This is a genomic window from Martinezella sp. CNPSo 3795, from assembly GCF_057784475.1.
The window spans coordinates 1-114,428 of sequence record NZ_JBXSOQ010000004.1 but is presented as its reverse complement, the minus strand read 5'-3'; the positions used below and the strand labels follow the sequence as shown (position 1 = coordinate 114,428).

Below are 114,428 nucleotides of genomic sequence, written 5' to 3'. Positions count from 1 at the left end.
CAGGCCGATATCGATGTGGCGAGTCGCGACGTGGTCGCCATCATCAAGGGAATAGTCGATGCCGCCGGGGAGCATGGCGACCAGGATAGATACCAGCTGGCTCTGCGCGTGAAACGCGCCGTTCTTGGCTATTTGCACAGCCTCGACTGACGTCGGCAGACATTCCGCCCTTGCAAGTGATTGCATTGCAGCATTGCAAAATCCGCATGCCTAGCAAGCTACCAATAGCGGACCAATCGATTATATCGATTGAAGCGGCTTCGGGATTCTGCGTTTCCCGCGGTATCTCGGTAAGCCGCCGCCAGTTTCTTCTTTCGGCCCGTTCGGGCTTTCGTCCGGCTCGAATCTCGAAGCCTGGCAACAACAAAAACCGAGGATAAAAAAGTGGCTGGCTCAGCAACAAGCTCTGCGCCCACCAGCGCGCGTGCATCCGCACACCAAGGCCAGGGCAATTACCAATTCGCGCTTATCGCACTCACCTCACTCTTTTTCATGTGGGGCTTCATTACTTGCTTGAACGATATTCTGGTCCCGCACCTGAAAAGCGTCTTTCAGCTCAATTACACGCAGGCAATGCTCATCCAGCTTTGCTTTTTCGGCGCATACTCCATCATATCGCTGCCTGCCGGCACACTCGTGAAGCGCATCACCTATAAATGGGGCATCGTCGTCGGCCTTGCGATCGCGGCTGTCGGCTGCGCCCTGTTCATTCCTGCCGCCACGTATCGCGTCTACGCCCTTTTCTTGGGCGCACTTTTCGTGCTCGCCACCGGCATCACGATCCTGCAGGTTGCCGCAAACCCCTATGTCACCGTATTGGGACCTCCGGATACGGCCGCCAGCCGCCTGAACCTGACGCAGGCCTTCAACTCGCTCGGCACGACGATTGCCCCCTACTTCGGCGCGATGTTGATCCTGTCTGCCGCGACTGTTGCAGCCACCAACGCGACACCGGAACAGCTCGACGCCATGCGGCTTGCGGAAGCCGGCGCGGTCAAATTCCCCTATCTGCTCCTTGCCGCCGCTTTCCTAGTGCTCGCGGCCGTCTTTGCGGCGCTGAAACTCCCGCAAGTCGAGGATGAGGAGACTATCGAGCCGATGCGCGGCGGCGGCTCTGCCTGGCAATACCGCCATCTCGTGCTCGGCGCTCTCGGCATCTTTGTTTATGTCGGAGCCGAAGTCAGCGTCGGCAGCTTCCTGGTGAATTTCCTCAGCCAGCCCGATATCGCGCATCTTTCCGAAGCGGACGCCGCCCATTACGTCTCCTATTTCTGGGGCGGCGCGATGGTCGGACGCTTCGTCGGCTCGGCAATCATGCGCCACATCGATGACGGCAAGGCGCTTGCCTTCAATGCTGTCGCCGCGATCATCCTCCTGCTGGTGACGGTGCTGACGACAGGCCATGTCGCCATGTGGGCCGTGCTGGCGATCGGCCTCTTCAACTCGATCATGTTCCCGACGATCTTCAGCCTCGCGCTGCACGGTCTCGGCAAATATACGAGCCAGGGCTCGGGCATTCTGTGCCTTGCCATTGTCGGCGGCGCGATCCTGCCTGTTATCCAGGGCGGCCTTGCCGATACGATCGGCATCCACCTGGCCTTCCTGATGCCGATTATCTGCTACATCTACATTGCCTTCTATGGGCTCAAGGGCCACAAGCCGGCATAAGCCTTCACAAACCATCGCGCCTCGCCGCCTTCATCGGCGGGGCGCAAAGGGCTTGATCCGAAGCGCGCCACTTGGCATCGTGCAGCGCAACAAAACGGAAGGACAGGTCTCATGAAAGCGCTGCTGCTCATCGACATCCAGAACGGCTTCTGCCCTGGCGGTAACCTTCCAGTTCCAGAGGGAGACCAGGTGGTGCCCGTCGCCAACCAGCTCATTGATAGCGGCAAATACGATCTCATCGTCGCGTCACAGGATTGGCACCCGCCTGGTCACGGCAGCTTCGCCTCCTCCCATCCCGGCAAGAAACCCTTTGAAATCGGCATGCTTTCGGGCAAGCCGCAAATGATGTGGCCCGACCACTGCGTTCAGAACAGCAAAGATGCCGAGTTCCGTCCCGATCTCCATATGGCCGCCGTCGATTTCATCCAGCAAAAAGGCCAGAATCCCGCCGTCGACAGCTACTCCGCCTTCCGCGACAACGATCAGGCTGCCCTCACCGGACTGGCCGCCTATCTACGCAACAAAGGCGTCACCGAACTCGACCTTTGCGGGCTGGCAACCGATTATTGCGTCAAGTTCTCGGCGCTCGATGCCGTTGAAATGCTGCCCGGCGTCACAGTCCGCTTCATCGAAGACGCCAGCCGAGGCATCGATCCCGCCGGCGTAAAATCGGCAATCGACGAGATGCGAGCCCGCGGCGTCACCATTGCCAGCAGCAAGGACGCGCTTGCGTAAAATCGCGCGAAGCAAGCTAAACCTTCTCTAAATAAAATGGTGCAAGCTATTCCCTGTCAGTAAGATATCGGGATCTTTAGCGTGCAGTCGATTGTCATCAACGGGCGTTTTCTCGGCCAGCCTCTGTCCGGTGTACAGCGCTTTGCGCGCGAATTGACCCTGGCGCTCGATCGCAAGATCTCCTCAGGCGCACTGCCTGCCTCCCTGAAAGGGGTGCGCTGGCGTTTGGCGGTGCCGCGCAATACGCCTGTCGATATGAGGCTTTCGGCGATAGAAATCGATAGTTTCGGTTCCGGCCCCGGCCATCTCTGGGAGCAAACAGCGCTGCTTTCACACTCGCGCGGCAGTCGGCTCATCGGCTTTGGCGGCAGCGGCCCACTTCTGCATCGCCGCCAGGCCGTCGTCATCCATGACGTGACGATCTTCCGCCATCCGCAGTCCTTCAAGCGCAGCTACCGCCTGCTGCATGGCGCCCTTGGAACCGTGCTGACGCGCACCGCTAAGATCGGTACCGTCTCCGAATTCTCGCGGCAGGAGCTCGCCTCGGTATTCCGGGTGCCATCGACTGGTATCGATGTCGTCTACAATGCCGTCGATCATTATGCCGCCATCGAGCCGGATGAGGCCGTCATGCAGCGGCTTGGTCTGAAAACCAACGGCTTCTTCCTACTCGTCGGCACGATGAAGCCGAACAAGAACCTCGATTTCGCCATTCGCGCTTTCGAGGCGCTCAAGGATATCAATCAGAAGCTCGTGGTCGTCGGCGGCTCCGCACCGACCGTGTTCAAATCGGACAACCAGCAATCGAGCGACAGCATGCTCTTCCCCGGCAGGCTCGCCGATGCAGAAATCGCCGCCCTGGAGCGCCATGCCACAGCTTTCGTTTTCCCGAGCCTTTACGAAGGTTTCGGTATCCCGCCGCTGGAGGCGATGACCCAGGGCTGCCCGGTGCTCGCGGCCGATATTCCTGCCGTGCGTGAGGCGTCGGGCGATGCCGCGCTCTACTTCGATCCCTTCCGACAGGACGAACTTGTCTCCGCCATGCGGCGGATCGCGACGGACGAGACATTGCGCCAGGATCTGCGTCGACGCGGCCATGAGAACGTTACGCGCTTCTCCTGGGATGGCAGCGCAGATCGCGTCCTGTCCATTTTGGAAGATCTCTAAGAGATTTCAGGACCGGGACTGCGGCCGGAACATGGTGACAAAATAGCTGTAGAGGCCGAGCAGGCAGAAGAGCGCACCCCCGACAACGCCGATAGCCACAGATGTCCAGAGCGAATAGCCAAAACCGGCAGTTGCCAGCACCGGCAGGGCCAGCCCGATGCCCGACAGAACGACGGGCGGCCAGACGAAATCGAAGGCAAGAGACATCATCACCTTGACGCCGATCGTCATGGCACAAAGCGCGCCAATCATGCCGCCGGCCATGAGGGCAGCATCGCCGAAGGAACCGAGATAGCCTCCGATGAGCGTGCCCGCATTCAGCAGCGCGCAATCCAGCGCCGCGAGCAGGAAGATCGTCAATAGCCGATGCTGCAGATGCGCCGGGGTGGGCATCATGTTGGCCGTCAGCGCGCGGCATGTCGCAAGGCCGATGACAAAGGGGGCGACGGCAAGAAACTCCTTGCGCAAACCGGCGGCAATGACCAATTGCCCGACCGGCTGCAGCAGCGCGAAAATGCCGGCGGCGGTTATCAGCGTCAAACCGGTCAGCAGCGAGTAATATTCCCCAAGCTGCTTGGCAAAGGCAGGGGTTCGCCCATCGCGATCATAGGTCGTGACGACATCGGGATATTGAATGGCCTGCAGCGCAGAGACGATCAGGACGAAGGGTCTCTGCAGCAGATCAAGCGCCAGAAGTGCGCCGGCAGCGCCACCCGCTCCCAGCGAGGCCGTGAGGATCGATTTCAATCCCAACGGCGTCAACATGCCGATAATGGAGGCGCTCGCGGCAACGCTGCCATAGACGAAATGCTTACGTACCAGCGCCTTCTCGAACGAAGCCGCCTCGTGAAGACTGTTGCGGCTCAGAAAAGCGGCAAGGAGCCCATAGGCAAGATAGCCGGCCATCAGACCGATGACGGTGCATGTGAAAGTCGGAGCAACGGCGGTGCCCGCAAGCGTACCGATTGCCAGAATCGTCGCGCGCGACCCCTGCAGCCGCGAAAAGACGCGAAATTCCTGACGGAAGCGCAGCATGGTGAGATGCAGGTCGCTCCCGCCCTGGAAGATCGCAACCAGGCCGCCAAGCACGGCAATCTCTGCCGAGACCGAAAAGAGGATCGAGACGGAAGCGGCGATCAGGCAGATTGCCGAGCATGCCGCGAATTCTACCGTCAGCGCCTTGCGCTCCAGTGCCTCGCTCCCTGGCCCCTGCCCCGGATAGAAGCGACTGCAGGCAAAGCGAACCCACTCGAAGCAGAGGATCGCCGCAAACTGGCTGATCGAGATGAACAGCGAATAGGCCGCATAGTCCGCCGGAGCCAGCAGATGTGCCACCACGATCAGCAGCCCGAAAGCCACTGCAGCCTGATAGAAATATGCAGCCAACGCCACGATCTTTGCCATGGTGGCAGCTAACAGGAAAAGATTGAGGAAAGCGCTAACCCCGGAAGGCAATTGCAGCATTCGGCAGCGCGATCGCGCTTGATGCGCCACGTTGCCAGCCGGCGGCCTTCCAGCGATGAAAACTTCCACGGTCGCACCACCGAGCAGTATCCACTATTACCTGCTCGCTTCTCCCCTCATCCAGTCGATCACCGTCTCAAGCGCTGCGGATTTGCGATAGCGCGGCCAGACGAGATAGAAGTCGGATGGACCGCTTAGCGACCCCTGGATAACCTGCGTCAGACGGCCTTCCACCATATCTCGCGCCACGAAATCGCGGTTGGCGAGGACGATTCCCTGCCCCGCAATGGCCGCTTCGATCGCATGCGATGTCTGGTTGAAGCTGATCCCTTTATAGGAGGCGTGGACTGCCCGCCCGAAATGCTTGTCGATAAATTCTGGCCAGGAATTATGGGCGTCATGGAGAAGCGCGTAGTCGGCGAGTTCTTCCGCCGTCTTCGGTGACTTTCGGTGATGCAGCAGCGTCGGGCTGCAAACGGCGATGATCTCTTGCTCGAAAAGCAGTTCGGTCGCCAACCCCGGCCCGAAAGGCGGTCGCCCATATCGAACGGCAAGATCCACTCCATCCGCTTGAAAGCCCGACATACGGTCCGTGGCGAGGATATGAAGATCGAGATCGGGATGACGAGCCGTAAAATCCGGCAGGCGTGGGATCAGCCATTTCGATGCGAATGTCGGCGTGGTGCTGATGGTTAGCCTTACGGGTTGCGGCTCGAGGTCGCTGGTCGCTTGAGCGATGATTTCGAAAGCGCGCCTGATATCGGCGATATAGCCCCGCCCCTCGCCCGTTAGCACCAAAGACCGCGGCATCCGCTCGAACAGCTTTACGCCCAGCTCGGCTTCCAGCCCTCTCACCTGTTGAGCCACCGCTCCTTGCGTAACCCCCAGCTCCTCGGCCGCCAGCTTGAAGCTGTGATGGCGTGCAGCCACTTCGAATGCCTTTAGGCCATTCAGAGAGGGAAGTTTACCGGGCGAACCATTCATGCGATAGTTTTTCTACTGGCAAACGGGAATTTATCTGCTTCGCTCTCGCGCGAGGGTAATGATATTTCATCGGTAGTTTCGAAGCAATCGGTTCCAGTGGAACGAGATGAAGGAGGAAGGACCCATGTCGATAGAAAAAGTGGCTGTGATCACTGCCGGCGGCAGCGGCATGGGCGCTGCAAGCGCTAGGCGCCTTGCGGCCGATGGCTTCCATGTCGCCATCCTCTCCTCCTCCGGAAAGGGTGAGGCGCTGGCTCAGGAGCTTGGCGGTATCGGCGTTACCGGCTCCAACCAATCTAACGACGATCTCAAGCGCCTGGTCGATGCGACGATGGAAAAATGGGCGCGCATCGATGTGCTCGTCAACAGCGCCGGCCACGGCCCGCGCGCCCCGCTCCTCGAGATTACCGACGAGCAATGGCACACCGGCCTCGATGTCTATCTCATGAACGTCATCCGTCCGACACGCCTCATCGCCCCCATCATGCAGAAGCAGAAATCCGGCGCGATCATCAACATCTCCACGGCATGGGCATTCGAGCCGTCGCCAATGTTCCCGACCTCGGGGGTATTCCGGGCTGGCCTTGCCTCCTATACGAAGATTTTTGCCGACACCTACGCCGCCGACAATGTGCGGATGAATAACGTCCTGCCCGGCTGGATCGACAGCCTGCCGGCAACCGAAGAACGCCGCGACAGCGTGCCGATGCGACGCTATGGCACCAGCGCAGAGATCGCCGCCACCGTCGCCTTCCTGGCCTCGGATGGTGCTGGTTACATCACCGGCCAAAACCTCAAGGTCGACGGCGGCCTGATGCGCTCCGTCTAGCCTACCCAAGACAGCATTATCTCGCCTTCGCTCTCTCAGGCACTGCTTGGGAGAGCGATTTTGTTTGGAGCGCGATAGCGGAGATTAAATCGCCTTGGTTGGCCGGGCGCGGGCGAATTGCCTTTCTGCACTGCACACGTTAGAAGTCCCGGCAATTTTTAGGGATGGAAACGGGCAATGCGGAAACGAATTGCTTGGGGAGGAGTGCCACGATGGAGATCGTTCACACGATAGCCGCTCTACGCGAACGGCTTGGCGAACACCGCAAAGCCGGCAGGCGCATCGGCCTGGTGCCTACCATGGGCTACCTGCATGCCGGCCACATGGAACTCGTCTCCCGCGCTAAGGCCGAGAACGACGTCGTCGTCACCTCCATTTTCGTCAATCCGCTGCAGTTCGGCGCCAATGAGGATCTGGCGAAATATCCGCGCGATCTCGAACGCGACAGCGCCATGTTGCGCGATGCCGGTGTCGACTATCTCTTCGCACCTGGCGTCACGGATATGTATCCGCGTCCAATGCAAACGGTGGTCGATGTGCCGAAACTTGGCGCGGAGCTGGAAGGCGCGGTTCGCCCGGGCCATTTCGCCGGGGTTGCCACCGTCGTCACCAAGCTCTTCAACATCGTCCAGCCCGACAGCGCCTATTTCGGCGAGAAGGACTATCAGCAGGTGACGATCATCCGCCGCATGGTCGAGGATCTGGCCCAGCCCGTCCGGGTCGTACCGGTGCCGACCGTTCGCGATGCGGATGGCCTGGCCCTCTCCTCGCGCAATGTCTACCTGTCGAAGGAAGAGCGTGCCGCCGCGGTTATCGTTCCCAAGGCATTGGCGGAAGCCGAGCGACTATATGATCTCGGGGTGAATGACCCCGCCGCACTCGAAGAGGCGCTGCGCGCTTTCATCGAAAAGGAGCCGCTCGCGACCGTGGAAGTCGCCGCCGTTCGCCATCCTGAAACGCTGGAACCATTGAGCAAACTGCAGGGGCAGCCAATCCTCATTGCCTTGTTCGTCCGCATCGGTACCACTCGTCTGCTAGACAACCGGGTCATCGGCCGCAAGCCATCAAACAACGAAAAGGCCGCCTGAGATGAGCACTGTCGGACATGCCAAGCGCATAACGCCCGCCGCCATCGAGGCGATGAAGGGCACGCGCCCGATCGTCAGCCTGACGGCCTATACGACACCGATCGCCCGTCTGCTCGATCCGCATTGCGACCTGCTTCTCGTGGGCGATTCCCTCGGCATGGTACTCTACGGCATGGAAACGACCGTCGGCGTCACGCTGGAGATGATGATCGCCCACGGCAAGGCTGTCATGCGTGGCGCCAATCATGCCTGCGTTACCGTCGACCTGCCTTTCGGCTCCTATCAGGAATCGAAGGAGCAGGCATTCCGCAGTGCCGCGCGCATCCTGAAGAAAACCGGCTGCGATGGCGTGAAGCTGGAGGGTGGCGAGGAAATGGCTGAAACCGTGGCCTTCCTGACCTCTCGCGGTATTCCGGTCTTCGGCCATGTCGGCCTGATGCCGCAGCAGGTGAATACGACCGGCGGTTATCGCTCGCTTGGACGCTCGGACAAGGAAGCAGACAAGATCCGGCGTGACGCCAAGGCGATCTCGGAGGCCGGCGCCTTCGCAATGGTGATCGAAGGCACGATCGAGCCGCTCGCCCGCGAGATTACCGCCGCCGTTGCCATTCCCACCATCGGCATAGGTGCATCTGCCGCCTGCGATGGCCAGATCCTCGTTTCCGACGACATGCTCGGCCTGTTCAACGATTTCAAGCCGCGCTTCGTCAAGCATTTCGCAGAGCTGGCGCCCATGATCTCGAAAGCGGCTGAAGCATATGCCGAGGAAGTGAAGGCCCGCACTTTCCCGGCTATTGAGCATACGTTTCAGCCAAAAAAGTGAACCGCCCTCAGCTCTTGGCCGACTCCTTCTCCAAAAGATAGATCGCTTCGCCGAAATCCTCCATTTTGCTCATCAATGCCGCATGGGCATCCCGCAAGCCCTGATTGTAGTAGTAAGGCCCGATCTCTGCGGTGAAGAAATCGAGCAGGAATTCGGCTGGCAACGAGCCGAGCGTCTGATCCAGCTCGTCGGCGAAATAGCGCTGAAGGCGGGCGACCATGGCTGCCTTCTCCTCCTTCGCAAAAGTGATCTTCTTCATCTTTCCATCTCCCATTTTTGCGAGCGGCTCCAAGTGCTGGATCAAGGAAATCAATTGATCCATCAAGGAAATTCAATTGCTGGCTCTAAAGGCACGGCTTACACCTCCGGCCATTGAACAGCGCGGCAGCAAATGCGCAAGGGTGCAACCATCGTTGCTTCCATGCGGAATGCCCGCCCTCGACACGACATCTTGGCGAGAGCGCCGGATTTCCCACAAAGGACAAAGCGGACCATGAGTCGCGCGGAATTTCTTGAAGGCTTGAAGGGCGGCATTCCCGTCGGCCTCGCTGCTGCACCCTTTGGCGCCCTTTTCGGCGCGCTGGCGCGCGATGAGGGCATGTCGCTCGGCGAACTAACTCTGATGAGCAGCACCGTCTATGCCGGCGCCAGCCAAATGGTGGGCATCGACCTCTTCGGCCACAATGTTCAGGCTTGGCTCATCGTGCTGTCGATCCTGGCGGTGAACTTCCGCCATGTGCTCTATTCGGCGGCGATCGCTCGCTACATCAGGCACTTTTCCGCAGTGGAGAAATTCTTCACCTTCTTCCTGCTGGTCGACCCGCAATTCGCCGAGACGATCAAGCGCCATGAAAGCGGCAAGCCCGTAACCTTCGCCTGGTACATTGGTTTTGCGGCGGTGATCTATATCCCTTGGGTGGTTGTGAGCCTGATCGGCGGTCTTCTCGGCAGTTTCATCGGCGATCCCAAGGCCATCGGCCTCGATATTCTGCTGCCGGTCTATTTCCTCGGCATTGTCATGGGCTTCCGCACGCGCGACAACTTCCTGCCTGTCGTGGCCGTCAGTGCCGTGGCATCAGCCATCGCCCATCGCTATGTCGGCTCGCCCTGGCATGTCAGCATCGGCGCATTGGCAGGCGTCACGCTTGCGGCCTTGCTGCCGCCGGTCAAAGCGAATCGCAAACCCGATCTCGCGCACGAAAGTCACGAGGTCTGACCATGTTCGATTTCAATTCGCATATGGTTCTGCTGATTGCGGCCGCAGCCGTGGTGACCTTCCTGACGCGCATCGGCGGCTATATCCTGATCGTCAAGATGACCCGCATTCCGCCACGCGTCGAAGCCGCGCTCAATGCCGTGCCCGCCGCCGTACTCACGACCCTCGTCGCACCCGCTTTTTTCGTCGGTGGCTGGGACACGAAGGTGGCAATGTTTGCCGCCCTTCTTGTCGGCCTGCGCTATCCATCGACCTATATGCTGGTCGCCGGATGGATCGTTGTCATGGCATGGCGCCATTCCATAGGCGCTTGAGACGGACCCCATCCCTTTCGAGATCGGATGAGGTCCATATTTCTCAATGGCTGAGCGCGAGCGTGGCATTTTCCAGCCACGCCCGTACGTCATGATCATGGATCAGCGGCATCAGCGCTTCGCGCGTCCGGGCGTGATACTCGTTCAGCCAATGCAGCTCCTCGTGTGTCAGCAGTTCCACCAGCACCAGACTGCGATCGATGGGGCAGAAGGTCAAAGTCTCGAAGCCCAACATCGGCATGTCACCACCCTCGATCTCCTCCGGCTCACGAATATAGATCAGGTTTTCGATGCGAATGCCGAAGTGACCAGGACGATAATAGCCGGGTTCATTGGACAGGATCATGCCGGGAAGCAACTCCTGCACGGCGAGGCGCGCAATGCGCTGCGGGCCTTCATGGACGGAGAGATAGGAACCGACGCCGTGGCCCGTGCCATGCGCGAAATCGACGCCTGCCTTCCAGAGCGCGATCCGCGCCAGCGGATCGAGATCGCAGCCGCGCGTACCCTTCGGGAAACGCGCCGTGCTGATGGCGATCATTCCCTTCAGGACCAGCGTGAAGAGACGTTTCTGCTCTTCGGAAACGGCACCGATGCCAACGGTGCGGGTGATGTCGGTGGTGCCGTTGATATATTGCGCGCCTGAATCGATGAGGAACAGCTCTCCAGCCTGGATCAGCCGGTCACTCGCCGTGGTCACGCGGTAATGCATGATGGCCGCGTGCTCGCCGGCACCGGAGATCGTATCGAAGGAGATGTCCTTGAGCGGGTTCTGCATGCTTTCGCCGACGCGGGTACGGCAGGCTTCCAGCCTTTCTGCCGCGGCGATTTCGGTTACCGTTCCCGGCTTGCTCGTCTCCAGCCAATAAAGGAATTCGACCATCGCAGCCCCATCCTGCAGGTGCGCCGCGGCCGATCCGTTGATTTCGGCGGCATTCTTGCAGGCACGTGGCAGCTTGGCGGGATCACTGCCCTCGACGACCTCTCCACCTTCACGACGAATGATATCGGTCAAGGCATAGGAAGCGAGATCCGGGTCCACCAGTATGCGCCCGCCATTCGCAGCCGCAGCGGCCAGGCGCTTGGTAAGTTCGGAAGGCGGCAGCTGCTTGCAGATCTGCGTGAGATAGGCTTCGGCCTCGACCTTGGTCTTGCGCTTGTCGAGGAAGAGCGCCGCTTCTCCTTCGGCATAGATGATGGCGCGAGCCAGAGGATGCGGCGTATGCGGCACGTCGCTGCCGCGGATATTGAAGATCCATGCGACGGAAGACGGGTCGGTAATCAGCGCCGCCTTGAGATTCTTTTCCTTCAGGCCGCTTGCAATCGTTGCAAGCTTGTCCTTGGCGAGGATGCCGGCCTGAGCGATGTCCTGAATGATCACATTGCCCAGCGGCTCGGCCGGCCGGTCCGTCCAGAGCCTGTCGAGCGGATTATGGGGCAGGAAGACGAGCTTGCCGTCGATCTCAGCCAGCGCCTTTTCCAGCCGGCGCACTTCCGCACCCGTATGCAGCCATGGATCGATACCGAGCCGGAAGCCCTTCTTCGCATGACGCGGCAGCCAGACATGCGGCGGCTCATTCACCAGATCGCCACCGGTGAAAACGCTGCGGTCCACCTGTTCGGCAAGCTGCGTCACATACCGGCCATCCACAAAGACCACGGCCTGGGAGTGTGTGATAAGCGCAACACCCGCCGATCCTGTGAAGCCCGTAAGCCATGCGAGACGCTCTGAGCATTTAGGCACATACTCGCCTTGATACTCGTCGGCCCGCGGCACCAGGAAGCCGTCAATGCCGAGATCGCCAAAGGCAGCGCGCAAACCGGCGACACGCTCGCGACCGAATTGCGGGGTGGAAGTGACGTCGAAAGACTGAAACATGAGCTGATCCGAGACTGGTGGAGATTCCGTGAAACTGAATATTGCCAGTATGTTAGAGCATCACAATCGGAAGTGCGACGTGATTTTCGATCCCTGGGACGATATGCGTGATTACAGGCACATCTCACCACATAAGAGCAGTCTATCCCAACTGCGGCCGTTAACGAATCCGCCCATTTCGTGAGCATGCCAGTTCGAATATGACAACTTCACGGCACGAAACATGCATATCATGCATAGCTCCCATGAAGCTTCCCCCCTGCCACGTCGGCGGGCGAGTCGCTATATCCGCCGCATCAAACGGGTTCACGAAGAACCAGCTCAAAACCAAGGACTTATGACAATGCCTATCTCTCGCTCCGCATATGTTAGCCCGGCGCTGGCTGGCGAGCGTCGCACCGTACGCCACTCCGTCGGCTCGCTTCGTCAGCTCGAAGTCGAAACCGCAAAGGCAATCGGCGCCAGCCGCGGCGGTCGCCGTTAAGAAGTTTACGATCTACGCGTTCGAAGTCGATCGCAATCCGGTTCTCCTCCTCCCTCTCGGATTGTGATCAGAACGCTTAGAGCCCGCTTGAGCACTCCTCCTCCACACGCTCGCGGGCAAGATCGGTGAAAACCGATCTGAAGGCGGTGCCTCGGCACCGCCTTTTTTATTTGCGATTGTTGATGCGGGAAGTGACCGGCTTAGGGCCGGTCGAGATGGATGGTGACCCAGCCGTTGCGCCAGATCGTGCGCACATGGCGCAGGTGGGCGCCGTTATAGGCGGCGAGAACCTTCCACCGCTGCTCGGCAAGGATACCCGACAGGATGACCGAACCGCCCGGTGTCAGATGCGCCACGAGCTGCGGCGCCATCTTGATGAGCGGGCGCGCCAGAATATTGGCGATGATCAGGTCGAACGGCCCATGGCGGGAAAAGGCCGTGGAATGGAATCCCGGCGCCGTCTCCAGCGTGACACCCGAGGCGATGCCGTTGCTGCGGACATTTTCCTTCGCGACGCGGACGGCGATCGGGTCGATATCAGTTGCCAGAACCGGAATGTTGCGCAGCTTGCGCACGGCGATCGCCAGCACCCCGCTGCCCGTACCGAGATCGAGCGCATTGCGCACGCGGCGGCTCGCAACAACCTTTCCGATCGTCTCCAGGCAGCCCGCAGTCGTCCCATGGTGACCGGTGCCGAAGGCCTGCCCGGCTTCGATTTCGATGGCGATGTCACTAGGCCCGACCTTGTCGCGATCATGCGAACCGTGCACGAGGAAACGGCCTGCACGCACCGGCTTCAATCCTTCCAGCGACTTGGCGATCCAATCGATATCGGGAAGCACTTCCTTTTGAATGACGAGATCAGCAAAGGCAGGCTTCAGGAGCGCTTCGAAACGTCCGCGGACCCCATCCTCATCTGCGGCATAGAGATAGATCGACGCTTCCCAGACATCGTTCTTTTCATCGATCTCCGTCGTTGCGATCGGCAATTCTTCGTCTTCGAACACCGGCGTCATCAGGTCCAGAACCTGACCGGCCTTCTTCTCGGTCGTCGTCACATAAAGGCGGATTTCACTCAACTCGTCGCTCTTTCTCGTTCTTATTCAGCCCAGTCGATCCAGGGCGGTTTCGGCGTGTCATAGCCGGCCACACCCCAAAGCAATTGCCGGCGGACCGGGCCAAAGCGCAGCAATAGCGGCGCAAGGAAATTACGCGCCGCAACTGCCAGCGGGCTTTGCATCGTCACCAATCGCGTCAAGCCATAGGTCTGTTTCAAAACCTGCTTCACGGCGGGAACTCTCAAGGCCGAATACTCCTGTTCGCGGCCTTCCGCAATGAGCCAGGCAAGCCAGCAGGCATCTTCGATGCCGAGATTCATACCGCGAGCGCCGGCCGGCGAATGGATATGCGCGGCGTCGCCGGCAAGAAAGACATTGCCCTTGGCCATCGGCTCGACATGCCGAAAGTGGATGCGAAACTGCGAGGCCCATGTCTTTTCGGCAATGGCGGCCGGATGAGCGATGCGGCTTTCGAAATCCTCCAGCGTCGAGATATAGCGAATGATGTCGGTCGTAACAGGCAGGCGCCCGACCATGCCAGGATCGAAGAGCGATATCTCGGCAAAATGCGTGTCGACCGGCTCCGCATAGCGAAAATCGGCAAGATAGAAATAAGCCTCCAGCGCCTCGCCCGGGAAGCCGGCACCTAATGCCTTGCGCACTGCCGAATGGGCGCCGTCGGCGCCGATCAATATGTCAGGCCGCACCGTTTCCGACGTGCCATCTGCACTCCGCAGCGTGAGCTCCGGCTTTTGAGGGTCCGATATGACCTCCGCAATCACTGTCGTCTGCCATTCAGGCGCGATGCCGTAGGCCGAAAGCGCCTCCATCAGCTCACGCTCCGTACTTCCCTGCGGCAAGGCACAAACAGCGCTGAAGCGACCTTTCACCTCTCGTGTATCTAGCCGGATCAGAATCTTCCTATTCGAGCGGACCCGAAACTGCTCGATCGGCTGCGCGGCGGCGATGATGCGCTCCGCAACACCGGAAGGAGATAGCAGCGTCAGCGTGCGGGCGTTGACGCCGAGCGCCCGGCTTTCCTGCAGCGGCGTCGGACCTATGCCGTCATCGACGATACGCGGCGAGAAGCCGCGACGGGCGAGCTCAAGGGCGGCGGCAAGGCCGACCGGCCCAGCTCCTGCGATCAGGATGGATCTGGATTTTCCCTGTCCACCAGTCCCCTCGCCCATGCAGGTCCTATCCCTTCTTGACCAGGTTCTCCAGCTTCTTCACCGCCACGTCCGGATCCTCCTCATAAGCGATGGTTCCGGCAAAGCGGCCCTGCGAATCCAGCAGGAAGACGGAAGCGGTGTGATCCATCGTATAGTCGCCATTCGGTTGCTTATCGTCGACCGGCACTTTCTTGGCATAGACACGGAAGCCCTTGACCATATCCATCACCTTGGCGGGGTCTCCAGAAATTCCGGTGATGCGCTTCGATACGTTGGAGACATATTGGTCCATGATGGCGGGCGTATCGCGCTCGGGATCAACAGTCACGAAATAGGCATTGAGTTTGCTCCCGTCGGGATCCACTTTCTGCAGCCAGGCATTCAGCTCGAACAGCGTCGTCGGGCAGACATCGGGGCAATGGGTATAGCCGAAGAAAACAGCTGACGGCTTGCCGCGGAACGCCTGCTCGCTGATCGGCTGGCCGCTCTGCGAAACGAGGGTAAAGGGCACGCCATAAGGCCCAGATGACGTGACTTCCGGCGACTTGCCGCCGCCAAAGCTAAACCAGCCCAATAGTCCGGCCACGATCAATACGGCCACCCAAACTGCAATCCGCACGCTTCTCATGAATGCTATTCCTCACCGATACGGACAATTGCGCCGAAAGCACGGTGCAATCGACCTGCTAGCCGATGTAACGGCTCGAAGTGGAGGACGCAATTCAAGAAGATGTTCAGAGGAGGCCGAAATCGTCGCAGTATGTGGTTCCGGGGTTTTCCAAGCCTTGATCGCTCCATTTCGCCGCTCTTCTTGGGCCGGAGAAACAAAATCTGTTTTCATGTTAAACCAATCCTAACCAGTCCGCGCCAACATCTGCAGCAAAGGCCGAATTCGACCTCACTCGCCGCCCGAAAGCGCGGCAAACCTCTTTATTCCAGAAGGGCATGACGCCCGCCGGAACGCCAGGCGTATCTTTCGCCGAAGCACCGGACGCTGCCGCTGCCCAAGCCGCTCCAGCCGATCTCTCTCTTCAATCGCGAGCGTCGCTTGCGCGGCGATGCCAAACGGGAAGTTCTCGAATATGACGAACGCCATCAAGCAATCGGGCACCTATCTGGAAATCGTCTCCTTTCACCTTGGCGATCAGGAGTTCTGCATCGACATCATGGCCATCCGCGAAATCCGTGGCTGGGCTCCTGTGACGCCGATGCCGCATACGCCGCCTTACGTGCTCGGCCTCATCAACCTGCGCGGCGCCGTGATCCCGGTCATCGACATGGCCTGCCGCCTCGGCATGAAGATGACGGAACCTTCGGAGCGTTCCGCAATCATCGTCACGGATATTGCCGGCAAGCTGGTCGGCCTGCTGGTCGAACAGGTCTCGGATATGATGTCGATCAAAAGTGAAGATCTGCAGCCAGCTCCGGAAATCATCCCCGAAGCACAGCGCGCCTTTTGCCGCGGTATCGTGGCATTAGAAAAGACCATGGTCTGCTTCCTCAACCTCGATACGGTCATTGCGGATCAGTTGGCACAGGCAGCCTGATTTCAATAAGTTAGCTTACCCAAAGAAGATCGCCCTGGAGCCAAGCTCCAGGGCGATCGCTTTTTATACAACCGGTTTTGGCAGGGGTGTAGCCAATCACACGGTCTTGCAGGCCGTGAACAGGGGCGAGAGTCGCCTCTCTGTTCGCCTTCGAAATTGCATCAAAAAGGTGCAAACCGAAAGCAACTAGAAGGAATTCGACAACCCAAGAGTATGACTTTTTTTGGTATTATCTTTCTACGGGTTATTTTTGAGGTACGTCGATACCGTTATTTCGGCTTGCCATTCTTCCACGTAACCTGCTGGCCGAACAAGGGGATCGTCGAAATGGCCATCTTGGCAGAGCCATCCGTCAGCTGGCGCGAATGGATAAGATAGACGAGCGTGTCATTCTTCTTATCGTAAATGCGGGTGACAACCAGCTTCTTCCAGATGAGCGAAAGCCCGGCGCGAAATACCTCCTCACCGCTCTGAGACAGGTTGATATCACCGATCTCGATCGGACCGGTTTGACGGCAAGCGATGGAATTATTGGAAGGATCTTCGAACCAGTTGCCCTTGCGCAACCGGTCGATCACGCTGCGATCGAAATAGGTCACATGGCAAGTGATGCCCGAGACTTCGGGGTCCGGAACGGCATCGACCAGAATATCATTGCCCGTCCAGTCCACCCCGACCTTGCCGACAATTTCGGCGGAAGCGGAAATTGGGGTCACGGCCAGAAATGACGCGGCAATGGCGGCAAAGAGTTTGGGTGAACGCATCGATCATCCTCTAACAACAGCCGCCGGGAGCGAGAGCGGCTTGGCTAAGGTAAGATGGTCCGTGAGCGATGCAAGATGGGACGCCTATATCCGCGTGCAACGCTTCACGATCGATACGGCGGCGATCCACACAATGGACGCCGCCGCCAAAGCAACGGCGTCCGAACACATGCAGGCAGTGCGTCATCTCACTTCTGGTTGATTGCGACCGTTCCGGTTTCCAGCAGCGACTTGAGGTTGGACAGGATCTTCGGCCAGCCACCGGAGACCGCCTCGATAAGCTTGGAGTTTTCAACCTCGATCGTGTGGGCAACGGTCAGCTTCACCACACCGTCCGACGGCTCCAGCTCCATCACGCAGCGCGACCAGCCTTCGGCCTTCAGATCCGGGCGCCACTCGTTGCGCCAGTTGATCGCGAGCCGCCGAGGCGGATCGAACTCGGCAATCTCTCCCGCATCGGCAACCCGGCCATCCGGAAAGAGCATTTTCCACGGCGATCCAACCTTCCACTCGGTGTCGTGGACCATATCGAACCAATATTGCTTGATGAATTCCGGCCTGGTCAGCGCCGACCAGAGCTTTTCCGGCGTGGTGCGGATGAAGGTGACGTAGACGAATTTGCTTCCAGTCATGCCATTTCTCCTTGTTTGAATTTTATTGCTTCTTGAGCTCAGGGCCCACCCTCGCCTTCCAGCGCCTTTTTCAAGGCCGAAAGCGTATTCAGATGCCGCTGTTCGAACTTGTTGATCCAGCGTTCAGCGATGCCGTTGATCGGGACGGCGTTGATGAAATGCAGCTTCTCGCGTCCATGCTTCTCGGTGGAGATCAGATTGGCCTCCTCCAGAATGGCGAGATGCTTGGCAACCGCCTGGCGGCTCATGTTCAGATCCTCGCAGAGCGCGTTCAGAGTCTGTCCATTGCGCTCATGGAGCCTGTCGAGCAATTGCCGCCGGCTGGCATCCGCCAACGCCTTGAAGACTGCATCATCATCATCCACGGACATGAAACCATTTGGTTGCCTTTCTTTTGCTTATAGGCAACCAAATGGTTGCCTGTCAAGTAATATGTGAAACGAAATAACCCCATCGCGCCGCGGGGCGGCGGCGGTTTCATCTAGGGATTTATCCGGGGAGCGATTGACAACCTCCGCGTCGCGTCAGATCATCCGCCCATGATCGCAAACCGCACCATCGTGATGCACCTTCACACCACCTCTCCCTTTGCAGGGCGAGTGGAAGCCGTGTTGCGCTGAGCTGACCGCGATCCATCTCAACCCTGCCGAGGCGAGCAGGGTTGAAGCCTCCTTGCTCTCCTCGTCAATATCAAGGAGAGCCCATGTCTTTCGAAGAGCAAGAACCCGCCAAACGACGATCAGGCAAGGTCGGCCCGGTAACGGTCCGTGCAACCCGCCCATCCGATGCCGAGGCAATCGCAATCATCGCCAATCTTCCGGGTTTCCGCGCCGGCACGCTTCGCCTGCCGTTTCAAAGCGTCGAAGACACGCAGCGATGGCTGGACAAGCACGATCCCAGCGCCACACGCCTCGTCGCGGAGGTGGACGGAAAGGTCGTCGGCAATGCCGGCATGAACCGCCTTGCCGGCCGGCGGGCTCACAGCGCTAGCATTGGCATGGGCGTGCACGACGATTTCACCGGCTGCGGCGTCGGTTCCGCGCTGTTGGGCGCTCTCATCGATACCGCCGATAACTGGCTCGCCATCAAGCGTCTGGAATTGACCGTCTATGTCGACAATGCGCGGGCGATCGGCCTCTACGAGAAATTCGGGTTCGAAACCGAGGGGCGTCTACGTGCCTTCGGTTTCCGCAATGGCGAATACGTGGATGCGTTCACGATGGCGCGGCTGAGATTCTAAGCAATCACACGGCGGCGAATATGATTCCGCCGCCGACTATCATCAGCCGATCAAATCCAGCCACTCGTCCTCGGTCATGACCTGGACATTGAACTCGCGCGCTTTGTCGAGCTTGGAGCCGGCACCCGGTCCGGCCACGACGATATCGGTCTTCTTCGACACCGAGCCGGAAACCTTGGCTCCCAGGCTCTCAGCCTTCGCCTTGGCCTCGTCGCGGGTGAACTTTTCCAGCGAACCGGTAAAGACGACGGTCTTGCCGGCGACGGGACTGCCTGAGGTCACCGGCTGCTCCGCTTCTTGAGGCTGAACCTCCTCCAAAAGCTTCGCGATTACCTGCGTATTGCGCGGTTCCTTGTAGAATTCAACGATGGCTCGCGCCACCACCTCGCCGATGCCCTCGATATTGTTAAGATCGTTCCACGCGTCGCCGGCAAGCGGCGCGGCTTCCTTCATCGCTGTTTCGAAGGCTTCGTAGGTGCCGTAGGAGCGTGCCAGAAGCTTGGCCGTCGTCTCGCCGACGTGGCGGATGCCAAGCGCGAAGATAAAGCGATGCAGGGCGATCTGGCGCCGCTCGTTGATCGCGGCGTAAAGTTTGCCGACACTGACCTTGCCGAAACCTTCGATATTCTCAAGCTTCGTCAGTGACGCCTGCTGACGCTTTTCCAGGGTGAAGATGTCAGGCGCGGTCTTTATTTGCAGCGCCGGATCCTCGCTCTCGAAAAAGAAATCGATCTGCTTGGAGCCGAGGCCCTCGATATCGAAGGCGTTGCGCGAGACGAAATGCTTGAGATGTTCGGTCGCCTGCGCGCGGCAGATAAAGCCGCCGGTACAGCGGGTGACGGCATCGACCTTCCCGGTCTTCTCATTGATATCGCGCACCGCGTGGCTGCCGCAGACCGGACAGACTTTGGGGAACTCGTAAGGCGCGCTCGACGCCTCCCGCTTCTCGAGCACAACGTCGACGATCTGCGGGATGACATCGCCCGCCCGCTGTACGATTACCATGTCGCCGACGCGGATATCGCGGCCATCGCGGATCGGCTCGCCCTTGTTGCCGATGCCCTTGATGTAATCGGCATTGTGCAGAGTCGCATTGGTTACGACAACACCGCCAACCGTGATCGGCTCCAGTCGCGCAACCGGCGTCAGCGCACCAGTGCGGCCGACCTGGATGTCGATGCCGACCAGACGCGTGAAGGCCTGTTCCGCCGGGAATTTATGCGCAGTCGCCCAGCGCGGCGAGCGCGAGCGGAAACCAAGGCGGGCCTGCAATTCCAGGCTATCAACCTTATAGACGACACCGTCGATATCATAATCGAGATCCGGCCGCTGCAGGCCGATCTCCTCGTAGTGGCCGAGAATGTCGGCGACCGAACTCAGCCGCTCCATCAGCGGATTGACGGGAAAGCCCCAGGATTTGAAGGTCTGCACCATGCCGTATTGTGTGTCGGCCGGCATGTCGGACATCTCGCCCCAGGCATAGGCGAAGAATTTCAGCTTGCGGCTCGCCGTCACCTTCGCGTCGAGCTGACGCAGCGATCCGGCCGCCGTATTGCGGGGATTGACATAGGTCTGCTTGCCCTCGGCCTCCATCTGTGCATTGAGCGCCAGGAAATCGCTCTTGGCCATATAGACCTCACCCCGCACTTCGACGACGGAGGGAGCGCCTGCCGGCAAAGTCTGAGGGATTTCCTTGATGGTCCTGATATTGGCCGTAACATTCTCGCCTGTCGTACCATCGCCACGCGTCGCCGCACTGACCATCCGGCCATTCTCGTAACGGATCGACATTGAAAGGCCGTCGATCTTCGGCTCGGCAGTAAAGGCGATCGAATTATCCGGCAAGCGACCGAGGAAACGATAGACGCTGGCGACGAAATCCTCGACATCCTCCTGTGAGAACGTGTTGTCGAGCGAGAGCATCGGCCTTGCATGGACAACAGGAGCAAACGTCTCAGATGGCGGGGCGCCGACCCGTCGCGACGGGCTGTCGGCGCGAATCAATGCGGGAAACCGCGCCTCGATCGCGTCGTTGCGCCGCTTCAGCGCATCATACTCGGCATCCGAAATCTCCGGCGCATCCTTGCCATGATAAAGCGCGTCGTTGCGCGCGATCTCCGCAGCCAAATAGGCAAGCGCCGCGGCCGCTTCCTCCTCGGTCAAATCCTCGACGGGCTTCTGTTCGGTGCTCATGAATCTACACTCCCCGATTTCGAAGATGTTTTAGAGCACTTCCGCGAAAAGTGCGAAGCGGTTTTCAGCTCGGGGCACGTAAAAACAAAGGGAAAAATCTGCAATTCAATTGCCGGACCGATAAAGGTGGCGGCGCTGCTCACGACAACTTTACGCCGTGATCTGTCGTCCTTGGTGTTACAGATGCGGGAAGTATCAGCGTCCAGTTAGCCCCGATGGAATTCCCTATCCAATTCCTGGGGCAGCGGCTCTTCCGCGTCTATCGCAGAGGATTTAAGGTAGGCTATATTATGAGAACCACATCTCTGGAAGTGATTGGATCATTGGCAGAAATTCGAAATCACGCATGAAGCACCGTCTTACCGTTCTCTCTATTTTCCTCGTCGTTGCAGTCTTGATCATGAGCTCATTCGTCAGCCGCTCCGCTTTGGGGCTGGTCGTCAGAGCCTGTGAAATCAACTCCACCCTGACAGGGTCGCCATATCCGTGCCTCAAGATCGTCCAGTCGCAGGACCCTTTGTCTTCATACGTTGTTCTTCGTGAGCCTGCTGACAAGGAGCGCACCATCCTTGCACCGCTCGCCGATGTACCCGGCATCGAAGACCCACGCCTTCTGACCGCGGGTGCGCCGAACTATTTTGAGGAAGCGTGGAAAGAGCTATCGGCAATCGATCCGCGCTCAACGAAGGCTTCGAGACAGAATTTTGCTCTGGCGATAAACGCCGCCAGCTGGCGCACACAAGATCGGCTTCATATCCACATGGGGTGCGAGACGCCTCGCTTTCGCGCGCTCTTGAAAGCCCATGCGACGGAAATTGAAAGCGGCCGGTTTACGGACTTGAAGACCCGAGCTGGTTGGTGGGCAACTTTCCATACGGCCGATGACCTTTCGAATTTGAACCCGCTGCAGCTCGTCGCAGATGGCGTCGATGGCGCCCGTTCAAATATGGAAAATGTGGTCGTCGGCGTCTTTGGCGCTGCATTGCCCAACGGGCAGCATGGCTTCTATATTCTGGCAAGAATAAACGAGGCCCACAAATCCCGCGGCTCCGCGGAGGACATGATCGATCCCAAATGCCGGCTCTGATGCATGTCGCTCAGAAGTTCGTACGTCGGCGGAACTCATTCACAACCTACCGTCCGATTTCGTAAGATGACACGGCCAAGGCTGGCCGCCCAAGTCGTCAAAAGCGGATCAGGACCAGCGCTCGCAAAAGGCTTCGATGTCGCTTGATTGAAAATCGGCAAGCCGCTCCATGATGGTTTCGAAAGGCCAATCCCACCAGGCGATGGACGTCAGTCTTTCTGCGATGGTTCGAGTGAAGCGCTCTCGAATGAACTTGGCGGGAATACCACCGACGACAGTATATGGTTGAACATCTTTGCTGACGACCGCGCCTGCTGCAAGCACGGCGCCGTCTCCAACCTGTACGCCCGGCAAAACAATCACGCCATGACCAATCCAGACATCGTTGCCGATGACGGCGCGGTCTTCCTTTCGCCGATCGAAAAAGGCGTGGTCCCGCACGGCGCTCGCCGCGTAATATTCCGGACAATAGGTGAAACGATGCATGGATGGTCGGTCCATCGGATGATTGGGAGCGCCAATTCTGACCTCTGCCGCAATGGCGCAGAACTTTCCAATCGTTGCGTCACCGACAATGCAGCGCGGCCCCAAGTAAGAGAAATCTCCGAGTTCGGCAGTGTGCAGAGATGTGTCCGCCAAAATCTCACAGCATCTGCCGATGCTCGAATCCCTTATGTTCGCCGTCGGGTGGATGACGGTTTCTGCGATTTTTGGGCGATTGGGTTGTGTGGTTGAGTGCATTGACGGTCTCCGGATTCCGGGCCTGCCTAGCCGGGGACGATGAAGGATATATGACGCAAGACCGTCGAAAAACCGAAGCAAGATGCCGACGGCAGATGACGGGTTCAGGCGCGTTTCAGCGCTATAGTCGCTGAGCTTGCTGCTATGCCCGCTTCGGGCAAGTCGCCACCGGCATCTGCTCCGACAACATCACAGGAGAGATCACCCGTTACCGGCCAGCAAGCGCTTGGCAGCCGCCCTCGCCTCTTCGGTTACCGAAGCACCCGCGAGCATGCGGGCGATTTCCTCGGTGCGATCCTTCGGCTCCATGGTGGCGACGCGTGTGGAAATTTTTTCCGAGCCGTCCGCGACGGGTCCCTTGGAGATCAGGAGATGGGTTGCAGCGCGGGCAGCGACCTGCGGTGCATGGGTGACCGACAGCACCTGCACGCGATCGGACAGGCGCTTCAGCCGCTGGCCGATCGCATCCGCGACCGCGCCGCCGACACCAGTGTCGATTTCGTCGAACACGAGGGTCGGCGCAGAGCCGCGATCGGCAAGCGCAACCTTCAATGCCAGAAGGAAGCGCGACAGCTCGCCGCCAGAGGCGACCTTGGTGATCGGTCCCGGCCGCGTGCCAGGGTTGGTCTGCACATGAAATTCGACAACGTCGATACCCTCGGCTGTCCCAGCTTCTGGATCGCTTGATATCTCCACCATGAAACGCGCACGCTCGAGCTTCAAGGCCGGCAGTTCGGCCGTGACGGCTGCGGCCAGAGCCTCGCCGGCATGGTGACGTTTCTCCGACAGATTGCGTGCGGCGACATCATAATCCGCCTTGGCGGCGGAAAGCTCGGCAGCAAGGCGCGCCAGTCGCTCTTCGCCGGCGTCGAGATCGGCTAGATCCGAAATCATGCGTGCGGCCAGGGCTGGCAGTTCCGTTACCGGCACGGAATATTTGCGCGAGGCACCCCGCAACGCGAAGAGGCGCTCTTCGACACGCTCAAGTTCGCGCGGATCATATTCCGTTTTGCGGAGTGCTGCCTCCACTTCCATTTGCGCGTTGGACAGCTGATCGAGAGCGGCATCCAGCAGCGCCACGGTATCTTCAAGCAAGCCCGGCGCTTCGTGGCTCTTGCGCTCCAATCGGCGCACCAGCGATGCGATATGCGGCACGGGCGATGCGTTGCCATTGAGGAATTCGGAAGCCTCGGCGATATCGCCGGCGATGCGCTCGGCTTTCATCATCCGCGAGCGCTTCTCAGCCAGCTCATCCTCCTCGCCATCCTGCGGCGAGAGCTTCTCCAGCTCCTCGACGGAGGCGCGAAGATAGTCCGCTTCACGCGCTGCCTTCTCGACCTGCTCGCGATGCTTCTTCAAGGTGCGCTCGGTATCGCGCCAGATTTTGTGCAGCCTGCCGACCTCCTGCGTCTCTTCGGCGAGGCCGGCAAAGGCATCCAGCAAGGTGCGGTGCGCGTCGGTATCGATGAGCGCTCGGTCATCATGCTGACCGTGAATTTCGACGAGAAGCTGGCCGATCTGGCGCATGAGCTGCACGCTGAGCGCCTGGTCGTTGACAAAGGCCTTGGTGCGGCCATCGGCGGACTGCACACGGCGGAAAATCAGATCGCCGTCATCGTCGATGCCATTTTCGCGCAGGAGCTTGCGGGCCGGATGCTGTGTACCGACATCGAAAACCGCAGTCACCTGGCCGCGATCCTCGCCATGGCGCACGAGCCCGCCATCGCCGCGCCCGCCAAGGGCCAGCGACAGACTGTCAAGCAGGATGGATTTGCCCGCACCCGTCTCGCCGGTCAGCACCGAAAGTCCGGACTCGAAGGCAAGATCCAGCCGCTCGATCAAAACGATATCGCGGATCGAAAGCTGGATCAGCATCTGCGCTCAATCTCACGTCCCAAGAAGAAGTTTCTTGCCCGCTCTGGAAATCCAGGAGCCCGAATTTTCGCTCGGCTCCACGCCACCCTTCTGCAGCAGCTGATAGGAATCCTTGTACCAGCGGCTGTCCGGATAGTTGTGGCCGAGAACGGCAGCTGCCGTTTGCGCTTCGGGTACGATACCCATCGCATAATAAGCTTCGACGAGTCGCGCCAGGGCTTCTTCGATCTGGTTCGTCGTCGGATACTGCTCCACCACCACGCGGAAGCGGGAGATGGCAGCCAGATAATCCTTGCGCTCCAGATAATAACGGCCGATCTGCATTTCCTTGCCGGCGAGCTGGTCGCGGGCAAAGCGGATCTTTTCCTGAGCGTCGCTGACATATTGCGACTTCGGATAGGTATTGACGAGCTTGGTCATCGCCTCGATCGTCTGCTGTGCTGCACGCTGGTCCTGCGTCACGTCGACGATCTGTTTGGCATAGGACGAACCGACCAGATATTGCACATAGTCGGCATCTTCCGAGCCCGGATATTGCTTGAGATAGGTATTGCCGGTCTGTACCGCCTCATCATAACGGCCCGTGCGATACTTCACGAAGGTGCTCATCACCAATGCCTTGCGTGCCCATTCGGAGAAGGGCTGCTGCTGGTTGATGGCATCGAACTTCTTGCCGGCTTCCGTCATGTTGCCGGCCTTGATGTTGGCAAGGCCCTGATTGTAGAGCATCTCCGGTGGATCGGTCTCGACACCGAGCTTGGTGATGTCGATATCCTTTTTCGTATTACACCCCGTCACCACCGCACCGGTACCGGCCAGAAGGAGCGATACGAGCAAAGCCCGTGCTGTGATATTCATGCGTTCAGACCTTGCAAAACCCATCGGATGACTGTCCCATAGCCGTCGTTGCGGAGACGGCGTTCTCTCGCTGGCGTTTCTAGCCGCAAAAACACCATCAGGGCAACGCATTGATGGTGCATTAACGCATTTTTGTGGCAAAGACCGCATATCCGCAGCCTTTAATCACTGTTTTGACAGGGATTTCTCATATCGGCCCGCACCATCCTGCCGCCGCTTCGCGACCGAAGACAAACCCGATGAGTCGTCCGTCAAAAAAAGAGCCGCCCTTCATCAGAGCGGCAGCTTTGTCTCATTTCGATCCCGAAAAAATCACGCCGACCAAGGAGCGAATTCAGGCGCGTTGACCGCAATGAACTCGCGGCCGTGACCGCGCTGGCGAGGTGCCGAGGTTTCGACGACCTCGTAAGCCGAAGCGTCGCTGAGCAATGCCTTCAGGGCATTCGCATTCATGCGATGGCCGCCGCGATAGGAGCGATAGCAACCAATGAATTGTGCACCGGCGAGAGCCAGATCGCCAACGGCATCGAGCGTCTTGTGGCGGACGAACTCGTCCTTGGGATAACGCAGGCCTTCGACGTTGATGACGGTATTGTCGTCCGAAATGACGACCGAATTCTCCAGCGACGAACCCAGCGCATGGCCCGAAGCCCAGAGGGGCTCGACATCACGCATGAAGCCGAAGGTACGCGCGCGCGACAGTTCCGTCTTGAAGGTCTCAGCGGTCAGATCGCCTTCCCACTTCTGACGGCCGATCAGCGGGCATTCAAAGTCGATCTCGACTTCGAAGCGCGTGCCATCATAGGGGCGGAACTCGCACCAGGAACCGCCAGCTTCGATCCGCACCGGCTTGATAACGCGGATATAGCGGCGCTTGACACCGAGCGAAACAACACCCGCCTGCTCGATCGCCTCGATGAAGGGATAGGAGCTGCCGTCCATGATCGGCATTTCCGCACCGGACACCTCGACGACGACGTTATCGAGGCCGATCGCGTAGATCGCAGCCATGACGTGCTCGACCGTCGCGACAGAGCGCGCCGGAGAAAAGCCGAGAACCGTGCAGAGATCCGTGTTGCCGACCTGCGAGGAAACGGCGCGCAGTTCGGTCACATCGCCATTATCGTGCGGACGCTGAAAAACGACACCGGTGCCGGCTTCGGCGGGGTAGAAGGTGATCGACACATTGGCACCGGAATGAACGCCAATACCGGAAAGTGTCACAGGGTTTGCAATGGTGGTCTGAAAACCAAGCAATCCAATTGCCATGTAATTCTGCCTTCGTCTATCTGATCCAGGCCGGGCGGTCATCTTCGGACGCTTACCCTTATCGCCGGTTCAGTCTGTTAACTATGCCACGCACCTCACATACATTCGTCTCCGAATGTGATTCAGCGGGCTTGCTTGATATCTACATACGCGCCAGGGCATCGCATTCCAAATCACTGTTTCTTTCGTTTTGTTACGAAAGCAGCCAATTGAATTCGTTGGATAATTTTAAATAAGACAATGGTTATAAAATAAGAAAATCCGGAGCCTTTCGGCCCCGGATTTCTCCAATATGGTTAGCAACCTATTAAAGGGCTGCCTGTTGCGGGTCAGTTCGACTGGCGGCGCAGGAAGGCCGGAATCTCGAGCTGATCGTCCTCATGGTTTGCCATGCGTGCCTGCGGAGCCTGGCGGCCGTGATCGTCGAGATTGCCACGGCGCGGAGCATAGAGGCTCGCTTCCGGCGACGGCGCACGACGCTGCTGCGGAGCGGCGTTGTTCGTCGGAGCCATCATGTCGTCGAAAGCCGGATCTTCTTCGCGGCGGCCGAGCGAATTGGTGATTCGCTTCAGAAGACCCATTGGGCCACGCTCTTCGGTCGCCTGGGCGGCTGCCGGCTGGGCGCGGTGTTCCATCTCGGCCTTAACGACCGGTGGGAAATCCTCGACCTTCGGCATGCGGACCTGCTCAGGAGCCTGACGGATGACCGGCTGCTGATGCATGACCGGCGCCTGCTGCTGAGGCTGAACCGGAGCTTGACGGACCGGCTGGGCTTCCGGGGCTGCTGCGAAGATGCGGCTCTGCGGACGGAAGTTATCTTCCGGCGCAGCGGCCTGCTGCATAACCGGCTGCTGCGGCACCTGAGTCTGCCGGCTCATCTGGAATTCCAGTTCGCGCTCCAGATCGGCCTCTGCTGCACGAATGGTCTGGGCGACCGGATCCACGGTACGAGGAGCCGGAGCGGCAGCCTGTGCGGTTTGGGCCTGCGAGACGTGGGCAGGCTGAACTGCGGCCGCTGCCGGAGCGGCGGCCGCGGAAGGACGCATAGCAGGCTTTGCGGCGGGGCGGAATTCCATGCCCCTGTCGGAAGCCTCGTTCATCGCGCGGTCGATGCCCGTTGCGACGACGGAAACGCGAATGATGCCCTCAAGCGATTCGTCGAAGGTGGCGCCGAGGATGATATTGGCGTCGGGATCGACTTCTTCGCGGATGCGGGTTGCAGCTTCGTCGACTTCGAACAGGGTCAGGTCACGGCCGCCGGTGATCGAGATCAGCAGGCCCTGTGCGCCCTTCATCGAGGTTTCGTCGAGCAGCGGGTTGGCAATGGCAGCTTCAGCAGCCTGCATTGCACGGCCCTGGCCGGAAGCCTCGCCGGTACCCATCATCGCGCGGCCCATTTCGCGCATGACCGAACGCACGTCGGCGAAGTCGAGGTTGATGAGACCTTCCTTCACCATCAAGTCGGTGATGCAGGCAACGCCCGAATAGAGAACCTGGTCGGCCATCGAGAACGCGTCGGCGAAAGTCGTCTTGTCGTTGGCGATGCGGAACAGATTCTGGTTCGGAATGACGATCAGGGTGTCGACCGACTTCTGCAGTTCCTGGATGCCCATCTCGGCGAGACGCATACGGCGGCCGCCTTCGAAGTGGAACGGCTTGGTAACGACGCCGACGGTCAGGATGCCCTTATTGCGAGCGGCCTGCGCGACGACCGGAGCGGCACCCGTACCCGTACCACCGCCCATGCCGGCGGTGACGAAGCACATATGCGTACCGTTCAGATGATCGATGATTTCATCGATGCACTCTTCGGCAGCTGCACGGCCAACTTCCGGCTGCGAGCCGGCGCCGAGACCTTCCGTGACGTTGACGCCGAGCTGGATGATCCGCTCTGCCTTCGTCATGGTCAGCGCCTGGGCATCCGTGTTGGCGACGACGAAATCGACGCCCTGCAGGCCTGCCGTGATCATGTTGTTGACGGCATTGCCGCCACCGCCACCAACACCGAACACGGTGATTCGCGGCTTAAGCTCGGTGATATCTGGCTTATGCAGCTTGATAGTCATTGTACCCGTTCCTTCTCTTTATGGCCGCATCGCCACGCCGGCCAATTCACTCGATTTCACTTGCCTGACGCTTGCCCCGGACTGATTTCCGGGATCAGGCACTCAAAAACTCTCTTTCAGCCATTGGCCAACGCGGCCGATCCGGCTGTTGTTACCTCCAAACGACGAGAGCAGACCGCTGCTCGGCGCATGTGTTTCCATGTCTGCGACCTGCGGATAGATCATCAGTCCCACAGCGGTCGAAAAAGCCGGCCCCTTGGCTGCCGTCGGCAAACCAGACACGCCCATCGGACGACCGATGCGGACATTGCGGGCAAGTACCCGGCGCGCCACATCGGGCAGACCGGTCAGCTGGCTGGCACCGCCGGTCAGGACGACGCGCTTGCCGACGATCGGGCTGAAGCCCGAACGCTGGATGCGATCGCGAATGAGCTCGAGAGTTTCCTCGATGCGAGCCTTGACGATGCGCGACACGAGCGCCTTCGGCACCTGTGTCGGCTGGTCACGCTCGTCTTCGCCGATCGGCGGGATGGAAATCAGTTCGCGCTCTTCCGAAGAATTCGCGAGAGCGGAAGCATGAACGACCTTCAGCCGCTCCGCATCCTCGATGCGGGTGGAAAGGCCGCGTGCAAGATCGGTGGTGACATGATGGCCGCCAAGGCTGACGGCATCGGTATGCACCAGCTTTCCCTCGGCAAAGACCGAAATCGTCGTCGTGCCGCCGCCCATGTCGATCGCAGCGCAGCCAAGCTCGACTTCATCGTCAACGAGGGCTGCAAGGCCGCTGGCATAAGGTGTCGCCACCATGCCTTCGACCGAGAGATGCGCACGGTTGATGCAGAGCTCGAGGTTGCGAAGCGCCGCGCGCTCGGCCGTCACCACATGCATGTCGACACCAAGAGCGTCGCCGAACATGGCCAGCGGATCGCGAATGCCGCGCTCGCCATCAAGGGAGTAGCCCGTCGCCAGCGAGTGCAGCACGGCACGCTCCTGACGGATCGACTGCTGGCAGGCTGCGGCCAGAACCTTCTTGAGATCGTTGGCCTCGACTTCCTGACCACCGAGATCGATGGTCGCGGTGTAAATATCGCTGCCGAGACGACCGGCCGAAACGTTGACGATTAGGCTATCGACGGTCAGGCCCGCCATACGCTCGGCGGCATCGACCGCAAGCCGGACAACTCCTTCCAGCGCATCGAGATCGGCGATCACGCCAGTCTTGATGCCGCGGGAACGCTGATGACCGATACCAATGATCTCTATGTTGTGGGTGCGATTCGGGAGAACTTGGCTCTCCTCGCGCGGCGTCAGACGACCGATCATGCAAACGACCTTCGTCGAGCCGATGTCAAGGACCGACACGATATGCGACCGCTTCGAAGACAAAGGCTTCAACCGAGGCAGGCCGAAATGGGACGAACCAAATAAGCTCATGTATCCTGACCTGCTTTCTTCAAAGCCTTGTTTCTTGCATCGACTGCGGCCTGGCGACGAATTGCGGCATCCGGAGTTAACTCAATGGCGGTACGATCATCGATACGGAGATCGACGGCAGCAATATCGCGCTGCAAAAGATTTTGCTCCTTGTCGAGCTTGGTCAGCCGCGCGAGCGCATCATCGATATTGTCTTCCGGCAATTTGATGATCACGCCGTTGTCCAGATAGAGATCCCAGCGACGACCGGCGACACGCACGAAAGCCTTCACATGGCTGCGAACATCGGGCCACTTGGCAAACTGGTCGTCGATGGAGGCGGCTGCGGTTTCGGCATCACGACCGACGAAGAGCGGTAGCTTTGCAAACTTGTTGTCGCGCAGCGGTGCAATCACGCTGCCGTCCTTCTGGATTAGAGAAAGCTCGGAACCGTGCTGCCAGATCGCATAGGCCTTACGCTCCTTGAGCTTCACCTCGACAGTCCGCGGATAGACCTTACGAACCTCGACATTCTGAACCCAGGGCAAGTTGGCAATCTTCTGGCGGGCGGCATCGGCATTAAGGGCAACGAGCGACGTCGTACCGTCGAGGCCGAGCAGCTGCAGGATCTCGATTTCCGAGGTCTCGTCATTGCCGGAGACCTTTACATCCTCGATCGCAAAACCAGCGGCAGAAGTCGTCGCTTCCGCGACCGCCTGGGTATGACCACCAACCGACATGCCATAAAGGCCGGTCGCAGCAAGAAGAACGAGGGTCGAAACAGTACCCGTATGAGCCGGAATATTGATGCGACCCGAACCGAGGCTGACCAGGAAACGAACAGTGCGGCGCAGCGGACGCGGCAGAACGAATGCGTCCTCAACCTCGTCGATGGCGAGCGGGACGCGATGACGGGACCGCCTCATATTTTTGACCGTCAGCGCAAACAAGACGCGTCCTCCACCATCCACCGGAGAAATTCACCAAAAGAGTAGCCGGCATGAGCGGCCATTTCAGGCACCAGGGAGGTAGGAGTCATGCCCGGCTGGGTATTGATCTCCAACCAGACAAGTTCGCCCTCTTCGGAAAAGCGATCGTCAAAACGGAAGTCAGATCGACTAACACCGCGGCAGCCGATAGCTTCATGCGCCCTTAACGATAATGTTTGTATCTTTTGGTAAAGATTCGGTGAAATTTCCGCCGGCAAGACATGTTTTGAGCCACCCTTGGCGTACTTGGCGTCATAATCATAGAAGCTGTGACCCAGCGGCACGATCTCAGTCACGCCGAGGACTTTGCCGTTCATGACGCCACAGGTCAGCTCGCGCCCGTAGATATAACGCTCGACCAGAACCTCATCGCCATAGCGCCATTCGGCAGAGGTAACGATCTGCGGCGGATGCGCCTGATCTTCCTTGACGATCACGACACCGAAGCTCGAGCCCTCGCGTACCGGCTTGACGACATAGGGCGGCTTCATCGGATGCTCGCCAACAATGGCGAAACGATCCATCACGATCGAGCTGGCAACCGGGATGCCCGCGGCAGCAGCCACCGTCTTCGCGCGTGACTTGTCCATCGCAAGAGCCGAGGCAAGCACGCCGGAATGTGTATAGGGAATTTGCAGATATTCCAGAATGCCCTGGATTGTACCGTCTTCGCCGAAAGGACCATGCAACGCATTGAAGACGACATCGGGCTTCAGCTCAGCCAAGCGGCTGGCGACATCATGATCAACATCGACCCGGGTAACCTGGAAGCCTTCTACTTCGAGGGCATCGGCGCATGCCTTCCCCGAGGAAAGGCTGACCGGCCTCTCCGAGGAAAATCCGCCCAAAAGGACAGCCACATGCTTGCCACCCATCAATACCCCCGACTTCACGGTCTCTACTTTGCGTTTGCAGGGCCTCGCCTAACCGCGATTCTCGCCCCGCTTTCAATAGGCCGATTAGAACGACATTAAGGTTAATGAAGCGTTTACTTTCGTTAACTTTCCCCCGACCTGGCGAGGGCCGCATGCTTCGAATCAAACCGACTTAAAGAATTCTGCCATTGGAATCATGGAGTTGCTACTTTTGAAATCACTACATTTAGATTTTTTTAAACAATAAGCCCCGCATCGAGCACTCGATGCGGGGCCGCAGGCATTAAATTGAGGCCGAGATCACTCGCTGTCGTCGACCAGTTTCCAGACGAGTCCGCCCAACGCTCCGCCAACGATGGGCGCAACCCAGAACAGCCAAAGCTGCTGCAGAGCCCAGCCGCCGACGAAGAGAGCCTGCCCTGTCGAACGAGCCGGATTGACCGACGTGTTGGTGATCGGGATCGAGATCAGATGGATCAGCGTCAGCGCCAAGCCGATGGCGATCGGCGCGAAGCCGGCCGGCACCTTGCTGCTCGTCGAGCCCAGAATCACGACCAGGAAGAACAGCGTCAGCACGATCTCGGCCACCAGTGCCGACACCATGGAATAGCCGCCGGGAGAATGTTCCCCATAGCCGTTCGCCGCAAAGCCACCGAGCTGGAAATCAGCCTTGCCGCTTGCGATCAGATAGAGCACGGCCGCGGCGACAACGGCGCCGATGACCTGTGCGATAATATAGGGAATGAGCTGCCCGCCGGGAAAGCGGCCAGCCACCGTCAGGCCGACCGAGACAGCCGGATTGAAGTGCCCTCCTGATATGCCGCCGACGGCAAAAGCCATAGTCAGCACAGTCAGACCGAACGCAAAAGCAACGCCTAGAAAACCGATACCGAGGCTCGGAAAGGCTGCTGCGAAGATCGCACTGCCGCAGCCGCCGAATACGAGCCAAAACGTCCCAAGAAACTCAGCGATGAGTTTTTTCTGCATGAAACCTTTCTCCTCAGCCCGCAATCCAAGCGAGAATCGGCCATTGGTGAAAAAGATTCCGGTAAGGACTCGCCGGAGCACGCCTCTCCAACAACAAACACCCGCCTGATTGCTCACGAATCAACAATTACGGCAAAATAATAGCACGCAACCGCTGATTTCTTGCGCAGTTAACGTTTGCGTTGAACAAAAATTACGCTAAGGACAATTTTTATCCGCTAAGCGCTCCTTAGCATCCTCTGAATTGGTGGGAACATGACTGACGCGATATCTCCTTTATCGCCGACCCCCTCGTCATCGAACAATGCTGTTGCGAATTCCCCGGCACGTGTTCTGATCGCGAGCCTCATCGGCACAACGATCGAATTTTTCGATTTCTATGTTTATGCAACGGCGGCGGTTATCGTCTTCCCGAAGCTGTTCTTCCCGGCAAGCGATCCGACTTCGGCAACTCTGCAGTCCTTCGCGACCTTCTCCATTGCCTTCTTCGCACGCCCGATCGGCGCGATGATCTTCGGCCATTTTGGAGACCGGATCGGCCGCAAGGCGACACTGGTCGCGGCTCTGATGACCATGGGCCTCTCGACCGTCGTGATCGGCATGCTGCCGACTTATGAGTCGATCGGCGTTCTCGCACCGATTCTGCTGGCACTTTGCCGTCTCGGCCAGGGTCTTGGCCTCGGCGGGGAATGGGGCGGCGCTGTCTTGCTTGCGACGGAAAATGCACCGGAAGGCAAGCGCAGCTGGTATGCCATGTTCCCGCAGCTCGGCGCACCGATCGGCTTCATCCTTTCGGCGGGTCTGTTCCTGATTCTGCGCGAGAGCATGGCGGATGCGGATTTCCTCAACTACGGCTGGCGCGTTCCGTTCCTGATCAGCATCGTGCTGGTCGCGGTCGGGTTGTATGTCCGCCTGAAGATCACCGAAACCCCGGAATTCCAGCGGGCCATCGAGAAGGAAGAACGCGTTTCCGTTCCGATCGCCGTCATCTTCCGCTCGCATTTCCGCAGCCTGATCCTCGGCACCATTATCGCGGTCGCGACCTTCGTGCTGTTCTATCTGATGACGGCGTTCACACTGAGCTGGGGCACTCGCCCCCCGGGCAACGGGCCGCTTCCGGCCGGCCTCGGCTACTCCCAGGGCCAGTTCCTCGTCGTTCAGCTCGTCGGCGTCGTCTTCTTCGGCCTGATGATCCCGGTCTCCGGCCTCTTGTCCGACCGCTATTCGCGCCGTCTGGTTCTTATCCTGACGACGATCGGCATCCTGATCTTCGGCCTGTTCTACTCGTCGCTGCTGACGGCTGGCCTTGCCGGTGCCTTCGCCTGCTCGATCATCGGTCTTGCCCTGATGGGCTTTACCTATGGCCCGATCGGCGCGGCTCTGGCCGCCCCCTTCCCGACCAGCGTGCGCTATACCGGGGCGTCCATGACGTTCAATCTCGGCGGCATCGTCGGCGCGTCCCTGGCGCCCTACATCGCCACTTCGCTCGCGACCAATTACGGTCTGGTCTATGTCGGCTATTACCTCGCCGGCGCAGCAGTGCTCTCGCTGATCGGCATCCTGCTCTCGGGCAACGACGAAGTCTGAGAAAACAAGCATAAGCAATTGAAAAGGCCGGGTGAAAACCCGGCCTTTTTGTTGAATCATTTTATGAAGATGACACCGATTGCAGTCGGGACCTACTCCGTGGTCACACCCTGGAACGGGCGGACTTCACGGCCCGGCATGAAGTTTCCGAGGCGCTTGATTTCCCACTCCAGCTTGATGCCGGACTTTTCGAAAACCTCGCGACGGACCTGCTCGCCGAGATATTCCAGATCGTAGCCCGTCGCCTGCTCCATGTTGATCATGAAGTTGCAATGCAGCGATGACATCTGCGCGCCACCGATAACCAGACCGCGGCAACCCGCCTCGTCGATCAGCTTCCAGGCGGAGAAACCATCCGGGTTCTTGAAGGTTGAGCCACCCGTCTTCTCGCGTACCGGCTGCACCGTTTCGCGATGAGCGCGCACGGCATCCATCTCGGTGCGGATCTTGGCGCGATCCTCCGGATATCCCTCGAAAAGGACATGCGTGAAGATCAGATCTTCAGACGCATCGGAATGGCGGTAGCTGTATCCCATTTCGGCATTGGTCAGCACGTGCTTGTCGCCCTTGCGGTCGACGGCATGCACCTCAATGACGCGCTCACGGGTTTCGGCACCATTGGCGCCTGCATTCATCCGCGCGGCACCACCGATGCTCCCGGGAATGCCGTAATAGAAATGGAAACCGCCGATGCTATTGTCCATTGCCATGGCTGCGACATGCTTGTCCGGGCAGATCGCGCCGGCCAGGATGCGGTTTTCACCGGCAAGCTCGACAGAACCGAAACCCTTGGCCGAAAGCCTGAGGACAACGCCCGGAATGCCGCCATCCCGCACCAATATGTTCGAACCCACGCCGACGACCGTCAGCGGCACCTCTTCCGGCAGGATCTTCAGGAACGTGATGAGATCGTCCGTATCGTGCGGCTGGAACATCAGTTCCGCCAGCCCGCCGGCGCGGAACCACGTCACACGATCCATCGGGGCATCCGGCGTCAGCCGTCCCCTGATGTCCTTTACACCGTCGCCGAGCGACGCCAGAAGCTTTTCCCCATCTACTTGTTTCATGCGGACTTACCCGAGAGGCCTTCCAATTCCTTTGGCAATGATGCTGCCCAATATGTGATGCTACCAGCCCCCAACAGAACCACAAAATCACCAGGTCGCGCAATCTCTGCAACCATGGCGGCAAGATCTTCCTGTGAAGGCAGATAGCGTGCATCGCGATGACCGCCTGCCTTGATGCGCGAAACCAGCGTCTGCGAATCAACGCCCTCGATCGGATCTTCCCCGGCGGCATAGACGGGCGCCAGGAAGATACTGTCGGCATCGTTGAAGCAAGCCGCGAATTCCTCGAAGAGGCTCGAAAGGCGCGTGTAGCGATGTGGTTGATGAACGGCGATGATGCGGCCCTTGCAGGCTTCGCGTGCTGCCTTCAGCACCGCCTTGATTTCGACGGGATGATGGCCGTAGTCGTCGAAGACTTTGACCCCGTTCCATTCGCCGGTCAGCGTGAAGCGGCGCTTGACGCCGCCGAAGGATGCAAGGCCCTTGGCGATCGCCTCATTGGAAATCCCCAGCCGGTTGGCAACCGCAACGGCGGCGGTCGCATTGGAAATATTGTGGCGGCCCGGCATTGGCATGATGAGATCCTTGATCTGGATCACCTTGCCGGTGCGGCGTCTGCGGATTTCGATATCGAACAGCGAACGCGTGCCATCGATCCGCACATTCGAGAAACGCACGTCGGCCTGCGGGTTCTCGCCATAGGTGATGACCTTGCGGTCCTCGATGCGGCTAACCAGTGACTGCACTTCCGGATGGTCGATGCACATGACGCCGAAGCCGTAGAACGGCACATTCTCCACGAACTGCCGGAAAGCGGCGCGCACGGCATCGAAATTGCCGTAATGATCGAGATGTTCCGGATCGATATTGGTGACGACGGCAACATCCGCCGGCAGTTTCAGGAAGGTGCCATCCGACTCGTCTGCCTCGACCACCATCCACTCGCCTTCACCCATGCGCGCATTGGTGCCATAGGCATTGATGATACCGCCATTGATGACCGTGGGATCAAGGCCGCCGGCTTCTAGCAGCGTCGCGACGAGCGAGGTCGTCGTCGTCTTGCCATGCGTACCGCCGATGGCAATCGCATTGCGGAAGCGCATCAATTCGGCAAGCATTTCGGCACGGCGCACGACCGGCAGCAGCTTTTCACGCGCCGCGACCAGCTCCGGATTGCTCTTCTTGATGGCGGTGGAGACAACGACGACTTCGGCATCGCCGAGGTTTTCAGCCTTGTGACCGATATGGACCGGAATACCCTTGTCGCGCAGCCGCTGCACATTGGCACTTTCCGATTGATCGGAACCCTGCACGCGATGGCCGAGGTTATGCAGAACCTCGGCAATGCCGCTCATCCCGATGCCACCGATACCGATAAAATGCACAAGGCCGATTGCCTTCGGCAGCTTCATGCGCCTGCCCCCTTGAATTGCTGAATTGAACGTCCCACGGCAATAGCCTCAACCATGTCGGCAAGCAAGTTTGCCGCATCCGGTTTGCCCGCCTGCTTGGCTGATGCAGCCATCTTTGCGAGCTTTTCCGGCATGGTCATGGCGCCGCGCAGAATGGTGGAAAGTTTCTCCGGCGTCAGTTCCGACTGCACGATGACCTTGACGCCGCCGGTTGCCGCCAGTGCAGCCGCATTGGCCGCCTGATCGTGATCGAGCGCATGCGGATAGGGAACCAGGATCGCGGGGCGCCCAATAACCGCAAGCTCGGAGACCGTGGAGGCGCCGGAGCGGCAGAGAACCAGATGCGCAGCGCCGATGCGCTCCGCCATATCGTTGAAGAACGGCGCGACATCGGCGCCCATGTCAAGCTTTCTCGTGCAGCTGTTGACCGTCTCCATATCCTCAGGACGCACCTGCTGCGTGATCCGCAGCCGCTTTCGCAGCGGTTCCTCAAGCAGGCTGATCGCCGTAGGAACGGCCTTGGAGAAATATTGCGCCCCCTGGCTGCCGCCGAAGACGACAAGATTGAACGGATCTTCCGGACCAGATGGCACATAAGGGCGTTTTGCCGCTTCGATGACGGCCGGGCGCACGGGATTGCCCGTGGTCACCGTCTTCTCGGCAAACGCGCCGTTTTCGGTGAGGAAACCGCCGGCAATAGCGCGAACGCGCGTCGCCAGCATCTTGTTGGCGCGGCCCATGACCGCGTTCTGCTCGTGCAGCATGGACGGCACGCCCATGCGCGTCGCGGCCAGAAGCGGCGGAACCGTCGGATAGCCACCGAAGCCGACGACACAGACGGGCTTGGTGCGCTGGATCAGCTTGCGCGCTGCACGCATGCCGGTCCATAGCGTCCAGAGGGCCTGCGCAACCTTTAACGGGTTCTTCGAGCCGATCGTTGCCGAGGGCACGACATGGATATCGTCTGCCGGAAATTTGCCGGCATAGCGTTCGGCACGGCTGTCGGTGACGAGGTGCACGGAATAGCCGCGCTCCTTCAGCTTGTAGGCCAGTGCTTCGGCCGGAAATACGTGACCGCCGGTACCGCCGGCGGCAAGAAGGACAATGCCTTTACTCATGATTTTCGCTCCCGCGAATACCCCACTACTCGGGGCATCTCCCTGATATAGGAAGCCGCCCCGACCGCGTCATCGGCGCGGGCCAAGCCCCCCTCATAGACCGGCGTTTCGGGAAAAGCGACCAGAGAATGAACAGCGGGCAGGAGATATGAGGAGCGGATGGCCGGTAGTCCCAAGACGATCACTCCGCCGGCAATCCGTGCGTCACGCGGAACATGGTCCGGTCCTGCGCACGCTTTTCCGGCCTGTGACGCGTCAGCGCCAGAATGAAGCCTGCCGTCACGCAGATCGCGGTCATCGACGAACCGCCGTAGGAAATCAGCGGCAGCGTCATGCCCTTGGCCGGCAGCAGCTGCAGGTTCACGCCGATGTTGATGATCGATTGGATGCCGATCTGCAGCACCAGACCGGCGACGGCAAAACGGTTGAAGTCGTTCTTCTCCTTGTAGGCATGCGACAGGCCGCGCAACACGAGGAAGGCGAAGATCAGCACGAGCACGATGCAGAAGATGGCACCGAACTCTTCGGCCGCCACCGAGAAGATGAAGTCGGTATGGGCGTCCGGAATGATACGCTTGACGATGCCCTCGCCAGGACCGACGCCGAACCAGTTGCCATGGACGATCGCTTCCTTGGCGGTGTCGACCTGGAACGTATCGCCCTCGCCCGTCAGAAACTTGTTCACGCGTTGCGCCACGTGATCGAAGACATAATAGGCCGTGACGAAACCGCCCGCGCCGAGGCCGCCGAGCACGATGATCCACAGCCAGGGCATGCCGGCCATGAAGAACATGCCGCCCCAGACGGCGGTCGTCAGGATCGTCTGGCCAAGGTCAGGCTGCGCGACGAGCAAAGCGACGACGATGCCAAAGAGGATGATGGCGAAGAGATTACCCGGAATTTCCGGCTGACGTGCATGTTCGGAAAACAGCCAGGCGCAGACGACGACGAAAGCCGGCTTCATGAATTCCGAAGGCTGGATCGACAAGGCCGCGATATTCACCCAGCGCCGCGAGCCCTTGACCTCGATGCCGAAGAAAAGCGCGAAAAGCATCATCGCCAGCGATACGATCAGCAGGATGACGGCGGTCCGTCGCACCTGTCGGGGCGTCATGAAGGAAATGCCGATCATCGCCGCGATCGCCGGTATGAGGAACAGGGCGTGGCGCTTGACGAAATGGAACGGCTCAAGCCCGATACGCTCCGCCACCGCCGGTGAAGCCGCGAAGGACAGCATGAAGCCGATGCCGATCAAGAGGATGAAAAGGGCGAGAAACACGCGGTCGATGGTCCAGAACCATTCGGCCAAGGCCCCACGTTCAACGCGGCTTACCATATCACTTGCCTCCAGTTGCTGAACCGATCAGCATGGTGACGCCGTCGATCGCCGCGACATGGCTGACGAAGGCGTCGCCTCTGACCTCGAAATTCTTGTACTGATCGAAGCTTGCGCAAGCCGGTGACAGCATCACCGCTGCGGACTCCCGTTCATCCCTGTCCGCGTCCGCGGCAGCATGTGCCACGGCGCGTTCCAGCGTGCCGGAAATCTCATAAGGAACCTGATCGCCAAGTGTTGCCGCAAAGGCGGGTGCCGCCTCACCGATCAGATAGGCCTTGGCGATACGCGGAAAGAGCGGCGCCAGACTGGTGATGCCACCCTCCTTCGGCAGACCGCCCGCGATCCAGTAGATATTTTCGTAGCTCGAAAGCGCGGGGGCTGCCGCATCCGCATTGGTCGCCTTGGAATCGTTGACGAAGACGATCCGGCCGCGCCTTCCCACCGGCTGCATGCGATGCTTGAGGCCGGGGAAGGATTTCAGTCCGGCCCGGATCTCCTCGGCAGAAATGCCGACGGCGAGGCAGGCGGCAATCGCCGCGGCTGCGTTCTGTGCGTTATGGCCGCCGCGCAAGGTCTGGATACCATCGAGATCGGTGATCTCGCTTGCCGCACCGTTCGATGCCTGCAGGATACGGCTGCCCTCGGCATAGAGGCCATCCGCTAGGGCATGCCGGCGCGAAATTCGCGTGACCTTGCCGCCGGCTCGCTCGATACGGTCGGCGATCAGGGAGGAATAGCTGTCATCGACGCCGACGACGGCGACATCGCTGCCCGCGACAAGCCGCTCCTTGATGTCAGCGTAATGTTGCATCGTGCCATGGCGATCGAGATGATCGGGCGTCAGGTTTAGCAGGATGCCGGCGGACGGGTTGAGCGTCGGCGCCAGATCGATCTGATAGGAGGAGCATTCGACGACGTAGAAACGTCCGGATTTCGGCGGATCGAGCGTCAGCACCGCCGTACCGATATTGCCGCCGAGCTGCGTGTCCCGCCCGCTCGATTGCAGGATATGGGCGATCAGCGCCGTCGTCGTCGATTTGCCATTCGTGCCGGTGATCGCGATGAAAGGGCAATCCGGGGCATGTGCCCGCCGCTCCCTGACGAAAAGCTCGACATCGCCGATAATCTCAACACTGGCGGCATGGGCAAGATCGACGGTCCAGTGCGGCTTCGGGTGCGTCAGTGGCACGCCGGGCGACAGCACGAAAACCGACAGGCTGTTCCAGTCGATCGTCCTGAGATCGGCAACCGCTATTCCCTCGGCAGCCGCCTTAGCCACGCTGTCCGGATTGTCGTCCCAGGCCGTGACATCGGCGCCGCCGGCAACGAGCGCGTGTGCCGTGGCAAAACCGGAGCCGCCAAGGCCGAAGAGAGCGACCTTCTTTCCGTTCAGCGTGGAGACCGGAATCATCGACGCCTCACCGCAGCTTCAGGGTGGAAAGGCCGATCATCGCGAGAATGACGGCGACGATCCAGAAACGCACGACGACCTGGCTCTCCGTCCAGCCCTTCTTTTCGAAGTGATGGTGGATCGGCGCCATCAGGAAGACGCGACGCTTCGTCATCTTGAAGAAGCCGACTTGAATGATGACGGAAAGCGCCTCAAGCACGAAGAGACCGCCGATGATCGCCATGACGATCTCGTGTTTGGTGGCGACGGCAACGGAGCCGATCATGCCGCCGAGAGCCAGCGAACCAGTATCGCCCATGAAGATTGCGGCTGGCGGCGCGTTGAACCAGAGGAAACCGAGGCCGGCGCCGATGACAGCACCAAGGACGACAGCCAGTTCGCCCGTTCCAGGCACGAAATTGATCGCGAGATAGTCGGCAAAGACGAAGTTGCCGGCGAGGTAGGCGATGATGCCGAAGGAGGCCGCGGCAATCATCACAGGCACGATCGCCAGCCCATCCAGGCCGTCCGTCAGGTTGACGGCGTTACCGGCGGCAACAATGACGAAAGCGCCAAAAAATACAAAGAACATGCCGAGATTCAGCAGCAAGTTCTTGAAGAAGGGGAAGGCGACCGACGAGCCGAAGGTGGAGCCGGCAGGACCGGAGGACAGCGCCGTCGTCATCATGAAATAGACGGCAATCGCGGCAATCACGAATTCGATGCCGAGTCGTGCGCGGCCGGAAAAGCCCTTGTCGCTCTGCTTCGTGACCTTGAGATAATCGTCGTAGAAGCCAATGGCACCGAAACCGAGCGTCACAAGCAAGGTGGCGACGACGTAGACATTGGCAAGATCAGCCCACAGCAGCGACGAGACTACGATACCCGCCAGGATCATCAGGCCGCCCATGGTCGGGGTGCCGGCCTTCTTGAAATGGGTCTGCGGACCATCAGCGCGGATCGGCTGCCCTTTGCCTTGACGCACGCGCAGGGAGGAGATGATTCGCGGCCCGAAGAGAAAAACGATCAACGCTGACGTGAACAGGGCACCGCCGGTACGGAACGTGATGTATCTGAACAGATTGAGGAATCTGAAGTGGGTACTGAAAAAATGAATATGGTCCGACAGTTCGGCAAGCCAGATCAGCATAAGAGCCCTTTCTAAAGCCCCTGATGGGTGTGGGGGCCCGTGTCGGAAAATGCGGGAAATTTGTCAAGCAAGCCCGCGACGATCTTTCCGAACCCCATTCCAAGCGACGATTTCACCATCAAGACATCGCCGGGGGCGACAGAATTGAGCGCGAATTCCGAGAGCTCCTCAGTCGTCTCGTGATATTCGACATGAACACTTTCCGGCAGCTCATCCCGCAAAGCCGCCATCTCCGGACCAGCCAGCCAGACATGCTCGATGCCAGCCGCAAGCAGCGGCCCGGCAAGGTTGGCATGCACGCGCTGGGCATAATCCCCCATTTCCAACATGTCGCCGAGCATAGCGATCCGCCTGCCCACCCGTCCGCCTGGTCCGGCATGCGGCGATGTCGTCGCCAGCAACGCGATGGCCGCGCGCATGGAGGCAGGATTGGCGTTGTAGCTTTCGTCGATCAGCGTGAAGTAGCCGTTGCCGATCGCGCGCTTGTGGCGTTGGCCCCTGCCCTTTTCCGGCTGCAGGTCGGCCAGCGCATCGACCGCTTGATCGAGATCGGCCTCCACGAGCATGACGGCGCCCAGCACGGCAAGCGCGTTTTCCGCGATATGACGACCAGGGGCGCCAAGCGCCACTTCCATGGTCTCGCCGCCGATCGTCAGCCAAAGCGTCGAATTCTCTTCCGAAGCATTGAATTCGGCGAGGCGCACATCGGCCTTCGCATGCTGGCCGAAGCTATGGATGTGCTCGATGCCGGCCGCCATGGCAGCCTTCTCCAGCATCTCGAACTGATCGTTGTCGTGATTGAGAATGGCATGACCGCCCGGCACGACACCGTCGAATATCTCCGCCTTTGCGGCAGCAATCTCGGTGATGCTGTTGAAATTGCCGAGATGGGCCGGCGCAATTGTGGTGATGATCGCGACATGCGGCTGCACCATCTTGACCAGCGGCCTAATCTCTTCGGGATGGTTCATACCGATCTCGAAAACGCCGAAATCGGTATCCTCAGGCATGCGAGCCAATGTCAGCGGCACGCCCCAATGATTGTTGAAGGAAGCAACGGAGGCATGCACCTTGCCCGAAGGCGTCAGCGCGCGGCGCAGCATCTCTTTAGTCGTCGTCTTGCCGACCGAACCGGTGACGGCGATAATCTTCGCCTGCGTGCGCTTGCGGGCGGCAACACCGAGCCGCGCAAGCGCCGCCAAGACGTCATCGACGACCACCTTCGGCACGGCCAGGCCGCCCATCGCAGGCAAGCGTGCCTCACTGATCACGATGAAAGCGGCGCCGTTCGCCATAGCGATATTGGCATAGTCATGACCATCGACGCGATCGCCCTTGATGGCGAAAAAGGCTTCGCCCGGCTTGATGGAACGACTGTCTATGGAAATGCCCGTAATGCCCTCAGGCAGCACTCCGAAAGAGCGGCCGGAGATTGCAGCGATCAGATCCTCAGTTGTCCATAGCCAGCTCAAGACTTCAAATCCTCCAATGCTTTGCGCAATTCGGCATGATCGGAGAACGGCAGCGTTACACTGCCGATCGTCTGACCTTCCTCATGCCCCTTGCCGGCAACGATCAGCGTGTCGCCGGATTTCAGTAGGCCGACAGCCTTGCGGATCGCTTCGGCGCGATCGCCGATCTCCGTCGCGCAAGCGGCAGCCGCCATGATCTCCGAGCGGATCGCCGCCGGATCCTCAGAGCGCGGGTTGTCGTCGGTGACAATGACGACATCGGCCAGACGGCAGGCGATCTCACCCATGATCGGACGCTTGCCGCGATCGCGGTCGCCGCCACAGCCGAAGAGGACGATGACCCGGCCCGTCGTAAACGGCCGCACCGAATTCAGGACGTTTTCCAGCGCATCCGGCTTGTGAGCATAGTCGACATAGGCGAGCGCGCCGTCATGCGTATGACCGACCAGCTCCAGGCGGCCGGACGCACCGACGAGCTTTTCGAGCGCTGCCATGGCAACCGGTGCGGCAACACCCGTCGAAATGGCGAGGCCGGCCGCGACCAGCGCATTGGCGATCTGGAAATCTCCGGCAAGCGGGATATGAACTTCGAAGATATCGTCGCCAACATGGACCTCGGCGATCTGCTTGTGGCGAAAATGCTCGACGCGCTTCAGCGTCAGGAAATCGCCCTTGCGCCCGACGGTGCGGACATCATGCCCAGCGTCTCTGGCGGCGGCAATCGCCTGCGCAGACCAGGCGTCATCGGCAAAGATAACAGCTGGCGAACCCTTCGGCAGCAAATCGCGGAACAGCCGCATCTTGGCCGCCATATAGTCCTCGACCGTCGGATGGTAATCCATGTGATCGCGGCCGAGATTGGTGAAGGCAGCAGCAGCAAGCTTCACGCCGTCGAGCCGGAACTGGTCGAGGCCGTGGCTGGATGCTTCCATCGCCGCATGGGTAACGCCCTCGTCCGCCAGTTCGGCCAGCAACTTGTGCAACGACACCGGATCGGGCGTCGTCAGCGCGCCATATTCGTTGCGGGTCGGTGAAACGACGCCCGTCGTGCCGATCATGGCGGCCGGATGGCCGGCATATGCCCAGATCTGGCGCGTGAAAGAAGCAACGGAGGTCTTGCCCGCAGTTCCCGTCACCGCCACCATGGTTTCCGGCTGGCGCCCGTAAAAACGGGAAGCGGCGACAGCGAGGAACCGGCGCGGCTCGTCAACCTGCAGCAGCGGCACATTACCGGCATCAGCCAAGTGACCCGCAACGATAACGGAAGCACCGCGCGAAACGGCATCGGCAATGAAACTTGCTCCATCCGCCTTCGTGCCGGCAACGGCAACAAAGGCCATGCCTGGCGCCACTTTACGGCTGTCGGCGGAGATCCCGCTTATCTCAAGATCGCCAAGCGCTCCGCCAATATGTGTGTTGAGTTCCGGAAACTCATTTCCGGCAATATCCCGCAAGTTCATCGAATGTACTTTTCGCCTTCTCGATCAGTCCGCCCCTCGCGAATCGACGTGTGTATTCTTTCACGCTTAATAAGACGCCAGCAAGGCCGAGTCATCTTTTCCAAAACTGGGCTGTACCCCGAGAATTGGCGCCGCGCGAGCGACGATGTCACGCGCGATCGGCAATGCCGTGAAGGCCGAAATCGTCCCACCGCCGCGCTCGCCGCTCTTCGGCTCATCGATGAACGTCATGACGATATATTGCGGATTGTCGATCGGAAACACGGCCATGAAGGTATTGAAGTTCAGCGTATTGGAATACCGGCCGTTGACCACCTTATCGGCCGTGCCGGTCTTGCTGCCGACATTGTAGCCGGGAACGCGGGCGTTGCGACCCGAGCCCCTGGTGCCGTTGAACTCGAGCAGGAAGCGCACGTCATCACTGGTACTCTTCTTGACGACCATCTTGGCGATGGCATCGGCCTGGTCGCGCGTGCGCGGCAGGAAGGTCGGTTCTATCAGCTTGCCGCCGTTGACGAGCGCTGCTCCCGCAACGGCTGTCTGCAAGGGCGTCGTCGAGACGCCGTGGCCGAAAGAGATCGTGATAGAATTGATCTTCTTCCAGACCCGTGGCTGCGACGGCATCTTCACTTCGGGCAACTCGGTCTGCATCTTCGTGAGCAGGCCGATACGGGTAAGGAACTCCTTATGCCCCTCGATCCCGACAAGATCGGCGATCTTGGCCGTGCCGATGTTCGAGGAGTACTGGAAAATTTCGGGAACCGTCAAAACGCGCCGCTGACCGTGGAAATCCTTGATGGTAAAGCCACCGATGCGAATCGGATTGGTGGCATCGAAGGCATCACGCAACGTCACCTTGCCATCATCCAGCGCCATGGCCATGGTGAAGGTCTTGAAGGTCGACCCCATTTCGAATGTGCCATTTGTCATGCGATTGAGCCAGCCTTCCGTGGCGCCCTCGTTCGGATAGTTCGGATCGAAGTCCGGAGCCGAGGCCATACCGAGAACCTCGCCGGTGTGAACGTCGAGGACTGCGGCACCTGCGCCCTTGGCCTGGAAATTCTTGACGGCATTAACGACCGCATCGCGAACGATGCCTTGTACGCGCAGATCGATCGAAAGCTTCACCGGCTGCAGCGGCTGATCGTTGGTCATGCCCGCAGCAGCGAGGTCGGCGAGCCCCTGGTCGTCGATATATTTCTCCATGCCCGCAACGCCGCGATTGTCGATATTGACGTAGCCGAGAATATGGGGAGCGGTCGTGCCGCCCGGATAGAAGCGGCGCTTCTCCGGACGGAAGCCGATGCCGGGAATGCCGAGCGCCAAAATCTGGTTCTGCTGCTTCGGCGTCAGCTGCCGACGGAGCCAGGCAAAGTGCGAGGATTTCGCCGAAAGCTTCTTGTAGGTGGATTTGGTATCGAGATCCGGCAGAACCTTGCGCAATTCCTCGACGGCTTCGTCCGCGTCGATGATCTTGTTCGGCTCGGCAAACAGCGAGACCGTGCGGATGTCGGTTGCCAGCAGGGCGCCATTACGGTCGACGATATCAGGACGCGAGGCCATCAGACGATCCGGAGGCAGAATGCTTGACGTCATCTCAGGCAATGTCATGGCGAATTGGACAAGCCGGCCGCCGATCACGCAATAGACGGCGACGAAGCTTGCGACCAACAGGACGACGCGGCTCTTTGCCTGACTGGACTTGCGCTTGCGCACGCCTTCAAAGCTCGAACGAGAAAAGCCGTCGCTTGGGCGGTTGTTGCCGTCCGTGGAGAAATGGGCCTTGCTCTTCAGGACCATGATGCGCGAAAGAAAAGACATTAATCCCTCACCGATCCCGTTGCCATGTTGTCGACATCCGGCTTCTTGCGCTTGGCAAGAGCAGGCGGTTTCGGTCGCGGCGCCGGAGCGGCTGCGACATCGGCGATGGCCTTCCTGATCTGAGCATCCGTCGTATCGCCGTTGCTCGAGGCCACCGATGCGCCGCTCTTGGCACCGCCTGCCTTGCCGCTCTTCGGATCGTTGGAGGCCGTTACCGTCGGCGGCGGAAGCTGCGAGCGCAACATCGGCAATTCGCTCGGCTGAACGATCGCCGTCGAGAGCGTCGGCTGCAGCTGAAGTTCGCTGTTGTAGGTGTTGACGAGGCGTTCGAGCCGGTTCGGCTGAGAAACCAGTGCCCAGTCCGCCTTGAGGAGATCGATCGTATCCCTCTCAAGCTTGATTTCGGATTCGAGGCGGCGAACCTCTTCCAGCTTCAGCTCGGCACGATGCTTGATCGTATAGGTCACGCTGGCCATAGCCGTCATGACGCCGATCAGCACAATGTCAAAAGTCTTCAGCATTTTAGCCCCCAAGCTTTCCAAGACTGGCGAGACTGGGCAGATCGAAGATCGAAAGATCTGCCGCCTCTGCCGGAGCCAAGGTGCGAACCCCCGCACGCAACTTGGCCGAACGAGCGCGCGGATTGGCTTCCGCTTCGGAAGCGCTCGCAGAAATCATCGATTTGCCGACCGGCTCGAAAGTGGCGGGCCGCTCATTCACGATCGGCATGTGACGCGATCCGGCAGCACGACCCGAACGGTCGGCGAAGAACTTCTTGACGATCCGATCTTCAAGTGAATGGAAGGTCACGACGACAAGGCGCCCGCCGGGCTTGAGGGCGCGCTCAGCTGCAAACAATGCCTGAGCCAGCTCACCGAGCTCGTCATTGACGAAAATCCGCAGGGCCTGAAAGACCCGCGTCGCCGGATGAATCTTGTCCTTCGCCTTTCTCGGCGTCACGACCTCGATCAACCCGGCCAGATCGCGCGTCGTCACGAAAGGAGCCTCCGCGCGCCGTTTCTCGATCGCGTGAGCGATGCGCGGCGCCTGCTTTTCCTCGCCCAGAAACACGAAGATACGAATGAGATCGGCAAGCTTGGCGCGATTGACGACATCGGCGGCCGAGACACCGCTCGCCGACATACGCATGTCAAGCGGGCCGTTTTTGCTGAAGGAAAAACCGCGCTCGGCCTCATCGAGCTGCATGGAGGAGACGCCGATATCGAGCACGACGCCATCGAGACCGCCTTCAGGAGCATGCTCGACCAACTGAGAAAACTGCGATTGAATGAGCTTGAGATGGCCAGCATGGGCGGAAACGAGCGCCTGCCCTGCAGCAATCGCTGTCGGATCGCGATCAAGCGCGATCACATTGGCGCCAGCCTTAAGGATGGCTGAGGTATAGCCGCCAGCCCCGAACGTTCCATCGAGGATGACCTTGCCAGGCGCCGGAGCCAGCGCCTCCAACACCTCGCGAAGAAGAACCGGAATGTGACGAACCGGTCCGCCACCGGCATCAGAAGAACCTCCGCCTGAATTCGCCGCCATTCCGCTTCCCCGCTCTATTCCGAGCGCCCGCCCGCCAGCCTGCGCTCCTCTCGTGCCTGCGACTGCAAGGCCAAGAAGGCCTCCGGTCGCCACAATTGAAAATGATCCGCCCGACCGACGAAGGTTACTTCGCTTGCGATCCCGGTGAAGTCGCGAATGAAATCCGTGACCATCAGCCGCCCTTCCGCATCGAGCTTCATGAAGACCCCGCCCCCGTGAATGAGGAGCGACATCTGGTTTGCCGCCGGCGAAAACGGATCGTCCGTCGCAATCTGCCGCTCGAAGCGATCGAGCAGATCGAGACCACCGACGCTGATCGCCGGAAACACAAAATCCTGAAAGCAGTACAGCTCCTGGATATTGCGCTCGACCAACACAGAACGAAACGCCGCCGGCACGGAAACCCGCCCCTTGGAATCGATCCGGTTGGTCGCATTTGACAGGAAGCGGTTCATGACGCGAAACACCCGTCCCCCATGACCCGCAAGCCGCTACTCGCTTACAGGCATAGCCAAAATCGGACACAGCTTCGCAAGCCAAAAGAGCCGACACCCCTTCGACACTCCCAGAACGGGAGCAATCATGGCTTTGCGATAATTGGGCTCTGATTTGCCCTTGTGCAGTGTTCTTTTGGGATACCATGGGACCATATGGGCGTCAATGGGATGAAGCCACGTCAGACGTGGCCGCAGCCTGAATATTCATAAGACGTTAAGTTTAACGAAAGGTTAGGATCGGCTTCAGGATACGTCCCGAAACGGATTGTTTTCACAGGTTAAAACCCTCGCCTATCGAGGGCTGAAGGCGTTGAAATGCAGGGCATTCGGCAGCTTCGAAAATTATTTGGCGGAAGCGTTGAACGCGCCGCCCGAAGTGACGCGATGATTTGCCAGTTGGCCTGTAAGCCGGGTTCTGTATGGCTCCGGCCAAGACCGGAACGTGGCAGCCATTCATCTGGGACGCCGCTTGCGCGACGCCTCGTGCAACCCACCCGGATGACCGGCCCGGAAACAGGCTGGAGCGCTTGCGCGCTCCGTGTCATCCCTATTCGGTTTTGCTCCCGGTGGGGTTTTCCGTGCCGTCGCTGTTGCCAGAGACGCGGTGGGCTCTTACCCCACCCTTTCACCCTTACCCGATCCGAAGATCGGGCGGTTTGCTTTCTGTGGCACTTTCCCTGAGGTTGCCCCCGCCGGACGTTATCCGGCACCGTGTTTCCGTGGAGCCCGGACTTTCCTCACCCCATCGCCTTTCGGCATTGATGAAGCGCGGCTGCCCGGCCAACTGGCACAGGCTCATTAACCGAGACCGCCCGCAATTGCCACCGAAATATGCTGGTTTGTGAAGAGCGGATGTCAGTTGCGGAAATGCGCTGAGAAATCCGTGCTGTAGCCTTCGTCCTTGATTCGGCCTGTAAGCAGCAGTTCCGCCCCGAGCCGTCCGATTTCATCGGAACTCTTGGCGGCTGTACCGCAGCCACCCGTCAGAACCGCAACACGCGGTGAAGAGGTATAGCCGATCATGGGATAGCCCGTTGGCGAATAGGAGACGGCACAGGAATTGGTGAAAGCCGGCGGCCGCCTCACGCCGGGAACGAGCCTATGGAATATCCGCACCAGATGCTCGCGAGCCTTGTCGCGGCCGGCGGTGCGGAACCAGGCACGCAGCTCCGCCTCGGTCGTGAATTGCAAATCATCGGGATCGCCACCGATCTTCATGTAATATTTGCCGTCCGGATAGCGGATCGGCGGCAGCATATAGATGCTGTCCAAATCATCAGCCGCCTTCGATATCAGCGATGGCATGCCGGAAAGGGCTTGAGCTTCCGCCTCGCTCACCTCGAAGAAAGTGATCGTGCGGCCATAAACCTTCATCTCAACAGGTCGCGGCAAGAGATTCTCGGCAATGGAGAAACCGCCGGCAGCGAGCAATATCTTTTCGGCGCTGAATGTCTCGCCCTCGGCGGTCGTCACGACAGCTAGGCCGCCCTCGTCGCGGATCGACAGCGCCGTCTGCTTGATGACGCGCGCGCCTGCCTTTTCCGCCAGCAGGGATTGTGCCTTGACCAGCCGGCGCGGGCTGATATGGCCGGCCCCATGCGGTTCGAAGACCCCTTCGCTTCCCGATGCGAAGGAGAAGAAGGGAAACTTCACCTTGAGCTCGGCATCATCGAGGATATCGGTTTGCACGCCGAGCCGCCTGGCCGCTTCCACGACATCGCCGACATAAGCTATTTCACCGCCCCGCTCCGGCCCGACAACAAGGCAGCCGACCGGAGCATAGAATTGAATGCCGCTATCCCGTTCGATATCCGCATAGCGGCTGATCGAACGGTTTGCGAGACGGGCCCAGTTCGTGTCCGGATCGATCGTGCGGGTGATGCGGCCCTCGTCGTAATGACTGCCGAAGACACCCTGATGGCTGGCGCGATCTTCAGGTTCATCCGGTCCGATGACGGCAACGCCGTCCGTTTGGTTTGCCAGGTGACGGGCAGCGGCTGCCCCCATCATGCCCCGGCCAACGACGATGAACCTGAAATCCGCTGCCATGCTGTAACCCTCATCCATAGCCGCGATTTCGATAGCACGGAAAACGATTCCGCCCTATCCGAAATCCTGGCATGAATGTCAGTCCAGAAGGGCAAGCACCTTGCCGCAATAACGCTTCGAGATCGGATTCATGCGCGTAGCGCCGTGGCCGGCATTGTATTTGAGAATGGTGTTGCAGGTCGGTCCGCCGCCAAGGTCCTGCGCCATGGCAAGATATTTCATGCCGAACTTGATGTTCGTTTCGGGATCGTAGAGACCCTTGGTGCGGCCGGTATAGCCCATCAGCTTGGCGGTCGCCGGCTTGATCTGCATCAGGCCGATTTCGCCTGCACTTCCACGAGTTTTCGGATTGAAATTGCTTTCGATCTGAATGACGGCAGTGGCGAGTTCAACTGCAACGCCGTTCTGCTTGGCATATTTGGCAATCAGTGCGGAATAGCGATTTTGCCGTGCGAAGGAGGTCTCGGCGTCGCGCAATTCGGCGGGAACATTGGGAACCGGAAAGCCGGTGGTGCGGCTGACGATCTTGAGAGGAACCGTTTTCTGCTTCGCATGGCGCTCGCCTGCAGAGGCACAATCATATCCCGCCAGCAGCACGCCCACGCATGCCACAGCCGCAACAATCAAATTTTTCATGTAGTCTTTTGTCTCCAGGGGCGGGACCGCGGATAGCGCAAGCCATCACGTCCGGCTGGAGGCAAAAAGAGCCGCCGGAATGCACAGTCCCCATTAGTCGTCTACGGCCGCGCGACACACAAACCCAGACGGCGCGACCGCCGTTCAGCGAGCGTCGTTAGACCAATGCAATGCGGAGATAATAGGGAAAAGCTGTGGCGTAGCAGGGTGTTACGCGTTTTCGCATCTATAGCCGGCTATAAACGCCGATAACGGGATGGAACGAATTCAGGAATAGCGCGGCAGCGCGGCCAGCAGGCGATGCAGCGTATCGATCGTCGAAAAATCGGCAATGCCGTCCACTCGCTCCTGCCGGAAATGGCGTTGGAAGGCTTCAACGTCGCCCTTCAGTTTTTCCGAGAATTCGCCATTTATTTCAGTGCTGTAGCCATAGAGCGAGAGCATCGACTGCAAGGCTTCGATCGGCTGTCCCACATCGCCCTTCTGGAAGAACCGCCCGCCGGTGATCGAAGCCGGCTCAACCCAGTGCCCGACACCGGCCGCAGCCAGCCGCGCCCACGGGAATTTCTCGCCCGGATCGACCTTGCGCACAGGGGCAACATCGGAGTGTCCAAGCACCCGTTCAGGCGCAATTGCCCAGCGTTGGCCGCAATCGCGACACAGTTCGATCACCGCTTCGATCTGCGCATCGGGGAATTCAGGCAGTCCGCCGGGATGGCCGGCATTGGCGATCTCGATGCCGATCGACGATGAATTGATATCGGTCTCGCCATGCCACGAACTCTTGCCCGCATGCCACGCTCGGCGCTCTTCGGGAACAAGCTGCATGATCCGCCCGTCCTCGAAGACGAAATAGTGGCTCGACACTTGGCTCTCCGGACGACAGAGCCAGTCCAAAGCTCCTTCGGCGGTCCCCATGCCGGTGTAATGCAAAAGGATGATATCGGGCCGACGTCCATCCCGCCTCTCGCCATGGTTCGGCGAAGGCTGCACATGGGCGCGAGCGAAATCGGCCTTGAATGCACTCATGCTGCGCGGCGTTCTTTCTCGATCTCGGCATAAGCCGCATTCAGAGCCGCCATGCGTTCGTTCGCAATGGCATGGAACTCTTCCGGCACCCCACGCGACACGAGGCGATCCGGATGGTTCTCGTAGACGAGGCCATGGTAGCGACGGCGGATCGTCGGGAAATCGTCCTGGCGCGAGACTCCGAGCACCTTGTAGGGATCGCGGCCGCCAACATTCACATGGCGCGCCATGATCTGCTCGAACCGCTCTTCGCTCATATGGAAGATTTCGGCCACATGCTGAAGGAAATCCATTTCCTTCTCATGGATCAGGCCATCTGCCTTGGCGATATGGAAGAGACCGTCGAGTACGTCTTCCAGCACGGGGCAATTCTTCGTGCAGGTCGCGCAAAGGGAGGACAGCCGCTCCGCATAGGCTTCGTAACCGGCCACGTCCTGGCGCGCCAGATTATAGAGACGGGCGACGTTTTTCGCCTGATCGGGCGGAAATTCGAAGATCTCGCGGAACGCGTTGACCTCGTTTTCCGTCACCACACCGTCTGCTTTCGCCATTTTGGCGGAAAGAGCGATTATGGCGACGGAAAATGCCACCTTACGGCGCGTTTCCGGATCGCCTTCAAAGACGGTGCGAATAGCCTCGACCACCGCCGACAGGGCATTGCCGGCAGTGCTACCGATAGCATTCAGCAATTTTTCCCAGAACGACATGCCGGTCTCTATATCCTACTGAAACAGTAGAACACCTTGATCAAATAATGGTTGCCATTGCAAGCAGTCCATTCGTCGCAAGCCCGAAAACACTTTTCACAATTTGGTAATGATGCTGCAAATGCGAACTATCGTCCAATCGCCCCGCCCCGCTTTTGAAGACGAAACAAACCGCCGCTTTCTTAAATTCTTTACTTTACACCCTTGCCTGCCTGTCGCATCCATTCCACCGCAACCATTGAAATGAAGCAGCTTGTCTGCAAGGAGGATCCCATGGCCAAACAGAAAGTCGCAATGCTCACTGCCGGTGGATTGGCGCCCTGCCTTTCGTCTGCCGTTGGCGGGCTGATCCAGCGCTATAGCGATGTGGCGCCCGATCTCGACATCATCGCCTATCGTTCCGGCTATCAAGGGGTTCTGCTGGGTGACAGCATCGAGGTGACGCAGGCCATGCGCGAGCGCGCCTATCTGCTGCATCGCTATGGCGGCTCGCCGATTGGCAACAGCCGCGTCAAGCTCACCAACATCGCAGACTGCGTCAAGCGCGGCCTGGTCAAGGAAGGCGAAAACCCGTTGCGCGTCGCAGCCGAGCGACTGGCGTCCGACGGCGTTACTATCCTTCATACGATCGGCGGCGACGACACCAATACGACGGCGGCCGATCTTGCGGCCTATCTTGGCGCCAACGGCTATGATCTGACCGTCGTCGGCCTGCCGAAGACTGTTGATAACGACATCGTGCCGATCCGTCAGTCCCTCGGGGCCTGGACGGCCGCCGAAGTCGGCGCTCACTTCTTCGACAATGTCAGCAACGAACAGACCGCAGCGCCGAAAACGCTCGTTATTCATGAAGTGATGGGCCGCCACTGTGGCTGGCTGACGGCGGCAACCGCGCGCGCCTATATCCAGAAGAGCAACGCGAACGAATATGTCGAAGGCTTCATGATGAATGCCGAGATGAAGGGCATCGACGGCCTCTATCTGCCGGAAATGGCATTCGATATCGAGGTGGAAGGCGAACGCCTGCGCAATATCATGGAAAAGACCGGTCAGGTAACGCTGTTCGTTTCGGAAGGCGCGGGCCTCGACGCAATCGTTGCAGAGCGCGAAGCCTCCGGCGAAACCGTCAAGCGCGACGCCTTCGGCCACGTAAAGATCGACACGATCAATGTCGGCGGCTGGTTTCAGAAACAGTTCGCAGCGATCATCGGCGCCGAACGCTCCATGGTACAGAAGTCGGGCTATTTCGCACGCTCCGCCCCCGCAAACGGCGAGGACCTGCGCCTGATTCAGGGGATGGTCGACCTCGCGGTGGAAAGTGCCCTCAACAAGGTGTCCGGCGTCACGGGACATGATGAAGGTCAGGGCGGTAAGCTGCGCGTCATCGAATTCCCGCGCATCAAGGGCGGCAAGGCCTTCGATATCGCCACTCCCTGGTTCACCGAAGTCATGGACCATATCGGGCAGAAGTACTCACAAGCCTGACCGATCGGCGATCAATCGGCTTAATCGGTGGCCAATCCGCCTGATTAGCAATCAGGCGGATTGACGGATCGCAAATCCAATGTCTTTGCTGACGGCGGAAGAGGAATAGAGGAGGATTCTATGTCCATCGAAACCTGGCTCGCTTTCGCCGCCGCATCCTGCATCATGCTGGCCATACCGGGTCCGACCATTCTCCTTGTCATATCCTATGCGCTCGGCCACGGCCGCAAGACGGCCCTGGCAACGGTGACGGGCGTGACGCTTGGCGATTTCACCGCGATGACCGCATCGCTAGCCGGTCTCGGCGCCCTCCTCGCCACTTCAGCGACACTATTCACGATTCTTAAGCTGATCGGCGCAGCCTACCTCGTTTTCCTCGGAATCAAGCTCTGGAGAGCCCCGATTGTGACGGGTCCTCTAGGCGACAATGACAATCTCCCAGAGGAAAAACCGTTAAAAATTCTCTTACACGCATATGTTGTAACGGCTCTCAACCCGAAGAGCATCGTCTTTTTCATTGCATTCGTTCCGCAATTTCTCGACATGTCGAAGCCATTTCTTCAGCAAACGCTTATTCTGGAGGCAACTTTCCTCACTTTGGCGGCGCTGAACTCACTCATTTACGTGTTTGTCGCCGACCTGGCGCGCGGCTTCATTCGCAAGGCAAGCGTGCAGCGCGCCGTTAACAGAACTGGCGGAACCCTGTTGATTGCAGCCGGCGCAGTGACCGCCGGATACCGCCGGATGGCCGCCTGAGCCGGTGCAGGGTTGCGAGGCGATCACGGATAGGTTAATGGGGATTCATAATTTTATCGATCCTGTGACCGAATTTGGCGGTCCTGTGGCCGAATTGCATCGAAATTAGGTTTGGTTTTTTCGAAAGTGACAGAATGGTAACGATCGGATTTCCCAGCCTGAAGCGCAGCGTTGCCCTGTCGGCAATGATGTGCGGCGCTCTCGCCGGGTGCGCAAGCACTCAGCAGCAGCAGACGTCTCAGGCAGAACTCCCGTCGGCACACGCCAACGTGCCGCATCCGAATACGACCCTGACCGCAACTGGCGCAGCAGCACCTGCAGGCGCCGCAATGGTCGCAGCAGCACCGGGCTTCATCGGCCCGCAGCAGCCGCAACAAATGGCAATGGCAAAGTCCGGCCGTCTTGTTCCGGGCACTGCAAACGTGGCAGCAGCAACGGTAAGCCAGCAGCAGATGGATGCCGCACAGGGACGCTTCGGCGCGCCTGTGGCGAACGCTGCCAATCAGGGAACCGCCGCAATTGCTGCAGCAACGGGCGCGCCCGCCGGCAGCACGTCAGCCGCAGCGGCCTATGCAGCATCCGACGTGCCCCTGGTGCCTTCCGTGGTCGCGATCCCCATGCCCAATCCGGCACGTCCCGGCGATGCTGCCCTCACGCCAGTTTCCGCCTCCGTGGCTCAGAGCGAGCCGACCATTCCGATGACATCGGATGTGGCAGCCATTCAGGTTGCCGTGCCGACGCCCCGTCCGGATTCGATGGCACAGGCAGAGATCGCGTTCGCCACGCCCGCCCAGATGGGCATTCCGCGCTATGCGGACAACCGCATGCATTATGACTTCAATTTCGACAGCAGCGGCCCGACGGTCGTTCCTGCTGTCATGACCACCACCAACACTCCAAATTACGATTCCGATGTCCCGGCGGCGGAGAAGGGCTACGTTTCGAAGCTCATTCAGAAATACGCCAAGCTCTACGAAATTCCGGAATCCCTGATCCATCGCGTCGTTCACCGCGAAAGCCGCTATAATCCGAAAGCCTATAACCGCGCCGGATATTTCGGCCTGATGCAGATCAAGTACAATACGGCCAAGTCCATGGGCTACGAAGGCCCGCCGTCCGGTCTCCTCGACGCCGAAACCAACATCAAATACGCCGCCAAATATCTGCGCGGTGCCTGGATGACGGCGGACAGCAAGGCTCAGAACAAGGAAGCCAATGCCGTGCAGCTCTATGCCCGTGGCTATTATTACGACGCCAAGCGCAAGGGCCTGACGGACGTCGCCAACGGCAATTACTGATTTTACCAAAACCTTATGAGAAGCCGGCCTAGTTCGTGGCCGGCTTTATTATATCCATGATCCGCTTCACCAGGATTTGTGGTCGATAATACGCCCAGGTCGGCGTCAACCCCATCCGCACGACAACGAGATTGGCCGACGGGACGATTGCGATCGTTTGGCCGTCGTGACCGGTCATCCAGAAGGTATCCGCAGGCAGGCCAAATTGCGCATTGGAGCCGCCGGGGCCTGCAAGCCAGGCCTGAACCTGCGAGTAAACGCCCTCGGAAGCCTTTGTCGGCGTGCGCATGGCGCCGACAAAGCCTTCCGGCAGCAGGCGATGCCCATTCCAGACCCCATCCTGCAGCAGAAAGAGACCAAAGCGCGCCCAGTCCCGGGCATTGGCATAGAGATAGGAGCTGCCGACGAAGGTGCCGCGCTCATCGGCCTCGAAAACGGCGCTGTACATGCCGAGCGGCCCGAAAAGCGCCTCGCGCGGATAGGAGATGGCAGCGCTCAGATTGGGCAGCCGGTTCATCCAGAGGCGCGAAAGCAGCGCTGCCGTACCGCTGGAATAGCTGAAACGCTCGCCGGGCGCAGCCAACTGATGCGCGTTGGCTGCGATACTGGTCACGTCCGGATCGAGATAGAGCATGCGTGTAACGTCCGATACGGTGCCATAGGATTCGTTGAAGGCAAGGCCGCTCTCCATGGCAAGAAGATCACTGAGCTTGATATCCTTGCGTGGGTCCACGCTCCATTGCGGCAGAAGATTCTGATCGTCGAAGGAGATGCGCCCGGCCAGCATGAGGCGGCCGATGATGGCGGCATTGACCGTCTTGGTCATCGACCAGCCTATCAGCGGCGTTGCCTTGCTGAAGCCATCGCCATAGGTCTCGGCGACGATGCGCCCGTCCTTGACGACAACGATCGCGCGCATGGCAGGCCCGGCAAGATCCGAATTCGATACGATGTTGGCAAGTTTCGTCCCCTCACCGTCCTGACCGAGGTTTACCGTATCCCCATCCGGCCACACAGCATCGCTCTTCGGCGCCTTGACCTTGTTGAGGAAGACAGCGCTGCGGGCCGCCTGCAGATCGCCGTCCGGCACCAGCGCACAGCCGAGCGCCCCGCGATAGAGCGCACGGTTCGGCGCAAACAGTCCAAGGAAACGGGCCGTGACCACGCCCTCGTCCCGGTCGACATAGACGCGAATGAGCTTCAATGCCGGATTGCCGGGAGCCTGCACATCCTCCTCCATCACCTTGTCGGGGTCCCGTTTGGCCACGAACGTATTGGAGCAGACGATCTTTGCCGCGTAGCCATCGCCAACCTTCAGCAATTCCGGCGGATAAAGAGAGAGCCAGACGGCCCCGCCGGCGACAATGATCAGCAGCAGAACAACCAGAGCCCCGATCACTCTCGATATCAAACGCATATTACATACCCTCCAGAAAGGTAGGCGGAGACAATCAGGAAACGCAGCAAGATGAAAGACCTATGATGGTCAGGGCTCCTTAAATATGTGCAAGGATGCTTTTCCGCCGGATCTGCCAACAGCCCGCGTCATCAGACTGTAGCATTGCCGGGTTAAACGCCCTGATCTTCACAAATCGGTGACAAGACTCAGATGACGGAATTCGCCCCGGATGCCGGTCTCCAAAAGAACCGGAAACTCAAGGACGCTCTGCTGCAGCACAAGGCATTGTCCAAAGCGGGTCTCTCCGAGCGCTTGTTCGGAATGCTATTTTCCGGCCTTGTCTATCCGCAGATCTGGGAGGATCCGGATATCGATATGGAGGCGATGGAGCTGCAGGCGCATCATCGCATCGTCACCATCGGTTCGGGCGGCTGCAACATGCTCGCCTACCTCTCGCAAAATCCCGCATCCATCGATGTCGTCGATCTCAATCGCCACCACATTGCCCTGAACAAGCTGAAGCTTGCAGCCTTCCGCCTGCTTCCCGGCCATGCGGACCTGGTGCGCTTCTTCGGAACGCCCGGCATCGCGGCCAATAGCCAAGCCTACGATCAGTTCATCGCGCCTCGCCTCGACGCGGCAACGGCGGACTACTGGAATGGTCGCGATCTCTATGGCCGCCGCCGCATCACGGTCTTCAACCGCAATATCTACAAGACCGGCCTTCTCGGCCGGTTCATTGGTGCCGCCCATATACTGGCACGCCTGCACGGCGTCCGCCTCGACAAGATGACGGAAGCCCGCACGATGCGCGAGCAGCGTCAGTTCTTTGAAGAGGAGATCGCTCCGATCTTTGACAAGCGAGCGGTCCGCTGGCTGCTCGGCCGCAAAAGCTCGCTCTTCGGCCTCGGCATCCCGCCGCAGCAATATGACGAACTTGCAAGCCTGGCCGGTGACGATTCCATTTCCGCCGTGCTGAAACACCGCCTGGAAAAGCTAGCCTGTCACTTCCCGATGCGTGACAACTACTTCGCCTGGCAGGCATTCTCGCGACGCTACGCTGCCCAGCACCAAGGCCCCCTGCCCACCTATCTCAAGCCGGAGCACTATGCGGCGATTCGCGCCAATGCCGATCGTGTGAGCGTCCATCACGCCAATTTCACCGAGCTTCTCGCTTCGAAGCCGGCAGCCTCGCGCGATCGCTATGTCCTGCTCGATGCGCAGGACTGGATGACCGATGAGCAGCTCAATGGCCTCTGGGCGGAGATTACCCGCACGGCACGCGAAGACGCCCGCGTCATCTTCCGCACGGCCGCCGAAAAGAGCATCATTGAGGGCCGCCTCTCTCCAGCGATCCGCGATCAGTGGGTCTATTTCGAAGAACGCTCACAGGAACTCAACACCCGTGACCGTTCGGCCATCTACGGCGGCTTCCATATCTACGGAAAAAAAGCGTGAGCCAGGCGGATACAGGCATAGAAACCAGCGCGAAAAACCACGCCAAGCTGATGGACGGCATGTACCGCTATCAGCGTCACATCTATGATCTGACCCGCAAATATTACCTGTTCGGCCGCGATCGGACCATCGAACAGCTGAATGTGCCCGTCGGTGGCTCCCTCCTGGAAGTGGGCTGCGGCACAGGCCGCAATATGCTGCTCGCCTATCGGCGCTTCCCGTCCGCTCACCTCTATGGCCTCGATATCTCGCAGGAAATGCTGATCTCGGCACGCAGTAACTTCCGTGGCCTGAAACAGATGCCGGATTTTCGCGTCGCCGACGCTACAGCCTTTTCACCCGCCGATTTCGGCACCGATGGCTTCGACCGTGTGATGATCTCCTACGCGCTCTCGATGATCCCCGACTGGACAAGGGCTATCGACGCGTCGCTCGACGCAGTCGCGCAGGGCGGCGAGCTTCACATCGTCGATTTCGGCCAGCAGGAGGGATTGCCGGGCTGGTTCCGCGCCATGCTCAAAGGCTGGCTGAAGAAATTCCACGTCACTCCGCGCGCCGATCTTCTGACGGTGCTCGAAGAGAAGGCTGCAGCGCGAGGCATGTCGGTGAAAACCGAAAGAATCGGCCGCGGTTACGCCTGGCGAGCCGTGGCGGCACGGCACGCCGCCTGAGTGCCGATGGATTCCAGCGCAAAATCCGGCCTCGTAAGACACCAAGCATAAGAATTTGCTTGAAGATAACGCATTTTTTACGTTGATATGGTGAATAAAGTGGCAAGACCAGCTGGCAACGGTATGGTCTGCCGCTCTTTCGGATTATCGGGGACCATATTACGGAAGCCAAGTCTTGGGGCAGCAAGATCACTCGCGCCATAACAGGATATCTATGCGCCGGCTTCTGGCATGCCTACTGCCGCTCGCTCTTGCCTTGACTGGCTGCACGACGGGCTATGATGCCCTGTCGACGGCGGCCCTCCCCAAGACCAGGTTCGCCGATACGAAGCCACAAGATTTCGGCCGCGATCACCCGCAGCGCCATCCCATCCATGGCATCGATATTTCCAAGTGGCAGGGCGATATCGATTGGAAAGCCGTCAAGGGTTCTGGCGTGGCTTTCGTCTTCATCAAGGCGACAGAAGGCAAGGACCGGATCGATCCGCGTTTCACTGAATATTGGAATGAAGCGAGCGCCGCGGGACTTCTGCATGCGCCTTATCATTTCTTCTATTTCTGCTCCACTGCCGATGAGCAGGCCGATTGGTTCATCCGTAACGTGCCGAGGGATGCCATGGCGCTTCCGCCCGTCGTCGACGTCGAATGGAATCCCGGCTCCCCCACCTGCAAGACCAGACCAGCTCCCGAGACCGTACGTAGCGAGATCAAACGCTTTATGGATCGCCTGCAGGCCTATTACGGCAAGCGCCCGATCATCTATACTTCGGTCGACTTCCATCGTGAAAATCTAGTCGGCTATTTCCAGGACTATCATTTCTGGGTCCGATCCGTCGCCAAGCACCCGAAAGAGACTTACGCAGGTCGCAACTGGGCTTTCTGGCAATACACATCTACGGGGGTCATTCCGGGGATCAAAGGCCCGACAGACATCAATGTTTTCGGCGGTTCTGAGCAGAACTGGCAAAACTGGGTGGCCGCAGTAGAGAAGCAGGGAAATTCTTAATACTGAGCCCATTTCACTCTTGCTTATGTCACAATCTTCTGTGAAAGCGACCCTATTCTATCACTAGGAAGGATCGCTCATGGATCGTCACACCATTCGACGCGGCGCTCTCGCGTTGCTCTTCGCCTCAGCCATGACCGGTACGGCATTGGCTCAAAGCGCGGTTCCGGCAACGGTGCCGCCCGCGAGCAGCGATGCCACTCCAAAAGTAGCCTGCGGCGGCGATCTCACGACATTTCTGGCCGGCGTGAAGGCCGAAGCGATTGCGGACGGCGCGGATGCTGCAGCTGCCGACAAGACGCTCGCCGGCGCCCAGATCGACCAGAAGGTTCTTGCCATGGACCGCAGCCAGGGCGTCTTCCGTCAAACCTTCCTCGAATTCTCCCAGCGCACCGTCAGCCAGGGTCGCCTCGACATCGGCCGCCAGAAGATGAAGCAATATGCCGACGTCTTCGCCAAGGCCGAACAGGACTATGGCGTGCCTCCCGGCGTCATCACCGCCTTCTGGGCGATGGAAACCGATTTCGGCGCCGTCCAGGGCAATTTCAACACCCGCAACGCGCTGGTCACTCTCTCGCATGATTGCCGCCGGCCGGACTTCTTCCGCCCGCGCCTGATCGCGCTGATCGAGCTCGTCCAGCGCGGCGATGTCGACCCGGCAACGACGACGGGTGCGTGGGCCGGCGAAATCGGCCAGACACAAATGCTGCCGCCCGATATCATCGCTTATGGCACGGATGGCGATGGCGACGGCCATGTCAACCTCAAGACCAGCGCACCTGACGTCATTCTGACGACAGCGCGATTCCTCCAGCATCTCGGCTTCCAGCGCGGTCAGCCCTGGCTGCAGGAGGTGACGGTTCCGGACAATCTTCCCTGGGAAAAATCCGGCATCGGCGGCCCGCTGACCGCGGGCGATTGGTTCAAGCTCGGCGTCACCCCCCGCGACGGCAATACGAGCTTCGGCTCCCTGCCGGCTGCTCTCATCCTGCCACAGGGTCGCAAGGGGCCTGCCTTCCTGACCTATCCGAACTACAATACCTATCTCGGCTGGAACCAGTCGTTTATCTACACGACCTCGGCCGCCTATTTCGCGACGCGCTTTGCCGGCGCTCCGCCCTATAACAAGGGCAATCCCGAGCCGGGCCTGAACGATGTAGACATGAAGGCACTTCAGACCAAGCTCGTGGCCCGCGGCTACGACGTCGGCAAGATCGACGGCATCCTCGGCTCCGGCACGCGTGTCGCGATCCAGAAGGAACAGTTCCGCCTGGGTATGCCGGCCGACGGCTGGGCAACGACAGCACTGCTCAACGCACTCTGATTTCCTCCATATATCGATCGAAAAAGGCGGCTCCAGGCCGCCTTTTTTGTATCTGCTCCCCTCACGCCCATGGGCAAAATAGCAAGAAACGGGTGGAGAACCCGCACTCTTCCGGTTTAGATGCATCGAAAGAGGAGAATGCCATGAACGGCCAACATCGAATGAACGCCTCGACCTGGGGCCTGCTGCTATTGCTCGGATTGATCTGGGGTGGTTCGTTCTTCTTCGCCCGTATCGCCGTTCATCATGTGCCGCCCTTCACGCTCGTCTTTCTGCGCCTTTCGCTGGCAGCCGTGGCATTGCATCTCTATCTGGCTGGTCGCCTCAACATCTATCAGTCCCTGCGCCGTTATTGGCCGCAATTTTTGCTGCTGGGCTTAATCAACAATGCGATACCGCATACGCTGATCTTCTGCGGCCAGACGCAAATGGGTGCCGGGCTCGCATCCATCCTGAACGCGACGACGCCGATGTGGACCGTGTTGATCGGCAATCAGCTAACAACGGATGAGCGCCTGACATCGGCCAAGCTGGTCGGCTGTCTCACCGGCCTCCTCGGAACGATCGTGTTGCTCGGACCGAGCGTTACCAGCGGCGGCTCGGTCCCCCTCTGGGCACTCTTATTGCCGATCTTGGCGGCAATCTCCTACGGATTCGCAGCGATTTATGCCAAACGCTTCAAGGGCATCGCGCCGCCGGTTGTGGCAGCGGGCCAGTTGACAGGCTCCTCCCTCATCATGCTGCCGGTTGCGCTGGTGATCGATCAACCTTGGATGCTTGCCACCCCGCCGGTGACGGCAATTGCAGCCATTCTCGGCCTGGCGCTGCTGTCGACTGCTTTCGCCTACATCCTCTATTTTCGCATCATCGAACTTGCAGGCGCCACCAACACCTCCCTCGTCACTCTGCTCGTGCCGCCGAGCGCGTTATTGCTCGGCTTCCTCTTTCTCGGCGAGCGAATGGGGCCGACCGAAATCGCTGGCATGCTGCTCATCGCCGCAGGTCTGCTCGTCCTCGATGGGCGGCTTTTCATGTGGATGAAACGCGGCGTCAAAACGCGGGAAATATGATCTCCTGCTCCATTCAGATGGTCCGCAGTCACAACATATTAATATTTATTCACAGCCCGTCATCGAGCCAGCAATCGACATTTATAACGCAATATCAAAACGTTGCCGAAAGCTCATAAATCACACCGCGAATTCGATACCGCGCCGCAGCATCGAATGTTCTTTCCAAGCAACACATTTTCGACATAAAATTTAACGGCTGACTGAGGAGGAAGACATGGGATTAACGCGATCCATCAACGTCCTAGTGGTCGGTGCGGCCTTCGCTTTCGTCGTGACGATGCTCTTCATCTGACGGCTTCGGCGAAATACGCAAACGACCAAACTCCGAAAAGCTAACAAAACCTCTGTTTCATTAGAAAAGCGCATGCCCCGCCGGACATGCGCTTTTTCATGAGTTCGCGCGACGTACTTTAGGCGGCCGCCCCGGCCCGCGCATCCACCTTGCGCTCAAGGCCCAGCCGTTCAAGCACGGCGGAAACCAGTGCCGAACGATTCATCGTATAGAGATGAAACTCGTGAATACCACGGCGCACCAGATCCTGGATCTGCTCGGCGGCCACATCAGCTGCGACCTTGGCGCGCTCCTCGACATCCTCGTCCAAACCATCAAAACGCTCGTCCAGCCAGGCCGGAATATTCGTGCCGCAGGCGCCGGCGAAGCGCTTGAGTTGCGTCAGGTTCTGGATCGGCATGATGCCCGGCACAACGGGAATCCTGATGCCGGCGGCGCGAACGCGATCGTGATAACGCTCGAAGGCATCATTATCGAAGAAGAACTGCGTCAGGGCCCGGTCGGCACCATTGTCCGCCTTGCGCTTCAGCATATCGATATCGGCTGCCGTATCGCGGCTTTCCGGATGCTTTTCAGGATAGGCAGAGACGGAAATATCAAAATCGCCGCGCTCGCGCAAAGCCTGCACCAGTTCCGCAGCATTGGCATAGCCGCCCGGATGAGGCTGATAGGTCGCGCCGACACCACCCGGCGGATCGCCGCGCAGCGCGACGAAACGGCGAACGCCGGTAGCCAGAAACTCGTCGATCACCCGATGCGTGTCCTCACGCGTGGCACCGACGCAGGTCAGATGCGATGCGGTCGTGAACGGCGTCTCATGGATCATCTTGCGCACAGCAGAAAGCGTCGGCGCTTTGGTCGAACCGCCTGCCCCATACGTAACCGAAACAAACTCAACGTCCCAATCGCTGAGCTCCTCGACGGTGTTCCACAGCTGCTGTTCGGCCTCCTCCGACTTCGGCGGAAAGAACTCGAAGGAGATGCGGATACCCGCGTTATGGCTTTCTGATCTCGAAGACATGTCAAACTCTCCCGGCAAGAATGGGGGATGACTGGTGGCCCTGGTCGGACGCAATCAGCAACCGCGGGTCGCGCGCCAGCCAGATGGTCACGGTCAGCGCCTGACCGCCTTCCCTCCCCGAATGAAGATCCTGCACGCGCTCCACATCCAGCCCCGCCAGTTTCAGCCAATCCGACATGGTCTGATGCGAGAAGCCGAGACGCAGATGCGCATGCTCGTCACGCAGATATTCAAGCCCGTGCGGCGCGAGGTCGATGATGACAAGCCGGCCGCCGGGCCGCAGCATTCGCGCCGCCTCATTAATGGCAACCTCCGGCTGATCAAGGAAGTGCAGCACCTGATGGATGGTGATCAGATCGAAATCCTGCTGCTCGAGCGGCAGGTTGAAAATATCGCCATGCCGCACCGAGGCAGCGGTGATATTGGCCCGATCGAGATTGGCGCGCGCAACGGCCAGCATGTCGCGGCTGGCATCGATGCCGACGGCGCGGCGATAATGCCCTGCCAGAAGCTGCAGCATCCGGCCCGTACCCGTGCCGAGATCGAGAAAGGAGTCGATCGGCTGCGGACCGATGAGATCGATCAGCGCCTTGTCGACATCCTCATCCGCGACATGCAGGCGACGCAGCTCATCCCACTCGGCGGCATTCCGGCTGAAATAGGCCTGCGCGCGTTCGGCGCGGATACGCTTTACGGAGGCGAGACGTTCCCCGTCACGCAGCAGCACCGTATCCTTTTCGGCGGTATGGCGCAGAAGGCTGCGGGCGAGCGTCACGGCCTTGCCCTCCTGCTTCAGGCGGAAATAAGCCCAGGCGCCCTCCTGGTAACGATCGATCAGCCCGGCTTCGCCGAGCAGCTTGAGATGCCGGGAAATGCGAGGCTGCGACTGACCGAGAATTTCGGTAAGATCGGTCACTGTGAGATCGCCGGCCGCCAGTAGCGCCAGAAGACGCAGCCTGGTCGGCTCGCCGACCGCCTTCAGCACGTCTACTACGTCATCCAAGCCGAGTTTAACCAGATCCGTCATTTCACACCCAATCAAGATATAAAGATATCTTTATGTGATTTGAATGGACTCTGCAAGGGCTAATCACCGAAGACGCAGGCAGGGCGTCGGAAATCTGTTAGTTTTTGTCGGCTGGGGAATACATGCGTCCCGCCCCAAGGCAAAGAAAAACCCCGGACGTGCCGGGGTTCTCCATGACGGAAAGACAGCAAACTTATCGTGTCAAGCGCTTGTGTGCCTGGCTGCCCGGATTGAGAGCATCGGGGCCGAGGCGGCGGACCTTGTCCTGTTCGTAATCTTCGAAATTGCCTTCGAACCATTCGACATGGCCGTCACCTTCAAAGGCCAGGATATGCGTGGCCAGGCGGTCGAGGAACATGCGATCGTGGCTGATGATGATCGCGCAGCCGGCGAAGTTTTCGAGTGCGCTTTCCAGCGCCCCCAGCGTTTCCGTATCGAGGTCGTTGGTCGGTTCGTCGAGCAGAAGCACGTTGCCGCCGGACTTCAGCATCTTGGCCAGGTGCACGCGGTTGCGCTGGCCGCCAGAGAGACTGCCGACCTTCTGCTGCTGGTCGCCGCCCTTGAAGTTAAAAGCGCCGCAATAGGCGCGCGAGTTCATGTCGAACTTGCCGAGCTTGATGATTTCGGCGCCGCCGGAGATTTCCTCCCATACCGTCTTATTGCCATCAAGCGCGTCGCGGCTCTGGTCGACATAGCTGAGATGCACCGTCTCGCCGATGCGGATCGAGCCGGAATCCGGCTTTTCCTGACCGGTGATCATCTTGAACAGGGTCGTCTTGCCGGCGCCGTTCGGCCCGATGATGCCGACGATGCCGCCGGGCGGCAGCTTGATCGACAGATCGTTGATCAGGGTGCGGCCTTCGAAACCCTTGGTGATGCCCTCCATCTCGATCACCACCTGGCCGAGACGCTCGCTGACCGGAATGATGATCTGCGCATCACCAGGACGCTGATTTTCAGCAGCATCGACCAGCTGTTCGTAAGCGTTGATACGCGCCTTGGACTTGGCCTGACGAGCCTTGGGGCTGGAGGCGATCCATTCCTGTTCGCGGCTGATCGCCTTCTGGCGGCCAGCTTCTTCGCGGGCTTCCTGCAGCATGCGCTTGGCCTTGGCCTGCAGATAGGCGGAGTAGTTGCCTTCGTATGGAATGCCGCGGCCGCGGTCGAGTTCGAGAATCCAGCCGGTAACATTGTCGAGGAAGTAGCGGTCGTGGGTGATCATCATCACTGCACCCGGATAGTCGCGCAGGTGCTTTTCCAGCCAGGCAATGGTCTCAGCGTCGAGATGGTTGGTCGGTTCGTCGAGCAGCAGCAGGTCCGGCTGCGAGAGAAGCAGGCGGCAAAGTGCGATACGGCGGCGCTCACCGCCGGAAAGGCTGGTGACTTCGGCATCGCGCGGCGGGCAGCGCAATGCGTCCATCGCCATTTCCACCTGGCTTTCCAGATCCCAGAGGTTCTGGCTGTCGATGATGTCCTGGAGCTTGGCGCCCTCTTCCGCCGTCTCGTCGGAATAGTTCATCATCAATTCGTTGTAGCGATTGAGGATTTCGGTTTTCTTGGCAACGCCTTCCATGACGTTTTCGAAAACCGTCTTGTTGGGATCGAGCTGCGGCTCCTGCGGCAGATAGCCGATGGTGGCGCCTTCGGCCAGCCAGGCTTCGCCGGTATATTCCTTGTCGAGGCCGGCCATGATGCGCAGCACGGTCGACTTACCTGCACCGTTCGGACCGAGAATACCGATCTTGGCATCGGGGTAGAAGGAGAGATGGATATTCTCGAGAATTTTCTTGGCGCCATAGGACTTATTCAGACCGGCCATATGATAAATGAACTGACGTGCCATAGCTTGGGTTGCTCCACGGACGAATAGCGTTGCGAGTTGTGCCGCTATGTAGGGGAAACCCCGCCCTCGGGCAACGGCGAAACCTCGTCCGAGGGCATTATCCGCGTCAGAAAAGCCGTATTTTCTCAGAAGCCGGCCGCGTCCACCACGCCCCGGTCGCAGCCGAAGGAGGTGCTGCCGGCACCTTGGATCAGTTTGGCGAGCCGCGGCTCACTGCCTTGTTGCGGATCGATCGCATCCTCCGAGAGGCCGATGGTCAGCTCTGAAATCATCCTGACATCGCCAACACGGCGGCAGCTCATCTTGATGCGCGCATTGGCGCCCTCGCCGAAACTCTGGTCAAAAGCAGCCTTGATGCTCTCGGCATCCAGCTCCTTGCCGATATTTTGCGCGAAGAGATCGCGCACAGCAGATGTATTGAGCTCGGCGATCAGGCCAGCGGCGATGGAGAAATATTGATCCGCACTCAGCCTCGTGCAGGTGCCGTGCTTGATCCATTCATGCCGTTCCAGGCCGGATTGGGTTCCCGGCATTACCTTATCGAGCTTCACCTTCACGTCTTGGGAAAGCTGTACCGCCGGCAGGTCCTTCCAGTCACGGCCACGATCCGCCTGTTTCAGATCCTCGGAAACATCGCAATATTCCTGCCGCATCGGCCAGAGACCATGCAGGGAGAAATTCGTCGCGTCATGATTGTTCGACGACTGGTTTCGGCATTCCGCCTTCTTCTGGTTCGTCTGACAAAATGCCGGCTCCCAGCTTGCCGCCAGGATAAAGCGCGTCCGTCCACGGCTATGCTCCTGCGACATAGCGCTTGCCGCCGCCCCGACCGAAACGAGCACAACCGTAAATACCCGAAGCCACTGCTTCATGCGTACCTCCAACTAGAACATTATAGGAACAAATAAGCAGTTTGAGCGAGCGGGCGCAATCCTGAATCGCAGCGCTCGGAAAGATTTATTTCTGTGAGCTTTACCACCTATCCATTGCAATCGGGCGGATGATAACCTCTCGTCCAACTGGGGAGGAACGAATATATGTTCGCCGAGACGAAGCGCCTGAAAAGTCCGACGGGCGCAACCCTTGCCTACCATCATTTGCCGGCGGCAACCGATGCTCGCGGCGTCCTGCTGATATCGCACGGTCTTGCCGAGCATTCCCGCCGATACGAGGCCTTTGCCGATGCGATGGCAGGCCAAGGCTTCCATGTCTATGTCCACGATCATCGCGGCCATGGCGAGACCACCGCCCCTGACGCGCCGATCGGCCGCTTTGCCCAGAGAAATGGTGTCGAACAGGTGATCACCGATGTGCTCGCCATGCGCGAGCTTGCCGCAAGTACCCATCCCGGCCTGCCGATCATCCTGTTCGGGCATTCCATGGGTGGATTGATCAGCCTGAACGCGGCCGTCACGCATCCGGACAAGTTCGATGCGGTCACCGTCTGGAATTCCAATTTTAATCCAGGCCTCGCCGGCCGCGCCGCCCAGCTCATCCTGAAAACGGAGCGCATGTTCAAGGGGTCGGACGTCCCGAGCGGGCCGCTGCCGAAACTGACCTTCGGCACCTGGGGTAAATCGATCAGCAACCGTCGCACGGATTTCGACTGGCTCTCGCGTATTCCTGGGCAGGTGGACAAATATATCGCTGATCCGCTTTGCGGCTTCGATGCCTCGGTCTCGCTCTGGCTCGACCTGTTCGAACTTACCTTCCGCGCACCACAGAAGGCGCATCTCGATCGTCTCCGCCGCGATATGCCGATTCATCTCGTCGGCGGCGGCAAGGATCCGGCAACCGAGAATGCGAAAGCGATTTCCTGGCTGGCAAAGCATTTGAAAAAAGCCGGCTTCTCTCGTATCACCACCGAGATCTATCCCGACATGCGGCACGAGACGCTCAACGAAATCGGTGCCGAGGACGCCATCTCCCGCTTTGCCGACTGGTGCAGAACGGTGGTGGTAAAGACCTGATTCTCAAGGAAATTCTGCAATGAACACCTCCAGCGGCTCCTCGGTCCGATTGCCGCAATCGGAGCTGACCTTCGGCCTGTCGATGATGTTTCTCTCCGTCATCCTCTCACCGGTCATTGATATCTTCTCCAAGCTTGCCGCAGCCACCATCCCACCCGGCGAAGTGACGGCCGCCCGTTTCATTTTCCAAGCCCTCTTTGCGTTGCCGATAATGGCGATGCGCTGGCAGTGGGGCGTTTGGACGTGGCGACGCAGCGGCGTTCATGCTATACGCGCCGCCATGCTCACGCTGTCCATGGTGTCGTTCGTGACCACGCTGCAGGTGATGGAAGTCGCCGATGCCATCGCCATCTTCTTCGTCGAGCCGATGATGCTGACAATCCTCAGCAGTATCTTCCTGAAGGAAACCATCGGCTGGCGGCGCTATACTGCTTGCGCCGTCGGCTTTTTCGGCGCGATGCTGATCATCCAGCCAAGCTTTCAGGAAGTCGGCTTCATCGCCCTGCTTCCCGTCGTCACCGCGCTTTGTATCGCCATCTACGTGATGATCACGCGCGTCGTCTCCCACAGCGAGGATGCTTGGTCGATGCAGTTCCAGACCGCCATATGGGGCACCGGCTTCAGCCTGATCCTGCTTGTCATCGGCCGGGCGACGGGCGCGGTAGTCCTCGATCCGGTCATACCGGATCTGACCGCCATGCTTTATCTGCTCGGCGTCGGCGCCACCGCGGCGGCCGCTGGTATCCTCACAGTTTACGCTTACCGCGCCGTGCCGGCCTCGACGCTCGCGCCGCTGCAATATTTCGAGATCGTCTCCGCCACTATCTTCGGCTGGCTCGTCTTCGACAATTTCCCGGATGCGATCAAATGGCTCGGCATCGTCATCATCATCGGTTCGGGGCTTTACATTCTGTGGCGCGAGCGGCGCTTTGCTTCCAAGCCGGTATCCGATACATCTGAAACGGCATTCACACCGTAGGCGAGTGGATCGATATGACAGACCAGAAAACAAAGAAACCTCCGCTTTCCGGTATTCGTGTCATTGAGCTTGCCCGCGTGCTTGCCGGCCCCTGGGCGGGGCAGATGCTTGCCGATCTCGGCGCGGATGTCATCAAGGTGGAAAATCCCGACGGCGGCGACGACACCCGCCAATGGGGGCCGCCCTTCGTCGAGGGCAAGGATGGCGAAAATCTCTCCGCTGCCTATTATCACTCCGCCAATCGCGGCAAGCGCTCGGTAATCGCCGATCTCAAGACCCAGGAAGGCCAAGAGCTGGTACGCCGGCTGGTGAAGACGGCGGATGTGGTGATCGAGAATTTCAAGCTCGGCGGCTTGGTAAAGTACGGGCTGGATTATGAAAGCCTGAAGAAGATCAATCCCCGGATCGTCTATTGTTCGATTACCGGCTTCGGCCAGACCGGACCCTATGCCAGTCTCGCCGGCTATGACTATATCGTCCAGGGCATGTCCGGCTTCATGTCGATCACAGGCGAACCGGACGGACAGCCGATGAAAGCCGGTGTTGCGATCGCGGATATCTTTACCGGCATCTATGCCGTCTCGGCAATCGAAGCCGCCCTGATCCACGCTCTGAAGACAGGGGAAGGACAACTCATCGACATGGCGCTGCTCGATGTGCAATCGGCCGTGCTCGCCAACCAGAACATGAACTATCTGATCTCCGGCAAGCCGCCCGTACGGCTCGGCAACGCTCATCCGAATATCTCACCCTATGAAGTCGTGCCCACCGCCGATGGCTATCTCATCCTTGCTGTCGGCAATGATGGACAGTTCCGGCGCCTGTGCGCCATTCTCGGAGTGGAAACCCATGCCAACGACGAGCGCTATGCGACGAACAAGGCCCGCGTTGCCAACCGCAACGAGGTTCGGGTTTTCATCTCGGCGGAGACGCTGAAGTGGAACAAGGCGGAGCTGCTGAAAGCCTGCGCGGCCAACGCCGTTCCGGCCGGTGCCATCAATACGATCGAGGACATGTTCGCCGATCCGCAGATTGTGGCACGCGGCCTGAGGATCGATCTGGAGGATAGCGCCGGCACCGTCATTCCGAGCGTGCGCACGCCGATCGTGCTGTCGGAAACGCCGTTGGTCTATACGCGGCCAAGCCCGCGCCTCGGCGAACATCAGGAGGAAGTTCTGGCTGAATTGGCCGAACTGGAGGGAAAGGCGGGGACATGAAGCGAACGGGCGGGCAACTCATCGTCGAGGCTTTGAAGGCCAATGGCGTGCAGCGCATTTCCTGCGTACCGGGCGAGAGCTTTCTCGCCGTGCTTGATGCCCTGCATGACAGCGATATCAAGGTGCTCGTCTGCCGCCAGGAGGGCGGCGCGGCGATGATGGCAGATGCCTGGGGTCGGCTGACCGGCGAACCCGGCATCTGCATGGTCACCCGCGGCCCAGGTGCCACAAACGCCTCCGCCGGCCTTCATATTGCACGGCAGGATTCGATCCCGATGATCCTGTTCATCGGCCAGGTCCAGCGCGATGCCCGCGAACGCGAAGCCTTTCAGGAAGTGGAGTTTCGGAGAGCCTTTACCGAATTCGCCAAATGGGTCGGCGAGATCGACGATGCCGCCCGCATTCCGGAATTCGTCACCCGGGCCTTCGCTGTGGCAACATCGGGTCGCCCCGGTCCCGTGGTGCTGATCTTGCCCGAAGACATGCTGCGCGATGAGGTCGACGCGCCGCAAGCGCTGCCCTATGCCCCTGTTGCCGCTCATCCGGGCCGCCACCAGCTTGCAGAACTTAACCAGCGCCTTGCGGCTGCGCAGCGGCCGATGGTCATTCTCGGCGGCACGCGCTGGAACGAGAAAGCGGTTGCCGGCATCAAGCAATTCGCGGAGCGTTTCAAACTGCCGGTCGGTTGCTCCTTCCGGCGGCAGATGCTGTTCGATCATCTGCATCCCAACTATGCCGGGGATATCGGCATCGGCATCAATCCAGCGCTGGCAAGGGAAATCAAGGAAGCGGACCTGCTGATCATTCTCGGCGGCCGCCTCTCCGAAATGCCGTCCTCCGGCTATACGCTGGTCGATATCCCCTATCCGCGCCAGCAGCTTGTCCATGTCCATCCCGACCCCTCGGAACTCGGCCGCGTCTATCGCCCGGATCTGGCGATCTGTGCCAGCCCGGCGGATTTCGTTGAGGCTCTCGCAGAGCTCGATGCGCCAACCGCGACACCATGGGCCGAGCGTACGGAACACATGCACGCTGCCTATCTTGCCTGGTCGAAGACACCGCAAGAGTGCCCCGGCGCCGTCCATATGGGCCGCATCATGGATTGGATCGAAGCCAATACGGCCGATGATGCGATCTTCACCAACGGTGCCGGCAATTACGCGACCTGGCTGCACCGCTTCCATCGCTTCCGCCGTCTCAACACGCAGGCGGCGCCCACCTCCGGCTCGATGGGCTATGGCCTGCCGGCTGCGGTAGCCGCGAAACAGCTCTTTCCCGAGCGCGAAGTGATCTGCTTTGCCGGCGACGGCTGTTTCATGATGCATGGCCAGGAATTTGCGACCGCCGTTCAATACGGCCTCCCACTGATCGCCCTGGTCATCAATAATGGCATGTACGGCACCATCCGCATGCATCAAGAGCGGGAATATCCCGGCCGCGTCAGCGCCACGACACTCGACAATCCTGATTTCGCGGCCCTTGCCCGCGCCTATGGCGGCCACGGCGAGACGGTGAAAGCGACGGAAGAGTTTGGCCCGGCCTTCGAGCGGGCGCGAGCGAGCGGCAAACCGGCCATCATCGAGATCGCGCTCGACCCGGAAGCGATCACGCCCTCGCGCACACTGACAGAAATCGCGCAAACAAAAGGCCGATGAGCGCGAGCCCACCGGCCTTTCAAAAATACGCCGGCCCGACTTAGTCGAGTGCTGCCGTTACGATGAATTCGACCTTGTACTTCGGCGCTGCGAGCTTAGCTTCGCTGGTCGCACGGGCCGGCGTGTTGGCCGGATCGACCCAAGCTTCCCAGGCGGCATTCATTTCGGCGAAGTAGGAAATGTCGGAGAGGTAGATGAGTGTCTGCAGGATCTTCGACTTGTTGGTGCCGGCAGCACCCAGCAGGCGGTCGACTTCGGCGAGTGCCGACTTGCACTGATCGGTGACGCTTTCGCCTTCACCAACCTGACCGGCGAGATAGACGGTGTTGCCATGGATGACAGCGCCGCTCATGCGGGCGCCAACGTCGATGCGCTTGATGCTCATGGTTTTCTCCTGGTGTTGTTCTTCGACAGGTAAAAGGCATGACCCAGGGTCTGCCCTCAATCAAAAGGCCCGGGAAGGACCCGTTCAGCCGCGAATGTGATGCGTCTTCTGATAGATCGCCGTCGAGCGTGCGCCCGAGCGGCAGTAGCCAAGCATCGGGCGCGGAAACTCGTCCAGCGCATCGACCATTCCCTGCACGGCCTCTTCGGTCACGCCCATCGGACCAACAGGCACCTGGGTGATCTCCAGGCCGAGTTCCTTGGCACGGGCTTCGATGACTCCAAACGGCGTCTGATCCGGGCTTTCGCCATCGGGGCGATGGCAAACGATGGACTTGAACCCCAGAGCCTTGATCTGGTCGAGATCCTCTACGGTGATCTGGCCGGATACCGAGTATTCATCGTCGATCGGGCGGATATCCATGGTTCATGTCCTCTCTAAAACTGTGGCCTTGATCTACGCCGCAGCAGGCCAAGCGTCAACCGCGGGGCGCTCTCAAACGAAGGCAAAATTGAGCATGAAATTGCGGGCTTCGCCGGGCTGGAGAATATTGAATTCGCCTGCTTCCTCAAGCTCCTCGCGAGAAACCCACCGATGCGAAACCGGCTCGATGCCAAGCACATGGGCAGGCGCGCGCTGATTGCGCCAGACCTGCAGAAACGGCAGCGTGTCCGTTCCGAACCGCACCCTCAGAGTCTTCCCACCAATGGCCGCGATGGGTCCGAGGCTGATCTCTGCCCAATCCTCGCCCTTTTCCTGCGCCGGCACGCAGAAGATATCGCCCCCCTCCTCGCCGAAGGTCCAGGGAAAGCCACCATTTTCCAGCATCTGTCCGGCAAGACGCGTGCCGCTGTCGAACCATTTGCCGCCGATATTCATGTGGTACATCAAAAAGACCGGCATCGCCTCGGTACTCGTATTGACGATGCGGTCGGCAAGCGAGACCTCGCCGGTTGCGCCATCGATCCGCCAAAGACGTTCCAGCCTTGCGGTGCGGCGTTCGGCTGTGATGACATCGATATCGGCGCGGCATTCCGCGTTACCATTCTCGAATTTGGTCCAGAGAATTTTGGCTGGATGAGACGAGAAGGAACCATGCAGCGGATAGCGCTTGCCTTCATAGGCGCCGGACATCGGCTCTGGATGGCGGATATGATCCGGCCCGCAGGTGAAGAGGAAGCCTTCCACGGAATGACTGATACGCGGATCGCCATCGTCGGGAACAGCACTTCCGGGCGCGAGATTGTTGCCTTCGACGATGCAGGCGCCGATATCCAGCACAGAACCCTCGTCCAGCGTCAATTTCGGCCCCTTGGCCGCAGAAAAATCCATCATCCCTAAAGTCCTCCCTGATCGGCGCCGAGCGCAGGTGCTGTCCCAAGGTGGCGCGCGACTGAAATAAACGGTTATTTGGCTTACCAAATCTTAACTTGAAGCCTTGATCACATAAATTTTTATATTTTATTCAGCATGATAATCTAAATCTCCATACTGGCGTCAAAATTGCCATGTGTGTGTCAGCCGAACGACTATCCCGAGGATTCGACAGACGTGAACCGGTTCGTAAAATTGAGTTTTGCCCTGGCAACGACTGCCGCTGTATCTGCGCTCGCCCTCACCGATGCGCAGGCGCAATATTATCGCAGCGGCAACGGCAACACGGTTCTCGTCACTCCCGACGGCCGGATTCTTGATCAGTATCCTTATGGTGGTGGATATTCCATGGCGCGCGACGGACGCGGCCGCCGGGTTCTGATCGATGCCTATGGCAATATCGTCGCCACGGAGATGAAGGCCAGCACCTATTATCCCCGCGCGCCCGCTCGCGACAGCTACGTTGATAACGGCAGCCGCTATGGCGATACGCAGCTTTCCAACAACGGCAACTACCAGGACTATCGTCAGTATCGTACCGACAGCTACGGAAATTACGACGGCACTCCCGATAATGGTTACGGTCAGCAGGATCGTAGCGTGATCACCGGCGGCATTCCGCGTGACAGCGATATCCAGCGCCAGCCGCTCGACAATCAGCCCTTACCAGGCCAGAACCGGGGCCAGGCGAACCAGAACGGCAGTGATTACGCGTCAATCGATCCGCAACAGGGCGCACCTGATATCGTCAACAAGCCACCACCGGCCGAACCCGTCATCACGCTCAAGGGCAAGTCGAAGATGGAGATCACCGCGCTGGAGGTCTTCCTCGCGCGGCAGGGTATTTCGCCTGGTGCCATCGACGGACGGATGGGCGCAAACGTCACCAAGGCGATCTATGCATATCAGCAGATGACCGGCCAGACGCTCGACCCGAACAATACCGACGCGATTCTCGAGCAGCTGCGCATGTCCGGTGGGATGCCGATCGTGAACTACACGATCACAGCCGCCGATGCGGCTGGCCCCTATGTCGCGTCGATCCCCGAAGATTATGCCGCGAAGTCCCAGATGCCTTCTCTCGGTTACACGTCGACGACGGAAATGCTGGCCGAACGCTTTCATATGGATGAAGGCTACCTGAAGGCACTCAATCCCGGCGTCGATTTCACCGTTCCTGGGACTACCATCAAGGTCGTCAATACAGGCCCCAGCAAGACCGGCACGGTCGCCAAGATCCTGGCGGACAAGGGCCGCAAGCAGGTTTTCGCCTATGACGCGAACGGTACACTGATTGCAGCTTACCCCGCCAGCATCGGCTCCGCCGACACGCCCTCGCCGTCCGGCACCGTCACTGTCGAGCGCGTCGCCTTCAATCCCGGCTATACCTACAATCCGAAGATCAATTTTCAGCAGGGTGCCAACGACAAGGTTCTGAACATCCCGCCCGGCCCGAACGGCCCTGTCGGTACGGTCTGGATGGCGCTATCGAAACCGACCTACGGCATCCACGGCACACCGGATCCCTCGAGGATCGGCAAGTCGCAGAGCCACGGCTGCGTACGTCTTACCAATTGGGATGCGACCGAGCTCGCCAAAATGGTCAAGCCCGGCGTAGTCGTCGAATTCGTAGACTGATTGCCAGACATGCTTACACAAAAAAGCCGCCGAGTTTTCCCGGCGGCTTTTTCTTTGTCTTGAAATATCAAACGCACCGCTATTTTTCATCCGGCGCGTCAGGTAGTTCGGCGGCGTATCAGAAGCAGTCGCGGAACAAAGCCTTCGTGTTTTCGAGCGTCATCGGCACCGGATTGCCGCCGGCACTCGGATCTTCGATTGCCATGGCGGAGAGTTCGTCGATCCGGTCAGGTGCAATGCCCATAGCCGAGAGGCTTTCCGGCACGCCGAGTTCCGAGCGTAGCTTCAGCACATAATCATAGAAGCCGTCGAAACCACCCGAAATGCCAAGATAGGCGGCGGCGCGTGCAATCTTTTCTTCGATGGCCTTGCGGTTGAAGCGCAGGACAGCCGGCATGACGACAGCATTGGTCATGCCGTGATGGGTGTTGTAGACGGCGCCGATCGGATGCGAGAGCGCGTGGATGGCGCCGAGCCCCTTCTGGAAGGCGACGGCGCCCATGGCGGCAGCACTCATCATGTTGGCCCGGGCTTCGAGATCCGTTCCCTCGCGATAGGCGCGCGGCAGGAATTCCTTGACGAGCCGCATGCCTTCCAGCGCGATACCGGCCGACATCGGATGGTAGAACGGCGAGGAATAGGCTTCCAGGCAATGCGCAAAGGCATCCATACCAGTGCCGGCGGTGATGATCTTCGGCATGCCGACGGTCAGCTCCGGATCGGCAATGACGACGCCGGGCAGGAATTTCGGATGGAAGATGATCTTCTTCACATGCGTAGCGGAATTGGTGATGACGCTGGCGCGGCCGACTTCCGAACCGGTGCCGGCGGTCGTCGGTACAGCGACGATCGGCGCGATGCCTTCGACGCTGGCGCGGGTCCACCAGTCACCGATATCTTCGAAATCCCAGACCGGCCGGCTCTGGCCGACCATGAAGGCGACGCACTTGCCGAGATCGAGGCCGGAACCGCCGCCGAAGGCGACGACGCCATCATGGCCGCCGTCCTTGAACGCTTTCACGCCAGCTTCGAGGTTCTTCTCGTTCGGATTCGGATCGACGTCAGCGAAGATGGCACGGCCGAGACCTGCATCTTCCAGAATATCCAAGGCCGTCGCCGTGATCGCCATCGAGGCAAGTCCCCGATCGGTGATCAGCAGCGGCTTCTTCATGCCCAGGCTCTTGCAGGCGTCCGCGAGCTCCTTGATGCGGCCGCGGCCGAGCTTGAAGGCGTTCGGATAGCTCCAATTGGCTGAGATAGTGCTCATGCTGTTACTTTCTTCAGATGATAGGATTTCGGGCGCGTCAGATTGTGGAAGCCGATGATCGACAGCGAGCCGCCGCGGCCGGTTTCCTTGACGCCGGTCCAGCATAGAGCCGGATCGAGATAATCGGCGCGGTTCATGAAGACGGTGCCGGTTTCGATTTCGCGGCCGATACGTGAGGCGCGCTCGACATCCTTGGTCCAGAGCGAAGCCGTCAGACCGTAGGGACTGTCGTTCATCAGTTCCAGCGCTTCCGCATCGCTCTTCACCTTCATGATGCCGACCGCTGGACCGAAGGTTTCTTCGCGCATGAAGGCCATGGAATGATCGACATTGACGAGGACCTGCGGCGCAAGATAGGCGCCGCCGTCATCGGCCGGGAACAGCTTCGGATCGACCAGCGCCTCGGCGCCCTTGGCAACCGCATCGGCGATCTGTTCACGCACGACCTTGGCAAAGCGCTTATGCGCCATCGGCCCGAGCGACGTCTCAGGATCCAGCGGATTGCCGAGCTTATAGTTCGAAACCCAGGCAACCGACTTCTCGACAAAATTGTCGTACAGCGATTCATGCACGTAGATGCGCTCGATGCCGCAGCAGCACTGGCCGGAATTATAGGTCGCGCCATCCATCAGCGTATCGACGGCAGCGTCGAGATCAGCGTCTTCCATGACATAGCCCGGATCCTTGCCGCCAAGCTCAAGGCCGAGGCTGGTAAAGGTACCGGCTGCCGCACGCTCGATCGACCGGCCGCCTTCGACGGAGCCGGTGAAATTGACGAAGTTGAAGCTGCCGGCGGCAATCAGCGCCGAGGTGGTTTCATGATCCAGGAAGACATTCTGGAAGACATCGGTGGGAACGCCGGCCTCGACGAAAGCCTGCACCAGCCGCTCGCCAACGAGCAGTGTCTGGCTTGCGTGCTTGAGAATGACGGTATTGCCGGCCATTAGCGCCGGGGCGACCGTGTTGATGGCCGTCATGTAGGGATAATTCCAGGGCGCGATGACAAAGACCACGCCATGCGGTTCGCGCTCGATGCGGCGGGCGAAATTGGCACTATCCTCGACGACCAAGGGTGCCAGTGCGTCGGCGGCGATCGAGGCTACATAGTTCGAGCGCTCGTTGAAGCCGCGATATTCGCCGCCATACTTGATCGGACGGCCCATCTGCCAGGCAAGCTCCGGCACGACGACATCGGCCATCTCATTGAGCCGAGCCACACCCTTCAGCACGAGCTGGACACGATCCTCCAGCGGACTACGCGCCCAATCCTTCTGCGCCTTGCGGGCGCGTGCCACGACGTCCTTGCCAGCTTCCAGCGACAGTGCCGGACGCTCGGCATAAACCTCTCCGTTCACCGGAGAGACGCATGTGATCATGGTCATGATCGAATTCCTGTTTTCTTGGTCATCCGTTGATTGCCCGGATGTTGTGCAAGCAGGGCCGCATTCAAAAGAGAAACGGCGGACAGACAAAACATCCCAGCGCCCTGCCCGATCATAAAATGAAAATCGGGCAGGAGGCAGATCGCAAAAGCCTTACGCTCTTTCGAATCCGCGCGCCACTTCCCAATCGGTCACACGACGATCGTATTCCTCCTGCTCCCATTCGGCAGCGCGGGTGTAGTGATCGATGACATCATCCCCGAAGGCGGCACGCAGCATCTTCGACGTCGTCAAGGCAGTCGTGGCATCGCGCAGCGTGCGCGGTATCTCGCGAACTTCGCGCGCGCCATAGGCGTCGCCGACAAACGGCGCCTCGAGTTCAAGCTTGTTTTCGATACCATCGATACCGGCTGCGATCAGAGCCGCAAAAGCCAGGTAAGGATTGAGGTCCGAGCCCCCGACACGGCATTCGATGCGGATCGATTTCGTATCCTCGCCGCACAGGCGGTAACCGGCGGTACGGTTATCCTTGCTCCAGATCGCCTTGGTCGGCGCGAAGGTGCCGGCCATGAAGCGCTTGTAGGAATTGATATAGGGCGCCAGGAAATAGGTGATCTCGCTGGCATGGGTCAGAAGCCCGGCGACATAGTGCTTCATCATCGGCGACATGCCGTATTTGCCGCCTTCTTCGAAGAACTTCGGGCTCTTTCCGTCGAGGCTCCAGAGGGATTGATGGATGTGCGAGGAGCTTCCGGCGGCACCGTAATTCCACTTCGCGAGGAAGGTGATTGCCTTGCCCTTCGACCAGGCGATCTCCTTGCAGCCGTTCTTGATGATGGCATGGCGGTCGGCCATATCAAGCGCGTCGGCGTAACGGACGTTGATTTCCTCTTGCCCCGCCGAAGCCTCGCCCTTCGAATTCTCCACTGGGATGCCCGCGCCCTGAAGGCCGGTGCGGATCGCCCGCATCACTTCTTCCTCCTTGGTGGTCTGGAAGATGTGGTAGTCCTCGTTATAGCCGCTGGCGAGCTTCATGTTGCGATAGCCAGCTTCGCGCGCGCTGTCATAGCTCTGGTCGAACAGGAAGAATTCGAGCTCCGAAGCCATGTAGGCCTTGAGCCCCATGGCTTCCAATCGCTTCACCTGCTTCTTCAGAATGGCGCGCGGAGAATGCGCAACTTCCTCATGTGTATGATGGTCAAGCACATCGCAAAGGACGAGCGCCGTGCCTTCCAGCCAAGGAATGCGGCGCAGCGTGGCAAGGTCTGGCTTCATGGTATAGTCGCCATAACCCTTCTCCCAGCTCGTCGACTTGTAGCCGGAGACGGTCTCCATCTCGATGTCGGTCGCCTGCAGATAATTGCAGCTATGCGTTTCCTTCCAGGCGCTCTCGATGAAGAATTCCGCCTGGAAGCGTTTGCCCATCAACCGGCCCTGCATGTCGACCTGACATGCCAGAACCGTATCGATGAGCCCTTCGGCCACATCTCGCTTGAGGTCGTCGAACGTATAGCTGCTGCTCATAATTTGGTCCGCCTGAACAATGAATTGAAACGTCGGCCTGCCGAACGATACCGCCTTGCGGGATAATCCGCGCGCGTGCCGCCGTGTCGCTACCGGTGAAAAGGGTCGCAGGTCTGCGACCCCATTGCTCGCAAAGATTAGACTTCGCTTACGTCTCGCCGACGGCGGCTTCCGCTGCCGCGATCTCAGCCTTGCGCTTGGCAATGGCATCGCCGATCGGCGGGCCCTTGAAGCGACGGCGCTCGAAGCCGAACCAGACGATGGCCGTCAGAACCAGGAAGCCGACGGTGATAATGCCCGCCCAGTCGTTCGGCGGCTGAATGCCGAGAACGAAGATGATGATCATCGCGATGATCGACAGCACGGCAAATAGCTTGAACAGACCTTCCCCGAGGTTCCAAGGGCCCATCTTGTCCCACTTCGTCGTACCCCATGCGAAAAGGCCGAGCGTGATCGGGATCGCAAAGGAGAAGAACAGGAAGATGACGGTGCACGAGACGACGATGGTGTAAACCGGCGTATCGCCGATCGATACCAGCGACGACCCCCAGACGAACAGGACGGAAAGGATCGACCCAGTCCAGATCGCCGAAACCGGCGTGCGGTATTTCGGGCTGACCCGAGACAGAGCCTTGGATCCCGGCAGACCGCCGTCACGCGAGAAGGCGAAGATCATGCGCGAAACCGAGGTTACCGTTGCGAGACCGCACAGCCACTGGCTGATGAAGATCAGCAGATAGAGAATGTCCTTCACGATGGGATTGACCTGTGCGTCCATTGCCCAGAAGAACACGTTCCAGCCCTGCTTGGCGGCATCGTCCATATTCGGCAGCATCAGCACAAACGAGCAAAGCATGATGTAGCCGAAGAGCGCCGACCACAGAACCGACGACACCATGCCGCGCGGAACGGAATGGGCGGCTTTCACTGTCTCTTCCGACGTATGGGCCGAGGCATCATAACCGGTGATCGTGTAGATCGGCAGCAGAAGGCCGAGCGCGAAGACCCAGAAAGTCGAAACCTGCGGCCAGACCGGGGCACCGGTTGCCGAGCCGTCGGCAGCAATCGTCGCCAGACCGGAATAGTTGGTGAAGGTGAAAAGCCGCGCAAAATCATAGGACGGCGCAGCGATCAGGCAAACAGCCGCCAGAAGGATCGAGGTTGCGAAGATCAGATAACCGGAGAAGTCGGTCAGCTTCGCCGTCAAGCCGATACCCATGTGATTGACCAGCGCCTGCAGACCTGTGATGACCACCAGGAACACGATGCGCACCAGCGTGGTGTCGGTCATGTTGAAGTAGCCGCCGAATGCGCCGACGAAGAAGTAATAGGTGCCGACATTGATGGCGCCGAGGACGGTGACGAGGCCGAGCAGGTTGAACCAGGCCGTCAGCCAGCCGGTGAAGCGATTGCCGAGGATCGAGCCCCAGTGGTAGAGACCGCCGGCCGTCGGATAGGCCGAACTGATCTGGGCCATCGCCACAGCGAAGACGAGCGATATGAAGCAGCCGACAGGCCAGCCGATACCAATAGCGGCACCGCCCGCACCCGATGTCGCTTGAGCCAGCGAATTGATGCCGCCGGATAGAATGCAGATGATCGAGAAGGACACGGCGAAATTCGAGAATGAACTCATCCGCCGTTCCAACTCCTGAGCGTAGCCCATGGAGTGCAGGATCTGGACATCCTGCTTCTTGTCTGACTCTGTATAATCAGCCATGCCATTCCCCCTAAAGCCCGGTCGTCCGCGGGATTGCGGAGAACCATGTGTCACATTGACCGCTGACATTTCGCCATGCGGCCCGATCGCAGTTGAACTGCTCCCCGGGGTCTTTTTCTTTTATGCTCAGGCTTCCAGACTGCTCTGGAGAAGCCCCGTCAGATAATCGGCCATGACCCCTTGACCGACGTCATCTCGAATGAGGTCGTTGCGGACCTCGATCATTACGTTATGCAGACCATTGGCGAGCCCATGCAGCTTCAACGTATGGGTGACACCGTCTTGAGGACCGTAAGGCTGATTGCGCTCTGTCTGATAGAGCGGTGCCTCAGCTGCTGCATCAAGCATGCGATCGGCCAGCCAACGGTCTTCATCATGCAGAATGCCAAGCTCCACTGCCCGCGGCTTGCCATTATAGACCGGCGTGAAGCTATGGATTGTCACGATCACGGTTTTTTGTCCGCGCGCCGCCCGCTCCTTCAAGAGCGCCCGAATGCGATCGTGAAACGGGATGTAGAGCCCTTCCGTACGCGCTTTTCTATCCGCCTCGCCCAAGTGCTGATTTCCAGGGATCGTATAGATCTCGCTCGTCTCCGGCATGGCACCGGCGCTTTCGGGGGGCCTGTTGCAATCATAGATCAGCCGGGAGAAGCGCTGAAAAACCAAGGTGGCATTCAAGCCGGCGGAAATTCCCCTTGCAACCGCGAGTGCGCCCGGATCCCACGCGATATGGCTGGAAAGCGCCTCAACGGAAAGCCCGAGGTCGCCGAACCGTTCTGGAAGCGCGCGGGAGGCATGCTCACAGACGAGCAAAACCGCACTGCTTCCGTCCGGTCTTTCGACCGCAACGCAATCGCCGTCTGCCTTCGTCAAAATACCTTGCTGCGCGAGCATCGGAGACGCCCCATTGCCGATTAACAAAATGTTTATAAGAAAAGAATTCTTCAGGTTTTCGCCGCTGTCAACTGGAAACTGAAATTATTTCTTCATTTGTGACATTGACTCGAAATGTGACAGCGTTGTTATATCCTGCAAGGAAAGCGGCATCAGACCGTTCCGGGGAGCTAAAATCGAGTGAACAATGCGTCGAAAACAGTTTCAGACGTAATCAATGCGCGCTTTGACACGCTGACGCGCGCCGAAAAGCAGCTCGCCAAGAGCCTGCTCGACAATTATCCCGTTTCCGGGTTGGGCAGCATTACCACCGTCGCCGAGAATGCGCGGGTTTCGACCCCGACAGTCGCACGCATGGTGCAGAAACTCGGATACAAAGGCTATCCGGACTTCCAGGCCCATCTTCATCAAGAAGTCGAGGCAACGATCTCCAACCCCCTGACGAAGCACGATCGCTGGGCATCCAACGCGCCAGGCACGCATATCCTCAATCGTTTCGCCGACGCCATCATGGGCAACCTGCGACAGACCCTGTCGGATATCGACGTGGCGACCTTCGATGGCGTTGCCGCGCTGCTGTCGGAAAGAAAACGCGGCCTTTATTTCGTGGGCGGGCGCATTACAGGGGCGCTTGCCGAGTATTTCTTCACCCATATGCAGGTCATCCGCCCCAACACGACGCTGCTCTCCTCCAATTCCAGCACCTGGCCGCAATATGTCCTGAACATGAATCCGGGCGATCTGCTCGTCATATTCGATATCAGGCGTTACGAGCAGGAAATGGTCAATCTGGCCGCCGCCGCCCGCCGGCGTGGCGCGGAAATCATCGTCTTCACCGACCAGTGGGCAACGCCCGCCGCCAAGCATGCGAAATACACGTTCCGCGTGCAGATCGAGGCGCCGTCCGCCTGGGATTCATCGGTTGTCACCCTCTTCATCGTCGAAGCCCTGATCGAAGCTGTACAAAGCTCGACATGGGACGAGACAAGCGAGCGTATGAAGACACTGGAAGGTCTTTTCGAGCAAACCAAGCTGTTTCGCAAGCTAAGTTGAAGGGGAATGAAAACAGAAAATAACGGTCCGTGAAGGGTGTGAAATACAGCGACTGTCATACTTGTCGATTAGAAGCAAAAATCGACTGCGTTTTCAGCAAACGCAACACTTTGAAGTCGTCACACAACCTTCATGTAACGTCATTAACAGCAACGCCAGACACTGAAAACCCAAAAGGAGGAAATGCAGTGATCTCGAAAATTCATCGTCTTCTGACAATTTCTACGGCGATGCTCGTCGCTTCGACGGCTATCGCGGCCGCAGAACCGAGCGCCGATCTCATCGCTGCCGCTAAGAAGGAAGGCACGCTGACCACGATCGCCCTGCCCCACAACTGGTGCGGTTATGGCGACCTGATCGCTGCGTTCAAGGCGAAATACGGCATCGAAGTCAACGAACTGAATCCGGATGCCGGTTCGGGCGATGAAGTCGAGGCAATCCGCGCCAACAAGGGCAACACCGGCCCGCAGGCTCCCGACGTGATCGACGTCGGTCTCTCTTTCGGCCCGACGGCCAAGAAGGAAGGCCTGCTGCAGCCGTACAAGGTTTCCACCTGGGATTCCATTCCGGACAGCGCCAAGGATGCCGAAGGCTACTGGTACGGCGACTACTACGGTGTTCTCTCTTTCGTCACCAATAAGGACGTCGTGAAGAACCCGCCGAAGGACTGGGCTGACCTCCTGAAGCCGGAATATGCCAACACCGTTTCGCTCGCTGGTGACCCGCGCACGTCGAACCAGGCAGTTCAGGCCGTCTACGCCGCCGGCCTCGCAGCCGGCGAAAAGGACGCCGCCAAGATCGGCGCCGCCGGTCTCGATTACTTCGCGAAGCTCAACAAGGCCGGCAACTTCGTTCCGGTCATCGGCAAGTCCGCCTCGCTGGCTCAGGGTGCAACCCCGATCGTCGTCGCCTGGGACTACAACGGTCTCTCCTGGCGCGACAGCCTGAACGGCAACCCGCCGGTCGACGTCACTGTTCCGGCTTCCGGCGTTATCGCTGGTGTCTACGTCCAGGCGATCTCGGCTTTCGCTCCGCATCCGAACGCTGCCAAGCTCTGGATGGAATTCCTCTATTCCGACGAAGGCCAGATCGGCTGGCTGAAGGGCTATTGCCACCCGATCCGCTTCAACGACCTGGCGAAGAATAAGAAGGTTCCGCAGGAACTTCTCGACAAGCTGCCGCCGGCTGCCGCCTATGAAAAGGCCGTCTTCCCGACGCTAGAAGAACAGGATGCCGGCAAGACCGCCATCACCACGAAGTGGGATTCCGTCGTCGGTTCGAACGTGCAGTAATCACAACTGACTTGGCCTCCCCGCTTCGGCGGGGAGGTTTTCCGTTTTTTGACGCCGCGGATTGGGCCAATCATGAGCACCGTGACAACATCGACCATCAGCACCACGCCCTTGATCAACAAACGCGTGGTCGTTGACTGGCTGGGCATAGCGCCCTTCCTGATCTTCGCGCTGCTGTTTCTGATTTTGCCGACAATCTATCTGATCGCTGGCGCTTTTCTGACGCCGGACGGCGGCCTGACGCTGAAGAACATCGGCGATCTGTTCACGAAATCCATCTTGGACTCCTATTGGATCAGCATCAGGGTTTCGGTCGCCTCGGCGCTCGGCGGCGCGTTGATCGGCTTTTATCTGGCCTGGGCGCTGGTCATGGGCGGACTTCCGGCCTGGGTGCGCCATGCCTTCCTTACCTTTTCCGGTGTCGCCTCAAATTTCGCCGGCGTACCACTGGCTTTTGCGTTCATCGCCACGATCGGTCGCCTGGGCCTCGTCACGCTGCTGATGAGGGATTGGTTGGGTTTCAATCTCTATTCCACAGGCTTCAATCTCTACAGCTTCGTCGGCTTGACCATCACCTATATGTACTTCCAGATTCCGCTGATGGTGCTGATTATCACGCCGGCGCTGGACGGCATGAAAAAGGAATGGCGTGAAGCCGCATCCATCCTCGGGGCGACCACGAGACAATATTGGCTCATGGTGGCGCTCCCCATTCTCTGGCCGAGCCTGCTTGGCACGACGCTGCTGCTGTTTGCCAACGCCTTCGGCGCCATCGCAACGGCCATCGCGCTGACGGGCAGCTCGCTGAACATCATCCCGATCCAGCTCTACGCGCAAATCCGCGGCGACGTGCTGCACAACGCCAATCTCGGCTATGCAATGGCGCTCGGCATGATCGTCATCACTGGCATTTCCAATGTGATCTACATCATCATGCGTATTCGCGCGGAACGGTGGCAGAAATGAAGCTGCAAAAATTCTTTGCCTGGATCGCTGTTGTCATCGGCGCTATCTATTTCATCGTTCCGCTCATCGGTACGCTGGAATTCTCACTGCGCATGCGTCGCGACGCCTATAGTTTTGACGCCTATGCATCAGTCGTTTCGGACGCTCACTTCCTGTATGCGTTCGGCTATTCGATGCTCATGGCCTTGCTGACCATCATCTTCGGCATGTTGATCGTGGTGCCTACGGCTTATTGGGTGCGCCTCCGTTTGCCCCAAATACGCCCGATCGTCGAGTTCATCACGCTGATGCCGCTGGTCATCCCCGCCATCGTCATCGTCTTCGGCTATCTGCGCCTCTACAATTCGTCATCGATCCTGCCTTTGACAGGCTTCGAGCAGACGACGAACTTCCTTCTTGTCTGCTCCTATATTGTCTTGGCGCTCCCCTATATGTATCGTTCAGTCGACACGGCGATGCGCACGATCGATGTCGGCACCCTGACGGAAGCCGCAGAAAGCCTTGGCGCGAAGTGGACAACCATCATGCTCCGCTGCATTTTCCCCAATGTCATGAGCGGCGTCCTCTCCGGCGCATTCATCACGCTGGCGATCGTCATGGGCGAATTCACGATGGCCTCGCTGCTCAATCGTCCGGCTTTCGGCCCTTACATGCAGCTCGTCGGCGCCAACCAGGCTTATCAATCCTCGGCGCTCGCCATCATTGCGCTTGCTGTCACCTGGCTTAGCATGGGTCTGCTGCAGCTCGTTTCCCGCTTCTCAAAACTGGCTCCGGTTAAGGCGTAAGGCTTCTCACCATGGCTTTTCTCGAACTCACCCACATCAAGAAATCATTCGGCGAAGTTCAGGTCGTTCACGATTTCAATATGCAAATCGAGAAGGGAGAATTCATCTCCTTCCTTGGACCATCGGGCTGCGGCAAGACGACCGTGCTGCGCATGATCGCCGGTTTCGAAACGCCGACCGCCGGCACCCTGTCGATCAACGGCAAGGATCAGCGGGCGTTAAAACCGAACCAGCGGAATATCGGCATGGTGTTCCAGGCCTACGCGCTGTTCCCGAACATGACGGTGCACGACAACGTCGCTTTCGGCCTCAAGGTGGCCGGCATGGCAAAGCCCGACATCGATAAGCGCGTCAAGGAGATGCTGGCTCTCATCAAGCTCGATCATCTCGCCGGCCGCTATCCCTATCAGATGTCCGGCGGCCAGCAGCAGCGCGTGGCGCTCGCCCGCGCTATCGCCGTCAAGCCGCAGGTGCTGCTGCTCGACGAGCCGCTTTCGGCGCTCGACGCGAAGATCCGCATCTCGCTGCGCGAAGAAATCCGCGCCATCCAGCAGCAGCTCGGCATCACCACCGTTTTCGTGACCCACGACCAGGAAGAAGCCCTGTCGATCTCGGATCGCATCGTCGTCATGAATGCCGGTCGCGCCGATCAGATCGGCACGCCTTTCGAGATTTACAACACGCCGGCAACCCGCTTCGTCGCTTCCTTCGTCGGTACGCTGAACCTGATCGAAGGCAAGGTCGTCGATCCCGATAGCAACCGCATCATGATCGGCGATCAGGGCGTGACCCTGAAGCAGTCGGTGACGGCCTACAAGCCAGGCGATACCGTATCGCTTGCCCTGCGTCCGGAAGCCGGTTCGCTGGCGGAATCAGCCAAAGGCGATACCGCTCTCACGGGCGAAGTCTCTTCGGCACACTTCCTGGGTTCGGTCATTCGCACCCGCATGAACGTTGCTGGCAACACGATTTCCTTCGACATGTTCAACAGCCCCGGGATGATGCCTCCGAGCGTCGGCGAGAAGGTGACGCTGCGCTTCGCCTCCTCCGATCTGCTCGTGATTCAGGATTGAGAAAGCACCCTGCGTCGCAGGGTCATTTTGGAAAATTATTCGCGGACGCCGGGTCAGAAGCCCGGCGTTTTTCTTTGATTTTCATGAGAGAAAGCATTTATAGTCCGGACGTTCTCAGGGCGGGGTGCAATTCCCCACCGGCGGTATGGGGAGTTTCCTCGAGCCCGCGAGCGCCTTCCGAGCTTTCGGAAGGGTCAGCAGATCCGGTGAGATGCCGGAGCCGACGGTATAGTCCGGATGGAAGAGAGCAAGCAGGATCGCACCTCCTCCGCGCGAGGGATGCCGCGATGTTGCGTGTTCGCCCAAGGGATATTTGACAACAACCCTTGAAAGGCAAAATTCATGACCATTTCGATTTCTACCCAGCCGAGCCGCGTCGCGATCATTCGGGCTCGCTGGCATGCCGATATCGTCGATCGCTCGGTCGACTCCTTCGTTGCCGAATGGCAGACGACGGAAGGTGCATCGCCGATCGATATCTTCGACGTGCCCGGCGCCTTGGAAATTCCGCTGCATGCTCAGACGCTCGCCCGCAACGGCCGTTATTCCGCAATCGTTGCCACCGCTTTCGTTGTCGACGGTGGCATCTATCGCCATGAATTTGTCGCCAATACGGTTCTTGATGCTATGATGCGCGTCCAGCTGGACACCGGCGTGCCGATCCTGTCGGCAGTCCTGACCCCGCATCACTTCCAGGAGTCGGAAGCCCACATCCAGTTCTTCAAGGAACATTTCATCATCAAGGGCCGGGAAGTCGCCAGCGCCTGCCGCCACATCCTGGCGGAGCGCGCCAAGTTGCTGCCGGCCGTCACGGTCTGAACCAGCATCGTGGAGGCGCGGCTAGAGCTCGCCTCCACATCACAAGGGAGAAACGTCAGTGACCGTCCTACGCATCATCCCGAACCTGTCCGCCGCCGATCCCGCCACGGCCCGTCTTTTCTACCACGACCTGCTCGGCCTCGACATCGTCATGGATCACGGCTGGATCCTGACCTTCGCCTCTGAAGCGGCAACAGTGCCGCAGATCAGCGTCGCCAGCGAGGGCGGTTCGGGAACGCTCGTCCCCGACCTTTCCATCGAAGTCGACGATGTCGATACGCTTTATCAGCGCGCCACCTCCATGGGCTTCGGCATATTGTATGACCTGACGGACGAGCCGTGGGGTGTCCGCCGCTTCTACGTCCGCGACCCCTTCGGCAAGGTGGTCAATATCCTCTCCCACCGCTAGTTCAAGCTCGCGAAGAGCCTCAAGGGCTCTCCGGCGCTCTCACCGCAGATCGAGATTGAATGTAGTGCGCTCGGCCGGCCAGACCGATTCCGAATAGGTGATCGGCACTCCGTCGGTATCCGCATCCACCTTGCGCGTCACCAGCAACGGCGCGGATTTCGGCTGGCGCAGGATCCGCGCCTCGTCGGCCGTCGGCATGCGCGCCTCGATCTCCGTCGACAAGCGCTCATAGTCGGTGACGCCATAGCTGGCGAGCGCTGCCGAGATTGTCGGATGCCTCAATCTAGCCTGATCGAAATCGGGAAAACGTTCGGCCGGATAATAGGAATCCCCCAATTCCACTGGAATACCGTCGGCCGTCATGACACCGCGACGATGGATGACCGACGCGCCGATTGCGATCTTTAAATGGGCCGCGACGCGTTCGGTCGCCGGCACGATCTCGTGAACGAGCAGCTCGCCGCCCGGTTCGAAACCTTGCTCGATCAGATTTTTGTGGAAGCGGGTGCGTTTCGACAGCGTATAGTCGAGCACGCCCCTATGAACGAAGGTTCCCCGCCCCTGTTCGGCGCGGACCAATCCACGCTGCTCCAAGTGCCCCAGCGCCTGCCGCACGGTGAAACGGCTGACGCCGAACCGCCGCATCAGCTCGGGCTCGGTCGGCAATTTCTCTCCGGGCGCGAAAGTCCCGGCGGCAATATCGGCCGCCAGGATCTCGCCGATCTGATGCCAGAGCGCGCTGCCGCCCTTTCGGTCGATCGTCTCCATATCAGATACGCTTCTCCAGCCGGAACAGCAGCTTGTATTCGGCTGGATAGCTCAACGCATCGAGAATGCTCGGATAATATTTCCGATCCTTGGTGGCACGCACAAAACCATCATAGCCGAAACGCCTGACCGAAACATCGAAGCCGGCCGCCGTGAAGGCTTCGATATAATCCTGTGGCGAACGATCCTGCATGGGCGCGTTGCTGTTGTTGCCGATCAGCTCGAGCCACTTCGGCCAAAGCGGCATTTCATTGTGGCACCCGGTCACCGCGTAATAGACGCCCCCATTGCGCATGGCCTGGAACATTCCCTCGGCATGCTCTCGCAACTGCGGCAGCAGATAGATCACCTCATAGCTGAAAGCCACGTCGAAGCTGTCGGCAAAGGGCGCCAGGTCGGTCGTGACATGAAACTGGAGCGGCATGTTGCCTGCGGCTTCGACAGCGGCAGCCACCGATTCCGAAGCGATATCGATGCCGACACCGCGTCGGAACGGCCGCATGGCGTAAAGCAGCCGTAGAAAGCCGCCACGGTTGCAGCCGAAATCCAGGACGGTCTTCGAGGAGAAATCCCGCTCCGGCACCGTCTCAATGAAGTGACGCCAATAAGGGCTATGCGATTCTGCCATGGCGGCGTCGCCCTGCGGTTCCTTGTGCCATGTCGCGTAAGTCGTTGCTGCGCTTGTCATCATGCTCTCGCTGTTGGAGTGAACTGAACCCTTTATAACTCCACCTCATGACAGTCACATAAATTCGTCCGGACGACTGGACTAATAATGATAATCTTTCGCGCGTGATCAGTTAGCTCCTATTGCAGGCAGTCTACCATCCATTGCACGCCGAACCGGTCCGTCAGCTTGCCGTAGTAGCTGCCCCAAGGCTGAACGGCGAGTGGCGTCGTCACCGCGCCGCCCTCAGCCAATCGAGCAAAAATCCTCTCGGTGCTCTCTCGGTCATCCATTATGAGCATATGAGCGGAACCTCTCATCGGCTCGGCATCGTGATTGTCGGAAGCGAAGAACGAGACGCCTGGCCCCTCAAAGCGAGCGTGCATAACCCTGTCCCGCATCGCTTCGTTGGCAAGCGGCACCCCATCAGCACCATGACGAACCAACAGCGTCACTTCGCCGAGCCCGCAGACTGTATAGAAGGCAAGCGCTTCCTCGCAATGCGTCGTGAAAAACAGATAATTGGCGAGTTGCATCTCCTGCCTCCCTTGTTGTCGGACGAGCGGCCCACGCAGCCGCCCGGTATCAATGCCAATTATCTCATCTCACGCGCGATGAGCTTCAACCTCAGGCGCTGCGGCGCTCGCAATAGCGCCAACCAGATCGGCATTGCTGTAGCTTTGTCCCGCAATGCCCCAAGCACCCTCAGGCGCATAGACGATGTTCGACCAGATATGCTCACGCTTGATCCGCCCTTCGGCCGCCTGCTCGACGACATCAGTCGCCCTTGCAATGAAAGCGCGCTTGGCTTCGGTGGTCGCAAGCGCGATTTCGGGCAACTTGAGTTCGATGAAGGCTGCAGCGACGGGCTTTCCGGCTGCCAGCACATGTGCGGCCGGAAGCACATTGATCGAGCCGATGACATTGGCCGTCATAAATTCATTCCCGGTCAGGCCGGCAACATCGAGGACTGCACCCGTAAGTCCGGCAAAAGCTTTTGCCTGCGCTTCGGATGAAAGCAGTCCTTCGGACACGGTAAGTGTAATGGGCATGGGGTATCTCCTTGTTGGACCTATGACGGCAATTGATATATACCGATCACTCTTTAACGATACATACCGATCGCTCTCTATGCAAGCAATAAAGAGAGATCGCTCTCTATGGAGATAGCAATGCGCTACAGCGCCGAACATAAGGAAGAGACCCGGACGCGGGTAGTCGCTGCTGCAGGGCAAGTCTTTCGCAGGGAAGGCTACGGCGGCGCAGGCATTGATGCACTGACGAAAGCGGCCGGCGTTACCAACGGCGCCTTCTACGGACACTTCAAGTCCAAGAGCGAAGCGTTTCGCACCGCCGTCGTGGAAGGATTGGAAGAGCTGCGCCAAGCGATCCTAACGCTCAGGCAAAACCAGTCGAAAGACTGGTTGAAGGCGCTCGCCAGCTTTTACCTCGGCTACAAGCGGACTTGCGATCTCGGTGACAGCTGCACACTGCCAAGCCTTTCCCCCGATGTCATGCGTGCCGATGAGGAAACGCGCCGCGCCTATACGGTGGAATTGAAAAAACTCATCGCCGATGTCGCCGCCGGCCTGCCGGGGAGCACAAGCTCTGGTGAAACGACGGCAGAGGATCGTGCCATCGTTCTTCTCGCTACGCTGAGCGGTGGTCTGACGCTTGCCCGCGCCGTCTCCGACCCCGCCCTTTCCGTCCACATAGCCGAAGTCATTGAGCGGGCTGCTCTGACAGCGGGCGATCCTCCGCGGCCGCAAAGCGAATGACGATGCAACTCAAGCGGACGAGATGCAGCCGAGACGGAGCCTATTGCCTCCTCTCGGTGGGGCCATTCACGCCCGGATCGCCTTGTCGTTCACATCGAAACGATGCATCTGGTTCGCATCCGGCGTCGCATAAACCATTTCGTCCGGCTCGTATTTGTGTTCACCGAAGAGACGCGCCGTGAGAAGACCGGTGGTCTCCGACTCCAGATAGATGATGGTGTCCGCGCCGAGATGCTCGACGTGGATGACTTTGGCGGCCCATGCACCCCGATCGCGTGATAGCGTGATATGCTCGGGGCGGATGCCGACGGTCTTGGCGCCGCTTTCGCCGAGGCGCTCGGCCTCGATGAAATTCATCTGCGGCGAGCCGATGAAGCCGGCAACGAAAGTATTGGCCGGGCGGTTATAAAGCTCCATCGGCGAGCCAATCTGCTCGATCGCACCGGCATTGAGCACGACGATCTTATCGGCAAGCGTCATCGCTTCGACCTGATCGTGGGTCACGTAGATCATCGTTGCCTGCAGGCTGCGATGCAGCCGGGCGATTTCGAGGCGCGTCTGCACACGCAGCGCCGCATCGAGATTCGACAGCGGCTCGTCGAAGAGGAAAAGCTCCGGTTCGCGCACGATGGCGCGGCCGATGGCGACGCGCTGGCGCTGGCCACCGGAAAGCTCCGATGGCCGGCGGGCGAGATAGGGCGCAAGTGAGAGCATGCCAGAGGCCTTTTCGACGCGGCTGTCGATCTCGGCCTTCGGCGTGCCGGCCTGCTTGAGGCCCAGGCCCATATTGTCCTTGACGGTCAGATGCGGATAGAGCGCATAGGACTGGAAGACCATCGAGATGCCACGCTTGGCGGGCGGCGTCACAGTCACATCCTGGCCGTTGATCAGCACGGCACCGGAGGTCACGTCTTCGAGACCTGCGATGCTGCGCAGCAGGGTCGACTTGCCGCAGCCGGAAGGACCGACGAAGATGACGAACTCACCATCCTTCACCTCGAGGTCGATGCCCTTCAGCACGTCATGCGTACCATAGGCCTTGCGGATGGATTTCAGTTGAAGCGATCCCACAGTCTTTTGTCCTTATAGATAAACGGGCTTGCCGGTGCGCACGCTCTCATCGGCGGCGAGGCATATGCGCAGAGATTGAACGGCATCAGTCATATGACGATTGAGGTCGAGATCCTCGCGGATGGCCTTCAGCATGAAGGCCTGCTCGAAGTTGCACAGTTCCTGGTGACCCGGTTCGCCGTCCATATGCAAGTCCTGATCCGGCCGGATGAACTGGCCGTCGGGTCCCGTTTCAGCGCTATGCAGCCGGATAACGGATGTCTTCGTATGCATGTCGATATCGTCGGACTTGGCGTTCTGATCCATGGCGATCGAAACCGAGCCGTTCGGCGACATGACATCCTTCACGAAGAAGGCCGTCTCCGAGATCATGGGACCCCAGGCGGCCTCGTACCAGCCGACGGAACCGTCTTCGAAGATCACCTGCAGATGGCCGTAATTATACATGTCCGGCTTGATCTCCTGCGTCAGCCGCAGGCCCATGCCGCGCACCTCGACGGGCTTGGCATCGGTGATCTGACACATGACGTCGACATAATGCACGCCGCAATCGACGATCGGCGACGTCATCTGCATCAGCGCCTTGTGCGTCGCCCAGGTCGGACCGCTCGATTGCTGATTGAGATTCATGCGGAAGACATAGGGGCCGCCGAGCTTGCGCGCTTCGGCAATCAACCGCATCCACGAGGGATGATGGCGCAGGATATAGCCGATCGTCAGCTTCTTGCCGGCTTTCTTTGCCGCCGCGACCACACGCTCGGCATCTTCGACCGTCGTGGCCAGCGGCTTCTCGACGAAGACGTGGCAGCCGGCTTCGAAGGCCATGACGGCGAAATCGGCATGGCTGTCGGAATAGGTATTGATAGAGCAGAGGTCCGGCTTCAGCTCCTTCAACGCCGTCTCGAAATCCGGATGGACCGTATATCCCCGCAACTCCTCGGGCAGCTCCCGCTTGGAGCGGTTGACGAGGCCGACGATCTCGAAGCCCGGATTGTTGTGATAGGCCAGCGCATGGCTGCGGCCCATATTGCCAAGGCCGGCAACGAGAACGCGGATCGGCTTTTCAGATAGGCTCACTTGACTGCTCCGGAGGTAATGCCGCGAATGAGTTGACGCGAAAAGATGACGTATAGGATGAGGATCGGCAGGATAGCGAGCGTCAGCGCCGCCAGCACCGCATTCCAGTTGGTGACGAACTGGCCGATGAAGATTTGCGATCCGAGCGTCACCGTCTTTGTCGCCTCGCTCGGCGCCAGGATCAACGGGAACCAAAGATCGTTCCAGATCGGGATCATGGTGAAGACGGCAACCGTCGCCATCGCCGGGCGAACCAGCGGCAGGACGAGGCGGAAGAAGATCGCATATTCGCTGAGGCCGTCGATGCGGCCGGCATTCTTCAGGTCGTCAGAAACCGTCCGCATGAACTCGGACAGGATGAAGATCGCGAGAGGCAGACCCTGTGCCGTATAGACAAGGATCAGCGCCGTCAGCGTGTTGACGAGGCCGGCGGCCACCATGCCCTGCAGGATCGCAACGGTGCCGAGGCGGATCGGGATCATGATGCCGATCGCCAGATAAAGGCCCATGACCGTATTGCCACGGAAGCGGTACTCCGACAGCGCGAAGGCGGCCATCGCGCCGAACAGCAGCGTCAGGATGATCGAGACGATCGTGACAATAAAGCTGTTCTGGAAATAGGTGAGGAAGTCCCCCTGCTTCAGAACGGTGTCATAGCCGATCATGCTGAAGGAGGATGGCGTCGGGACGCTCAAGGGCGCGCGAAAAATCGAGGCGCGATCCTTGAACGAATTGATGACGGTCAGGAACACCGGAAAGATGGCTACGAGCGTATAGGCGATGAGCGCCAGATGCACGAGGCCGGTGCGAAGGGTGGAAGTGCGTGCCTTGGACATGGGTCGCGCTCCTCAGAACTGGTAGCGACGGATGCGCCGCTGTACGATGAAAAGATAGAAGGAAACGCCGGCCAGGATGATGAGGAACATCACCGTCGCGATCGTCGCGCCCATCGAGCGGTCACCGAGCTGCAGCTGGAAGCCGAAGAAAACGCGATAAAGCAGCGTACCCAGGATATCGGTCGAGCCATCCGGCCCCGCCAGGGCGCCTTGTACGGTATAAACCAGGTCGAACGCATTGAAATTGCCGACAAAGGTGAGGATCGAGATGATGCCGATCGCCGGCAACACCAGCGGCAGCTTGATCTTCCAGAACTGGCTCCAGCCGGTGACGCCGTCGCATTCGGCCGCCTCGATAACCTCTTCGGGAATATTCAGCAGCGCGGCATAGATCAGCATCATCGGAATGCCGACATATTGCCAGACCGAAATAAGAGCCACGGTAATCAGGGCAGTGCTCGGCCTGCCGAGCCAAGGCGCGAAAAATGACTTCAGGCCGATCACATTCAGCAGCTCGGGCGCTACGCCCCAAAGCGGCGAAAGGATCAGTTTCCAAATAAAGCCGACGACGACGAAAGACAGCAGCGTCGGCAGAAAGATGGCCGTGCGATAGAAGGCGACGAAGCGCAGCTTCGGTAGCGACAGGAGTGCCGCCAGCGCAATACCGATCGGATTCTGCACGCACATATGAATGGCGAAGAAGATCAGGTTGTTGCGCAGCGCACTCCAGAAATCATGCGACCAGCGATCGTCGCCGAACAGGACCTTGAAATTGTTCAGGCCGACGAAGACGGATTGATTGTCGACGACATTGTAAAGCGACAGCCGCAAGGTCTCGATCAGCGGCAGGATCATGACCGCCGTATAGACGACAAAGGCCGGGAAAAGGAAAACGAGGATGTGCCAGCGCTTGGAGCGCCTGATCGGCGTTACGTCAAGGGCGTCTGATGTCGCGGCGTCGCTCATGGCTTTCTGCCTGTTTTTCTTGGCTGCCTGATGAGACGGCAGTGCAAAGGTTCAAATCCGCCCGTTGCCCCGGCTCTCTGGCCGGATGGAAGCGACATCAGGCGTGTCGAATGTAACGGCGAAATAATCGCCAATTACTCAAGATAATGAAAAGGGCGAGGCGCCTGAAAGGCCCCTCGCCCACATCATGCGATGCTTACTTGCCTGGTTTGTACCAGCTGTCGAGGCCCTTTTGGAGCTTCTCGGCAGCCTGTTCCGGAGTGTCCGTGCCGTTGATCACGTTTGCAGATTCGGTCCAGGTCTCATTTTCCAGGTTCGGCGTGCCGCGCGACAGGATCTGATAGGTGGAACGAACCGTCGACTTGTGATTGTCACGCCAGGAAACGAATTCCTGGGCGAGCGCATCGCTCATCTTCACCGGATGCGAGTTCAGGCTGAAGAAGCCCGGCAGCGAGTTGGCATAGATGGTTGCAAACTCGTCGGAAGCGACCCAGTCGAGGAACTTCTTGGCTTCTTCCTGGTGCTTGCTCTTCGTATTCAGGCCGACACCGATATCCGGATGGTCGGAGATGTAGGCGGTGTCGCCAGCCTTTGCGACCGGCGGCGGGAAGGCGCCCATCTTGAATTGCGCCTGGGTGTTGAAGAGAGCAATTTCCCAGGAGCCGGCCGGATAGATCGCAGCCTTGCCGAGCGTGAAGAGGTTCTGGCTGTCGGCATAGCCCTGCGCTTCGAAGCCGTCGCCGAGATAGGGCTTCCACTTGGCCAGTTCCTTGTAGGGATCGACCCACGGAGCATCCGTCAGCTTTTCCTTGCCCGCGATCAGGGCCTTGCGGCCTTCCTCACCCTTCCAGTAGTTCGGGCCGATGTTCTGGTAGCCCATGGTAGCGGCCTCCCAGAGGTCCTTCGTGCCCATCGCCATCGGAATGTAGGTGCCATCAGCCTTGATCTTGTCGAGAACGGCGAAGAACTCGTCACGCGTCGTCGGTACCTTCAGGCCGAGCTTGTCGAAAGCGTCCTTGTTGTAGATGAACCCGTGGATGACCGAAGCCATCGGCACGCAGAAGGTCGACTTGCCATCATCGGTCGACCAGGCAGCCTTGGCAACAGCCGAGAAGTTTTCCATGCCCTTCAGCTTGGTCAGATCGACAAGATGCTTCTTGTTGAAGAGGTCAAGCGAGGCGTCGAACGGACGGCAGGTGATGATATCGCCCGCGGAACCGGCATCGAGCTTGGCGTTCAGCGATGCGTTGTATTCGGTTGGAGCCGTCGGCGAGAAGACAATCTTGATCCCCGGGTTCTTCGCCTCGAAAGCCGGGATGATCTTTTCCTGCCAGATCTGCAGGTCGTCGTTACGCCAGCTTTCAACCGTCAGCGTCACATCGGCCGCATGCGCCAGGCTGACAGAAGTCAGCAGGCTCGATGCGAGAAGCAAGCCTTTCAGAACATTGGTTTTCATTTCCCTCTCCTGTTTTCCGCGCCATAGCAAGGCGCTGTTCTCGATCTGAAAATCCGCTGGCCTGTCCGAGGAGACGGTCAGCGCTCCATAGGGACCGCCAATATTGCCGACCCCTCCATGCAAAAGGCTTCAGAGGCTTTGCGCCTGATCAGCCCAATCAATTGCCGTCGCCGCCACTAGACGGAGACACAGCAAGAACCACGCGGGAAAATTATGACGAACGTCAAAACGGGATCCTCCTGATCCCTAACGGCCTGGCGCAACGACGAGATGCGCGCCCTTCCGCCTCACTTACCGGCTGTTGTTTTTCTGCCGGCTTTGCCGATGTCCGTTCGCACTGTTCCCTTGGACCGAATTAAGTCCAAAAAAATACCAATTGTCCAGCCGAATTTGACTTTCGGATACAAAAAGATTGGAGCTCATTAATTTAACAAGGCAATTCAATGGGATAAAAACAATCAAAAATGCCTGCCTTGCCTATTGGTAAATGGTATTTTTTTGGTATTGTATGGAAAAACGGGGAACAGGCGGCATCCGGAGGCGTGATGGGGCAGTTTGCAATTGGTATCGATGGCGGTGGCACGAGTTGCAGGGCGGCTGTCATAGACGCTGCGGGAAAGGTGCTCGGCACCGGCAAAGCCGGCGCGGCGAACATCCTCTCCGATCTGGAAAACTCGCTGATACATATCGTCGCCTCGGCAAAGCAGGCCTTGATCGATGCGAACCTCGCCCCTGAACTGCTGCGGGAATTGCCTGCCATTATCGGAACCGCCGGGGCCAATGTCGGCAATTATGGTAAGCAGGTCGAAGGCGCCCTGCCCTTTGCGAGCACGCGTGTTGTCACCGATGCAACCATTGCCCTTCAAGGCGCGCTTGGCGACGCCGATGGCGTTATCGGCGCCTTTGGCACCGGCTCTGTCTACAATGCCCGCCGCGGCGGCAAAAGCTGGGGCATCGGCGGCTGGGGGTTTGTCGTCGGCGATCAGGCAAGCGGCGCACGCCTTGGTCGCGATCTGCTCGAAAAAGCGCTTCTGGCTCATGACCGGGTGACACCCGGCTCAGCGCTGACGGCATCGATCATGGCGGAATACGGCAATGATCCCGAACGGATCGTCGAATTTGCGCACGCCTCCAAGCCCAAGGATTTTGCCCGCTATGCGCCTGTTATCTTCGAATATGCCGGCATGGAGGATGCAGTCGCCATCGACATCGTGAGAACTGCAGCGAAATCGATAACCGAAAGCCTGGATGCGCTGCTTTGGCCGGAATGCCCTTCGATCTGCCTTCTCGGCGGCGTCGCTCAGGCTTATCGTCCCTGGCTCGACGAACGTCACAAGGCGATTCTCGCCGAACCCAAGGGCGATGTCTTGCGCGGCGCCGTGGAACTGGCAGCAAAACTGCTGCGGGGCGGAGAGGAAAACAGGGCATGACCGAAGATTTGAGTGCAATCTTCTCGCCGGAGCGCCTTTCCGTGGGCGGCACAGGCCCGCTCTACGTCAAGCTGCGCCGCACGCTTGAGGAGGCAGTGAAGGTCGGGAGGCTGAAGCATGGGGATGCACTGCCGCCGGAACGTGACATTGCCGAATTTGCTGCGGTCAGCCGCGTCACTGTCCGCAAGGCAATCGACGACCTCGTCGCCGAAGGCGTACTCGTCCGCCGCCACGGCTCGGGCACATTCGTCGCAAAACCCGTTTCAAAGGTGGAGCAGCGGCTGTCGCAGCTGACATCCTTTACCGAGGACATGGCGCGGCGCGGGATGACAGCTCGCTCCGAATGGCTGCATAAGGGCATCCACACGCCCTCCCCGGATGAGATGATGATCCTCGGCCTTGCCGCCGACACGAAGGTATCGCGGCTGAGCCGTCTCCGCATTGCCGACGACCAGCCACTGGCGATCGAGCATGCCAGCGTCTCCGGCGAATTCCTGCCGGATCCGTCTGTCGTGACCACATCGCTCTACGCAGAGCTGGAAAAGCGTCAGGTGCGCCCTGTTCGCGCGGTGCAGCGCATATCCGCGACCAACATGAAGGAGGCCGATGCGGGCTTGCTCGGCGTTCCCGTCGGCGCTGCCGGCCTTTCGATCGAGCGCATCTCCTATCTCGGTTCCGGCCGCGCAGTGGAATTCACCCGGTCGCTCTATCGCGGCGACGCCTATGATTTCGTCGCGGAACTGACGATTGGCGCAAATTAGCTTACGTCTGCAAGACCGTAAAAATCCCAGAATCAAAAAAAGCGCCACCCCAACCGAATGGCTGAGGTGGCGCTTTTATATAGAATCAAATTCTAAGCTAAACTCGGCAAGTCTTTGACATGACTCGCGGTCAGGCTGCGTCGTCGACCGCGGCCTCGCGCTTCTCCGGCACATAATTGAGAACCGGACCCAACCAGCGCTCCACCTCGCCCACGGGCATGCCCTTGCGGGCAGCGTAGTCCTCGACCTGATCGCGCTCGATCTTGGCGACACCGAAATAGTAGGAAGACGGGTGAGCGATATAAATGCCCGAAACGGAAGAACCCGGCCACATCGCATAGCTTTCCGTGAGCTTTACGCCCGTTGCCGCTTCGGCGTCCAGCAGGCGGAAAAGTGTATCCTTCTCGGTATGGTCGGGCTGCGCCGGATAGCCCGGTGCTGGACGGATGCCCGCATAGGCTTCTTGAACGAGCTCCTCGCTCGTAAAATTCTCATCCGCGGCATAGCCCCAGAACTCTCGACGCACCCGCTCATGCATCCGCTCGGCGAACGCTTCGGCAAAGCGGTCGGCCAGTGCCTTGACGAGGATCGACGAATAATCGTCATTGGCGCGCTCGAAGCGTTCGGCAATGGCCACCTCCTCGATACCGGCCGTAACAACGAAACCGCCGACGTAATCGCCGACACCACTGGAAACCGGCGCCACAAAATCCGACAACGCGACATTCGGACGACCGTCCCGCTTCGACAGCTGCTGCCGCAGCGTATAGAAGGTTGCAAGCTCCTCGTTGCGGCTTTCGTCGGTGAACAGCCTGATATCGTCGCCGACCGCGCCCGCCGGCCAGAAACCGATGACGGCGCGTGGGCGGAACCAGTTTTCCGCGATGATCTTTTCCAGCATCGCCTGCGCATCGCTGTAAAGCTGGCGTGCGGCCTCGCCTTGCTTCTCGTCTTCGAGAATTGCCGGAAAACGTCCCTTGAGCTCCCAAGTCTGGAAGAATGGGGTCCAGTCGATATATTTAGCCAATTCGGCAAGATCGTAGCTTTCGAACACCTTGGTTCCGAAGAACTGCGGTCTGACCGGCTTGTAATCAGACCACTCCACCTTCTCGGCATTCTCGCGCGCCCTTGCGATCGACAGGCGCACCTTCTCCGCCTCGCTGCGCGCGTGGGCGGCCGCGACCTTGGAATACTCAGCCCGAACGGTATCGATATAGCCCTGCCGCGCATCCTGCGATAGCAGAGCGGATACGACGCCAACGGCACGGCTCGCATCCGTAACATAGACGGTTTGCCCCCGGTGATAACCGGGATGGATCTTCACCGCGGTATGGACGCGGCTCGTCGTAGCGCCACCGATCAACAACGGTATATCGAAGCCCTGCCGCTCCATCTCGGAAGCGACATGCACCATTTCGTCCAGAGACGGCGTGATGAGCCCCGACAGACCGATAATATCGACCTTCTCTGCGATCGCAGTTTCGAGAATCTTCGTCGCCGGCACCATGACGCCAAGATCGATGATCTCATAATTGTTGCAGGCGAGCACGACCCCGACGATATTCTTGCCGATGTCGTGGACATCACCCTTGACGGTCGCCATCAGCACCTTCCCGGCCGACTTCCTCTCTCCGTCGCCGCCATTGGCGAGCTTCTCGGCCTCCATGTAGGGAAGCAGCACGGCAACTGCTTGCTTCATCACGCGGGCGGACTTCACCACCTGCGGCAGGAACATCTTGCCCGAACCGAAGAGATCGCCAACGACATTCATGCCGGCCATCAGCGGGCCTTCGATGACATGCAACGGCCGTTCAGCAGCCTGGCGCGCTTCCTCTGTATCGGCCTCGATATATTCGGTAATGCCGTTGACCAATGCATGTTCGAGCCGCTTCTCCACCGGCCATTCGCGCCAGGAAAGATCCTGTGCCTTGGCCTCCTTACTGCCGGAACCGCGGAAGCGTTCGGCAATCTCAAGCAGACGCTCTGTGCTGTCCGGACGGCGGTTGAGCACGACGTCCTCGCAGGCTTCCCGCAGTTCCGGATCGATATTGTCATAGACGGCAAGCTGCCCGGCATTGACGATGCCCATGTCCATACCCGCTTGAATGGCGTGATAGAGGAACACGGCATGCATCGCCTCGCGAACGGGTTCGTTGCCGCGGAACGAGAAGGACAGGTTTGAGACACCGCCGGAAATATGAACGAGCGGCATCGTCTGGCGGATCGTCCTCGTCGCTTCGATGAAGTCGACACCGTAGTTGTTGTGCTCTTCGATACCCGTCGCAACGGCGAAGATATTCGGATCGAAGATGATGTCTTCCGGCGACAGGCCCGCCACTTCCGTCAACAGTTTATAGGCACGCGAGCAGATCTCGACCTTGCGCTCGTAGCTATCAGCTTGACCTGTCTCATCGAAGGCCATGACGACGACCGCTGCGCCGTACATGCGCATCAATCGAGCCTGCTTGAGAAAATTCTCCTCGCCTTCCTTCAGCGAAATGGAGTTGACGATCGGCTTGCCTTGAACGCATTTCAGGCCGGCCTCGATAATCGAGAACTTCGAACTGTCGATCATGACCGGAACGCGGGCAATATCCGGTTCGGCGGCGATGAGGTTGAGAAACTCTACCATCGCCTTTTCAGAATCGATCAGGCCCTCGTCCATGTTGATGTCAATGACCTGCGCACCATTCTCGACCTGGTCGCGAGCAACGGCAAGCGCCGCCGTATAATCGGCATTGGTGATCAGCTTGCGGAATTTCGCCGAACCGGTGACATTCGTGCGCTCGCCGACGTTGACGAACGGGATGTCCTTGGTCAACTCGAACGGCTCGAGACCGGAGAGCGACATGAACGGCCGATGTTCGGCAAGCTGGCGCGGCGGATATTTCGAAACCGCCTGAGCGATCGCCGCAATATGCTCGGGCGTGGAGCCACAGCAGCCACCAACGATATTGACCAGACCTTCGCGGGCGAATTCCTCGACCTGAGCGGCCATCATCTCGGGCGTCTCGTCATACTGACCGAATTCGTTCGGCAATCCGGCATTAGGATAGGCGCAAATGAAGGTGTCCGCGGCCGCGGAAAGCTCCTGCAGATGCGGTCGCATGGCATTGGCTCCAAGCGCACAATTGAGGCCGATCGTGAAGGGGCTGGCGTGGCGCACGGAATTCCAGAAGGCTGACGGCGTTTGACCGGACAGCGTGCGCCCGGAAAGATCGGTGATGGTGCCTGAAATCATGACGGGCAAACGGATGCCCTTGGCGTCGAAACGCTCTTCGCAGGCAAAGATCGCCGCTTTTGCGTTCAGCGTATCGAAAATCGTCTCGATCAGAATGATATCGGCACCACCATCGATCAGGCCATCGATCTGTTCGCCATAGGCAAGACGCAAATCATCAAAGGTAACCGCACGATAGCCAGGATTGTTGACATCGGGAGAGATGGAGGCGGTCCGATTGGTCGGACCGATGGCGCCCGCAACGAAGCGGCGCTTGCCATCCTCACGCTCTGCGCGGATCGCCGCTCGGCGCACAATTTCCGCGCCCTCCTTGTTGAGGTCGTAGACCGCACCTTCCATCTGGTAGTCCGCCTGCGCGATGCTGGTGGATGAGAAGGTGTTGGTCTCCAGAATATCGGCGCCCGCCTTGGCGTAGCGATAATGTATCTCTTCAATCGCACCGGGCTGGGTCAAAATGAGAAGGTCGTTGTTGCCCTTCTGGTGGCAGGCACAGCCGACGAAACGATGACCGCGAAACTGATCTTCGTCAAAGCCAAGGCCTTGAATCTGCGTGCCCATGGCGCCATCAAGCACGAGGATTCGCTCGCTCGCAGCCTTTCGCAAGGCCTCAAACACCTCGCTGCCGTCGCGCTTCGCCGTTCCCGAACCAAAAAGATTGTCAAACATAAGCGAACTCCTCGGGCCAGATTGCGACTTCACAATCAGATCACATAAAGATATCTTTATGTCAACATATGTATGCTTTCAACCACTCGATAGCAAGAACGATGCGTCCATCCTTCCGGCCGTTTCAGGAAAATAACCGCACCATGGGCTAATTGCCGATCCGACCATGGACAACGCAGTGCCGACGACACAGTTTCGTCCATAACGCCATGACAGCGCTTTCGGGCGGCGCTATACGGCGTCAGGAAAAGAATCCATGGAGGACGGCATGAACATACAGGTTGAACCCGCAGCGCTCGGAAACTGGAGCACGCGCGCCTACCATCGGCGTTGGCTGCTTGATCAAGCGGACGCGCTTTTCGATTTCTTCCAATACCGCGCCGTCAATCCCAAAGGCGGCTTCTACGACATGGACGATGCCGGCAAGCCGTTGGATAAGGCAAATCCCGTGCGCGGCATTCATTCGACCGCCCGCATGGTGCACTGCTTCTCGATCGGGTCGTTGCTCGGTCGTCCCGGCGCAAACGAAATTGTCGACCACGGCATGAACTATCTATGGAATCATCATCGCGACACGGAGCATGGTGGCTACTTTTGGTCGCTGAACAATGACGGCCCCGTCGATTCCAGCAAGCAGGGCTACGGCCACGCTTTTGTGCTGCTTGCTGCCTCATCCGCAAAGACGATCGGCCATCCACTGGCCGATGGCATGTTGGCAGATGTCACGGAAATTCTGAATACTAAGTTCTGGGAAGCGAAGCACGGAGCGATTGCCGAGGAATTCAATCGAGATTGGTCGTTGATCGACGGAGGCACCTATCGCGGCCAGAACTCCAACATGCACCTGACGGAAGCCCTGATGGCCGCATTCGAAGCGACCAGCGACAAGACATATCTCGAAAAAGCAGAAAGTATCGCCGATCTCGTCATTCGCCGCTCGGCTGGATCCGTCGGCTGGCGCGTTGCCGAACACTTCAACGCCGATTGGGTGCTCGACAAGAATTACCGCGGCAACGAGATGTTCCGTCCATCGGGAACGACGCCAGGGCACTGGCTGGAATGGGCGCGTCTCATCCTGCAACTCTGGACGCTGGGGGAAAAGCGTCATGACTGGATGCCGGAAGCAGCCAAGGGTCTCTTCTCCCAATCCATGTCACTCGGCTGGGACAATAAGAAGAATGGATTCTTCTATACGCTCGACTGGGAAGATGTGCCGGCAAAGCGCAACAAGCTTTGGTGGCCTGCATGCGAGGGTGCCGGTGCGGCCCACTATCTGAATGAACACGTCCCGAGCGATTTCCACGAAGAAAGCTACCGCAAGATCTGGAGCGTAATCGGCCAGGCCTTTATCGATCGTGCCAATGGCGGCTGGCATGAGGAACTGACGGAAGATCTCGTTCCTGCTCACACGCTGTTCCCGGGCAAGGGCGACATCTATCACGCCCTGCAGGCATGCCTCATCTCCCTCTTCCCGGCAACGGGAAGCTTGACCAAAGTCATCGCCGAGGCTGGCGGCAAGATCTAAAATCGGCGGCGGCGCCCGATCGACGTGCGCCGCCTCGCCGCTCTATGCGAGGCTGAGATTGTGAAGCTCGTGGCCGAGAGTGAGAGCCAAGGCTTCGACAACGAGATTATGGTCTTCCCGCTGCGGCAGCCCAGAAACGGTGACGGCGCCGATGCAGCCCGTGCCGTTGACGAAGATCGGAAAGCTGCCACCAGACGCAGCATATTCGGTGCTGGAAAGCCCGTTGTCTTCGATCGTTTTGCCCTGCTGCTGCAGCCGCAACGTGCTGGCGTAGCTGCTTCGGAAGTAACGCAGCACCATGTTGCGCTTCCGACGGATCCAGTTGGAGTTGTCGGGCGTCGAACCGGGCAAAGCTATGTAGAAAACCGGCATGGAATGAAGCGTGATATCGATAGCAACACCCATGTTGCGCTCGCTGGCGAGGTCGCGCAACAGCTTGCCGAGCACCCAAGCGGTCGAAAGGTCAAAAGCATCGAAACGCAGCGTTTCCTCTTGCAACTCGATTCGAGCAAGGTCCTGGTCGATCGTCATGGAAAACCTTCTTTAAAAATTGATCGGCCTATCAAACGCGCAGAGAATGATTTGTCCACCTATCTCTTCGGTATTTCGAAGCCAAGCTGCCACTTCTGACCGATTGAGAAGTCATATTCATCCGGCTCGAATGCCTCGAAACCTCCGCCTGGATAGAAGGTCAGCTCCCCGACGCGGACCCACTCTGTCGACGCATAGAGATCGACACGAACGAAGTCGATATCGCGAGCGACCGTTTCAGCGACGTGAATCATCTCCTCGAGCCGCGACGGGCGGGCTACTTCGCCTGGATAGAGACCGAGATAATCCCGGTCATAGAACGGCAGCTTCTGCCAGTCGGGAGTGTAGTTGCACGAATAGCCTCGATCATTTTCGCGTATGTCGATCTCGATATGCGAGACCTTCCCGCCAAATGCGAAGAACCGGTAGTCCCACGGAACTCGCCCATCAACGAGCAGCATGCTTTCGATGAGAATACGAGGCTCTAATTGGCTGTAAGCCCACTCTCTGTTGTAACGGGCATGGTTGATTGCCAGCCACTCGCCGGACGGATCGTTCTTAAGGAGACGATCGACGTCGGCTTCACCGTAGAGAAATCGCCCCACACCGCTCGCATGGGTTGGCTTCACAACGGCCGGCAACGAAATCCCTGACCAATCCACGGAGGCTAGATCGTTCCCAATCCAAAGCGTCGGGATAACATATTGGCTGCCAACCCTTTCTCCAATCAACCCTTTCGCATCGGCCTTGTCTACGAGGCGCGGAAAGAGAGGGTTGCGATCGTATAATTTGCGCGCCTGTACCTTCTCGGTAAAGGTTTGAGGAGATGACAAATTAGGGAATTTGCCGCGAATGGCGCGATACTTAAGCGCACAATAGGTCTTATCGGGCAAAGGCGACATGAGCCGCCAGAGAAGGTTATGCGCGCGCTCGCGCAATCCCTTCTGCAGATATCCCGGGATGAGAAATCCATCTTGATCGGCGGCTCGATCTATCATGGTGACGGTCTCGAATTTCAACTAGAAAGCAAGTGAAAACTATCAGCCGCCCTTTAACACAAGGTTATGCGTAAGCCTTCAAGATAGATAGCCATGAGCGCGTTCGTACCCAATCTCCTAAGAAGCTCGTTGATTAGCTTGGCGGCGACGCTCATCTCGCTTGCCGCGGGCTTTGCGAGCAGCATCATCGCAGCCCGCCTGCTCGGTCCTGCGGGGTCTGGCAACGTCGCCTACGCATTATGGATTGCAACGTCAGCTGCAGCATTGGCCGACATGGGCCTGCCTCAGACCCTGCTGCGCAATGCGGGCGGTCACGCGGACGATGGTGATGCATGGAAGGCGTTGGTCGTCACTGCGCTCCGCAGTTTCCTTATATCGGTCAGCATGGTCAGTATAGGGATTCTTCTCTTTGCCGCGATCACCTATGCTTATCGCGATGCATGGCATGCGTGCTTCTGGCTGGTCACCGGGCTCCTCTTTCTTAGTTATGCGTTCTACGCATTTTCCACAGCCGTGGCACGCGGAAGAAACCGGTTCGGGCAGACCGCCCGCACTACCCTGCTCGGTGGGGCTATGCAGGTCCCACTTGTATTCATCGGAGCCTGGTTGCTAGGCCCGACGGGAGCTTTAATCGGCTATATCGCCCGCTACCTACCGCAAGCCTTGAAATTGCGCGACTATGTCCACCCCACCGCAAGACACTCGCGGAAAAATCTATCGCCGGAACTGTTGCGCTATGGCCGGTACATCTGGTTCAGCGATCTCATCGAGATCCTCATCCTCTCCCGCATTGAATTCCTTTTTCTCGGCATCTTTCTTTCTCCCACCAGTATCGGCTACTTCGCTGCCGGACTCGGTCTGGCCGGTCTCATCGAACAGATCATGCTCCAGATATCGCCGGCATTAATCGTCAACTTCACCGAAGCTCACGCAAGAAGCGATCCGCAGTCTCTCAATGCAGCTTACAGGCGCGTCATCCGCATAGTCGCCCTGGTCATGCTGCCGATCAGCATGGGTGGCGCAGCCATCATGCCTGAGCTTTTGCCGACGATCTTCGGCGATGTTTTCGAGCCCGCCGTGCCGGCTGCAACCACACTGCTAGCCTTCGTATGGCTTGCCGGCATGTCCGTGGTCCCCTGGGGTATCATCAGTGCAGCTGGACGAAGCGCCATTGTGCTACGCGTGCAGATTACAAGCGCTGTAGCAACGATACTCTTGCTAATCGCTTTCGTGCCATCCCTCGGCCTGGAAGGCGCGGCTCTAGCTCGCGCGATGACCGTGACATTGACGTTTGTGTTGCTTTGCTGGATGGCCCGGAAATATGTCGGCGTCACAGTCCCTTTGACTGCGTTGGCGAAAACGGTTCTTGCGGCAGCTCTCTGTGCGGGTGCAGCAAGCCTCGGCATTTACAGTCTCGATGGGCTACCGGCACTTTTAAGCGCCATTCCCGCTGGAGCAATTACCTATCTGTTGGCTATTCGTTTCTTACGCTTGATTACGACCGAAGACGTACAAATTCTGATGACGACGGCTGGTGGAAGATTGCCGAGCGTATCACGTCTTTTCGCTGGCAGATTGCTAAGCTTCCTTGTACCCGGCTGAGCGATTATTGGGCTTCGTATGCGGCAGCCAGAGTTTGCCGCGCAACCTCGTCCCAGGTCATTATTCCATCGCGGAAAGCCGCCGAACGCTGCATCGCCAGCGCTGCGTCGATCTTTTCTCGCCAGGCGACCTCGCCATCCAATCGATAGGCAATCCCGTTGGTGCGGGTAAAGGGTACGAGGTCAGGTAACAGGATCGGCAGACCACAATAGCTGTATTGGGCGAGTTTCAGGCTCGATTCCGCGAGATAGACCTCATCCGCGGTCAAGCGATAGGGAGCAATACCGAAATCAGCATGTTGCACGTAAGGGATGATGCTCTCAAAGTCCCTTTCGCCGTAGATGGTGACATTCGGTCGGGCCCAGCCATTCCATGTGGCACCAAAAACATGAAAATTCACATCCGGCGCGGCAGCAGCCATCGCGGCGACGGAAGTTTGGTCAAAAAGCATATTGCCGATGGAAATTGCATTGCGGCTACCGGGGGTATAGGGGGATGGCAGTTCGCGATCGAACAGAGTCGCATCAACGCCTTGCGGGATAGTACGCACACGCCCGCCAGGGGGGAGCATGGCACCCAGCCGCTGTGAAGGAACGCAAATCGCATCAAAGTGGGCGATCTGCCGAACTTCGATATCCTGTAGCGCCGAGGCAGCCCCGATGGTTCTCAGTAGATCGCGACAAAAATACAAAATCCGCGCCCTTGGATTTATTTTCTTGACCTTGGACAAGAAAGCCAGAGCGGAACCGCTCTCAATCAGCACTAGATCTGCGTCGGCTATAGCACGGCGCGCAAAGGGAGGGAAAAAGCTGCCATAGAGCCAAAATAGCGCGGGGCTAACTGCATTGATAAAACGGTTACCGGAACTGAAAGCATGTAGTGGAGGGAGACATGCGCCGGCTCTCAAATTAGCAGCGATGGTCTGAAACCGGTTTGCCTGATCTTGGGACAAAGCACGAAAGCGCCGGCGATCCTTAAGCAAAGTGAGCCAGCTGTGGCCGATAGTGAGAAAATGGACTTCATGCCCCTGCTCGGCCCAGCGGGATGCAATGAAGTGAATTGACGCCTTGCGGTAGCCGCGCAAAAACGCATGCGACGTCAAGATCACGATTTTTCGTCGTAGCTGCGCCTCTCGGCTGCCCAGCTCTAGTTCACCATTTGCCAAAGGCGGTCCCCAACAGCGACCCTCAGCCGGTTTATGTCATGACCGACATTCAAACATCGATGAGGTCGCAGCGACGAACAGTCATGTCCGGGGCATTGATAGCCGCAACCAAAGCCCAATTCCGCGGGATATGAACCGCAAGCGCCTAACATGCGGTTAAAGTTGTATCATCAATCATCACATTCATAGGCTGCAGCTCGCCTGGAATTGATCAGAATTGAACAGTGGGTCATCAACCCGGCCTTTTAAAGTAACACGGCTCTCGCTTGCCTGTGGGAAGCGAACAGGTCATTGATAAAGCTTTACGAATGTCTCGCCACAGGAATAGCCCAGCATGAATGCAAAGTACGCACTGCCCGCCATACTGGCCTGCACCTGCGCCGCAACACCGGTTCTGGCCGATAGCCCCTCACAAATGGTGCTGCGTGATGGTTTCGACGGCACAGATTTCGCCCCCTCTGGCCATCTTTATTATCGCGACAACTTCGAGCAAAGGGCCGGAACGATCGAATTTCAATCGGAAGTCAAGCATTCTGGAACCGGCGCATTGAAATTGAGCGTCAGACCATTCTGCCCGCCGGGTAAGGCGAACTGCAGCGAGAGAGCCGAAATATGGGAGCGCACAAAGTATCGCGTTCCATACGACCAGGGGGTTTGGTACGGTTTTGCCGTAAAATTCGCCGATCCCGTACCCTCAGGCGACCATCGCTACCTTATCGCGCAATGGAAGCGAGAAATCGGGCCGAACGCCAAAGGGGATTTCAGCCCCTTCCTCGCACTGCGGCTCAATAATGGCAAACTCTTCGCAACCGTTGAAACCAACTACGTTGCTCCCATCAAGAAACACAAGCCCGAAAGCAACGGCAAAGCCTGCAGCGATGACGAAGCGCCGGTCTGGTTCCGTCCCGACACCAATCAAATGCGCGCATTGGTGGCCACCGACGACAACTGGGGCGTATCCGACGGACAAGAATTTACAGGCTGCACAGATGCCATAAAAGTAATAAATCGCGGAAACAAGCTACCAGCGCCGACATCAGGCTGGATCGATTTTGCCATTTACAGCAAACCCGGCCCCGATGGTTCTGGCCATATTGAGATATTCGCTAACAACAAATGGATCGTTACAGTTACAGGTCACATAGGACATGCCGATCACGGATTAGGAAAGAATCAATACTTCAAATTCGGCCCTTATCGCGCCGCCGATACAACAGTATGGACGCTTTACTATGATGATTTTCGCCGCTCACCCCACTGCGCCGATGTATTATCGGATCCCAGCCTTTGCCCTATCAAGTGACAAGGTTGCCAAGGATGCGTGCCTCTAGATCAATTGAGCGACCCACATCCCGAGCGTGCGCTTTTTTTGAGAAATGGCCGAACTTTTTCCTTTCTCGATAGTTATCTTCCTTCGTGAAGGAGGTGACCGAAATGCTTACTACCCATCGCGATTGCAAACAGCATGTGAAGAGGAATGCAATACCCTCACTAGGTGAAATTGAAGGGCGAGTTGCGGTCCTGGAAATTGTCGCCCAGTCTGCGCTGACACATGTGTTCGACGAAGGTGAAGTCGATATCGATGCGGCCTTGCTGGCCCAGATCCGCAGAGCGATGCATCGCAAATGCAAGGACTTGAAACTTGACGGCGACGATACGGCATCGGCACTTTTATACGCCGAGGAATTGATTGAGGCCGCGGTTAAGGCGTCGCACCCAATCCATCAATGATGCCTTCTCGGCCAAGGCTGGTTTTGTCCCTCTTAGTGGCGCTGGCGATTACGCTCGGCGTCCTCTTGTTTGTTGCACCCACGATACAGCGGTGAAGATTGTCCCTCCCGTTGCGCCGCTCGGCGGACATCAAAATCGGCAATAATGTGCCCGAGAATAGACCTGTGTCACGTTAAGACACACGCAGCCTGTCCCATATCAGGCTGCCGTTAACGTCGCGCGATGAACTCGGTTGCAAATTTCCAAAACCCAAGCAGTGTTCGCTTCACTCACCCGATGCCAAGCTCCAGCAATGAATGGTGTAGCGAATGTCTATGATGGTCAATGCGCCGCTTTACCCCGATGACATCGATGTTCTCGCAGGCGCACTTTTTGCATGGTGTGCCGAACGCAGTATTAAATTACAAAGTCAGGAAGGTCTGTCGGCAGCCAATCTGGCCATAGATCTCTATAATGCCGGCTATCAAACACAAGATCAGTTGCTTGGCGCATTGCATGACTACGATTTTCATTGATGCCTCGCCCGGACATCCAGCTTTGCATCTAAAACCCGAGCACAATTTCTCCAGGGAACGTATCGAAAAATGCGGCGGTAGTGACCACTGTTTTATGCCGCATTCTCTTTGAAGGCATTAGCGATACAGTCTCGCTCTTCGAGAATTCCGGACCATTCATCCTGATAATATGTAGAGTCGTAGATCAGCGTGAAAGGACCTTGATAGCCAGCCGCGTTGGAAAGCCTAATGCAGCGGACATAATCCTCTGCATCAAGACCCGTTGCTGAATAACGCCCCTTTGAATGACAAAGTTCGGCCCGGCTCATGATCTTTGCGAGATCCTCGTATTTGCCGTCCCGCTCCCAGTTGCCGAAATCACCGTTGAGGCCGACTTTGCCGTGCAAAGCATCGAGAATCCGATTGACCTCCGTCGGTCCGGGTAACAGGTTGAACCAGTTCTCGATGACGAGACGCACTCCCGCTGCGGCAGCCAATTCAGCCAGCCGCCGCAGATGGGTCTCCGCAAGCGTCAAAGCCGAATCTGTCGGCAGAGCCTTTCCGGCAATCACGCGCATGTTTTCAGCTCCGAGAGCCACAGCAACGTCAATCCATCCTGCCATCCATTCGGCATCGCGCTGGGCGGTTTCAGAATTACTGAGATCTCCCTCTTCAACGAGCAGTGTCTGAAGCTTGACGCCAGCCTCCTCCATGACCTTCCGAAAATCACGGAGATAGTCGGGAAGAAGGCTCGGCAAATGGAAGGAGCAGATCTCAAGTCGAAAGATGCCGCGATCGGCGCATTGTTGCGGCACATCGATCAATTCGATCGTGCCCTTCCCATATGTCGGCTGACGTGCCGGATATGCTTGATCGGCGGGCTTATAAGGATAGGTCGAGCCAAGTGCCCG

106 protein-coding genes, 1 other RNA gene and 1 riboswitch (1 of these 108 running past the window's edge) are annotated in these 114,428 nt (G+C 59.0%); of the genes, 43 read left to right on the top strand and 64 right to left on the bottom strand.

Translation table 11 applies throughout. From position 1 onward, the window contains the following. The 4 genes from AC13QY_RS13920 to AC13QY_RS13905 all read left to right on the top strand — a co-directional run. Positions 1-150: the 3' portion of a TetR/AcrR family transcriptional regulator gene (locus AC13QY_RS13920; protein ID WP_233788703.1), read on the top strand. The gene continues 381 nt to the left of window position 1, outside the view; the window shows 150 of its 531 coding nt (coding positions 382-531); the start codon falls outside the window, past its left edge; it ends in the stop codon at positions 148-150. Positions 151-384: 234 nt separating this feature from the next. Beyond that, complete coding sequence (locus AC13QY_RS13915; protein ID WP_113332935.1) at positions 385-1,668, top strand: sugar MFS transporter; 1,284 nt, start codon at positions 385-387, stop codon at positions 1,666-1,668. 111 nt (positions 1,669-1,779) lie between these two features. After that, positions 1,780-2,403 (top strand): bifunctional nicotinamidase/pyrazinamidase, encoded by a 624-nt coding sequence (gene pncA / locus AC13QY_RS13910; protein WP_145632628.1) that lies wholly within the window; start codon positions 1,780-1,782, stop codon positions 2,401-2,403. 81 nt (positions 2,404-2,484) lie between these two features. Beyond that, a complete protein-coding gene (locus AC13QY_RS13905) occupies positions 2,485-3,570 on the top strand; it encodes a glycosyltransferase family 4 protein (RefSeq protein WP_145632625.1) in 1,086 nt (361 codons plus the stop codon). A gap of 6 nt (positions 3,571-3,576) precedes the next feature. On the opposite strand, the gene AC13QY_RS13900 is transcribed toward AC13QY_RS13905, so the two are convergent. Together AC13QY_RS13900 and gcvA are read right to left on the bottom strand one after the other, a co-directional pair. Beyond that, the gene (locus AC13QY_RS13900) at positions 3,577-4,974 is read right to left on the bottom strand and encodes a hypothetical protein (protein WP_145632622.1); all 1,398 of its coding nucleotides are present in this window, start codon (positions 4,972-4,974) and stop codon (positions 3,577-3,579) included. Between the two features lie 156 nt (positions 4,975-5,130). Continuing rightward, positions 5,131-6,018 carry a transcriptional regulator GcvA gene (gcvA, locus tag AC13QY_RS13895; protein ID WP_145632619.1) on the bottom strand — a complete coding sequence of 296 codons (888 nt, stop codon included), beginning with the start codon at positions 6,016-6,018 and terminating at the stop codon, positions 5,131-5,133. Positions 6,019-6,142: 124 nt separating this feature from the next. Here gcvA and AC13QY_RS13890 point away from each other — a divergent pair, with 124 nt between their 5' ends. The 3 genes from AC13QY_RS13890 to panB all read left to right on the top strand — a co-directional run bounded on the left by AC13QY_RS13890 (position 6,143) and on the right by panB (position 8,758). Continuing rightward, complete coding sequence (locus AC13QY_RS13890) at positions 6,143-6,847, top strand: SDR family oxidoreductase (protein WP_113351983.1); 705 nt, start codon at positions 6,143-6,145, stop codon at positions 6,845-6,847. A gap of 212 nt (positions 6,848-7,059) precedes the next feature. Next, the gene (gene panC, locus AC13QY_RS13885; protein ID WP_113351982.1) at positions 7,060-7,935 is read left to right on the top strand and encodes a pantoate--beta-alanine ligase; all 876 of its coding nucleotides are present in this window, start codon (positions 7,060-7,062) and stop codon (positions 7,933-7,935) included. 1 nt (position 7,936) lies between these two features. Beyond that, complete coding sequence (gene panB, locus AC13QY_RS13880) at positions 7,937-8,758, top strand: 3-methyl-2-oxobutanoate hydroxymethyltransferase (protein WP_152096107.1); 822 nt, start codon at positions 7,937-7,939, stop codon at positions 8,756-8,758. A 7-nt stretch (positions 8,759-8,765) separates the two neighbouring features. Here panB and AC13QY_RS13875 read toward each other — a convergent pair whose 3' ends face one another. Beyond that, positions 8,766-9,017 (bottom strand): DUF2164 domain-containing protein, encoded by a 252-nt coding sequence (locus AC13QY_RS13875; protein ID WP_113352053.1) that lies wholly within the window; start codon positions 9,015-9,017, stop codon positions 8,766-8,768. Positions 9,018-9,251: 234 nt separating this feature from the next. Here AC13QY_RS13875 and AC13QY_RS13870 point away from each other — a divergent pair, with 234 nt between their 5' ends. Both AC13QY_RS13870 and AC13QY_RS13865 read left to right on the top strand, forming a co-directional pair. Further along, positions 9,252-9,974 (top strand): AzlC family ABC transporter permease, encoded by a 723-nt coding sequence (locus AC13QY_RS13870; protein ID WP_113351980.1) that lies wholly within the window; start codon positions 9,252-9,254, stop codon positions 9,972-9,974. 2 nt (positions 9,975-9,976) lie between these two features. Then, positions 9,977-10,288, top strand: coding sequence for an AzlD family protein (locus tag AC13QY_RS13865; protein WP_113351979.1), 312 nt, complete (start codon positions 9,977-9,979; stop codon positions 10,286-10,288). Between the two features lie 43 nt (positions 10,289-10,331). On the opposite strand, the gene AC13QY_RS13860 is transcribed toward AC13QY_RS13865, so the two are convergent. Next, positions 10,332-12,167, bottom strand: a complete 1,836-nt coding sequence (locus tag AC13QY_RS13860; protein ID WP_113351978.1) for an aminopeptidase P family protein — start codon at positions 12,165-12,167, stop codon at positions 10,332-10,334. A 343-nt stretch (positions 12,168-12,510) separates the two neighbouring features. Between AC13QY_RS13860 and AC13QY_RS13855 the strand changes: the two genes are divergently transcribed. Then, on the top strand, positions 12,511-12,651 hold the full coding sequence (locus AC13QY_RS13855; RefSeq protein ID WP_162711788.1) for a hypothetical protein: 141 nt from the start codon (positions 12,511-12,513) through the stop codon (positions 12,649-12,651). Between the two features lie 200 nt (positions 12,652-12,851). Here AC13QY_RS13855 and AC13QY_RS13850 read toward each other — a convergent pair whose 3' ends face one another. From AC13QY_RS13850 to AC13QY_RS13840, 3 genes are read right to left on the bottom strand one after another with little or no spacing between them, the layout of a single operon-like run. Then, complete coding sequence (locus AC13QY_RS13850) at positions 12,852-13,730, bottom strand: 50S ribosomal protein L11 methyltransferase (RefSeq protein WP_113351977.1); 879 nt, start codon at positions 13,728-13,730, stop codon at positions 12,852-12,854. A gap of 20 nt (positions 13,731-13,750) precedes the next feature. Continuing rightward, positions 13,751-14,899 carry an FAD-dependent oxidoreductase gene (locus AC13QY_RS13845; protein ID WP_113351976.1) on the bottom strand — a complete coding sequence of 383 codons (1,149 nt, stop codon included), beginning with the start codon at positions 14,897-14,899 and terminating at the stop codon, positions 13,751-13,753. A 7-nt stretch (positions 14,900-14,906) separates the two neighbouring features. Next, positions 14,907-15,509, bottom strand: coding sequence for an SCO family protein (locus AC13QY_RS13840; protein ID WP_113332923.1), 603 nt, complete (start codon positions 15,507-15,509; stop codon positions 14,907-14,909). A gap of 454 nt (positions 15,510-15,963) precedes the next feature. On the opposite strand from AC13QY_RS13840, the gene AC13QY_RS13835 reads away from it, so the two are divergent. Then, the gene (locus AC13QY_RS13835; RefSeq protein WP_069612836.1) at positions 15,964-16,428 is read left to right on the top strand and encodes a chemotaxis protein CheW; all 465 of its coding nucleotides are present in this window, start codon (positions 15,964-15,966) and stop codon (positions 16,426-16,428) included. Between the two features lie 269 nt (positions 16,429-16,697). Here AC13QY_RS13835 and AC13QY_RS13830 read toward each other — a convergent pair whose 3' ends face one another. After that, positions 16,698-17,192, bottom strand: a complete 495-nt coding sequence (locus tag AC13QY_RS13830) for a CreA family protein (protein ID WP_113332922.1) — start codon at positions 17,190-17,192, stop codon at positions 16,698-16,700. Positions 17,193-17,253: 61 nt separating this feature from the next. Between AC13QY_RS13830 and AC13QY_RS13825 the strand changes: the two genes are divergently transcribed. Continuing rightward, complete coding sequence (locus AC13QY_RS13825; RefSeq protein WP_162748794.1) at positions 17,254-17,394, top strand: hypothetical protein; 141 nt, start codon at positions 17,254-17,256, stop codon at positions 17,392-17,394. Here the strand turns inward: AC13QY_RS13825 and AC13QY_RS13820 are convergent. Continuing rightward, positions 17,381-17,824, bottom strand: coding sequence for an SRPBCC family protein (locus AC13QY_RS13820; protein WP_113351975.1), 444 nt, complete (start codon positions 17,822-17,824; stop codon positions 17,381-17,383). The genes AC13QY_RS13825 and AC13QY_RS13820 overlap by 14 nt on opposite strands. 38 nt (positions 17,825-17,862) lie before the next feature. After that, positions 17,863-18,195, bottom strand: a complete 333-nt coding sequence (locus AC13QY_RS13815) for an ArsR/SmtB family transcription factor (protein ID WP_113351974.1) — start codon at positions 18,193-18,195, stop codon at positions 17,863-17,865. Between the two features lie 332 nt (positions 18,196-18,527). Between AC13QY_RS13815 and AC13QY_RS13810 the strand changes: the two genes are divergently transcribed. Further along, positions 18,528-19,064, top strand: a complete 537-nt coding sequence (locus tag AC13QY_RS13810; protein ID WP_113332920.1) for a GNAT family N-acetyltransferase — start codon at positions 18,528-18,530, stop codon at positions 19,062-19,064. A 42-nt stretch (positions 19,065-19,106) separates the two neighbouring features. On the opposite strand, the gene ligA is transcribed toward AC13QY_RS13810, so the two are convergent. Further along, on the bottom strand, positions 19,107-21,257 hold the full coding sequence (ligA, locus tag AC13QY_RS13805) for an NAD-dependent DNA ligase LigA (protein WP_113351972.1): 2,151 nt from the start codon (positions 21,255-21,257) through the stop codon (positions 19,107-19,109). Positions 21,258-21,684: 427 nt separating this feature from the next. Here ligA and AC13QY_RS13800 point away from each other — a divergent pair, with 427 nt between their 5' ends. After that, a complete protein-coding gene (locus AC13QY_RS13800; protein WP_246661088.1) occupies positions 21,685-22,344 on the top strand; it encodes a CDP-diacylglycerol diphosphatase in 660 nt (219 codons plus the stop codon). 108 nt (positions 22,345-22,452) lie between these two features. Here AC13QY_RS13800 and AC13QY_RS13795 read toward each other — a convergent pair whose 3' ends face one another. From AC13QY_RS13795 to aqpZ, 9 genes are all read right to left on the bottom strand, one after another. Continuing rightward, the gene (locus AC13QY_RS13795; protein ID WP_113351970.1) at positions 22,453-23,085 is read right to left on the bottom strand and encodes a DapH/DapD/GlmU-related protein; all 633 of its coding nucleotides are present in this window, start codon (positions 23,083-23,085) and stop codon (positions 22,453-22,455) included. A 201-nt stretch (positions 23,086-23,286) separates the two neighbouring features. Continuing rightward, positions 23,287-24,960 carry a DNA repair protein RecN gene (gene recN, locus AC13QY_RS13790; RefSeq protein WP_152096108.1) on the bottom strand — a complete coding sequence of 558 codons (1,674 nt, stop codon included), beginning with the start codon at positions 24,958-24,960 and terminating at the stop codon, positions 23,287-23,289. Between the two features lie 12 nt (positions 24,961-24,972). Then, the gene (locus AC13QY_RS13785) at positions 24,973-25,842 is read right to left on the bottom strand and encodes an outer membrane protein assembly factor BamD (RefSeq protein WP_173002438.1); all 870 of its coding nucleotides are present in this window, start codon (positions 25,840-25,842) and stop codon (positions 24,973-24,975) included. A 288-nt stretch (positions 25,843-26,130) separates the two neighbouring features. Then, the gene (lpxC, locus tag AC13QY_RS13780) at positions 26,131-27,087 is read right to left on the bottom strand and encodes a UDP-3-O-acyl-N-acetylglucosamine deacetylase (protein ID WP_488493601.1); all 957 of its coding nucleotides are present in this window, start codon (positions 27,085-27,087) and stop codon (positions 26,131-26,133) included. A 329-nt stretch (positions 27,088-27,416) separates the two neighbouring features. Next, complete coding sequence (ftsZ, locus tag AC13QY_RS13775; protein WP_113351968.1) at positions 27,417-29,153, bottom strand: cell division protein FtsZ; 1,737 nt, start codon at positions 29,151-29,153, stop codon at positions 27,417-27,419. Positions 29,154-29,255: 102 nt separating this feature from the next. Beyond that, on the bottom strand, positions 29,256-30,587 hold the full coding sequence (gene ftsA, locus AC13QY_RS13770; RefSeq protein ID WP_069612528.1) for a cell division protein FtsA: 1,332 nt from the start codon (positions 30,585-30,587) through the stop codon (positions 29,256-29,258). Next, on the bottom strand, positions 30,584-31,516 hold the full coding sequence (locus tag AC13QY_RS13765) for a cell division protein FtsQ/DivIB (RefSeq protein ID WP_069612529.1): 933 nt from the start codon (positions 31,514-31,516) through the stop codon (positions 30,584-30,586). Before AC13QY_RS13765 ends, ftsA begins: the two co-directional genes overlap by 4 nt. Further along, positions 31,504-32,430, bottom strand: coding sequence for a D-alanine--D-alanine ligase (locus AC13QY_RS13760; RefSeq protein ID WP_113351967.1), 927 nt, complete (start codon positions 32,428-32,430; stop codon positions 31,504-31,506). Before AC13QY_RS13760 ends, AC13QY_RS13765 begins: the two co-directional genes overlap by 13 nt. 300 nt (positions 32,431-32,730) lie before the next feature. After that, positions 32,731-33,417, bottom strand: a complete 687-nt coding sequence (aqpZ, locus tag AC13QY_RS13755; RefSeq protein WP_113332911.1) for an aquaporin Z — start codon at positions 33,415-33,417, stop codon at positions 32,731-32,733. Positions 33,418-33,672: 255 nt separating this feature from the next. Between aqpZ and AC13QY_RS13750 the strand changes: the two genes are divergently transcribed. Then, entirely contained in the window at positions 33,673-35,004 is a 1,332-nt protein-coding gene (locus AC13QY_RS13750) for an MFS transporter (RefSeq protein WP_106998269.1), read from the top strand. Positions 35,005-35,096: 92 nt separating this feature from the next. On the opposite strand, the gene murB is transcribed toward AC13QY_RS13750, so the two are convergent. The 17 genes from murB to AC13QY_RS13665 all read right to left on the bottom strand — a co-directional run bounded on the left by murB (position 35,097) and on the right by AC13QY_RS13665 (position 53,699). After that, positions 35,097-36,071, bottom strand: coding sequence for a UDP-N-acetylmuramate dehydrogenase (murB, locus tag AC13QY_RS13745; RefSeq protein ID WP_113332909.1), 975 nt, complete (start codon positions 36,069-36,071; stop codon positions 35,097-35,099). After that, positions 36,068-37,483, bottom strand: coding sequence for a UDP-N-acetylmuramate--L-alanine ligase (gene murC / locus AC13QY_RS13740; RefSeq protein WP_113351966.1), 1,416 nt, complete (start codon positions 37,481-37,483; stop codon positions 36,068-36,070). The genes murB and murC overlap by 4 nt, the downstream gene beginning before the upstream one ends. Beyond that, positions 37,480-38,601: an undecaprenyldiphospho-muramoylpentapeptide beta-N-acetylglucosaminyltransferase gene (gene murG / locus AC13QY_RS13735; RefSeq protein WP_488493600.1), complete on the bottom strand. Its 1,122-nt coding sequence runs from the start codon at positions 38,599-38,601 to the stop codon at positions 37,480-37,482. Before murG ends, murC begins: the two co-directional genes overlap by 4 nt. Positions 38,602-38,782: 181 nt before the next feature. Beyond that, complete coding sequence (gene ftsW / locus AC13QY_RS13730; RefSeq protein ID WP_069612536.1) at positions 38,783-39,937, bottom strand: putative lipid II flippase FtsW; 1,155 nt, start codon at positions 39,935-39,937, stop codon at positions 38,783-38,785. Between the two features lies 1 nt (position 39,938). After that, complete coding sequence (murD, locus tag AC13QY_RS13725; protein ID WP_113351964.1) at positions 39,939-41,351, bottom strand: UDP-N-acetylmuramoyl-L-alanine--D-glutamate ligase; 1,413 nt, start codon at positions 41,349-41,351, stop codon at positions 39,939-39,941. Positions 41,352-41,358: 7 nt separating this feature from the next. Beyond that, complete coding sequence (gene mraY, locus AC13QY_RS13720) at positions 41,359-42,480, bottom strand: phospho-N-acetylmuramoyl-pentapeptide-transferase (RefSeq protein ID WP_113351963.1); 1,122 nt, start codon at positions 42,478-42,480, stop codon at positions 41,359-41,361. 11 nt (positions 42,481-42,491) lie between these two features. After that, positions 42,492-43,952: a UDP-N-acetylmuramoylalanyl-D-glutamyl-2,6-diaminopimelate--D-alanyl-D-alanine ligase gene (locus tag AC13QY_RS13715; RefSeq protein ID WP_113351962.1), complete on the bottom strand. Its 1,461-nt coding sequence runs from the start codon at positions 43,950-43,952 to the stop codon at positions 42,492-42,494. Further along, entirely contained in the window at positions 43,949-45,412 is a 1,464-nt protein-coding gene (locus AC13QY_RS13710; RefSeq protein WP_113351961.1) for a UDP-N-acetylmuramoyl-L-alanyl-D-glutamate--2,6-diaminopimelate ligase, read from the bottom strand. Before AC13QY_RS13710 ends, AC13QY_RS13715 begins: the two co-directional genes overlap by 4 nt. 66 nt (positions 45,413-45,478) lie before the next feature. Continuing rightward, on the bottom strand, positions 45,479-47,233 hold the full coding sequence (locus tag AC13QY_RS13705) for a peptidoglycan D,D-transpeptidase FtsI family protein (RefSeq protein ID WP_069612541.1): 1,755 nt from the start codon (positions 47,231-47,233) through the stop codon (positions 45,479-45,481). Beyond that, positions 47,233-47,754, bottom strand: coding sequence for a cell division protein FtsL (gene ftsL, locus AC13QY_RS13700; RefSeq protein WP_113332903.1), 522 nt, complete (start codon positions 47,752-47,754; stop codon positions 47,233-47,235). Before ftsL ends, AC13QY_RS13705 begins: the two co-directional genes overlap by 1 nt. A gap of 1 nt (position 47,755) precedes the next feature. Next, positions 47,756-48,781, bottom strand: a complete 1,026-nt coding sequence (rsmH, locus tag AC13QY_RS13695) for a 16S rRNA (cytosine(1402)-N(4))-methyltransferase RsmH (RefSeq protein ID WP_113501218.1) — start codon at positions 48,779-48,781, stop codon at positions 47,756-47,758. A 14-nt stretch (positions 48,782-48,795) separates the two neighbouring features. Continuing rightward, positions 48,796-49,236 (bottom strand): division/cell wall cluster transcriptional repressor MraZ, encoded by a 441-nt coding sequence (gene mraZ, locus AC13QY_RS13690; protein WP_488493599.1) that lies wholly within the window; start codon positions 49,234-49,236, stop codon positions 48,796-48,798. 430 nt (positions 49,237-49,666) lie between these two features. Continuing rightward, an RNA gene (rnpB, locus tag AC13QY_RS13685) (RNase P RNA component class A) lies at positions 49,667-50,066 on the bottom strand. Between the two features lie 67 nt (positions 50,067-50,133). After that, positions 50,134-51,327 (bottom strand): NAD(P)/FAD-dependent oxidoreductase, encoded by a 1,194-nt coding sequence (locus tag AC13QY_RS13680; protein ID WP_113333130.1) that lies wholly within the window; start codon positions 51,325-51,327, stop codon positions 50,134-50,136. Positions 51,328-51,405: 78 nt separating this feature from the next. After that, a complete protein-coding gene (locus AC13QY_RS13675; protein ID WP_488493598.1) occupies positions 51,406-51,963 on the bottom strand; it encodes a lytic transglycosylase domain-containing protein in 558 nt (185 codons plus the stop codon). Positions 51,964-52,230: 267 nt separating this feature from the next. Then, positions 52,231-52,992, bottom strand: a complete 762-nt coding sequence (locus AC13QY_RS13670) for an N-acetylmuramoyl-L-alanine amidase (RefSeq protein ID WP_113332899.1) — start codon at positions 52,990-52,992, stop codon at positions 52,231-52,233. Then, on the bottom strand, positions 52,989-53,699 hold the full coding sequence (locus AC13QY_RS13665; RefSeq protein ID WP_113332898.1) for a J domain-containing protein: 711 nt from the start codon (positions 53,697-53,699) through the stop codon (positions 52,989-52,991). The genes AC13QY_RS13670 and AC13QY_RS13665 overlap by 4 nt, the downstream gene beginning before the upstream one ends. Positions 53,700-53,972: 273 nt before the next feature. On the opposite strand from AC13QY_RS13665, the gene AC13QY_RS13660 reads away from it, so the two are divergent. The 3 genes from AC13QY_RS13660 (at position 53,973) to AC13QY_RS13650 (ending at position 57,238) form a co-directional block, all read left to right on the top strand. Beyond that, the gene (locus AC13QY_RS13660; protein ID WP_488493597.1) at positions 53,973-55,184 is read left to right on the top strand and encodes a pyrophosphate--fructose-6-phosphate 1-phosphotransferase; all 1,212 of its coding nucleotides are present in this window, start codon (positions 53,973-53,975) and stop codon (positions 55,182-55,184) included. Between the two features lie 120 nt (positions 55,185-55,304). Next, positions 55,305-55,940, top strand: coding sequence for a LysE family translocator (locus AC13QY_RS13655; RefSeq protein ID WP_069612548.1), 636 nt, complete (start codon positions 55,305-55,307; stop codon positions 55,938-55,940). Positions 55,941-56,074: 134 nt separating this feature from the next. Beyond that, positions 56,075-57,238: a transglycosylase SLT domain-containing protein gene (locus tag AC13QY_RS13650; protein WP_488493596.1), complete on the top strand. Its 1,164-nt coding sequence runs from the start codon at positions 56,075-56,077 to the stop codon at positions 57,236-57,238. Between the two features lie 28 nt (positions 57,239-57,266). Here the strand turns inward: AC13QY_RS13650 and AC13QY_RS13645 are convergent, their stop codons facing one another. Continuing rightward, positions 57,267-58,655, bottom strand: a complete 1,389-nt coding sequence (locus AC13QY_RS13645; RefSeq protein WP_488493595.1) for a serine hydrolase domain-containing protein — start codon at positions 58,653-58,655, stop codon at positions 57,267-57,269. A gap of 192 nt (positions 58,656-58,847) precedes the next feature. On the opposite strand from AC13QY_RS13645, the gene AC13QY_RS13640 reads away from it, so the two are divergent. From AC13QY_RS13640 to AC13QY_RS13620, 5 genes are all read left to right on the top strand, one after another. Beyond that, complete coding sequence (locus AC13QY_RS13640) at positions 58,848-60,095, top strand: BtaA family protein (protein ID WP_113390594.1); 1,248 nt, start codon at positions 58,848-58,850, stop codon at positions 60,093-60,095. 50 nt (positions 60,096-60,145) lie between these two features. Further along, positions 60,146-60,766 carry a class I SAM-dependent methyltransferase gene (locus AC13QY_RS13635; RefSeq protein WP_173002453.1) on the top strand — a complete coding sequence of 207 codons (621 nt, stop codon included), beginning with the start codon at positions 60,146-60,148 and terminating at the stop codon, positions 60,764-60,766. Positions 60,767-60,980: 214 nt separating this feature from the next. Beyond that, the gene (locus AC13QY_RS13630; protein WP_113332892.1) at positions 60,981-61,772 is read left to right on the top strand and encodes a glycoside hydrolase family 25 protein; all 792 of its coding nucleotides are present in this window, start codon (positions 60,981-60,983) and stop codon (positions 61,770-61,772) included. Positions 61,773-61,851: 79 nt separating this feature from the next. Then, positions 61,852-63,096: a lytic murein transglycosylase gene (locus AC13QY_RS13625; RefSeq protein WP_488493594.1), complete on the top strand. Its 1,245-nt coding sequence runs from the start codon at positions 61,852-61,854 to the stop codon at positions 63,094-63,096. Positions 63,097-63,239: 143 nt separating this feature from the next. After that, positions 63,240-64,166, top strand: coding sequence for a DMT family transporter (locus AC13QY_RS13620; RefSeq protein WP_113332891.1), 927 nt, complete (start codon positions 63,240-63,242; stop codon positions 64,164-64,166). Positions 64,167-64,579: 413 nt separating this feature from the next. On the opposite strand, the gene metF is transcribed toward AC13QY_RS13620, so the two are convergent. The 4 genes from metF to AC13QY_RS13600 form a co-directional block, all read right to left on the bottom strand. Further along, positions 64,580-65,482 carry a methylenetetrahydrofolate reductase [NAD(P)H] gene (gene metF / locus AC13QY_RS13615; RefSeq protein WP_488493593.1) on the bottom strand — a complete coding sequence of 301 codons (903 nt, stop codon included), beginning with the start codon at positions 65,480-65,482 and terminating at the stop codon, positions 64,580-64,582. A gap of 1 nt (position 65,483) precedes the next feature. Beyond that, on the bottom strand, positions 65,484-66,509 hold the full coding sequence (locus AC13QY_RS13610; RefSeq protein ID WP_069612555.1) for an ArsR/SmtB family transcription factor: 1,026 nt from the start codon (positions 66,507-66,509) through the stop codon (positions 65,484-65,486). A 193-nt stretch (positions 66,510-66,702) separates the two neighbouring features. Then, entirely contained in the window at positions 66,703-68,352 is a 1,650-nt protein-coding gene (gene ettA, locus AC13QY_RS13605) for an energy-dependent translational throttle protein EttA (protein ID WP_069612556.1), read from the bottom strand. Between the two features lie 125 nt (positions 68,353-68,477). Next, complete coding sequence (locus AC13QY_RS13600) at positions 68,478-69,224, bottom strand: ribonuclease T2 family protein (protein ID WP_113332887.1); 747 nt, start codon at positions 69,222-69,224, stop codon at positions 68,478-68,480. Positions 69,225-69,389: 165 nt separating this feature from the next. On the opposite strand from AC13QY_RS13600, the gene AC13QY_RS13595 reads away from it, so the two are divergent. The 4 genes from AC13QY_RS13595 to AC13QY_RS13580 are packed head-to-tail and all read left to right on the top strand — an operon-like array spanning position 69,390 to position 74,173. Beyond that, the gene (locus AC13QY_RS13595; RefSeq protein WP_488493592.1) at positions 69,390-70,322 is read left to right on the top strand and encodes an alpha/beta hydrolase; all 933 of its coding nucleotides are present in this window, start codon (positions 69,390-69,392) and stop codon (positions 70,320-70,322) included. 19 nt (positions 70,323-70,341) lie between these two features. Next, on the top strand, positions 70,342-71,301 hold the full coding sequence (locus tag AC13QY_RS13590) for a DMT family transporter (RefSeq protein ID WP_488493591.1): 960 nt from the start codon (positions 70,342-70,344) through the stop codon (positions 71,299-71,301). Between the two features lie 14 nt (positions 71,302-71,315). Further along, positions 71,316-72,518, top strand: a complete 1,203-nt coding sequence (caiB, locus tag AC13QY_RS13585; RefSeq protein ID WP_113351946.1) for a succinate--glutarate CoA-transferase — start codon at positions 71,316-71,318, stop codon at positions 72,516-72,518. Beyond that, positions 72,515-74,173, top strand: coding sequence for a thiamine pyrophosphate-binding protein (locus AC13QY_RS13580; RefSeq protein WP_488493590.1), 1,659 nt, complete (start codon positions 72,515-72,517; stop codon positions 74,171-74,173). The genes caiB and AC13QY_RS13580 overlap by 4 nt, the downstream gene beginning before the upstream one ends. 40 nt (positions 74,174-74,213) lie before the next feature. Here AC13QY_RS13580 and AC13QY_RS13575 read toward each other — a convergent pair whose 3' ends face one another. The 3 genes from AC13QY_RS13575 to AC13QY_RS13565 form a co-directional block, all read right to left on the bottom strand. Beyond that, on the bottom strand, positions 74,214-74,558 hold the full coding sequence (locus AC13QY_RS13575) for a RidA family protein (RefSeq protein ID WP_113332882.1): 345 nt from the start codon (positions 74,556-74,558) through the stop codon (positions 74,214-74,216). Between the two features lie 84 nt (positions 74,559-74,642). Then, positions 74,643-74,981 carry a protein tyrosine phosphatase family protein gene (locus AC13QY_RS13570; protein ID WP_112334441.1) on the bottom strand — a complete coding sequence of 113 codons (339 nt, stop codon included), beginning with the start codon at positions 74,979-74,981 and terminating at the stop codon, positions 74,643-74,645. A 72-nt stretch (positions 74,982-75,053) separates the two neighbouring features. Further along, complete coding sequence (locus AC13QY_RS13565; RefSeq protein WP_113351943.1) at positions 75,054-75,893, bottom strand: DUF4432 family protein; 840 nt, start codon at positions 75,891-75,893, stop codon at positions 75,054-75,056. Positions 75,894-76,109: 216 nt separating this feature from the next. Here AC13QY_RS13565 and AC13QY_RS13560 point away from each other — a divergent pair, with 216 nt between their 5' ends. After that, the gene (locus tag AC13QY_RS13560; protein ID WP_488493589.1) at positions 76,110-77,570 is read left to right on the top strand and encodes a L,D-transpeptidase; all 1,461 of its coding nucleotides are present in this window, start codon (positions 76,110-76,112) and stop codon (positions 77,568-77,570) included. A gap of 118 nt (positions 77,571-77,688) precedes the next feature. On the opposite strand, the gene AC13QY_RS13555 is transcribed toward AC13QY_RS13560, so the two are convergent. From AC13QY_RS13555 to AC13QY_RS13535, 5 genes are all read right to left on the bottom strand, one after another. Beyond that, entirely contained in the window at positions 77,689-78,837 is a 1,149-nt protein-coding gene (locus AC13QY_RS13555) for an iron-containing alcohol dehydrogenase (RefSeq protein ID WP_113332880.1), read from the bottom strand. Then, positions 78,834-80,219, bottom strand: a complete 1,386-nt coding sequence (locus tag AC13QY_RS13550; RefSeq protein WP_113351941.1) for an aldehyde dehydrogenase family protein — start codon at positions 80,217-80,219, stop codon at positions 78,834-78,836. The genes AC13QY_RS13555 and AC13QY_RS13550 overlap by 4 nt, the downstream gene beginning before the upstream one ends. A 153-nt stretch (positions 80,220-80,372) precedes the next feature. After that, a complete protein-coding gene (locus AC13QY_RS13545; RefSeq protein ID WP_113332879.1) occupies positions 80,373-81,743 on the bottom strand; it encodes a glutamine synthetase family protein in 1,371 nt (456 codons plus the stop codon). A 148-nt stretch (positions 81,744-81,891) separates the two neighbouring features. After that, on the bottom strand, positions 81,892-83,463 hold the full coding sequence (locus AC13QY_RS13540; protein ID WP_113351940.1) for an amino acid permease: 1,572 nt from the start codon (positions 83,461-83,463) through the stop codon (positions 81,892-81,894). A 126-nt stretch (positions 83,464-83,589) separates the two neighbouring features. After that, on the bottom strand, positions 83,590-84,357 hold the full coding sequence (locus AC13QY_RS13535) for an N-formylglutamate amidohydrolase (RefSeq protein ID WP_095435307.1): 768 nt from the start codon (positions 84,355-84,357) through the stop codon (positions 83,590-83,592). A gap of 180 nt (positions 84,358-84,537) precedes the next feature. Between AC13QY_RS13535 and AC13QY_RS13530 the strand changes: the two genes are divergently transcribed. From AC13QY_RS13530 to AC13QY_RS13500, 7 genes are all read left to right on the top strand, one after another. Further along, positions 84,538-85,410, top strand: a complete 873-nt coding sequence (locus AC13QY_RS13530) for a MurR/RpiR family transcriptional regulator (protein ID WP_095435308.1) — start codon at positions 84,538-84,540, stop codon at positions 85,408-85,410. 188 nt (positions 85,411-85,598) lie between these two features. Beyond that, positions 85,599-86,702, top strand: coding sequence for an ABC transporter substrate-binding protein (locus tag AC13QY_RS13525; protein WP_113332877.1), 1,104 nt, complete (start codon positions 85,599-85,601; stop codon positions 86,700-86,702). A 72-nt stretch (positions 86,703-86,774) separates the two neighbouring features. Next, positions 86,775-87,668, top strand: coding sequence for an ABC transporter permease (locus AC13QY_RS13520; RefSeq protein WP_113351939.1), 894 nt, complete (start codon positions 86,775-86,777; stop codon positions 87,666-87,668). Continuing rightward, positions 87,665-88,453, top strand: coding sequence for an ABC transporter permease (locus AC13QY_RS13515; protein WP_152092644.1), 789 nt, complete (start codon positions 87,665-87,667; stop codon positions 88,451-88,453). Before AC13QY_RS13520 ends, AC13QY_RS13515 begins: the two co-directional genes overlap by 4 nt. 11 nt (positions 88,454-88,464) lie before the next feature. After that, on the top strand, positions 88,465-89,526 hold the full coding sequence (locus AC13QY_RS13510) for an ABC transporter ATP-binding protein (RefSeq protein ID WP_069612572.1): 1,062 nt from the start codon (positions 88,465-88,467) through the stop codon (positions 89,524-89,526). 106 nt (positions 89,527-89,632) lie between these two features. Further along, a riboswitch (FMN riboswitch) is annotated at positions 89,633-89,779 on the top strand. Positions 89,780-89,868: 89 nt separating this feature from the next. Then, positions 89,869-90,345 (top strand): 6,7-dimethyl-8-ribityllumazine synthase, encoded by a 477-nt coding sequence (locus tag AC13QY_RS13505; RefSeq protein WP_113332874.1) that lies wholly within the window; start codon positions 89,869-89,871, stop codon positions 90,343-90,345. Between the two features lie 58 nt (positions 90,346-90,403). Then, on the top strand, positions 90,404-90,754 hold the full coding sequence (locus AC13QY_RS13500) for a VOC family protein (protein ID WP_113332873.1): 351 nt from the start codon (positions 90,404-90,406) through the stop codon (positions 90,752-90,754). Positions 90,755-90,793: 39 nt separating this feature from the next. Here AC13QY_RS13500 and phnF read toward each other — a convergent pair whose 3' ends face one another. The 4 genes from phnF to AC13QY_RS13480 form a co-directional block, all read right to left on the bottom strand. Then, positions 90,794-91,522: a phosphonate metabolism transcriptional regulator PhnF gene (gene phnF / locus AC13QY_RS13495; protein ID WP_113351937.1), complete on the bottom strand. Its 729-nt coding sequence runs from the start codon at positions 91,520-91,522 to the stop codon at positions 90,794-90,796. A 1-nt stretch (position 91,523) separates the two neighbouring features. Then, the gene (locus AC13QY_RS13490; RefSeq protein WP_113351936.1) at positions 91,524-92,210 is read right to left on the bottom strand and encodes a class I SAM-dependent methyltransferase; all 687 of its coding nucleotides are present in this window, start codon (positions 92,208-92,210) and stop codon (positions 91,524-91,526) included. Between the two features lie 119 nt (positions 92,211-92,329). Further along, on the bottom strand, positions 92,330-92,725 hold the full coding sequence (locus AC13QY_RS13485; RefSeq protein WP_113351935.1) for a VOC family protein: 396 nt from the start codon (positions 92,723-92,725) through the stop codon (positions 92,330-92,332). 69 nt (positions 92,726-92,794) lie between these two features. Further along, positions 92,795-93,241, bottom strand: coding sequence for a tautomerase family protein (locus AC13QY_RS13480; RefSeq protein WP_113332869.1), 447 nt, complete (start codon positions 93,239-93,241; stop codon positions 92,795-92,797). A 120-nt stretch (positions 93,242-93,361) separates the two neighbouring features. Here AC13QY_RS13480 and AC13QY_RS13475 point away from each other — a divergent pair, with 120 nt between their 5' ends. Next, complete coding sequence (locus tag AC13QY_RS13475) at positions 93,362-93,967, top strand: TetR/AcrR family transcriptional regulator (RefSeq protein ID WP_113351934.1); 606 nt, start codon at positions 93,362-93,364, stop codon at positions 93,965-93,967. Between the two features lie 66 nt (positions 93,968-94,033). Here AC13QY_RS13475 and AC13QY_RS13470 read toward each other — a convergent pair whose 3' ends face one another. From AC13QY_RS13470 to AC13QY_RS13450, 5 genes are all read right to left on the bottom strand, one after another. Then, the gene (locus tag AC13QY_RS13470; RefSeq protein WP_113351933.1) at positions 94,034-95,038 is read right to left on the bottom strand and encodes an ABC transporter ATP-binding protein; all 1,005 of its coding nucleotides are present in this window, start codon (positions 95,036-95,038) and stop codon (positions 94,034-94,036) included. 12 nt (positions 95,039-95,050) lie between these two features. Then, the gene (locus AC13QY_RS13465; RefSeq protein ID WP_113351932.1) at positions 95,051-96,115 is read right to left on the bottom strand and encodes a Gfo/Idh/MocA family protein; all 1,065 of its coding nucleotides are present in this window, start codon (positions 96,113-96,115) and stop codon (positions 95,051-95,053) included. Further along, positions 96,112-96,951 carry a carbohydrate ABC transporter permease gene (locus AC13QY_RS13460; protein ID WP_113332865.1) on the bottom strand — a complete coding sequence of 280 codons (840 nt, stop codon included), beginning with the start codon at positions 96,949-96,951 and terminating at the stop codon, positions 96,112-96,114. The genes AC13QY_RS13465 and AC13QY_RS13460 overlap by 4 nt, the downstream gene beginning before the upstream one ends. A 12-nt stretch (positions 96,952-96,963) precedes the next feature. Continuing rightward, entirely contained in the window at positions 96,964-97,917 is a 954-nt protein-coding gene (locus AC13QY_RS13455) for a carbohydrate ABC transporter permease (protein ID WP_113351931.1), read from the bottom strand. A 196-nt stretch (positions 97,918-98,113) separates the two neighbouring features. After that, positions 98,114-99,373: an ABC transporter substrate-binding protein gene (locus AC13QY_RS13450; protein ID WP_113351930.1), complete on the bottom strand. Its 1,260-nt coding sequence runs from the start codon at positions 99,371-99,373 to the stop codon at positions 98,114-98,116. 545 nt (positions 99,374-99,918) lie between these two features. Between AC13QY_RS13450 and AC13QY_RS13445 the strand changes: the two genes are divergently transcribed. Beyond that, positions 99,919-100,803 carry a glucosamine kinase nucleotide-binding domain-containing protein gene (locus tag AC13QY_RS13445; protein ID WP_113351929.1) on the top strand — a complete coding sequence of 295 codons (885 nt, stop codon included), beginning with the start codon at positions 99,919-99,921 and terminating at the stop codon, positions 100,801-100,803. Next, the gene (locus tag AC13QY_RS13440) at positions 100,800-101,564 is read left to right on the top strand and encodes a GntR family transcriptional regulator (RefSeq protein ID WP_145632591.1); all 765 of its coding nucleotides are present in this window, start codon (positions 100,800-100,802) and stop codon (positions 101,562-101,564) included. Before AC13QY_RS13445 ends, AC13QY_RS13440 begins: the two co-directional genes overlap by 4 nt. A gap of 130 nt (positions 101,565-101,694) precedes the next feature. On the opposite strand, the gene metH is transcribed toward AC13QY_RS13440, so the two are convergent. After that, complete coding sequence (gene metH, locus AC13QY_RS13435; RefSeq protein ID WP_488493588.1) at positions 101,695-105,471, bottom strand: methionine synthase; 3,777 nt, start codon at positions 105,469-105,471, stop codon at positions 101,695-101,697. 268 nt (positions 105,472-105,739) lie between these two features. Between metH and AC13QY_RS13430 the strand changes: the two genes are divergently transcribed. Then, on the top strand, positions 105,740-106,996 hold the full coding sequence (locus AC13QY_RS13430) for an AGE family epimerase/isomerase (RefSeq protein ID WP_488493587.1): 1,257 nt from the start codon (positions 105,740-105,742) through the stop codon (positions 106,994-106,996). 42 nt (positions 106,997-107,038) lie between these two features. Here AC13QY_RS13430 and AC13QY_RS13425 read toward each other — a convergent pair whose 3' ends face one another. Both AC13QY_RS13425 and AC13QY_RS13420 read right to left on the bottom strand, forming a co-directional pair. After that, the gene (locus AC13QY_RS13425) at positions 107,039-107,527 is read right to left on the bottom strand and encodes a heme-degrading domain-containing protein (protein ID WP_113332860.1); all 489 of its coding nucleotides are present in this window, start codon (positions 107,525-107,527) and stop codon (positions 107,039-107,041) included. Between the two features lie 59 nt (positions 107,528-107,586). Further along, a complete protein-coding gene (locus AC13QY_RS13420; protein ID WP_488493586.1) occupies positions 107,587-108,546 on the bottom strand; it encodes an ATP-grasp fold amidoligase family protein in 960 nt (319 codons plus the stop codon). 72 nt (positions 108,547-108,618) lie between these two features. Here AC13QY_RS13420 and AC13QY_RS13415 point away from each other — a divergent pair, with 72 nt between their 5' ends. Then, entirely contained in the window at positions 108,619-110,127 is a 1,509-nt protein-coding gene (locus AC13QY_RS13415; RefSeq protein ID WP_488493585.1) for an oligosaccharide flippase family protein, read from the top strand. Positions 110,128-110,131: 4 nt separating this feature from the next. On the opposite strand, the gene AC13QY_RS13410 is transcribed toward AC13QY_RS13415, so the two are convergent. Continuing rightward, positions 110,132-111,292, bottom strand: coding sequence for a GumK N-terminal domain-containing glycosyltransferase (locus AC13QY_RS13410; RefSeq protein WP_186450296.1), 1,161 nt, complete (start codon positions 111,290-111,292; stop codon positions 110,132-110,134). 334 nt (positions 111,293-111,626) lie between these two features. Here AC13QY_RS13410 and AC13QY_RS13405 point away from each other — a divergent pair, with 334 nt between their 5' ends. The 3 genes from AC13QY_RS13405 (at position 111,627) to AC13QY_RS13395 (ending at position 113,538) form a co-directional block, all read left to right on the top strand. Continuing rightward, on the top strand, positions 111,627-112,595 hold the full coding sequence (locus AC13QY_RS13405; RefSeq protein ID WP_113351925.1) for a polysaccharide lyase family 20 protein: 969 nt from the start codon (positions 111,627-111,629) through the stop codon (positions 112,593-112,595). 131 nt (positions 112,596-112,726) lie between these two features. After that, positions 112,727-113,023, top strand: coding sequence for a hypothetical protein (locus AC13QY_RS13400; protein WP_069612587.1), 297 nt, complete (start codon positions 112,727-112,729; stop codon positions 113,021-113,023). A gap of 308 nt (positions 113,024-113,331) precedes the next feature. Continuing rightward, a complete protein-coding gene (locus tag AC13QY_RS13395) occupies positions 113,332-113,538 on the top strand; it encodes a hypothetical protein (protein ID WP_069612588.1) in 207 nt (68 codons plus the stop codon). Between the two features lie 92 nt (positions 113,539-113,630). Here AC13QY_RS13395 and AC13QY_RS13390 read toward each other — a convergent pair. Continuing rightward, positions 113,631-114,428 (bottom strand): sugar phosphate isomerase/epimerase family protein (locus AC13QY_RS13390; RefSeq protein ID WP_488493584.1); only part of this gene is annotated, 798 nt, incomplete at its 5' end.

Excerpts from the sequence above, each read along its gene's own strand:
- AC13QY_RS13555 (WP_113332880.1), bottom strand. The coding sequence starts at position 78,837 with ATGAGCACTATCTCAGCCAATTGGAGCTATCCGAACGCCTTCAAGCTC.
- AC13QY_RS13660 (WP_488493597.1), top strand. The coding sequence starts at position 53,973 with ATGGCCAAACAGAAAGTCGCAATGCTCACTGCCGGTGGATTGGCGCCC.
- AC13QY_RS13545 (WP_113332879.1), bottom strand. The coding sequence starts at position 81,743 with ATGAGCAGCAGCTATACGTTCGACGACCTCAAGCGAGATGTGGCCGAA.
- AC13QY_RS13810 (WP_113332920.1), top strand. The coding sequence starts at position 18,528 with ATGTCTTTCGAAGAGCAAGAACCCGCCAAACGACGATCAGGCAAGGTC.
- AC13QY_RS13425 (WP_113332860.1), bottom strand. The coding sequence starts at position 107,527 with ATGACGATCGACCAGGACCTTGCTCGAATCGAGTTGCAAGAGGAAACG.
- AC13QY_RS13510 (WP_069612572.1), top strand. The coding sequence starts at position 88,465 with ATGGCTTTTCTCGAACTCACCCACATCAAGAAATCATTCGGCGAAGTT.
- AC13QY_RS13445 (WP_113351929.1), top strand. The coding sequence starts at position 99,919 with ATGGGGCAGTTTGCAATTGGTATCGATGGCGGTGGCACGAGTTGCAGG.
- AC13QY_RS13855 (WP_162711788.1), top strand. The coding sequence starts at position 12,511 with ATGCCTATCTCTCGCTCCGCATATGTTAGCCCGGCGCTGGCTGGCGAG.
- ftsL (WP_113332903.1), bottom strand. The coding sequence starts at position 47,754 with ATGCTGAAGACTTTTGACATTGTGCTGATCGGCGTCATGACGGCTATG.
- AC13QY_RS13595 (WP_488493592.1), top strand. The coding sequence starts at position 69,390 with ATGTTCGCCGAGACGAAGCGCCTGAAAAGTCCGACGGGCGCAACCCTT.
- pncA (WP_145632628.1), top strand. The coding sequence starts at position 1,780 with ATGAAAGCGCTGCTGCTCATCGACATCCAGAACGGCTTCTGCCCTGGC.
- gcvA (WP_145632619.1), bottom strand. The coding sequence starts at position 6,018 with ATGAATGGTTCGCCCGGTAAACTTCCCTCTCTGAATGGCCTAAAGGCA.
- AC13QY_RS13480 (WP_113332869.1), bottom strand. The coding sequence starts at position 93,241 with ATGCCCATTACACTTACCGTGTCCGAAGGACTGCTTTCATCCGAAGCG.
- murD (WP_113351964.1), bottom strand. The coding sequence starts at position 41,351 with ATGATTCCGGTCTCCACGCTGAACGGAAAGAAGGTCGCTCTCTTCGGC.
- AC13QY_RS13830 (WP_113332922.1), bottom strand. The coding sequence starts at position 17,192 with ATGCGTTCACCCAAACTCTTTGCCGCCATTGCCGCGTCATTTCTGGCC.
- AC13QY_RS13900 (WP_145632622.1), bottom strand. The coding sequence starts at position 4,974 with ATGGCAAAGATCGTGGCGTTGGCTGCATATTTCTATCAGGCTGCAGTG.
- AC13QY_RS13890 (WP_113351983.1), top strand. The coding sequence starts at position 6,143 with ATGTCGATAGAAAAAGTGGCTGTGATCACTGCCGGCGGCAGCGGCATG.
- AC13QY_RS13870 (WP_113351980.1), top strand. The coding sequence starts at position 9,252 with ATGAGTCGCGCGGAATTTCTTGAAGGCTTGAAGGGCGGCATTCCCGTC.
- AC13QY_RS13620 (WP_113332891.1), top strand. The coding sequence starts at position 63,240 with ATGAACGGCCAACATCGAATGAACGCCTCGACCTGGGGCCTGCTGCTA.
- AC13QY_RS13750 (WP_106998269.1), top strand. The coding sequence starts at position 33,673 with ATGACTGACGCGATATCTCCTTTATCGCCGACCCCCTCGTCATCGAAC.
- AC13QY_RS13535 (WP_095435307.1), bottom strand. The coding sequence starts at position 84,357 with ATGCTCGCGCAGCAAGGTATTTTGACGAAGGCAGACGGCGATTGCGTT.
- AC13QY_RS13860 (WP_113351978.1), bottom strand. The coding sequence starts at position 12,167 with ATGTTTCAGTCTTTCGACGTCACTTCCACCCCGCAATTCGGTCGCGAG.
- AC13QY_RS13400 (WP_069612587.1), top strand. The coding sequence starts at position 112,727 with ATGCTTACTACCCATCGCGATTGCAAACAGCATGTGAAGAGGAATGCA.
- murC (WP_113351966.1), bottom strand. The coding sequence starts at position 37,483 with ATGAAGCTGCCGAAGGCAATCGGCCTTGTGCATTTTATCGGTATCGGT.
- murB (WP_113332909.1), bottom strand. The coding sequence starts at position 36,071 with ATGAAACAAGTAGATGGGGAAAAGCTTCTGGCGTCGCTCGGCGACGGT.
- AC13QY_RS13580 (WP_488493590.1), top strand. The coding sequence starts at position 72,515 with ATGAAGCGAACGGGCGGGCAACTCATCGTCGAGGCTTTGAAGGCCAAT.
- AC13QY_RS13440 (WP_145632591.1), top strand. The coding sequence starts at position 100,800 with ATGACCGAAGATTTGAGTGCAATCTTCTCGCCGGAGCGCCTTTCCGTG.
- AC13QY_RS13665 (WP_113332898.1), bottom strand. The coding sequence starts at position 53,699 with ATGTCGTTCTGGGAAAAATTGCTGAATGCTATCGGTAGCACTGCCGGC.
- ftsW (WP_069612536.1), bottom strand. The coding sequence starts at position 39,937 with ATGGTAAGCCGCGTTGAACGTGGGGCCTTGGCCGAATGGTTCTGGACC.
- AC13QY_RS13455 (WP_113351931.1), bottom strand. The coding sequence starts at position 97,917 with ATGAGCGACGCCGCGACATCAGACGCCCTTGACGTAACGCCGATCAGG.
- panC (WP_113351982.1), top strand. The coding sequence starts at position 7,060 with ATGGAGATCGTTCACACGATAGCCGCTCTACGCGAACGGCTTGGCGAA.
- aqpZ (WP_113332911.1), bottom strand. The coding sequence starts at position 33,417 with ATGCAGAAAAAACTCATCGCTGAGTTTCTTGGGACGTTTTGGCTCGTA.
- AC13QY_RS13430 (WP_488493587.1), top strand. The coding sequence starts at position 105,740 with ATGAACATACAGGTTGAACCCGCAGCGCTCGGAAACTGGAGCACGCGC.
- mraZ (WP_488493599.1), bottom strand. The coding sequence starts at position 49,236 with ATGAACCGCTTCCTGTCAAATGCGACCAACCGGATCGATTCCAAGGGG.
- mraY (WP_113351963.1), bottom strand. The coding sequence starts at position 42,480 with ATGCTGATCTGGCTTGCCGAACTGTCGGACCATATTCATTTTTTCAGT.
- AC13QY_RS13645 (WP_488493595.1), bottom strand. The coding sequence starts at position 58,655 with ATGCGTTTGATATCGAGAGTGATCGGGGCTCTGGTTGTTCTGCTGCTG.
- metH (WP_488493588.1), bottom strand. The coding sequence starts at position 105,471 with ATGTTTGACAATCTTTTTGGTTCGGGAACGGCGAAGCGCGACGGCAGC.
- AC13QY_RS13795 (WP_113351970.1), bottom strand. The coding sequence starts at position 23,085 with ATGCACTCAACCACACAACCCAATCGCCCAAAAATCGCAGAAACCGTC.
- AC13QY_RS13475 (WP_113351934.1), top strand. The coding sequence starts at position 93,362 with ATGCGCTACAGCGCCGAACATAAGGAAGAGACCCGGACGCGGGTAGTC.
- AC13QY_RS13670 (WP_113332899.1), bottom strand. The coding sequence starts at position 52,992 with ATGAGTGCATTCAAGGCCGATTTCGCTCGCGCCCATGTGCAGCCTTCG.
- AC13QY_RS13865 (WP_113351979.1), top strand. The coding sequence starts at position 9,977 with ATGTTCGATTTCAATTCGCATATGGTTCTGCTGATTGCGGCCGCAGCC.
- AC13QY_RS13625 (WP_488493594.1), top strand. The coding sequence starts at position 61,852 with ATGGATCGTCACACCATTCGACGCGGCGCTCTCGCGTTGCTCTTCGCC.
- AC13QY_RS13630 (WP_113332892.1), top strand. The coding sequence starts at position 60,981 with ATGCGCCGGCTTCTGGCATGCCTACTGCCGCTCGCTCTTGCCTTGACT.
- AC13QY_RS13570 (WP_112334441.1), bottom strand. The coding sequence starts at position 74,981 with ATGGATATCCGCCCGATCGACGATGAATACTCGGTATCCGGCCAGATC.
- metF (WP_488493593.1), bottom strand. The coding sequence starts at position 65,482 with ATGTCTTCGAGATCAGAAAGCCATAACGCGGGTATCCGCATCTCCTTC.
- caiB (WP_113351946.1), top strand. The coding sequence starts at position 71,316 with ATGACAGACCAGAAAACAAAGAAACCTCCGCTTTCCGGTATTCGTGTC.
- AC13QY_RS13550 (WP_113351941.1), bottom strand. The coding sequence starts at position 80,219 with ATGACCATGATCACATGCGTCTCTCCGGTGAACGGAGAGGTTTATGCC.
- AC13QY_RS13650 (WP_488493596.1), top strand. The coding sequence starts at position 56,075 with ATGGTAACGATCGGATTTCCCAGCCTGAAGCGCAGCGTTGCCCTGTCG.
- AC13QY_RS13515 (WP_152092644.1), top strand. The coding sequence starts at position 87,665 with ATGAAGCTGCAAAAATTCTTTGCCTGGATCGCTGTTGTCATCGGCGCT.
- AC13QY_RS13655 (WP_069612548.1), top strand. The coding sequence starts at position 55,305 with ATGTCCATCGAAACCTGGCTCGCTTTCGCCGCCGCATCCTGCATCATG.
- AC13QY_RS13710 (WP_113351961.1), bottom strand. The coding sequence starts at position 45,412 with ATGAACTTGCGGGATATTGCCGGAAATGAGTTTCCGGAACTCAACACA.
- panB (WP_152096107.1), top strand. The coding sequence starts at position 7,937 with ATGAGCACTGTCGGACATGCCAAGCGCATAACGCCCGCCGCCATCGAG.
- AC13QY_RS13600 (WP_113332887.1), bottom strand. The coding sequence starts at position 69,224 with ATGAAGCAGTGGCTTCGGGTATTTACGGTTGTGCTCGTTTCGGTCGGG.
- rsmH (WP_113501218.1), bottom strand. The coding sequence starts at position 48,781 with ATGGCGGCGAATTCAGGCGGAGGTTCTTCTGATGCCGGTGGCGGACCG.
- AC13QY_RS13820 (WP_113351975.1), bottom strand. The coding sequence starts at position 17,824 with ATGACTGGAAGCAAATTCGTCTACGTCACCTTCATCCGCACCACGCCG.
- AC13QY_RS13835 (WP_069612836.1), top strand. The coding sequence starts at position 15,964 with ATGACGAACGCCATCAAGCAATCGGGCACCTATCTGGAAATCGTCTCC.
- recN (WP_152096108.1), bottom strand. The coding sequence starts at position 24,960 with ATGCTGATCCAGCTTTCGATCCGCGATATCGTTTTGATCGAGCGGCTG.
- AC13QY_RS13705 (WP_069612541.1), bottom strand. The coding sequence starts at position 47,233 with ATGTCTTTTCTTTCGCGCATCATGGTCCTGAAGAGCAAGGCCCATTTC.
- AC13QY_RS13845 (WP_113351976.1), bottom strand. The coding sequence starts at position 14,899 with ATGGGCGAGGGGACTGGTGGACAGGGAAAATCCAGATCCATCCTGATC.
- AC13QY_RS13395 (WP_069612588.1), top strand. The coding sequence starts at position 113,332 with ATGTCTATGATGGTCAATGCGCCGCTTTACCCCGATGACATCGATGTT.
- AC13QY_RS13490 (WP_113351936.1), bottom strand. The coding sequence starts at position 92,210 with ATGACAAGCGCAGCAACGACTTACGCGACATGGCACAAGGAACCGCAG.
- ftsA (WP_069612528.1), bottom strand. The coding sequence starts at position 30,587 with ATGAGCTTATTTGGTTCGTCCCATTTCGGCCTGCCTCGGTTGAAGCCT.
- ftsZ (WP_113351968.1), bottom strand. The coding sequence starts at position 29,153 with ATGACTATCAAGCTGCATAAGCCAGATATCACCGAGCTTAAGCCGCGA.
- lpxC (WP_488493601.1), bottom strand. The coding sequence starts at position 27,087 with ATGGCAATTGGATTGCTTGGTTTTCAGACCACCATTGCAAACCCTGTG.
- AC13QY_RS13540 (WP_113351940.1), bottom strand. The coding sequence starts at position 83,463 with ATGGCTGATTATACAGAGTCAGACAAGAAGCAGGATGTCCAGATCCTG.
- AC13QY_RS13840 (WP_113332923.1), bottom strand. The coding sequence starts at position 15,509 with ATGAGAAGCGTGCGGATTGCAGTTTGGGTGGCCGTATTGATCGTGGCC.
- AC13QY_RS13640 (WP_113390594.1), top strand. The coding sequence starts at position 58,848 with ATGACGGAATTCGCCCCGGATGCCGGTCTCCAAAAGAACCGGAAACTC.
- AC13QY_RS13635 (WP_173002453.1), top strand. The coding sequence starts at position 60,146 with ATGGACGGCATGTACCGCTATCAGCGTCACATCTATGATCTGACCCGC.
- ettA (WP_069612556.1), bottom strand. The coding sequence starts at position 68,352 with ATGGCACGTCAGTTCATTTATCATATGGCCGGTCTGAATAAGTCCTAT.
- AC13QY_RS13485 (WP_113351935.1), bottom strand. The coding sequence starts at position 92,725 with ATGCAACTCGCCAATTATCTGTTTTTCACGACGCATTGCGAGGAAGCG.
- AC13QY_RS13680 (WP_113333130.1), bottom strand. The coding sequence starts at position 51,327 with ATGGCAGCGGATTTCAGGTTCATCGTCGTTGGCCGGGGCATGATGGGG.
- AC13QY_RS13760 (WP_113351967.1), bottom strand. The coding sequence starts at position 32,430 with ATGGGTGGCAAGCATGTGGCTGTCCTTTTGGGCGGATTTTCCTCGGAG.
- AC13QY_RS13575 (WP_113332882.1), bottom strand. The coding sequence starts at position 74,558 with ATGAGCATCAAGCGCATCGACGTTGGCGCCCGCATGAGCGGCGCTGTC.
- AC13QY_RS13785 (WP_173002438.1), bottom strand. The coding sequence starts at position 25,842 with ATGGGTTTTGCAAGGTCTGAACGCATGAATATCACAGCACGGGCTTTG.
- AC13QY_RS13875 (WP_113352053.1), bottom strand. The coding sequence starts at position 9,017 with ATGAAGAAGATCACTTTTGCGAAGGAGGAGAAGGCAGCCATGGTCGCC.
- AC13QY_RS13590 (WP_488493591.1), top strand. The coding sequence starts at position 70,342 with ATGAACACCTCCAGCGGCTCCTCGGTCCGATTGCCGCAATCGGAGCTG.
- AC13QY_RS13610 (WP_069612555.1), bottom strand. The coding sequence starts at position 66,509 with ATGACGGATCTGGTTAAACTCGGCTTGGATGACGTAGTAGACGTGCTG.
- AC13QY_RS13450 (WP_113351930.1), bottom strand. The coding sequence starts at position 99,373 with ATGAAAACCAATGTTCTGAAAGGCTTGCTTCTCGCATCGAGCCTGCTG.
- AC13QY_RS13675 (WP_488493598.1), bottom strand. The coding sequence starts at position 51,963 with ATGAAAAATTTGATTGTTGCGGCTGTGGCATGCGTGGGCGTGCTGCTG.
- AC13QY_RS13520 (WP_113351939.1), top strand. The coding sequence starts at position 86,775 with ATGAGCACCGTGACAACATCGACCATCAGCACCACGCCCTTGATCAAC.
- murG (WP_488493600.1), bottom strand. The coding sequence starts at position 38,601 with ATGAGTAAAGGCATTGTCCTTCTTGCCGCCGGCGGTACCGGCGGTCAC.
- AC13QY_RS13565 (WP_113351943.1), bottom strand. The coding sequence starts at position 75,893 with ATGATGGATTTTTCTGCGGCCAAGGGGCCGAAATTGACGCTGGACGAG.
- AC13QY_RS13415 (WP_488493585.1), top strand. The coding sequence starts at position 108,619 with ATGAGCGCGTTCGTACCCAATCTCCTAAGAAGCTCGTTGATTAGCTTG.
- AC13QY_RS13505 (WP_113332874.1), top strand. The coding sequence starts at position 89,869 with ATGACCATTTCGATTTCTACCCAGCCGAGCCGCGTCGCGATCATTCGG.
- AC13QY_RS13815 (WP_113351974.1), bottom strand. The coding sequence starts at position 18,195 with ATGTCCGTGGATGATGATGATGCAGTCTTCAAGGCGTTGGCGGATGCC.
- AC13QY_RS13460 (WP_113332865.1), bottom strand. The coding sequence starts at position 96,951 with ATGTCCAAGGCACGCACTTCCACCCTTCGCACCGGCCTCGTGCATCTG.
- phnF (WP_113351937.1), bottom strand. The coding sequence starts at position 91,522 with ATGGAGACGATCGACCGAAAGGGCGGCAGCGCGCTCTGGCATCAGATC.
- AC13QY_RS13405 (WP_113351925.1), top strand. The coding sequence starts at position 111,627 with ATGAATGCAAAGTACGCACTGCCCGCCATACTGGCCTGCACCTGCGCC.
- ligA (WP_113351972.1), bottom strand. The coding sequence starts at position 21,257 with ATGAGCACCGAACAGAAGCCCGTCGAGGATTTGACCGAGGAGGAAGCG.